Origin of the sequence: Cyanothece sp. BG0011, from assembly GCF_003013815.1 — a bacterium.
Classification (GTDB): domain Bacteria; phylum Cyanobacteriota; class Cyanobacteriia; order Cyanobacteriales; family Microcystaceae; genus Crocosphaera.
In genome coordinates this window covers 1-115,343 of the sequence record NZ_PRLH01000001.1, presented here as the reverse complement: position 1 = coordinate 115,343, position 115,343 = coordinate 1, and the positions used below count along the sequence as shown (strand labels likewise).

The window sequence follows — 115,343 nt, the reverse complement described above, 5'->3', positions numbered from 1 at the left end:
CAAACCGTTCACCGGCGCGGCCATTGGCGTATAAAACACCGCCAGTTGACCCATAAAGGCAGGTATTACCGACAATAACGTTATCTGCGGCTGCATAGTTGGCATCTTTGGGGGGAACGATAACCACTTCCCCTCCGTGCATTCCTTTGCAGACATAGTCGTTAGCTTCCCCTTCTAGGTGCATAATCATACCAGGAAGGTTAAACGCGGCAAAGCTTTGACCAGCAGCCCCTGTAAAGTTAAATTTTAACTCCCCAGAAAAGCCCGTATTACCGTATTTTTTGGCTAATGTTCCCGAAATACGCGCCCCAACGGTGCGATCGGTGTTGACAATTTTCACATTTTTTGCTATGGTTCCATGGGTATTAATGGCAGAACTCACCGCAGCGTCAGCCAATAACTCATCATCCAAGACAGGCCCATTGCTGTGTACGTCTTCATGGTTTAACCAACTGCGATCGCTTTTCACGTCAGGAAGGTTCAACAGACAGTCTAGGTTAATGGAGTTAGTCTTCGTTAAATTGGCGTTTTTCCGCATTGTCAGCAGATCAGATCGGCCGATGACCTCATCTAAGGAACGATAGCCTAATTTTGCTAAAATTGAGCGAACTTCCTCAGCAATAAAATAGAAGAAGTTGACCACATTTTCAGGAACCCCGGTGAATCGTTTCCGTAACTTTTCTTGTTGGGTTGCCACACCCACCGGACAGTTATTGGTATGACAGATCCGCGCCATAATGCAACCTTCAGCGATCATGGCAATGGAACCAAAACCGTATTGTTCGGCACCCATTAAAGCGGCCATGATGACATCCCAGCCGGTTTTTAAGCCACCATCAGCCCGTAAAATAACGCGATCGCGGAGTTTATTCTGCATCAACATCCGATGCACTTCCGTCACACCCAGTTCCCAAGGACATCCGGCGTGTTTAATGGAACTTAAGGGGGATGCACCTGTACCACCGTCATGACCAGAGATTTGAATCACATCGGCGTTCGCTTTCGCTACACCAGCAGCAATGGTTCCGATGCCGATCTCAGCCACTAATTTAACCGATACCTTAGCACTGGGGTTAATTTGATGCAAGTCAAAGATTAACTGGGCTAAGTCTTCAATGGAATAGATGTCATGGTGAGGAGGAGGTGAAATAAGGGTCACACCGGGTTTAGAACGGCGTAACATGGCAATATAGGGACTCACTTTCTTACCGGGTAACTGTCCCCCTTCTCCTGGTTTTGCCCCTTGGGCCATTTTGATCTCTAACTGTTGACCATTCATCAAATATTCGGGGGTTACGCCAAACCGGCCCGAAGCGATCTGTTTAATGGCAGAACTGGCGGTGTCTCCGTTCCGTAAGCCTTTAAGATGGGGAAAGGTAGGAGAGTTACCGTTTTCATCTACATCAGAGAGAGTAATAAAACGGGTGGGATCTTCTCCTCCTTCTCCAGAGTTGGACTTGCCTCCTAAACGGTTCATGGCGATCGCCAGGGTTTCGTGGGCCTCCCGTGATAGGGCCCCCAAAGACATTCCGCCGGTACAGAAACGGGTCACAATGGCTTCGACGGGTTCCACTTCTTCAACAGGGATAGAAGGTTGATCCCCTTTAAACTCTAATAAGTCCCGTAACGCAGTAATGGGTCGTTCTTCGAGGTATTTTTGATAGAGTTCGTAGTGATCATAAGCCTCTGCATTCGCTCCATTTTCGCCAATTTTATAGGCTTTCACTGCTTTGTGCAGAGATTTAGCCATTTCTGGGGAGTTCATGTGATATTCTCCCCCTGGACGGTAGTTAATAAAGCCGAAGTTTTTCAGTTTCTTATCGGTTAAACTGGGGAAGGCACGACTATGAACAGCGATAATTTCTTGAGCGAGTTCTGCGATATTTAAGCCACCAACACGACTGGTTGTCCCTTTAAAGGCCATATCTACTAATTCCATACCGAGGCCAATGGCTTCAAAAATTTGGGCCCCGTGATAGGATGCTAAGAGGGATATGCCCATTTTAGAGAGAATTTTTAATAACCCGGCTTCCACTGCGTGACGATAGTTGCCTAATGCCTCTTCGAGGGTAATGGCCTCTAGTTTGCCGTTGGCCATTAATTTTTGGGTTTTGGTATCATTCCACCATTGACGGATGGTTTCGAGGGTAAGGTAAGGACAGACTGCCGAGGCCCCATAACCCACTAAACAAGCAAAATGATGGGTACTCCAACATTGGGCTGTATCCACCACTAGAGAGGTTTCTAGACGTAACCCTTGGTTAATTAAATGATGGTGTACAGTTCCCACTGCCAGGAGGGGAGGGATATAACTGTTGGTTTCGTTGATATTGTTGGGCGAACGGCCGTTCGCCCCTACGCGATCGCTTAAAATAAGGATTTTTGACCCATTTTTCACTGCGGTGGTTGCTTCATTACACAGACGTTCTAAAGCGGCTTTTAACCCTTCTGGCCCTGTTTTAATATCGAACAGAGTGGATAACTCGGTGGTATTAAAATCAGCGTTTTTGATTTGTTCTAGTTCCGTTTCGTTAAGAACGGGGCTTTCTACTTTCAGTAGTTTAGCGTCTTCTGGCTGGGGATCGAGTAAGTTTCCTTTTGATCCGAGTAACATCTCCAACGACATGACCAAACTTTCCCGTAGAGGATCGATGGGAGGGTTAGTTACTTGGGCAAACCGTTGTTTAAAGTAGTCGTAGAGTAGGTGAGGTTTGTCTGATAATACCGCTAAAGGAATATCATCCCCCATACAGAAGGTGGGTTCTTTCCCTTGGGTTGCCATGGGAACCACGATCATTTCTACGTCTTCTGCGGTGTAACCGAAAGCAGTTTGTTGTTGTAGCAGTTGGCCTGAGTCGCTTAATAATACCTGATCGGAAAATTCTTGGGGGGTGATGTTTTGACGATAACTTTGTAACCATTCCCCATAAGGCTGAGTTTTGGCAATACGTTGCTTAACCTCCCAGTTTTTTAACACTTCTTGGGTGGTTAAGTCGACGGCAATGGTTTGTCCGGGGCCAAGTCTCCCTTTTTCTACAATATCGCTTTCAGGGAGGTCTACCACTCCTGCTTCTGAACCGACTACCACATAGTCATCTTTAGTTATACAATATCTGGCTGGCCGTAATCCGTTGCGGTCTAAACAGGCCCCTACCATCTTACCATCGCTAAAGGCTAATAAAGCAGGACCATCCCAAGGTTCTTGGAAGCCACTATAATAATCGTAAAAATCCGTAATTTCGGGATAATCTTTGAGATCCGGCTGATTTTTGTAAGCTTCGGGTACTAGGATCATGGCCGCTTCTAAGGGACTGCGACCGGTTCTTACTAATAATTCTAAGGCACTATCTAAGTTATAGGAGTCACTGTTGGCCGTATTAACAATGGGGGTTAATGCGTCGAGATCCGCTGCTGTCCAACCGGGTACTTTTAATTTAACTTCCCTAGTAGCCATGGAGTTAATATTACCGATCAGGGTGTTAATTTCTCCATTATGACCCAATAAGCGCATGGGTTGAGCTAGGGGCCATTTTGGCATGGTGTTGGTACTAAACCGGCGATGATACACCGCAAAGCGACTAATATAATTCGGATCGTTTAAATCTTGATAAAATTCTCCTAAGACGGCACTGCGTACCATTCCTTTATAAACGATGGTACGACAACTAAAGGAACAAATATAAAAATCGTCTGCTAAGCGTTTACCGATCTGCGATCGCACCACATACAACACCCGATCCAACTCATCCCCTGATAACCCGTCGGGAGATGTGACCATTATTTGTTCAATATGAGGCTGGTTTTCTTTTGCTTGAACCCCCAATACGTTAGGGTTAACCGGAACTTCACGCCATCCTAATACGGTTAACTTGGCTGCTGTAACTGCATTCTCAACCTGCGATCGCTCTTCTTGTCGCTTACTGCTATCTTGAGGTAAAAAGACCATCCCTACCCCTAACTGTTCCACAGGTGGCATGGTTAAGCCTTTTTCGGCAAACCAGGGGGATAATAACTCACGGGGGATAGCTGTCATGATCCCCGATCCATCTCCTGAGTCGTTATCGGCGCTACAACCGCCCCGATGTTCCATACAGCTTAACGCGGTTAGGGTCTGTTGGATCAGTTTATGGCTGCCGTTTCCTTTTACATCTGCAATAAATCCTACCCCACAAGCGTCTCTTTCTTCTACTAGGGAAGGTATTCCCATATAAGTTGCATTGGGTTGGTTATGGGTCTTTTGGGTCATATTCATTATGGTACGCTCATCCATACAAGTCAAAATTTAAGGGTTACGGAGTTGCTTAAGAGAGGTTTAGTCATGATGCCACTAAACCGCAGCTTAAGGAATGGTTAAGGTATTGATTCGGTTAGAAGGTCTTTGTTTAACCTGTGTCTATGGGGGACAAGTTTTGTGCTGTTGGGTGAATCAACGGGCCTCTATTTCCCATGCTATCGAATCTGAGAGTATTTGATCTATGGTGTTTATTAAGACAATTTATACTACGGATTTTTAATCTTAACGGATTTTTCGGGATGTTCTTAGATTTGCCCTAATTTTTTTAAGATTTCTTTAAGGTTTTAATATGATGATATTGTTATGATTCAAAGTTTTCGTTGTCAACAGACAGAAAAGTTATTTCTTAGGCAAGTTTCGTCTAAGTTTCCTGCCAATATTTTAAGAACAGCACAAAGAAAATTAGCTATATTAGATGCAGCAGAATCATTAGATGATTTACGCATTCCCCCTGGAAACCGATTAGAAAAATTAAAAGGAGATAGAGAAGGACAATATAGTATTCGTATTAATAAGCAATACCGATTATGTTTTTATTGGGATCAAGGTAATGCTTTTGATGTAGAAATTATTGATTATCATTAGGAGTAACTTATGGAATCTTTTAACTTACAACCTGTTCATCCTGGAGAAATTTTATTAGAGGAATTTCTCGAACCAATGTCAATTAATTCATCAAAATTAGCTGAAGATATTAATGTTTCTTTAGCTACTATTAATGAGATAATTGAAGGTCAACAGTCTATTAATGCAGAAATTGCTTTACGACTATCTAAATATTTTGGATTATCAGAAAGGTTTTGGTTGAATTTACAAGTAAAATATGATCTTGAAGTTACAAAAGATAGATTAAAAAATTGCCTAGAAACTGAAGTAAAATCAATCAAAATGTAGGAGATTAATGGTGTTAAACCTAAACCATTTACTATTCAAAATGAAAACATTGATTTATGGTATGACACTAATTTTTACTAAAAGTATTCCAGAGTTATCAGTTTTATCTCTATCATTCATTGTTAAGAATAAAATACCATCTACAGGTGATGTATATCTCGTTTTTTGACCAACTGCAAAAAATTCATCCAGTTTAGGATTTTCTAAACTGGAAATTTTGCCTATTAAACTTCCTAAATTTGCATCAATTTCAGGGGCAGGACATTCTAACGTTTTACATTTTAAATGCTCGTATCCTTCCCCCATATTTTCAGAAAATTGATGCCATAATTCATCAAGATTAGGCGTAGATACAAACGCTTTATCGATATCTGGATACTTTTTAAGGTTTACTTCTTTTCGACCTAATGTCCAGTTTCCACCTTTAACACTAATTATTACTGTGTTTCCTTTTTTTATATTAACACCCGTTGGTTGCCAATCTTTGGTTGAATCTACTGGAATAAAAGGTACTTGAGAACCAGAAACCGTAGATTGATTTGTTAATCTATTTCCTAAACCTACACCTAAACCTAAAATAAATATAGCTACTGCTATGGATAAATACAAGAATACTTTATTTCTTCCTGTATAATAAAATCCGATAAATCCTAATACAAAGCTAACAATAACCCCTATTCCTGTCCAAGCTGGATCTCGGAGAAAATCAAGTACCGCATTAACCATAGTAATATTCAGATCATGACATCCCAAACTAACCTATTATAATATTATTACCAGATTAATTCTAAATCTAATACAAAACTAGGTAACACATTTTCACCTGATAATGTTGTCGAATTATCTAATATTTCTACTTTTTTACCTTGTCGATAAACTTCCACTTGTTTAGTTTTTGGATTAATTAACCAGCCTAACCTTGTGCCATTTTCTATATACTCTTTCATTTTATTTTGTAATGTCTTTAAACTATCAGTCGGAGAACGTAATTCTATGACAAAATCAGGACACAATGGTAAGAATTTTTGACGTTGTTGAGGAGTTAAATTATTCCATTTTTCTAGAGGTATCCAAGACGCATCAGGGGATCGATCTGCACCATTTGGTAACTTAAACCCTCCAGAAGAATCAAAAGCAATTCCTGTTTTATCTTGATCTGTCCATATTCCTAATTGTTGTATAATTTTTAGATTTCTGTTACTTGTTTCTCCTCCAGTGGGTGACATAATTACCATATCTCCATTACTATTTCTTTCAAAGCGTAAATCACGATTATCTTGACACAGTTGAAAAAATTGCTCGTCTGTAAGTTGTAAAGAATTGCAGTTTATTTCTAGAGGATTAACCATAATTTATTGACCTCAATATCATAGTTATAATTTAATGTTACCAAATTTTTTCTAAATCCAGCACAAAATAAGGTAACACATCCTCCCCTGATAATGTGGTGGGATTATCTAATATTTCTACTTGTTTACCTTGTCGATAAACTTCCACTTGTTTAGCTTTTGGATTAATTAACCATCCTAATTTTGTGCCATTTTCTAGATACTCTTTCATTTTATTTTGTAACGTCTTTAAACTATCAGTCGGAGAACGTAATTCAATAACAAAATCAGGACATAAAGGTAAAAACTTTTGACGCTGTTGAGGGGTTAAATTATTCCACTTTTCTAAAGGTATCCAAGACGCATCAGGGGATCGATCTGCACCATTTGGTAGCTTAAACCCTCCGGAAGAATCAAAAGTAACACCTGATTTATTTTGAAGATTCCAGGCGTAAAGTTGATAGTTTATTGAACTATTTCGATTACTTGTTTCTCCTCCAGTGGGTGGCATAATTAATATATCTCCATTACTATTTCTTTCAAACCTTAAATCCCGATTATCCTGACACAATTGAAAAAATTGCTCATCTGTAAGTTGTAAAGAATTGCAGTTTATTTCTAGAGGATTAACCATAATTTATTGACCTCAATATCATAGTTATAATTTAATGTTACCAAATTTTTTCTAAATCCAGCACAAAATAAGGTAACACATCCTCCCCTGATAATGTGGTGGGATTATCTAATATTTCTACTTGTTTACCTTGTCGATAAACTTCCACTTGTTTAGCTTTTGGATTAATTAACCATCCTAATTTTGTGCCATTTTCTAGATACTCTTTCATTTTATTTTGTAGCGTTTTTAAACTATCACTAGGAGAACGTAATTCTATGACAAAATCTGGACATAATGGTAAAAACTTTTGACGCTGTTGAGAAGTTAAATTATCCCATTTTTCTATAGGTATCCAAGAGGCATCAGGGGATCGATCTGCACCATTTGGTAACTTAAACCCTCCAGAAGAATCGAATGTAACACCTAGTTTATTCTTACGATTCCATGCGTATAGTTGATAGATTATATCACTATTTTTATTACTTGTTTCTCCTCCAGTGGGTGGCATAATTAATATATCTCCATTGCTATTTCTTTCAAAGCGTAAATCACGATTATCTTGACACAGTTGAAAAAATTGCTCATCTGTTAGCTTTAAAGAATCACAGTTTACTTGTATAGAATCAACCATAGTTTATTCCTCTTAGTTATCAATTCATAATTTAATTTTACCAAATAGTTTCTAAATCTAACAAAAAATTAGGTAACACATCTTCCCATGATAATGTTGTGGGATTATCTAATATTTCTACTTCTTTCTCTTGTCGATAAACTTCTATTTTTTTATCCTTTGGATTAATTAACCATCCTAACTTTGTGCCATTTTCTAGATATTCTTTCATCTTATTTTGTAACGTCTTCAAAATATCAGTCGGAGAACGTAATTCTATAACAAAATCAGGGCATAATGGTAAGAACTTTTGACGTTGTTCCGATGTTAAATCTTCCCATTTTTCTAGAGGTATCCAAGACGCATCAGGGGATCTATCGGCCTTATTTGGTAGCTTAAAACCCGTCGATGAATCAAAAGTAACACCTAATTTATTTTGAAGATTCCAGGCGTAAAGTTGATAAGTTATTGAACTATTTCGATTACCTGTTTCTCCTCCAGTGGGTGGCATAATTACTATATCTCCATTACTATTTCTTTCAAAACGTAAATCACGATTATCTTGACAGAGTTGAAAAAATTGCTCATCTGTTAACTTTAAAGAATTGCAGTTGATTTCTATAGAATTCACCATAGTTTTTTCTCTCAATTATCTAAGCCTAATTTACTTTATTTTAGCTCAAACACATTAAATAGGAATCTTTCCACCTAAAAAATGTTATAATATGAAATACCTTTGTTGTGGTTAGGCAATTAATTATGAGTGCCAATCTTTACGAAAGCGATTTTAATTTATGGTTAGAAGAAACCATTAATAACTTAAAAAATGAGGATAGTTAGACAATTTAGGTATGAATTTATAAATCAGATTCTACAAACGATATTAATATATTGAGTACCATGTATAGTAGGGTGGGCAAAGTTTAACGGATAAATTGTTAATTTAAAGTCTATACATTTTGCCCACCTTACTGATGATGGTGGGCAATAATTTAAGGTTTTTATTAACAAGAATTAAGTGATCCCATTTGCCCACCCTACTATTCTTGACGAATAACGTTATCCGTCAAAGTAAGTGAGTGTTATCCGCGATGCCAAGTTGTAACACCGCCAGGTTGATCCACTAAAATAACACCTTGTTCTTTCAATTGATCTCGAATGCGATCGCTTTCGGCAAAGTTCTTATTTTTCCTTGCTTCTTTTCGTTGTTCAATTAACAATTCGATGTCTGTATCATCTAACCCGTCAGTCTTTTCAGGTTTCAGTTGATTGATGTCTGCTTCTAACCCTAAAACAGTAGCTAAGGTTCTTAATGTGTGCCATTGTTTTTCTAATAATTCTGAGTTGCTTTCAGTGGTTCCTTGATGCACCAATAAATTACTTTCTTTGCGTAACTCTTTCGCTATTTCAAATAACACCGCTAACCCACCGGCAAAGTTAAAGTCATCGTCTACCGCCGCTTGAAACCGTTGGACAAACTCAGGTAACAACTCAGACTGATCAGGCTTAAAGCCCAAAGTTTCCCCATGTTGAAAGCCAAATAATAACCCTTCTGATAACGTTTGCCAGCCATTGGTGGCTGCTTGTAAAGCGTCATCGGTAAAATCCACCGGTTTACGATATTGCGCCTGTAAAATAAATAATCTCACAGCCATGGGGTCAATTTTCTCTAATAACTCTCGAATGGTAGTAAAGTTCCCCAAAGATTTCGACATTTTTTCCCCACCTACTTTCACCATGCCATTGTGTAACCAATAACGGGCTAAAGGCTTACCGGTGGCGGCTTCTGACTGGGCGATCTCATTTTCGTGGTGAGGAAAAATCAGATCACTTCCCCCGACATGAATATCAATGGTTTCTCCCAGTCTCTCCCGTACCATAGCAGAACATTCGATATGCCATCCGGGGCGGCCTTTTCCCCAAGGAGAGTCCCAAGCAGGTTCCCCAGGTTTTGCAGATTTCCACACCGCAAAATCTGCCGGATCTTTTTTCTTGCTGGCTTCAGCGTCTTCTACTGCTACTCGACCACTAGCCCCTGCTTGTAAGTCTTCTAATTTACGGCCAGAAAGCTTACCATAGGGTTTAAATTGATGGACATTGTAATAGACATCTCCCTCTGAAGCGTAAGCATATCCTTTAGCTTCCAACTCCGAGACTAAGCGTTGAATACCATTGAGGGTATGGGTAGCGCGAGGGTAAGCGTCTGCTTTTTGTACGCCGAGGCGTTCCATATCTTCAAAATACGCCTCAATAAACCGTTCTGACACCGCTTCCATAGTGGTTTTTTCTTGTCTGGCGCGGTTTAAGATTTTATCGTCAATATCGGTAAAATTCTGAATATAGGTGACATCATAGCCACGCCATTGTAAATAACGCCGTACCACATCCCAAACAATACAAGTTCTCGCATGACCTAAATGACAGTAATCATAGACGGTAATGCCACAGCAATACATCTTGACTGTACCTTCTTCGATGGGGGTAAAGGGTTCTTTTTTGCGAGTTAAGGTGTTGTATACGGTTAGTGTCATAAGTCGGTTATCAGTTATCACTTATCAGTGATCAGTTGTTTCACTTATCGTTTGACTATGTTGGCAATGACATGAGTGACCATGCCTGTCTTAATATTAGTTCTCTTCAAGATTAAGCGATCGCTGAACGTCTTCTGTTTATTGTAATCATATCTTTTTAATCATCATTTTTAGATTGTTTAGATTAAATTCAGTCAATTCATAGGATTAAGAAAAACATATACATCTTGACAAAATCAGGGATTATGGATACATTGGTGAATATTTTTGCTAAAAAGACTCACAATCCTCTTGATTTTAGTCAAAAATTGTTTGTAATCTTCAATACAATCATCAATGTGAGGTATTCCCACAATGAAACTAAAACCCCTAGCTTCTGGTTTAGCTGCATCTGTCGTCGTTTCTGTTGTCGGGTTAGCTGATGCTGCTAATGCTGCTACTTTCAACTTCTCTTTCAGTAACGTAGAAGGTAATACGACTGGTACTGTAGAAGGTACGCTTGAATTACCTGATGGTGATTTTTCGGGTCAAGCTGCAACTTCTGTTATAGTTACTTCAGCACCTGCTGCTTTGGGATATACTACCCCCTTTGATATAATCCCTTCTGTTGTAACTCCTGTGGCTAATTCCTTTACTGTTGTCGGTGGGGAAATAGATGTCGCTGCCAGTCAACTTGCCCTAGTATTCAATGTGGGTACTCTTAGTACATCTGTATTTTCATTAAGTTTTCCTGGTTTCGGCAGTCTTCTAGGAGTAAATGGAAATCCTGCTACAGACGGTAATAATGGCGTAGTAGATGTAAATGACACAACCCTTGTCTTTTCTAATGCTGATGCAGTTTCTACCCCTGAACCGACTTCTACCCTTATGTTAGTGGGTGTCGGACTTTTCGGCATGGCGACTAAGTTAAAGAAAAAAGCTTAATTTGATTACTTTGTATGGGGATAATTGATTAATGTTAATTATCCCTACTTATCTCAAAATAAAACAGCGAATAAAAAATCCCTCTTTCTCAAGTTTTAGGGATTTTTTTATTTAATCAAGTTTATGCTCTCCAAGCACTCAAAAATTCTATTTGATTTTTCATATTTTCTGCTGATAAGGTAGCAATAATTCTTAAAAGACGACGCATTTGTTCTCCAATTGAATAATTTTGAGTTCCTAAAATAATTCCAGCATGAGATTGTTTTGTTTCGAGTAAATTAGTATGAATTTTGTAAAAATCTCTAACATTAAAACTATAAATAACACGCTCATTCTCAAATGCCCATTGTAATTGTTCTTCATCACTTTTCGATAACATTTGTGCTTCTCCAGTGGATAAAACATCAATATTACGCAGTCGCAAAGCCAAGATAAGATCATTATCTTGAGCATCTTCATCTAAATAAAGACGAATTTTTGTCATTCCTAAAGTTGATTCTGTTGATAATGTTGTTTAGCTAATTCTTCATAAGCGTTTTGTTCTGCTTCAATGTCCTTATCTATTTCTTCTCGGTTAGCATGATAATAAGTTAATGCTGCATAAATTTGAGTGATGGTTAAGTGATTTAATCTTCTGGCTATTTCTTCGGCATTATTGCCTTGATTATATAAACCAGCAATTCTTCTTACTGATGTTCTCGTTCCTGTAATAACGGGACGATTATTATTAGAATCTATTGTGATTAGTTCACCAATATTAGTAAAAGTTATCAATGTTTTTCTCCTAAATAACCTTGTACAATCTCTAAAATGCGATCGCTTGCTTGACCATCTCCAAAGGGATTAACGGCATTTGCCATCTGTTCATAAGCTATTTTATCACTCAATAATTCACTACTATTACTAACAATAGTTTGATAATCTGTGCCGACTAATTTAGCGGTTCCTGCGTCTACTGCTTCCGGTCTTTCTGTTGTTTCTCGTAACACTAACACAGGTTTACCCAAACTAGGGGCTTCTTCTTGCAAACCGCCAGAATCGGTTAATAATAGATAACAGCGTTGAATGGCCCCGACTAACTCCCCATAGTCCAAAGGTTCCGTTAAAAACACTCTAGGATGGTTGCCTAATGATGCTTGGATGGGTTCTCTAACGGTTGGGTTGCGGTGCATGGGCAGCAAGAGGGCTGTATCGGGAAATTTGTCTAAAATGAGGTGAAACCCTTTTAAGATGTCTTCTAGAGGCTCTCCCCAGTTCTCTCGTCGATGTACGGTAGCTAATAGCACCCTGTATTGATTCCAGTCTAACCCTTGAACATAACAGTTCGGTTGTTTGTCTGCAACGGTTAACAACGCATCAATGACGGTATTTCCGGTTAAATGGATATCTCCTGTCACACCGGAACGGTTCAAGTTTTCCACTGCTAACTGGGTGGGGGCAAAATGTAACTGGGCCAGTTGGGAAATGAGGCGACGGTTAGCTTCTTCTGGGTAGGGGTTATAAAGATTATCGGTTCGTAAACCGGCTTCAACGTGGCCAATGGGAATTTGTTGATAGAATGCTGCTAACGTGGCAGCAAATGCGGTTGTCGTGTCTCCTTGAACAATCACACAATGGGGTTGTATTCTTTTAAAAATGCTTTCTAACCCCTGCAAACTGCGGTAGGTTATGTCGGTTAGGGTTTGTTTTGGCTGCATGATATTCAAGTCTTCATCGGCTGTTATTTCAAACAGTTGCATGACCTGTTCTACCATTTCCCGATGTTGTCCGGTTAAGATAACATGGGTTTCAAATGCCTGTGAATGACGAAATTTTTGAATCACAGGGGCAAGTTTTATGGCTTCGGGACGGGTTCCTAGGGTGATACAAACTTTATAACGGGATGAAGTCATAAGTAGAACAGTTGAAGACTTCATCTATTGTACTAGGTTATGGATTGATGTTATTTGTAATCCAAATTGTTAATTCTGCTTCTGTTATTTCACTATTTGTTACTTTTAACATGATTACTGTTGCATCTGTGGAATTAGCGATTAACATAAATAAACCAATCCATGGCCAAAAAAGCTATTTTTTTGTTTAATTTTCTAAAATTTAAGTTTAGTTAGAATTCAGGGTTTGTCTTTTAAACTTTTCATTGTAACTAGCATTTCCTATTTTTTCTAATATTCTCCAATAATGTTTCACATAAGCGACATTGGGACCCAATCGAGTAGAGATATATAATAAATCAAGATGCTCAGGGGTAGATCTTAATTCTAGAGCTAATTTTTGCCTGTAATCATCTAATTGATTGAATAAATTTTCGGAATTCTTGGTTTGTTGAAGAGTTTTTAATAAGTGATGGATCATCTCTATTTCAATATTATCAATCTCCCATTGATAAATCAAGTCTTGGCATTGTTTAATAAATTCGTCTTTTGTTAGTCCTGAAAAGGATTTTATTTTATCTTCAGTGATATCTAGATGACGAAATATTTCAATTAATTTTATAGTGGGGTTTGCTAGAGCATAGTAGGCTTTAAAACAGGGTCCCCAGTATTCTCTAAAATCAGAAAAATTTCTGATTCCTCCCCGACGAAAATTCTGAATTTCGTTGGTTTCTAAGTAAACATAAAGTATGGCTTGATCTATCCATCCAATTATTCTGGATGCACTAAAATAAGTATTAACTAATAAATCATCTATTGGGGCTGATGCTAAATTTTCTATATTGTCTATTCCTTCATCATGTAATCTTGTTTCATGAAATTGACTAATTCCATCAAGGATATTTAAAGGTAAACTATTTGATTGATATTCGTTTATTTGTAATGCTCTATATGCAATTTGGTTAAACCAACGAATCGCTAAATAGGGAAAATATCCTAGAGAAAAACCTAAAATATATATAATTCCATTTTGGATTTGATAATCACCATTATTACTATTATTACCAAATAAGCTCAATATTAGTGGAGATGCAATAAAACTAAATAATATGCCAGAAATCATGGCTAATGTACAAGCCATATAAACGTAAGGTTTTAAATCAAAAGAAGTGTAACGACGATATATTAACTGAACTGAAAATATATAACCCCCAATAAAACCAGCTTTCATTATAGTTAAGTAATCACGATTATAATCATTAAACAATTCATAGGGTAAATTTTGAATAAATAATAAATTAACTCCTAAATTAGTCACAACAATAGGAATTAAAGATTGTATAATATAATTCCAGTCTGAATTACTTTTTTCTTTGATAATATTAAAATACTCACAATAAGCTTCAATATCCCAATTTTCCGAAGATACATCTGTTTCTTCTATATTTTTTCCATATTTTTGACTATATCTTTGTCTAAATCGTTTAACAATTTTGTTTAAATCTTTTTGTTCTAAATCCCCATCAACTCTGATACTCAATAACCAAAAGTCTTTTGCTAATTTCCGACGACGGGATTCTCCTTGAAATAAGATATAAGCGATTCCGGAAATAGGAAATATACTAGCTAAAATAAAGGTAATAAAACTAATTAGAAATAGATACCAATTATTATTATAATAAAAATTTTTAGGAATACAAAAAGGGAGTGCTAAAGAAACAATAACACCAACAATAATACTTCCTATAAATACTATAATCAATAGTATTTTACATATTACTTTGAGATTAGCTAGAATTCCGTTAATCATCTTTGTATTGAAACAAGGTTGTAGAATGATAATTTTTAATAGAATGCTACTATACTAAATAATTAAGTGACTATATTTTTTACAGATTTTTACAAACTTATGAAGAAATATATCGTTTTTTGAATTCTGAAGGCACATTTAATACCTTTGTTTTATAACCCCTACCTACTTATCTAAGTCTTTTTAAGTTATCAACTAAAACAGGAAGCTTTTACTGCTTCCTGGTCGATAATTTTTAAATCAATAAAGTTTATTTACTATTTAGCTTAGCTTAGTTAAAAATCAAAATGAACTAAGATGAATTATTGCCTTTAACTGCTGTTTTCTTACAGTTCACTGTTATATTGATTACCGAGTTCCATCACTCGACTTGGACAAATATTATACATTTCTATAGCCACTTCATTTCCTATTTGTTTCAGGATATCTTTATTACTCATTTCTTCAAAACTTAAACTTCCTTGATTCATCCATCCCCCCATTTCTTGGATCATTTCTTTTAACATTGATTCTTTAAAAGCTTCTGGTGATTGACTCGGAATTTGACAAATTCTTTGCGCTAATTTATTAATTTGAGGTGAAGTAGGAAAGGCGTTAACAGAAATAGGAACCAAGGCAACGGATAATGACATTAACCCAATAAAATGACGCAACATAAAAAACCTTTGTGTAACATACTTTACTTAATAGCGTAAATTACAGAGTTATAATTGTCATTAGTATGATTACTGATTATTTATGAAAAAAGTTAAGACATTTTTTTACTATTTTTTTGGTTCATTATACAATAAATTTTCAGAATTTTTAACCCTATCAATAAAGAGAATACCGTTAAGATGGTCTAATTCATGTTGAAAGATTCTAGCGACAAAATTCGTAAATTCTTGCTGATGTAGTCTACCATAACGATCTAAATATTCCACTGTAATGGTTTGATATCTGGGGACTAAACCCCTTACACCGGGAACGCTTAAACACCCTTCCCAACCTTTAATTATTTCTTCTGAATGAGAAACTAAACGGGGGTTAATCATCACCGTGGGTTCCATCAATGGTGCATCGGGATAACGGGGGTTAGGATGGGAACAAACGATAAATAAACGGTAAGATTGAGACACTTGAGGTGCAGCAATACCTACCCCTTTTGCATCCATTGCTGTGGTTAATAAGGTGTCAATAAATTGCTGTAACTTTTCATCAGTTATATCGGTAACCCATTGCGCTTGTTGTCTTAAGATAGGATTACCAACTTGAGCGATTTCTAGATTTTGGTTGATCATAGATTTTTATCTATCTCAAAAGTTCTATATCTATTATGACGTTTTGTTTGGATGATTGGGAAACTTCCGAGAACCTGATATAATCTTATTTTTTAGCCTCCCTATTCCCTAACCTTTATTTTTATTATTGCTTTGAATTGCTAATTTATCTAAAACAATTTTGACATCTGAGATGAGAATATTAGTTCTCTCTTGAATTAGATGTCAAAAGCTTCTTCCGTTGTTAAGACCTAATTTTAAGAATGACTATTTCCCCCCAATATGTTTGGAATCAAGTGCTTGATCGTTTAAAATTACGATTAAATCCCACTGCTTATGAAACTTGGATTGCTTCTGCAACGGTAGAAAATTGGCAAGATAATTGTTTAGTGATTCAAGTAGAAAATGCGTTTATTCTTAATCATTTACAAAAAACTTATTATGCTTTAATTGTAGAAGAAGTGGAAACCATTGTCGGTTATCCCATTTCTGTAAAATTAATCACGACTCAAGAACAAAATTTAAGAATTGTTGACAAAAATAAGTATAATCTTTCAGCAGATAAACGACAGGATAAAAAGGAGCAAGAATCACCCAAGCTAAGTCAATTAAACCCTCGTTATAATTTTTCTCGCTTTGTAGTTGGTCCGACAAATAGAATGGCTCATGCTGCATCTTTAGCGGTTGCTGAGTCACCGGGACGGGAGTTTAATCCTTTATTTTTATGTGGTGGAGTTGGATTAGGAAAAACTCATTTAATGCAAGCTATCGCCCATTATCGTCTAGAATTATACCCTAATGCCAATGTTTTTTATGTTTCTACTGAACAATTTACTAATGATTTAATAGCCTCTATTCGTCAAGATAGTATGGAAAATTTTAGAGAACATTATCGCACCGCCGATATTTTATTAGTGGATGATATTCAATTTATTGAAGGAAAAGAATACACTCAAGAAGAGTTTTTTCATACCTTTAATACCTTACATGAAGCAGGAAAACAAGTGGTAATTGCCTCTGATCGTCCTCCCAAAAGAATTCCGAGTTTACAAGATAGATTAGTGTCTCGTTTTTCTATGGGATTAATTGCCGATATTCAAGTCCCAGATTTAGAAACAAGGATGGCAATTTTACAAAAAAAAGCAGAGTATGAAAACATTAGATTACCCCGTGATGTGATTGAATATATCGCCACTAATTATACATCTAATATTAGGGAATTAGAAGGGGCATTAATTCGCGGTGTTACTTATATTTCTATTTCAGGATTATCCATGACAGTGGAAAATATAGCCCCTGTTTTGAATCCACCGATGGAACAAATTCCCGTTTCTCCTGATGTTATTATTAAAATTATTGCTGAGAATTTTAATGTTTCTATAGAGGATTTAAAAGGCAGTTCACGCCGTCGAGAAATTAGCTTAGCTAGACAAATAGGAATGTATTTAATGCGTCAACATACGGATTTAAGTTTACCGAGAATAGGAGAAGAATTCGGCGGAAAAGATCATACAACCGTGTTATATAGTTGTGATAAAATTTCTAAATTACAGAAGAAAGATTGGGATCTCTCTCAACAATTATCGGAGTTAAGCGATCGCATTAATATAGCAAGTCGCAATCAAGAAAAGTAGGGTGGGTTAGACGGCTATAATTTGCATTATAGTGAGTATTTAACAATTCGTCGTAACCCACCATTTTAGTTACTATAAAAGATAAAAGAAGCGATCGCATTCAATTAAATCTCTCCATTATTCAACAAGCCTTAAATAGGTTACAAGAGCATGATCTTATCAAAAAAAATGAAGATTATTATCGTTATATCATTGAATTAATGAGGCGTTGGGTTAGCTTAAATGTACCCAGATAACCTATAATTAAAATTAAAGTTGTAAATATTTTAAAAATATGAATTCGGTTGACTTAGCCTTTACGCCAGCCTTAAAATTAGCCCAATTAATCCGCGATCGCAGCATTTCTCCTTTAGAATTAACCCAACTTTACCTAAACCGAATTGAAACCTATAATCCTCAACTGGGTAGCTTTTTTTTCGTAGCAGCAGAAATGGCCATCCAAGACGCTAAGGAAAAAACAGAACAATTAATTAATACATCCGATCCTAATAATTTGCCTCCTTTTTTTGGCGTTCCCACAGCTATAAAAGACCTCAATGCAGTGGCAAAAATGCCTCTCAGTTATGGTGTGGAGATTCTTAAAGAGAATATTGCCACCTATGACGACGGGGTGACGATGCGTATGAAAGGGGCAGGATTTATCATTTTAGGCAAAACCGCCACCTCTCAACTGGGTTCATTTCCCTTTACAGAACCCCCTGGCTTTCTTCCGGCCCGTAACCCTTGGCATTTAGACTATACTCCAGGGGGGTCCAGTGGAGGGGCAGCGGCGGCAGTAGCAGGGGGTTTATGCCCCATTGCCCAGGGGTCTGATGGTGGGGGGTCTGTTCGCGGTCCGGCTGCTTGTTGTGGCTTGGTGGGCATCAAACCGGCAAAAGGAAGGGTTTCTCATGCCCCAGTGGGGGACTATCAAGGTGGCATTTCGAGTAACGGACCCTTAGCCCGGACGGTGGCCGATGCAGCAGCGTTATTAGATGTTATGTCCGGTTATATGACGGGAGACCCCTATTGGTTACCCTCTCCTGACATCTCTTTTTTAGAAGCAACAAAACAAGTTTCTCCCTCATTAAAAATTGCCTTTTGTGATCATATTCCTCCTTTTACTCAAAGCGAAACCATTATTAAAGAAACCGTCGAAAAAAACGACGAAATTATTAGAGTCTTTGGGTCATTCTTTAGAGATGAAATGCCCGTCAGTTGAGGCATTAATTGAACCGTTTACAATCATTTGGCAGTCTGGAATCGGGGCATCAGGACTAGCCCCATCAGCATTAAGTCCCCTTAATCGTTGGTTTAAAGAACAAGAAATAAGCGCAGGAGACTATTTACAAGCCGTTCATCAGATGCAAATTTTTTCCCGACAATTAGTGGCATTTTTCGATAATTTTGACGTATTACTATTACCTGTCTATTTACATCAACCTATAAAAGTAGGAGAATGGTCTCATTTATCACCCCAGGAAGTCTTAGAGAAAATTAGTCATTGGATAGCCCCTTGCCCTCCGTTTAATGCCAGTGGTTTACCGGTGATAACCTTACCGATGGGCCAAGATGAAAAAGGTTTACCTGTCGGTATTCAATTAATAGGAAAACCTGCTGACGAGTTAACTTTAATTCGTTTGGCGGCCCAGTTAGAAAAAGTGAATGATTTATCCTTGCCTATTCCATCTTCTGTTAATAGTTAAACTAATCTAGACAGTAGCATCGTCTTCGAGACTGTTACAAGCAAGATGCTTGTGTTACTTTCACTTGTTTTAAGTCTAAATTCTTCTCAAAAATCTCATCAATGGGTAACATTTCACCGTCTATTGTCATAAATTTATGGTCTTTGGTAGCCCGAATGGTTTCCCCATCTTCGAGATAATATTCAAAGATTTCTTGTTCGCCTCTATGATGCCATTGGGCGATGGGTTGAGTATAAACAAACCCATTTTTATCAACAGTATAAACCGTACAATTAATGTTTTCTTCGACTATTTTACCAATAGGCATCGGTCCATATTCAACGGTTAAAATTTCTGTATCATAACTCAAACAATATTCAGCAAACTTGATCATCTGCTCAAATAAGTCTTCTGCAATGGCTTGAGGTACGCCATTTTTAGTTGCCCCATCAATAAAAATTTCTCGATGTTTGGTCATTTCTGCAATTTTCTTCTTACCCATTGCGCGACGCAATAAGTCAGCTTCTCCTAAAGAATAGCCGGCTAAATCTTGCGCCATTTTCATAATTTGTTCTTGATAAACTAACACCGCATAGGTTTCTTTTAAAATGGGTTCTAATAGTTTATGTTGATAAATAATCTCCTCTCGTCCATGTTTACGATCAATGAATTTAGGAATTAATCCTGCATCTAATGGACCTGGACGATACAGGGCTAAAATAGAAGAAATATCTTCTATTCCGGATGGCTTTAATTCTTTTACAATCTGTTTCATTCCCGATGATTCTAACTGAAAGATCCCTTCTAAGTCTCCTTTTTCTAATAATTTGTGAGTCTTTTCTATATCAGGGGGTAATTTTTTGGCAGTTCCTTTGGCAATAATTTCTAAGGCTTTTCTCTCATCTAAAGGTAATTGATCTAAGTCTAATTCAAACCCTTGATTTTGTTTAATTAAGTCAGCCGTTCTTTGAATCGTGGTTAAATTCCTTAACCCTAAAAAGTCCATTTTTAATAATCCCAAGGACTCTAAATCTTCCATATAATATTGGGTAATGACTGCCCCATCATTATTCTTTTGTAAAGGAACAACTTGATCTAAAGGTTCAGAAGAAATAACCACACCGGCAGCATGAACCCCAAAGGTTTTGTTAGTACCTTCGATACGAATAGCCATATCAACCCAACGACGAACTAAAGGATCATTTTCATACCTTTCTTTAAATTCTGGGGTTGGAGTTTCGTCAGAAACCATGACTTTTAATTTGGTTGGTTTACCCCTTGAAACTGGGATCATTTTTGTCATTTTATCTGACTCTGCATAGGGAATATCTAACACCCTCGCTACATCTTTTAATACCGCTTTTGATGTCATACGGTTAAACGTAATAATCTGAGCAACATTAGCTTCCCCATACTTTTTAGTGACATATTTAATCATTTCATCCCGTCTTTCGATACAAAAATCTGTATCAACATCAGGCATAGATTTTCTTTCAGGGTTTAGAAATCTCTCAAATAATAGCCCATGATGAACGGGATCAATATTGGTTATTTTTAAACAATAAGCGACCAAAGAACCAGCAGCCGACCCCCTACCCGGCCCAACAGGAATACGGTTGTCTCTGGCATATTTAATATAGTCCCACACCACTAAGAAATAGGTTGAAAAACCCATCTGTTGCAACATTTTTAGTTCATATTCTAACCGTTCTCTATACTCATCAGAAATTTCACTACGAGAACGACACTTTAACCGTTCTAATAATCCTTGCCAAGCAATTTCTTCTACATAACTATCAGGGTTATGTCCAGCAGGGACAGGATAATTAGGTATTCTCGGTTCTCCTAAAATATCTTTATAAGGTTCAACTTTTTCGGCAACTTCTAAAGTATTATTAATCGCTTCTTCGATAACATCATCAGGGAGATGATCACGGAATAATAAGCGCATTTCATCAGCAGACTTTAAATATTCTGTGCCACTATATCTAAGACGCTTCTCATCAGTAATTAATTTACCCGTTTGAATACATAATAATGCGTCGTGTGCCTCGACATCGTAACAAGAAATAAAATGAGAGTCATTGGTTGCCACAATTTTAATATCTAAGTCACGGGCAATTTTAGCAATAGCAACATTAACAATTCTATCCTCAATAGAACCGTGATCTTGAATTTCTAAATAAAAGTCATCTTTAAAGAGTTTTTTGTACCATTTAGCAACGGCTTTTGCTTCTTTGACATCGCCTGCTAAAATTCTTTGGGGTATTTCTCCCCCTAAACAAGCACTGGTAACGATTAACCCTTCATGATATTGTTCTAATAGTTCTTTATTGATACAAGGACGGGCAAAAATCCCTTTTCCTTGCATTCCGTGTAGATGGGAAATGGTGGTTAATTTAACTAAATTTTTATAACCTTGCGTATTTTTTGCTAAGACAACTTGATGATATTTTTTATACTTTTTCTTCTCTTCAATATCCCCATTAATCACATACATTTCGTTACCGATAATGGGTTTTACCCCTTTATTTCGACACACTTTAATCAGTTCGATCGCCCCATACATCACCCCATGATCCGTTAAGGCGATCGCTGGCATTTCTAATTCTACGGCACGATCAATTAACGCATTTAATTGGGATGCACCATCGAGTAAACTATAATCACTGTGTATATGTAAACCAACGAAGGACATAATAGAATATTTTTAGATGAAAATAACAACTTAATAAGGACTTATATTATAGCGTTGACCGATCAATTGTGAATGTTTTAGCCAAACTATATCTTGAAAGTATTACTTATCTTGACGATCGCTCTAATTTTTGAGTAGAGACATTAAATTTAACGCCTCTACATATTCTCCTAAAAAAATCATCCAACTTCTAGTAAAGTCTCTGAGGGTTTTTGACGGTTAGGTTTAGATTTCATCCACTGCCAAGAAACCAGATTTAATAGTAATCCAATAACAAAAAGAATCACCATTAAAAGAATTTGGTACCAAGCAATAGGTGTGACAAATAAATCAGCCGTAATATGACTTAAATTTAACACAGAATAAACAATAGTTAGCCAAAAATGACTAATTCTGAACTGTTTAGACTGGGTAAATAATGTCCCAATCATGGCAAACATAGGAAAAATAAAAAAGAGTAACATTAGCCATAAAATCCAACTAATATCACTGTTATCATGGGAATGAGCTATGGCTTGTCCATGAAAAAGAGGCATTAACCCTAGTTGCGTATGAAAGAGGAGTCCTAACAGAAAAGTTGCCCACAGGGTAATAATTTTAGTTTGATCATTAACTTTGGTATTCATAAGCTTTTCCCTCCTGTTCTCATGTTAAACATTAAATTCGGAGGCGGTTCGCTTTTGTAACAGTTTGATAAATTATGGCTCAAATAAGACTATCAAAGTTGTAATTTGGGGAAGTAGGAAAGAAAAACTCAAGAAATATGCTTTATTTCTTCTTGTACAAGTTCTAAGGGAAGTTTTAATATTTTTGTTATTTTCTCTATAAAAATTGGTTAAATTCCTGTTTAATATTATGTCTTTCTCCTTTAAGTTCCAGGGAAATTTTTTTATCTATTACTTAACTACAATAGTTATTAATGCTTATTCCACATCATATTAGGGTGGGTTTTGAATGCAGCATCTTGTCAATTAAATATGTATAATTAATATGGCGAAATCAAATGAGTTTCACTTTTGAGTAAGATGATCAACAATCATATATTTTATTAATCTCAAAAAACTCACAAATTCAACCGCTTAGTAGTTTAAATCATGAATGAAACCGTTACCGTCACCTACTCTATAGAGGAAATCTTAAAACAACTCAACAATAAGTTAGACAAACTTGATGAAAAATTTGAGACTAAGTTTGAGAAACTTGAGACTAAATTAGACAAAATAGATGAACGCATCACCAATCTTGAAGTTGGCCAAGCTAGATTAGAAGAAAAACTATCAGGAGATATTAAGACACTTGATACAAAAGTAGAAGGAATTAGTAAACGATTAGACAATCAAAAATTTCTCAATCGCGGTGTATTAATTGGCTTAATTGTCGCTTTACTAGGGGGTTTAGCCAAGATGTTTGGTTGGATTGGAAATCCTTAAATATCAAAAAAGGTGGCTAAGTTGCCACCCCTAATTTAACAGTGAATTATCAATTATTTACGATGCCAAGAAACCTTAGGTAAAATCTGCTCTTTGTCAACCCTTCCTTTGTATTTCTCAGCAAAATTTAACAGAGAATCGAGGAGAGAATCAGACAGATAATGAGGTTGTAAACCTAAGTCTAATAACTTAGTATTCTTAGCATTGAAATAGTGTTCGTCTAACTCAACCCTGGGGTTTTCTAAGTTATCAATTTCTACATCTAACCCTAAAGAATTACCGGCTTTTTTCACCATCATGGCCAAATCCTTAATACTGAATAATTCAGTAAACTGGTTAAAGACTCGGAATTTGCCTTCTTCAGCAGGGTTTTGAATGGCAATATCAATACAGCGTACGGTATCACGAATATCTAAAAAGCCTCTGGTTTGTCCACCTTTACCATACACCGTCAAAGGATGACCGATGGCCGCTTGAATACAGAAACGGTTTAAAGCAGTACCGAAAACACCATCATAGTCTAAACGGTTAATGAGCATTTCGTCCATACCCGTTTCTTCGGTTAATACTCCATAAACCACCCCTTGATTTAAATCAGTGGCTCGTAAGCCCCAAATTTTACAGGCAAAATGGATATTATGACTATCGTGAACCTTACTCAAATGATAGAAACTACCGGGTTGTTTGGGATAGGGTAAAGTATCTTTGCGGCCATTGTGTTCAATGGTAATATAGCCTTCTTCAATATCAATATTCGGTGTGCCATATTCTCCCATGGTTCCCAGTTTAACGAGGTGAGCGTCTGGGAAATCTTCTTTCATCGCGTAGAGAATATTCAGGGTTCCTACCACGTTGTTAACTTGGGTAAATACCGCGTGTTCCCTATCGATCATCGAATAAGGGGCCGATCTTTGCTCCCCAAAATGGACGATCGCCCCAGGTTCAAACTCCTGTAGGGACTGACTTAAAAAACTATAATCGGTAATATCACCCACAAATAAGTCAATGGTTTTCCCCGTCAACTCTTGCCAACGTTGAATCCGTTTTTGAATAGGAGCAATGGGGGTTAAGGTATCGACTCCTAGTTTAGAGTCCCAATAACGTCGACTGAGGTTGTCGAGAATACCGACATCATACCCTTGGTTGGAGAGATGTAGGGCGGTTGCCCAACCACAATAACCGTCACCGCCAATAACAAGAACTTTCATACTGACTCTAATAAATAACTTTGCCGATCTTCGGTAACTGTACCAAAACTTGGTACATCCTAGACCATTGAATATCAAAAATTTTGTGTCTAATAGGTCAGTTTATCATCTTCGAGGAAACCCTTAACCAACAATCTGGAATTTTTATTTAATTCCTGTTGCTGCGATCGCCAAACTCAGCCAACCAACCAGAAAGGCCGCCCCACCAATAGGAGCGATCGCCCCTAACCATTTTATCCCTGTTAAACTCAGGGCGTAAAGACTGCCTGAAAAGATGACAACACCGATAATAAAAGCATACCCTGCACTGCTTAGGGTTATGGGTATGGTTTCTAGGCGAGTTAATAGTAACGCCACTAAAATTAAAGCGAGGGCGTGATACATTTGGTATTTTGTTCCTGTCTCGAATATTTCTAAGGCGCGATCGCTTAATTTATCTTTCAAGGCGTGACTGGCAAATGCGCCACCAGCGACGGATAAACCGGCTAAAATTGAACCCATAAAAAGAAACAGTTTAATCATGTTTGAATTGTTAATTTAATGACTTATCTGATGCTAACTTATCAGCCCATCTTGTGGTTTCCGGTAAGCGATATTTAGTTAAACAAGCCATCACATAATCTAGGGCTGTGGGTAAACTAATTTTATGACCAATAGACACATAAATAGGCTTAACATTAGTTCTTGATCTTAGCACCGCTCCGATTATTTCTTCTTGATCAATTAAAGGTTTCCACGAGCCTTTTTCTAAAGGTATTTCTTCGTGTTTACCCGTTAATAAAGACTTAGCTACCCCAATGGTCGGTATATCGATTAAAACCCCTAAATGGGAAGCAATACCTAACCGTCTAGGATGGGCTATTCCTTGTCCATCACAGAGAATGATATCAGGAATAATCGTTAGTTTTTCTATGGCTTTTAATAGTGCTGGAATTTCTCGAAATGATAAAAAGCCAGGTATATAAGGAAAGGTTGTAGGAACTAAAGCGGTTTGACTTTCGACTAATTCTAAACTGGGGAATTTTAAAATAGCAACGGCTGCTTTGGTCATTTTATAGTTATCTTGGAAGCCTACATCAACCCCTGCCACATAATTAACGTTTTGTAACTTATCTGTTGTTATTACTTGGTTTCTTAGTTCTTGTTGTATGATTTTAGCTTCATCTAAAGATTGAGTATATACAAATTTATTCTTATTTTCCATCTTTATATCTATTAACCAGTTCTTCAAAATACTCTTCTGCCAAGATAACATTATTATCCAGAAATCTTTGCTTATTTTCTGCTGACAAGAAAACCTGACTATTTTTATTTTGTTGGAGTTGACGTTTCATATTATTAATAGCAAAGTTTTTGGTATATTCATTAGGCAACCCATAAGTAAAGAAGATCGATAATCTATCTCCATATAAAGTATCATAAATTTTTTTAAAATATTGATCGCTTTTTTTATGAGAGATTTTGAAAACTTTATTCAATCCTTTTTTTATCAAATGATTTGGCTTTTCTAAAAATTCCACAGGCACAACACTCCGTTGCCCCCTATGGGTTAATCTGACATCAAAAACCACAATATCCCCTGCTTTTGTTGGTAAATAAACCTCTTCTCCTTGATTAAGTGCTGATAATTTATGAGAACCGTTTCTAACGGTTAATCCTGCTTTATTATGATCATGATCTTGTAAATAAAGAGCAACTTTATAGACTTTGCAATCTTCTCTATCATAAGCAGGAAATCCGAAATATCCCCCTTCCATTACTGTCATCCCATCATCTTTATGCCATGCTGATAAAGTACGACAATGAAGATCACAATGACTGGTAAACATTATCTTTTCTTGTCCCAGTAATTGTCTCATAACTGCTAAAATTTTAGGATGATAAAATAGCCAATTAATTTCCGGTACTTCAACAGCAGCATTCGGTTGCGTTAAACCAGAATTTGCCACTACTCCATGAGACTGAAAATGCTGCTTTACCAATTTTCTCAATGTTTTAATTTCTATGTCAGAAAGAAGATTAGACATCAAAATAAAACCAGTATCAATTATCTCATTTGTAGAGTTTTTGTTTAAATAGCCCATTGATTTTCAAGAAATAAACTAAAGAGAAACTAAAATAGTAAGTTAGCTAAGTTGCTATTATAATAATATATCAAACTTATTATAATTCATGTTCTTAATTTTTTTTAGCAAGTAAACGAATCCATTGTCCTTGTTCATTACCTTCCCAGTAGGTCATATAATGGGATTGTATACTATTATTATTATCGTTACTTTTTTGTATTTTTCTAGATGATAAAATTTCATAAAACTTATCTAGTTTATTTTTTATTTTACGAAATGACTTCCTGATAATTTTGGGTTTTTCAAATTTCTTAATAAAAGATAATAAAAAGTTATTAAAATTACTTTTTTTTGAACTTTTTCCGTACTTGTTTCTGACATTTTTTACATTTCTTCCACAAGTGCTAAGATGGATCACTTCAAATCCGTTATTTTTTAAAAGACGCTCCATACTATCAGGAGAATAATAATAAAGATGTCCCAAATTTTTGGCACCAGGACAAAGAAAATCCTTTAGTCTTCCATATTGATTAGGAATTTCCATAAACAAATAGCCATTGCTTTTTAAACTGATTTTAATTTGTTCAAGATGAGTTATGGGATCAACAATATGCTCAAACAAGTGTGAGGAACAAATCAAATCATAAGTGTTTTTTTCAATTTTATCCCCAGGAAACATCTGATTTTTAACTTTATCTTGCCCTTTTGATAATTTCTTATTAACGAATTGGGCCATTTGAGCATCAGGTTCATAACCCCACACATCAAAGCCATGTTGGTCTAATATGAATAGTAATGAGCCATCCGAACAACCTAAGTCTAATGCTTTTTTGATCCCTTTAGATTTAGGAAGATACTGTTCTATGAATTTGAACTGTGACAAGGCTCTTTGTTGACTCACAGACAAACGTTTATCTAGTTTCTCTTGAGTGACAGTTTTTAGATAATAGCCAGACTGATAAAAGTCTAATAATTCTCTAGCCGTTGGTAAGGGTTGTGTTATGGCAACTTGACATGATTTACAGCGATAAACTTGCCCCTTGGTAAAAGAGGGATTTGTATCTACATTTTCTAGGGAAGTTTGTCCACAAATTAAGCATTTCATTGTTTTTTAAGTTAAATGAGTTTAAATAATAAAATGACAAGTTAACTAGATAAATAATGAGTTACAATTCATATTTATATTTTTTGATAAACCAATTTGCCTGTTTATTAATTTTCTCAATTTCATGTTCATCCATTTGTTCTTTCCATTTAATCGTATGATTAATATTAAAGTTATCTTTACTTTGTGGAATCCAATTCCATCGCTCTGGGTAGGGATCAGTCTCTGAAGAATAATCTAGATAATCGACTGAAAAATCAACTCCTAAAAATTGATAAAGTTGTTGGCAAGTATTGATGGGGTCAATAACTAAATCTTCGTAACGAATGGTCAGAAAGTTTGGTCTTTCGAGATAAGGGGTAATAAGCTTATCTTTTTTCAACATTTCATCAAGAATTTCATCCCCTCGCTTTCGTTGTTTAAAATGTTGAGCAGAATTCCAATGACTCCTTGGATCTCTGACGTTATATATAAATTTAGCATCGGGGAAAGCTTCCAGGAGAAAATCAATATGATTAATATACCAAGGCCATTTATCTCCAACTACTGATGCTCCACATCGATGAGCAAAATCGGAAAAAGACTCATAAGCTACCTGGCGGAATTTATTAATTCCTGAATAATCACGCTTAGTTAAATATTTGAAAATCCGCTCTTTTATTCCTGGTGGACTCGAGAAAACTTTAGCCCATCTTTGTACATCTTCTTTGGCAAAACCGTGCCGACTCCAATTGTATGAATCTGGATTTGCAATACAATTGTGGGAATCTGGTTGAAGTAAATAACTTTCCCAAATACAGGCAATTTGTGGATGTTGATCTAACACTCTTGCTAATAGAGTTGTTCCTGTTTTTTGACAGCCAATACAAAAGAAGAATTGTAAATCTGTGTTCTTTTTTTCATATAAATTAATAATATTTTTTTAGATTTTAATTTTATTTCTTTTATAACCAAGCGTCAATTCTGTATCCTAAAAAATCAAATAATTTCTCATTCTCTATTTTATAAATCTTTTTAACTTTGTCGAGTAATTCTTCCGTGACTCCTAAATCTGACTGATACTCCCCAACATAATAATAACCATAGTTTAAATCTATTTCAGGAACTTTTAAAAACTTATATACTTCATTCATTATAGTTTTAGTATGATGAGTTTTATCTTCAATGGATAAACCTTGTAAACCTTCTTGAGTCGTACCTTGATTTCTCATAATCGTGAACTCATTTTTATCTATTATTACTATATGGACTTGTTCTTTTTTATAAAAACTCAAAACATTATTTTTAATTTGTGAGTAATAAAAACCTCGACCCATATATTCATCATCATTTAGCACGTCTTCTAATTTTAAATCAGGAAATCTTTTTTTTCTCATATTAACTTGAGAAATAAGTCTTTTCACTGGATCTCTCAAGCTAATGATCAACTTCGCATCAGGAATAGTTGAATATAGTCTTTCCATGTACAGTTTGTTAGTAATGTACTTTGGCGTTTTTTCACCGCAAATTCGACCATTACTATCTTTAAATAAACTTTTGTACCAGTCCACTCCTTTTTTATAGTTGGTATCAAAAAAATGAACTTCTCTCGATGAACCAGGGTGACAATATTCTGTCATATAAATTTCAGGATGCTTAGATAGATTTCTTTCTAATGTTGTTGTTCCACATTTTTGAACGCCAATAATTACAAAATCAGGTAGCTTTCCTTTGTTAAAGAATTTAATTCTATCTAATTTCAATTCATTGGCTATATTTTTAATATTTTGAATCATTTCATTAATAACTGTGAATTTACTAAAAAATATCATAAATAAGATATCATTTTCAACCTTTCTTAATTTTTTTCTTTGGGTTCCCATTTAATGGTCAATAATTGATCTCCTTGGATATTTGTGATCTCTTGTGATTGTCCATCAGTCCAAAGGACTTTAACTGATTTTACTGTTTGATCTTTACCTAGCCCAAAATATAAGGGAAAATAGCTTTGAGAATAGTTAGAATGCTCCATGGTGCCGACTTGTTGTAAAATTTGTCCATCAGTAGTGGGTATTATGACTTTAGCCCCTATAGCTTGAGGATTTTTAGGAGGTCCAATGAGCTTAATTTTTAGCCAATGGTTCTGAGTATTAATATTACGATATAATTGACCTTGCCAGATAAAATCACTACCCTTGTGATCGGCTTTGTTAAAACGTTCTTTCTTCAGATTTTTATACTCAGCATAGGGATGAAAATTTTTCTGAAACCACGGATGGGTAAAGCCAAGTCTTCGATATAGGGTAGAATTCCAAATTGCTGATTTCCAATTGTTATGGACTAAAGCTGCCATAAACAGATCCTGAGAACCGGAATTATCGAAATCAAACCAAAGGGTTCGAGGTTCTAAAGGAAATGATAATCCTTTAAATTCTTGACTTAAAATATGAGCTTTTTTAAAATGATGCTTGGGTAATTGATAATATAATCCTTCTAATGTATCGTGTAAATCCGGTAGCCCATCATTATTATAATCGACCCAATTGGCATTTAAGCTGGCACTAGGTAAACCAATCGCCGTGGAGTCAGTTACCGTATAGTTTCCGTCTCTATTCTCTAAGAAAATATTTCCATATCCTGACACAGCTAAAATATCGAGGTCTCCATCACGATCATAATCTACAACACTAAATTTTAACGTTAGGGCATCCATTACTTTAGGAAGAGAACTAATGGTTGTTTCTTCAAATACGCCCGACTGATTAACATACAATGTTAATGACTGTTGATAGGAACGAAATAAATCCATATCCCCATCCCCATCAGCATCCAACCACACAAAAGGGCCGTTGTTCTGCCAACCGCCTTGCTTAGAAGTGATTTTTGAGGGACTCAAGCCAACTTTTGGCGCAATATCTCTAAATTTTCCTTCCGTATCTTGCTGATATAAACGACTGGTTCCATCAATACAAACAACATACAATTCAAGATTATTATTCCCATCAAAATCAACCCATTTACCTGTCACCGAACGACAGGCACTTTCTGAAATAGCTGATTCCTGAGTTAGGTCTTCAAAGGTTTTACCCTTGTTAGATAATAAATGGCGATTAAAAAATTGACCAAAGGTTTCTGGAGAACCAAATGCTCCTCCACTACGGGTTATAAAAGCATCAATGTTTCCGTCCCCATTATAATCAGCCCACGCAATACTATGACGATCTCTTAAGGTCTTTAAATCAACGTTATGGCTTTTGGGCTGTATTTTTTCGAGACCGATATAAACCTTAGCTAGTGGGACATCTTTATTCAATAGTAAAGAGGTTGGGGCAAAATATCGGGGTTCAATGTTTAGTTGACCATCTCCTAAAAATTGAAAGCTAATCTGGCTTTCTACTACTGAATGGGGTAATTGATCTTTTATTAAAGTAACTTTAGTAGATGAATCATAAGTCAGTTGACTTTTAGATAAGATATTAATCTGACCCCTAAATTCAGTTTGATTATCAATTTTAAATGCTTTTAAAACCAGGGTTCGTTTATACCAAAATAGGTACAAACCAGGAGCATCAAATACCGGTGTTTTGTTTGTATCAGCAAAGCCTGGAAACTCAGCATTCTGATCAAACTTCCACTGGGAAACTACATTCGTGAACTTTCCAGTACCGTCACCGAGCATAAGATTTCCGAGAGAATTATGATTAGTCGTAAAGAGATCAAGTTGATCATCATTATTGATATCAGTTACTCCGATATCAAATAAATTATAATTATTGAAAGATAAAGATTGGCTTGTAAACCAGTTCTCTGTTTTATCTGAAGAGTAGGCATTAATTATGACAACTACCATTGCTAAAAACAGACTAAACAATAATGCTAAATAGGGTTTAGTCCGCAGGATTTTAGACATTTTTTTTAGTTTCATGATGTTACTGCCCAATCTCCCCATATCTGAACAGGGGCTGCACAAAAATGCTCACCAATTACCTTAAACTTATAACCATTATTATGTTTACATAATACTTTAGTGTTGTTGATTTCAGTAATGACGACTGTACAAGAATAAACCCCTGGACTTAGGTTGATTTTACCGAAATCAACAGATACCTTCATTCTAGTCTTGGAATTAGTCAAATGAATGTTATTAAAATCGGAATTACAATAAGCAACCGGTTGCAGTTCTTGACTAACAATATTAATAACCACATCAAAAGTCTCTATTCTTGGATCAACTGAGACTTCTATATTCATTGAAGCTTGATCCAAATAATTAATGGTTTCTACTCCTATTTTTCCTTGACTTTCTAAATCAATAGAATGAATGGTTGCTTCACCACTACCACTAATTAAAACATCTTCAGATTCAAAATAAGAATAGAACTTATTAATTCCTGTGGCTACATCTTGACCTTGAAAAACCGATTTTCCATGATCCATCACCAAAATATCAGAACAAACTCTTCCAATTTGTGGCATAGAATGGGAAACTAAAATAACCGCTGCATTCTCCATCATCTTATAAATACTGTTGAAACACTTGGCTCGAAACCCTACGTCCCCAACCGCTAACACTTCATCTAATAGAAGTACGTCGGGTTCCATCTGAGATGCTACAGCAAATCCTAACCTAACTTTCATCCCAGAACTATAATTAACGACTGGTGTATCAATAAAGTCTTCCAACTCAGAAAAATCGATAATAGCATCCAGTTTTTTATCAATTTCTTCTTTAGTAAACCCTAAAACCGCTCCGCGACTATAGATATTTTCTCTACCTGTTAAAATGGCATTAAAACCCGCACTTAATTCAATTAAGGCTCCTATTCTTCCCCTCAGTTCAATTCTTCCTCTATCCGGTTTAATGAGTCCATTGAGGATTTTTAAGAGGGTACTTTTTCCGGCCCCATTGGGTCCAATTAGTCCTAAACATTCTCCTCGACGTAACTCAAAAGATATATCATTTACAGACCAAAACTCGTCTTTTCTAAGTTCATGTTCATATTTTCGAGCCGTCACTTCTGACATGATATCCTGTACACCATACCAGAGAGACCGTTTGAGATCACGACAAAATTTTTTGGACACATGGTCAACTTTAACTAGGACTTCATCAGCCATATAACACTAATCTCCTTATTAATATGTCGGATTCAAAAATAGAGGTCTGTTTATCTAAAGTTGGTTACTATACTTACAGTATTAAAAGTTAAGATAGAAGACAGACTTGATCTTGCTTAATAAAATATCACAAACTTAGCAAAATGGCTAAATAATTATTCAATCAAACTATCATACTACAAAAAAATTACGTTTTAACTCGAAGCAATATATCAACTGCACAATGAAGCACTGATCACTATACTGACTCGGTAACGCCTAAGCCTCCTGATATCATAGAAGAGGACTGTCGATCATAGAGGTGAGCAATGGGAGAATTCTTTGAGAATGTGGCACGTTATCCCCGTTATCTAATTAGCTTCACGTTAGGGGTGTTTTTAGTCTTTTTTGACTGGATTAAACCCTTATTTAAAAATCCGGTTAGTGCGATCGCTGTTGGAGGTATTGGTCTAGGGGTGTTTTCTTTGCTTTATTTTACCTTACGAGCCATGTTAGGACTCTCTACCGTTTAAACACAAAGAAGATTAGGCCAATGTTGATTGGCCTAAAGTTTGTTTTTAATTTTAAGCGGTTCGTCTTTTAGCCATCCCTAAAATAGCCATCATTCCCAACCCTGATAAAAGGGAGGGTTCAGGTATGGTCACATCATTACTGGGAATAGCTGGTTCGGAGGGTTCTGGTAATCTTAAAACAGTTTGAGCCAAAACAACCATATCGTTATAATCTTTGTCACTTCGTCGGCCTTTTCTATCCTCAAAACCGATGAGATAGTCATTGTTTGTCAAGGGAGTATTAAGATCATTCAAGCGTATTTCTTCCCCTTCCCCTTGATACATTAGAGCTTGAGGCATTCCACTGTAAATGTCATTGCTCAAGAAAGTCTCGGAACTCTGCCGAAGGTTACGACTTAGGTAAAAAGTAACTGGACCGGCTAAATCGTAACTCATACCACCGATTAAAAGCTGACTCTCTGAGGTTATACTTGCTGAAAGTGTACTACCTGGGGTGGCTTCTCCAGCAAAAATTTCAAAGAACTTGTTATTGGCAGTATCATAAAGACCAAAGGTATTCTTAGAAGCTAGTCCTGCCTCTTCGAGCATCAAGGAAAAAGTCAGATCCAAACTCCCTGCAGTGGGAACATCAAATAAAATCTCACTGATAGCGTTTGATGAATCGATGGTTCCGGTAACAGTGGTGTCCTCAAGAAAACTGTCAAGATTTTGCGCTGATGCAGGGTTAGATAGGTTGGACATGAATCCAACCCCTAAGACACCAAGAAAAGTTAAATAAACCAAGAAAGGATGTTGGTTGAGTTGGTTTCTCATATTGCGTAAAGGGATCAAGAGATCGGGCATAGTAGACGTAATCATGGCAAAGAAGATATTTTAGCTTAGTTTTGAAAAAAGCTGCTTGTTTATCCTCGCATAACTTTAGTTAACCTATCTTTTCATGTCAAGGTCACTAATGATGGAACTCTTTTAAGATTGTTGGGGAGTTAAGTGGAAAAATATAGAAAAATAGGGAAACCATAAATTCACTTAGTCTCGAATGTTATGACAACGCGCACTTATCAAACCACAGGCATTATCTTAAAAGGGATGCCTTTTCAAGAAGCCGATCGCTTAGTGACCCTTTTGTCTCCTGACTATGGGTTAATTCGCGCTATCGTACCCGGTGCCAGAAAACAAAAATCAAAGTTAAGGGGCCGGTGTGAATTATTTGTTATTAATGAGTTACTGATTGCGAAAGGGCGATCGCTTGATAAAATTACTCAGGCCGAAACTTTAGAATCTTATCCAGGATTAAGCAAGGACTTAGGAAAGCTCGCAGCCGCGCAATATTTAGGGGAATTGGTCTTAAATTTGGCGTTAGATGATCAACCTCAACTCGAACTTTATGAACTGTTAAATGAGCATTTACGACGGTTAGAACAGATGTCCGTTGCTGAAAGTTTATATGGATATTTAGCCCAAGCTGTGTTTCATCTATTAGCGATCGCTGGTATTGGTCCCCAGGTTCATTATTGTTGCGTGACCCAAGAAGAATTAAACCCTAATTTTAACGATCCTAACTGGTGTGTTGGCTTTAGTTTTGATGCGGGAGGATTAATTAATTTAGCCATTCAAGATAGAGATAAAAATCACCCTAATCCTCTTGTTTTACCAATTATTAATCAGAAATTGAAAGCAACAGAATTAAGTTTATTACAACACCTCAATCAGTCATTTTTACCTCATCCTGGTAAAATTTTACCATCAAACATTCTTGATAGAGATTTTACGGTTCCCTGGTTAGAAGTTGAACACTTATTGAGAAATTATGCCCAATATCAACTGGGTCGTGCTTTTCGTTCTGTTACCCTGATCGATAGTTTACCTGAAAGAGAATTTTAACGATTTAATCGGACTAAAATAGTGATGGACTTTCTCCATCATCTTAGTTATTTTTAGATCAACAATCAGAGAATTATTTTGATATTTTTTATTCAAAATAAAGTGATTGATAAGTGGTAGCAAGGCTTGTATTTATAGAAAATACTTTTTAGGGTTCAATGACTAATTCCAATGTAATATCATAAAAAGGAGTGAAACAATACAATAATTTCTAATTACTACTGTGACAGAACCCAAAAGCTACAAAGATACGGTAAACCTACCCAAGACTGATTTTAGTATGCGGGCTAATGCGGTGAAGCGAGAACCCGAATTACAGCAATTTTGGGCAGATCATCAAATTTATGAGAAACTATCTCAAGAAAACCCCGAAGACGTATTTGTCCTTCACGATGGCCCCCCCTATGCCAACGGTTCCCTACATATGGGCCACGCCTTAAACAAAACCCTCAAAGACATTATCAATAAATATAAACTATTGCGAGGTTATAAAGTTCGTTATGTTCCTGGTTGGGACTGTCACGGACTCCCCATCGAACTCAAAGTATTACAAAGTATGAAGTCAAAAGAGAGGGAAGGGTTAACCCCTCTCAAATTACGCCATAAAGCCCGTGATTTTGCCCTTAAAACCCAACAAGAACAAGCTGAAGGGTTCAAACGGTTCGGCGTGTGGGGAGACTGGGAAAACCCCTATTTAACCTTAACCCCTGAATACGAAGCCGCACAAATTGGGGTCTTTGGGGAAATGGTCTTAAAAGGGTACATTTATCGAGGACTTAAACCGGTTCATTGGAGTCCCAGTTCTCAAACCGCTTTAGCTGAGGCAGAATTAGAATATCCTGAAGGTCATACATCAAGAAGTATTTTTGCTGCTTTTCCTATCATTAACGCTTCAAAAGATGCAGCAGAAATTTTACAACCTTTCTTAAACAATTTGGGAGTTGCTATCTGGACAACTACCCCTTGGACTCTTCCGGGAAACTTAGCGGTTGCCCTTAATCCTGATCTCAATTATGCGGTAGTCGAACAGAGTTCTGATGTTTGTCAGTATCAATATTTAATTGTTGCTGCTGATTTAGTAGAACGGTTATCCACTACCTTTGAAACTGAGTTAACGGTAAAAGCAACTCTCCCAGGAAAAGCCTTAGAACATACCATTTATCGTCATCCTTTATACGATAGAGAGAGTAAAATTCTCATCGGCGGTGACTATGTTACCACTGAGTCAGGAACCGGTTTAGTTCATACTGCACCGGGTCACGGACAAGAAGATTATATGGTAGGACAACGGTATGGTTTAGGGGTTTTGTCTCCTGTGGATGCTAAAGGAAACTTTACCGAAGAGGCTGGACAATTTGCCGGGTTAAATGTTCTCAAAGATGCCAACGAAGTCATTATTAATGAGTTAAAAGAAAAAGGCTCATTATTAAAAGAAGAAGCCTATCAACATAAATATCCTTATGATTGGCGCACCAAAAAACCGACCATTTTTAGAGCCACTGAACAATGGTTTGCTTCTGTAAAAGGATTCCGTGATGCTGCTTTAACTGCTATTAAAACAGTGCAATGGATTCCTGCACAAGGAGAAAATAGAATCACGCCAATGGTTAGCGATCGCTCAGATTGGTGTATTTCTCGTCAACGGAATTGGGGTGTACCGATTCCTGTTTTTTATCATAACGAAACCAATGAACCTTTACTAACAGAAGAAACCATTAACCATATTCAGACAATTTTTGCTGAAAAAGGCTCAGACGCTTGGTGGGAGATGTCTGTAGAAGAGTTATTACCTGAGAAATATAAAGCAGATGCCCACAACTATCGTAAAGGAACTGATACCATGGATGTCTGGTTTGACTCTGGATCTTCTTGGGCTTCAGTAGCAAAACAAAGACCAGAATTAAAGTATCCTGCTGATATTTATTTAGAAGGAAGTGATCAACATCGGGGTTGGTTTCAGTCTAGTTTATTAACCAGTGTCGCTGTTAATGAAATTGCCCCTTATAAAACAGTATTAACCCATGGTTTCGTCTTAGATGAAAAAGGATATAAAATGAGTAAGTCATTGGGAAATATTGTCGATCCAAAGGTTATTATTAATGGAGGCAACAACCAGAAACAAGATCCTCCTTATGGGGCAGATGTGTTAAGATTATGGGTATCATCAGTAGATTATTCTTCAGATGTTCCTATCGGTAAAACCATCCTTAAACAGTTATCTGATATTTATCGTAAGATTCGCAACACCGCCCGATTTTTACTCGGTAACTTACACGATTTTGATCCCAATAAAGATGCGGTAAGCTATGAAGAATTACCCGAATTAGATCGTTATATGTTACATCGTATCAGCGAAGTCTTTACAGAAGTGACTGATGCGTTTGAAACTTATCAATTCTTCCGTTTCTTCCAAACGGTACAAAATTTCTGTGTGGTAGATTTATCTAATTTCTATCTCGATATTGCCAAAGATAGACTCTATATTTCTCATCCTGAGTCCATGCGTCGTCGTAGTTGTCAAACTGTACTAGCAGTGGCTATTGAAAATTTAGCAAAAGCGATCGCCCCTGTATTATGTCACATGGCCGAAGATATTTGGCAATTTTTACCCTACGAAACCCCTCAAAAATCCGTTTTTGAAGCCGGATGGGTGAAAACATCAAAACAGTGGGAAAACCCAGAATTATCCGCTTCCTGGACAAAAATCAGGGCAATGAGAAACGAAGTAAACAACGCCCTAGAATTAGCCAGAAAAGAAAAAGCGATCGGATCATCTTTAGATGCGAAAGTGTTACTTTACGTTCGGGATCAAGAATTAAGACAAAAATTAGAAAAATTCAATCCTGCTGATAGTTTAACGGGAAATCATGTGGATGAATTACGCTATTTTGTCTTAACCTCTCAAGTGGAATTAGTTGATAGTTTAGATAGTATTAAAAAAGCAGACTATCAAAGTGAGTCCGACTTAGTTTCTGTGGGGGTTATTAAAGCAGAAGGAGAAAAATGCGATCGCTGTTGGAACTATTCTACAAAAGTCGGAGAATTTAAAGATGATCCTACCATTTGCGAACGGTGTAATGCTGCTTTAGTTGGGGAATTTTAGTAAGGTTTAAGGTGCGTTAATAGCGCACCTCATTTCTTTAAATATCTTTAATTTTTACATCACTATTTCTGTCCGACCAAACGTGGAAACCATCATAAAACTAATAAAATAGTTTGACATTATTGTATAAGTGTTTTTAGTTTTTGAGGTTAAGAAAAATTTATTTTAAATTTTCTTGAGAATTTGATAGTTTACTCGATGCTAACCATAATCAATTATGGTGAGTTCCTAAGAAGCCTTGACCAACAATTTAATATTTAATTTCTAGGAAACATAAGTAAGATACAATTAAATCAGACTGATTAAAAGAATTATATATCCACGCTTTCATTACATTAAGTTATGTCAAATTTAGAGAAAGTTTTCTATGATTGTATCGTTGTGGGAGCAGGATTATCAGGACTCGTCGCTGCTCGCAACCTTCAAAGAGCAGGTTATCAAGTTTTAGTTTTAGAAGCGCAAGAACGTATTGGTGGGCGAATGTATGGGCGTTATGTTGCCCCAGATCAATATGTTGACTTCGGAGGTCAGTGGGTTGGGCCAACTCAAGACCGATTTCTTGCCCTACTCAATGAATATCAAATTCTTCGCTTTCCTTCTCCTCTAGAGGGTCAAACCGTCCTTTTATACGAGGGACAACGTTTTCAATTCAACGGATTCTTTCAAGGGTTTTTTGAAGGAGAAAGACCAGATATTAGTGAAGAAGAATGGCAGGATGCCACAGAAGCCTGGAATCGTTTTAATGAGCTTTCAACTGCAATGACACCGGGTCATCCTGAACGTAACGCCGAAAATTCAAAATTGGATTCTCAAACCTTTGCTCAATGGATTGAGGAGAACACGAAAACAGATTTTGGTCGATGGTATTTTGCCTACATGGTTCGCGCTGTTGGATTTCTAGGTCCAGCAGAACCTGGGCAAGTTTCTCTGTTGCACGTCCTTTGGGGAAATCGCTGTGCCTCTCAGTCTGAGCATCCTGAGGCTGAACTAATCCATGATGGAGCAGGACAAATTCCTCAAAAAATTGCAGCAGAACTAAACAATCCCATTCACCTCAATGAAGCTGTTGTTAAGATTAGTCAAGATGAAACTGGAATTTGCCTAGAAACCCTAAAAAAAGTCTACAGAGCAAGATTCGTCATTGTTGCGATGCCGCCCCATCTGGCAGGCCGTATTGTTTATGAGCCACCCCTACCAGCAGCACGACAACAACTTACCCAAAGGTTTCCTATGGGAACCTTAGCTAAATTGTTGATTTCATATGAGACACCATTTTGGCGAGAAAAAGGACTAGCTGGTGTCGGTATGGGAAACACAGAGTGGATCGAGTTATTTGCTGATAGCTCCGATCCCAGAAGTGGTAAAGGAGTAATTGCAACTTTTGTGGTAGGCGATCGCTATCATCGCTGGCAACAGCTTAATGAGTCTGAACGTCGCTCTGTGATCTTATCTGATCTAGCCGCTTATTTAGGGGATGAGGCTTTGTCTGCAAATACTTTTGATATTGTAGACTGGCCGACGAATCAATGGATCGGTGGAGGTTATGCCGCCTTTATGCCCCCTGGGGTATGGACAAGCTTTGGCTATACCCTTTCCGCTCCGACAGGACGCATTCATTGGGCCGGTTCAGAAATTGCTGATCGCTGGCCAGGATTTTTTGATGGAGCTGTGCGTACAGGAGAATCTGCTGCTGAGGCTGTCATAGCTAGTCTCAATGTCAATGTTCGATTGTAACAACTACAATATGATTGCGATTCGTAAAAATCTTCAGTTTATAAATAACAATGCTACAAAGTTTATTATTGTCTGTGGGATGGTTAAATTCCTCCACTTCCCTTTTGGCTGTTGCCATAGAAGGAGAAGGTTTTGGAAAAGCCCTAGCAATTGCCATTGGACTTACCGGTCTGGCTTTATTGCTTACCAGTGCTGTGTTTGAAGAATTAGCAGCTAGAGTTGGATTACCATCAGTGTTAGGGAATTTAATCGCCGGTTTAGTGATTGGGATTTCCGGATTACATATTCTAGTTTTAGAAGGTGGTGAAGTTAATACTTCGTTCATCAGCTTGATTCATTCACTGACTCATGTTGATTTAGAGGTAATCAAGGAAGTATTCGATGGGCCGGTTAAGACAATTTTTGAAAATTATGCTGAATTGGGGGTCGGGATATTATTATTTACTATTGGTTTAGAATCTGACCTAGAAGATTTGTTAAAAGTTGGATTGCAATCAGCAATGGTCGCCATCGTTGGTTTTGGTCTTCCTTTTGTTTTAGGTTTTTTCGGCTTAACCCTTCTATTTCATGTTGCCACTCTGCCGGCATTATTTGCTGGAGCCGCTTTAACCGCCACCAGTATTGGTATTACAGCACAAGTGATGCAAGATATGGGGGTACTTAAATCTAAAGAAGGTCAAATTATTTTAGGTGCTGCTATTATTGATGATATTCTCGGAATCGTTATTCTAGCAGTGATAATTAGTATCGTCGAAACGGGGAAAATTGATGTTGGCAATGGCATTAGTTTAATTTTGATTGCGGCTTCTTTTATTATGCTTGCTGTTTTAATGAACCAATTTTTTGGTTCTTGGTTTGTTGAACAGTCAGAGAAATTAAAGTCGCCCAAAAGTATCGGACGAGGAGCATTTACCCTACTCTTGTTAATGAGTGTTATTGCTGGTTCAATCGGATTAGAAAGTATTTTGGGAGCTTTTGCTGCTGGTTTAGTTTTAAGTAGCACCAAATATAAGGAAATCTTTATAGAACGGTCAAGTGTTCTCGTAAATCTTTTGGCTACTGTATTTTTTGTTTCTATTGGTTCTAAAACCGATCTTAGCATTTTAAATCCTTCAGTTCCTGCCAACCGAGAGGGTTTAATTATTGCAGCTTTTTTGATTGTCGTTGCTATTATCGGAAAGGTCACGTCTGGTTTCTTTGCCTTCTCAGAAGAAAAAGTAAACCGTATTGCAATTGGTACAGGAATGATACCCAGAGGGGAAGTCGGATTGGTTTTTGCTGGTTTAGGTGCTGCTACCGGCGTACTTCCTCCATCCATTGATGTAGGCATTATTTTAATGGTAATTTTCACAACTTTCTTAGCACCTCCCCTTCTAAGAATAGTGTTTAAATCTTCAGAATCAACAGTGGTTGAAACTCCAGAGGTATCTTGATAAGCTGACTTGGGAAATTGGCGTTGCTGAATGAGTCGTTGATAATAAATTTTAACCCCTGATAATTTAGTAACTGCTCAATTACATATTCCCTGTAAAATCAACTTTCCTTGCTCTTAAAAATTAATTAACTCAGGGAAAAGTTATTCTTTAATTTATCATGGCAGAACAAAAAGAACCATCACAGAATCCACCTAACTTTCAGTCAACAATAATCGGACTAAAAACCGTTCTGAGTATTCATTCAAAAGTTCGTGTTTTAATTATTGATTATTCACTGGGAGCTGCTGTGATTGGTTCTATTCCTCCCTTTCCTTGGCTTTTAGAACTTAAACTTATAGCTTTAATTATTTTAAACGGGAAAATGATTAGAGATATTGGTGCTGAATGGAGATATCTTAAAGGACAAAATGTAGTAACAATCATATTCAGTATTTTAGGGTTTTTGGGAGCGTTGGGAACCATGTTAATGTCTTATATCATTATTTATGCGCTTGGTCTATTTTTTATTCCCATCATTACCAGTTGGGCAACCTCTGCATCCTATTTAATGTTCACATTAACGGTCGGCAGAATCACTGATCTTTATTATTTGAATGCTCAACGAATTCATGAACAATCTTTGCGACGAGCTTGGCATCAATTACCTTTATCTAAAGAACACCAAAAATAATCAGCTAACTATTATTAATTAGGGAGACAATCATCTGATGAGATGGAGACAATTTAACCGTCGTCACTTGTTGTTAGCCACATTAGGGATAGGAATATTAACTAGAAGTATCCGAGAAGAGTTACGACGCAAAAAAATTCTCTCACTTAATGAGTCAGTTGAAACCTTATCCGAAGTTACTTTAGGTGAAAAAGCAAGTATCCTCGAATCTGCCTACACTTCAGAAAAACAATGGCAAGAATTGGTCAAAGAAATTAAAGCGATCGCTAATTCCGTTGCTCCTACCTCACCCACCATTCCTTACAACCCAGAAATGTCTAAACTGTTGATTCGCTGTTGTAAATTAGCGGTTCAGCAGTTCAACACAGGAAGCAAAAATCCTGACTATCAAGGAGAAATTACCTCTCTACCAGAGTATAGCGAAGATTTCGAGAAATACAAACAAATCATTAACTTTACTTCTGAACAAGACATTATTGAAGATGTATTCGATCTCAATTTTCAACCCACCCCAGGATGGACTTTAACACCATTGGGAAAAAAGATCCGAGCGTTGAGGGAAGTGGTTGAAGAGTCCCTACCTACCCTAATTCAAGGTTTTCACCGTCGTTCTGTCTATTTTGGCTTTGTGTTAACCTCACAAGAGGAAAATATCATTGTTTTTCGAGGCACTCAAACCAAAGCAGAGTGGGTAAACAATCTTAACAGCATTCAAGAAAATTACATTAATCCTATTAATAATCAATCCTATGGATGGGTTCATCAGGGTTTTCTCAACATGGCCACCAAAATGATTAATCCCTTACCTTCAACGATTGTTCAACAATTAGATCCATCCATTCCTTGTTATATCACAGGCCATAGTCTGGGTGCTGCCATTGCCACTGTCGCAGCTTTTGATATTGCTCTGAAACATCCCCAACTTTCCAAACAAATTCAACTGTATACTTATGCTGGCCCGAGGGTAGGCGATCCTATTTTTGTGAAAAAATACAACCAACTGTTACCTAACTCCTATCGTGTCGTGAATTTGGCCGATACTGTCCCTTTAGTGCCTTCTTTGAGAATGGGAAAACATTATCTTCACGTCGGACAAGAATGGTCGTTTCTTAACCAATTTGGGGAATTATTACTCAATCATGTGGTAGATACTTACCGAGAAGCCATAGAACAGGAATTAGTTATTAAGCTGTGATTTAATTTTTCAGTTAACGGATGATCTTGGTTCAGAGTTAACTACCCATTTTAGTATTGATCATTTTAAACAAACCTTAACTTGCCCCACTTTCGGACTGACCATAAGCTTGCCAAGCTAAGTTTAGTAAACCATTAATAATAGCCACTGCCACCACAGCACTTCCTTTACGTCCATTAACCGTTATATTAGGAATTTGGGCATCGTGTAACCGTTCTTTTGCTACATCTGCCCCAATAAACCCCGCAGGGGTTCCAATTACCAAAGCAGGTTTAATCTCTTCTTCTTCGACTAATTCCACTAAAGCAGTTAAAGCCGTTTGGGAGTCTCCAATGACAAAAATGGCTTCAGGATAACGTTTTGCTAAGGTTTCGATACCCCAAGCGGTAGTCGTTTTTCCTTTCTGGGGACGGGTAATGGTTTGGGTACTACAATAAACCGGATTGGCAAACGTATCCTGAAGATTTGGCACGATACCGACTTGTACCATCGGGACATCAACAACAATAGTGCTACGGGCTGCTAAAGCCGCAGCCCCAGATTGCAAAGCCCTCTCGGAAAAACGCAATAAAGAAAGATAGTCAAAGTCGGCGGTTTGATAAATGACTCGCCGTACAATTTCATACTCAGCAGGAGAGATAACCGTTTGGCCGATTTCCCTGTCGATCATTGCTAAACTTTGAGCATCACTAACGTGCCATTCCATCATTAGCACAAATAATAAAAATTAAGTATTAGGATTTGAAGCAGGGGGTTGATTTAACACAGGAGACAGATAAGCCACTAAAACGCCTAAGGCAAAGCCCATGACATTGCGGAATAAGGGTAACCAATCAGAGGTTCTCGTGACCACTGGACCGATACCAAAGGCAATAAAGAGGATACCCCATAAAGGTGAAATAATCAGAACCCACTGCCAAGCAAATATTTGATCGGGTTTGCGAGGGGTTCCTGCAAATCCGAAGACTAAGCCCCCGACAATAGAGGTAATCAAGGTGAGAATCCATTGCTCTCTGGGTAAACCTGGCACAACGCCACAACCTCCTTGGACTAAACACCCTTTTACTGTGTCTAGGGCGTTGAGAATCGAGGTGTTTTCCCCGTTTTCCTGCACATAGTACATATTACCAAAACGGGCTTGTAATTCGATCCAGAACGTTCTCGGCAGTAATTCATAAACATCGTCTCCAATGCTAAAAGAGAGAATATTTCCCCCACGGGAATCAGCCACTAAGAGGATACTTTTATCATCTAACCCCCAAAAATTAATCACCGCGCGACCCGGAGAGCGATCGTATTGGGTTAAAACCCGAATTCTCCACCCGGTATCTAGTTCAAAGGTTTCTATATCTTCAATTAAGGATTCTTCTTGTAGATCGGGCAGAAAATTAGCTAAATCTACCACCGGAGTCACTTGATCCGGTAATAATTCAGGATTATTCACCGCTAAGGCTGTTGAAGGAGAAAACACCAAAAGAGTCACGCCCAAAAGAGAAGCCAGTAAGGAACGGAACACAGATTTTAAACCACGTTGTTGCATAGGATTTTGTTATTCAACCAATTGTCAACACTTAAATAAATATTAATCAATTTTATATTTATTTACATTTTTTTACACAAAGATTAAGATTTATCATTGTCTCCGGTTTCTAAAGAAGAACGATTCCAAGTTTTCCAACCCACCTGAAAGCCCCTCACCAAGCGACGGGTTCCGGTTTGTACCTTCTTCATTTGTGTTTGGGTAACATTGAGACTGTTATCGACTTGTTTAATGATGTCTGAGGCACTTTTGACTCCACTATCAATCTCATCGGTCAACTCGGTAATTTCTAAGCCCGTCAAACGAATTGAGTGTAACGTAGGGGGAAATTCTTGATGTAAGGTATCAAACAATTTTTCGGCACTACGGGCAGCCCTGGCTACCTCTTGTAAGACAGGGATCGCTACAATTAAAACTGCCGTTAGACTCAGTGCCATCAAAAATAGAGAACAGCTAAGCCAAAATAAGGGATCGCTTATCATTTTTTTCCCTAATGCTTGTTAGAAGAGTTCGTTTCTGCTGTAATATCACGGGGAGCGTCTGGGGGAGGGACTTCCATTTGAGTGGCCTCAATACCAGCAGCGATCGCTTCTTTGAGTCGGCTTAAGGTTCCAGCCCAATTTTTCTGTGCTGAGTCGGAGAGGCGATCGGCTTGTAGTTGCACGGTGGTAGATAAGTCTTCGGCCATTTCGGGTAAAGCATCGGCTGATTTTCTGATTATACGTCGGGTTTCTCGTCCGGAACGGGGAGCTAATAACAATCCTGTGACTGTCCCTACCATACTACCCAGGACGACTCCTGCCATAAATAAACCACTGTTGTTATTTTTGGACATAATTTTTCTACTTACTCTATCCATCATTTTAGGCAGAATTAGTGCCAGTATCACGGCTTATTAGTTTTTTTTTCCATCTCTACCTCTCAATTCCCTTTAACCTGATCTTTTAGAGCGATCGTTATCGCTTTTAGATCATTATTCTACCTCAATATATTTGAAACCAGCAGCAATGCCTTTTTCTGGATCTCGTAACTTAATATTCTGCTTAATTGGTAAAGGAGAACAAGGTAATTCAGTAGCCCAACATTGAATAGAGAAATTAGCTGGATAGGTGTACTCAAGATTATTTATTTTTTCGGTTCTTAATTTTGTTTCAGGTAATTTTTCAGAAAATAACCACCGATTTTCTATATTTTCTCGCCCAAGTATTAATAAGATAGTGATCATTAAAATCAACCCTAAACTGATTATATATTTATATTTTTTTGAAGAGATATTTAACGGCATTCGATTAGTTTGGTTGACAAGATTAGCCATAAACAAACTAGGAGTTAATAAAAAATAACCCATTCCGAATCTAATCAAAGGAATTACCACTATAATAAAACTACTTCCCGAAATACCTAAAAATATAAGAAAATTTTGCAACCTATTTGATTCTTTTTTTTGGGTTAACATCCAAGTTCCAATAACTAAGGAAATTAAATATAATAGGACAGTTAATTGTATTTTTTTTGAAGACTTAAACCATTTCCATCGATCAGACATTAATTGAATCATTGGATGAAGATTATTCGCTTTTTTATTCGTTCCAATAATTTCCTTCTTTTCGTCTTTTATTACTTCTGATTTTAATGTCCAGGGTAGCTCAAAACATATTCTCTGTGAAGGGTATAAAGGGCAACCAGTTGTCTTGATGGCAAAGAAAACATTAGGAATGAACAGAATAACTATTAAGACCAAAGAAGTAACTAAAGGCTTTATTTTAAATTTATGTTGCCATAAGAAAAATAGAAACACTATTAAAACTAAAGGAATTCCTGTTAACTTAATAGTTATTGCTCCCACAGCTAAAAGCAAAGGAATTAAATTACTATTAATATCTGATGTTTCGTTGACAAAAGATGAATTAGAACTTATAAGTAAAATTGACCAAGGAATAATACCAATTAATAAAGCAACTGAAATGTCAGGAGAAAAAGAGATTAAACTGTTGCCATTGACATTATCAATTATATAAATCAACATAATTATTGTTAAAAATGCGCCAATAAATTTATTGGCTAAATTGATAATATTTTTACGACATTGCTCAATAACAATTAAAATATGAAAAAAAGAAATTAACATTAAGTATCCATTACTAACTGCTCCAATTCTTTCACTACTCCAATTTAAAACAAGAGGGGCTGAAAAGGCGAACCAAGAAGATGTAAAGCCAAATTTTGAGTTAATTAGTCCGCTCCCAGGTACTGCACCAAATTCCACTATCCAATTTATAGAACCTAAATGATACAATCCAGTATCAAACCAAATAATTTGTTGAGTGGCAAAAATAAGAATACCTAAGGTAATTAGCAATACTTTTAATATAATCTGAGGAGAAAGTAACCGCAATAATTGATAAACATCTTGTCGGGTTTTTGGTGAGAGCAATCCTAAGATTATGCAAATACAACCTAGCAATAAACCAACCTGTGATGATACCGGCAAGATTAAAGAAATAGCAAGACAACAGACACAAAGAATAATAATACCTAACCATACTGAAATCATAAAGCGATCGCCTGGCAAAGAAAACCCCTTAACATCGAACACATTAAGAACCAGTAGACCAATTAATAAACAAACGGTCAGGAGAATAGACCAAATGATTAGAAAAGATAGCATAATAAATTCAAAAATTTTGCTTTTAATTATGGGATAAAGATATTATTTTTCCTAGTTTACGAGATTCATTAGAACTACTCCATAATATTTCATAAAAAGTATTAAGATCACTGAGATCGCATTGAACATCAAGACAGAAAAGATAGTCATAAGTGGCGTAATTGTCCTTAAATTCAGATAATGTTATTGGTTCAAATTTAACCTTGGGATTGGTTAAATAAAAATGATAGATCCAACTATTATCTCCCCCTATCAAAGCAACTTTAGAGTTATCTGGAACTAAGGTTTTAAAAATTGTGACTCTGTCATCATTATAATAATTGTTAACATGATATAATCGATCTTGTCCGAAATTAGTTTTCACCCAAATATTGGGTTTAAAAAATTCTGTAATCGAGAGTCCTCCTAGAGGTTTAGAAGAATTTAAAATACAAGAGCTAATTAAAATAAAAAGAAACAGCCAAAGCATACTTTTTTTTATAACTGAATTTCTTTTTAGATTAATTATTAATGTTAGAAGAAAAGCGATACAAACACCGGAAGCAGTGAAAAATAGATTAAAGTAACGATTATTCCAAGGAGTCCAAAGAACTAAATAACAAACAATAAGCATAAAGCTGATTAAACTGACACTTGTGGCTCTTAAAAAATCATTACCTTTAATAAGTGAGATAACAAGAGAAGGAAAAACTAAGAAAAATCCACCGATTCCATACCAAGAATAATCTTCATGAGGAAACAACCGTATAGAAAATCCATAGGGTTTTCCGTTAGCATAACCCATTTTTGTATTCCCAAAATAAGGTTCAAAGATTAGCTGATATAAATTTTCTAGATAATTATCAATATTAATATTTAATCTTCCTTTAGCAATATAATCAAAAGGAAATAAATGAAAACTTTGGAAGAGATATCTCACTAAATTAGCAAACATTCCTTTCATTCTAGTGGGTTTAACAAAGTTATTTTGGGTTAATCCAGTAGCATCGTTTTGGGTCACGACATTATGAAAAAACAACCAAAACTGAGACATAATTAAAGAGGGAAAAATCAAAATAATGAAATATAACCAATTCGTTCTCAGAAGATTTAAAAGATCCAGAACCTTATATTTTTTAAAAATTAAGTATAGTAAACATAGCGAAAAAGGTAGCAAAAATACTAAAAATGTGGTTTTTGCAGAAGCCCCAAATGAGGCTCCTAAAATCAATAATGATAAATCCTGAATATTTAATACTTGTAAAAAACGGTAAGCCACTTGTAAACAAAATATGGCTGCTGCACCAGTAAAAATATCATTTTTTGTCGAAGTTGCTTGAAAACATAATTCAGGCATCCCCATAATAATTATTGCAGTGAGCAAACTAATGTTAACCGAGGCAAAATTACGAGATAAAGCGTAAGTTCCCAGTGCAATACTAACATAAGCTAAAAAGCTAAATAATCCTACTCCATAATCAGAATAAAATCTTAGAAAAGCATGAGTTAATATATCAGATCCCATGACAAACATAGCTTGACGAGGTGTCGTCACATTATCTAAGAGTAAAGAATTTTCCTGCTGAAATAACAAAACCCTCGATAAATTATAAGTCATACTATCCCAATTACTAGGAGGAATAATAGTAGCTAGAAAAAAGAGATAAACCCAGCAAACGAAAATTATTGAACAAATTATTTTATGGTGAAAAAAGAAGTGTTTGACAGTTGATAGAATGAGTTTAATTTCAGCTTTCTTTGTGAATGCTAATCTTAAAATGAGAATACAGAATAAGGCTTCAAGAACAAAAGCAAGATTAGGAATTTCTAATAAAAAAGCAATTTGAAAAATCGTTGAAAATAAGATAAATGCTAAAATAATTCCCAAAGATAATGCTTCAGAAACCCGACGGGAAGAATTATAGACAAATAAACTACCTCCAAAACAAAACCAAAAAATTTCTAAAGTAACAATGACAAATGACATGGCTGTAGCTTATTTTTGTAATAACTAGAAAATTTCGCAGCTAAAATATAAAATCATATCACATATATTTTTTTAAAACATCTATCGATAGATTTATTGCTGAAATTTCTTTTATCTATTAAGCTATGTGAAAAACAGTCTTCAATATTAGTAGGTATACTGCACTAATGATTGAACACTAAGAGCAACTCCTTAGAGGCTGAATTTAAAGACCGATTTTCAAGTCTAACTCCTTAAAATCCTCTCTAAATTCATCTCACTAACGAGGTGACATCAGGTACTGTTGATTAAGATTACTTCAGCATAAATCGGTTGATCCAACCCTGTCAAAACACAAATAACCATCAAAGTTAAGGTTGATGCTAAATTTATCTACCCCAGACTTACCTATTTCTATTATCATCCCTGTCTATAAAGGCGGACAAGCATTTTATGACTGTTTAGCTAGTTTAAAAAACAGCCGATTATCCCCGACTCAAGTGATTGTCGTAGTAGATGGAGATGATCCCCATTCCTATAAAATCGCTGAATCATTCGGTGCTAGGGTAATACAGTTAAAAACCAATCAAGGCCCAGCAGTAGCGAGAAATCGAGGGGCTGAGGTCGCAACTGGCGAGATTCTCTTTTTTACAGATGCTGATGTGACTATTCATGAGGATACCCTCGAAAAGATTGATCAAGTCTTTGCCTTAAATCCTCACGTGGCTGCTTTGATTGGTTCTTATGATGATCAACCAGGAGCTTCTAATTTTCTCTCCCAGTACAAAAATTTATTCCATCACTATAATCATCAAATCGGCTCAGAAGAAGCTTCAACCTTTTGGGGAGCTTGTGGCGCGATTAGACGGGATATCTTCTGGAAAATGGGGGGATTTGACGAAAGTTATCGTCGTCCTTGTATTGAAGACATCGAACTTGGTTACCGCTTAAAAGCTGCAGGTTATCAGATTCGTCTTTGTAAAGATATATACGTTAAACATCTCAAACGGTGGACTCCTTACTCTTTACTCAGAGCCGACTTTTTCTATCGTGCCTTACCTTGGACAGAATTGATTCATCGCGATCGCAATTTTGTTAACGATTTAAACTTGCAATGGTCAAGTCGTCTCAGCGTTATTTTTATCTACCTGTTGCTAATTTCCCTTCTGACCAGCTTTTGGTTTCCTCCCGTGTTATTCTTGGGAGGATTACTCATAATTGGGCTAATCGTACTTAATTGGCCAGTTTATCAATTTTTTCTCAAAAAACGCGGTTTCATCTTTACTTTGGCAATACTTCCTTGGCATTGGTTTTACTACTTTTACAGTGGATTAGCCTTTGTCATCGGAACAGTTAAGCATAAATTAAAGAGAAATCGACCTATTTTGCCGAATCAAGCCTAATATTCGTTAAGATACTTAAACACTCATTTTTGTTACAATATATTTCGGATTCATGCAAGTTACTAACATTAATCATTCCTACTCCCACCCTGATCACAATTTTCCCTTAACTGTTGTTATTGGTGGGGGACCGGCTGGGTTAACCGCAGCCTATCAATTAGCCAAACACGGAGTCCATTCCGTTACCTTAGAAAAAGGCGATCGCGTTGGCGGTATTTCCCGTACCGAAACCTACAAAGATTATCGCTTTGATATCGGTGGACACCGCTTTTTTACCAAAGTTCCTCAAGTTCAACATCTTTGGTATGAAGTGTTAGGGGACGAATTTATTAAAGTTCCCCGTCTGTCTCGCATTTATTACAAAAGCAAATTTTTCAGCTATCCCCTAGAACCTTTGAATGCGGTTAGCAATTTAGGAATTTTACACAGTTTATTAATTCTTTATAGCTATTTCAAAGTAAAGGTTAAACCCTTACCCGTAGAAGAGAATTTTGAACAATGGGTAACAAACCGCTTTGGAGAACGGTTATACAAAACCTTCTTTAAAAGTTATACCGAAAAAGTTTGGGGTATTCCCTGTACTCAAATTCGAGCAGACTGGGCTGCACAGCGAATTAAAGGATTATCCCTAAAAAAAGCAGTCATTAACGCTGTATTTGGCAGCAATGACACCAAAACTCTTATCAAAGAATTCGATTACCCTATTTTAGGACCAGGAATGATGTGGGAACGGTTTCAAGAGAAATTGAATGCTCACGGTTCTCCTGTTCACTTAAACACTGAAGTGATTAAAGTCGAACGAGAAGGTAAACGTATTACCCGTATCATCGCTAAACAAGGAGATAAAACCTTGACCCTTGAAGGGGATCAATTTATCAATACCATGCCCGTTGCTGCCTTAATGCACCGTTTAGACCCTTTACCCCCCGAAAACGTTCTTAAGGCTGCCCGTAGTTTGAAATACCGCGATTTCCTGATTGTTCCTATTGTAGTCGATCAAAAAGACCTATTCCCTGATAATTGGATTTATATTCATAGTCCTGAGTTTAAAGTAGGACGCATTCAGAACTTTAAGAACTGGAGTCCGGCGATGGTTCCTGATATTAATAAAACCTGCTTAGGAATGGAATATTTCTGTAGTGAAGGGGATGATTTATGGGAAATGGATAACAAAGATTTAATTAGATTAGCCAGTGAAGAAATCGTTAATTTAGGATTAGTTGATGATATCCGTAAAGTAGAAGATGGTACGGTTATTCGTCAGAAAAAAGCCTATCCTGTTTACGACGGTGAATACAAAGAGCATTTAAAAGTATTACAAGATTATGTGAGTACCTTTGAGAATTTGCAAACCGTTGGTCGTAATGGAATGCACCGTTATAATAACCAAGATCATTCTATGTTATCGGCTCTTTTAGCAGCGGAGAATATCATGGGAGCAAATCATGATTTGTGGCAAGTTAATACGGAACGCTCTTATCACGAAGATTTTGTTACTGATAAGAAGAAGAAAACTCTAGTTTCTCCTTCTACGAAAGCAAAGTCCATCAACTCTAAAGTTGTTGTTTAACAAAAATAAGAGTATTCAGGCAGACTCATTATTTCTTTATCTGTCTGTTCTACTTATCAATTCTTACTAAAGCTAACCATTAGCCAATTTTAGGTTCTTTTTTCATGAATGTTTTTCCGATGGTTTCTATCATCATTCCCGTTTACAATGATGGTTTAAGGCTTAAAAAGTGCTTAGAAGCCTTAGAAAATCAATCATATCCCACTGACAATTATGAAGTAATTGTTATTGATAATGCTTCTGATGAAGAACACAATATTAAAGATATTGTTTCACAATTTTCCCAAGCTCATTATACCTATGAAGCAAAGCAAGGATCTTATGCTGCTAGAAATAAAGGTTTAACCATCGCAAAAGGAGAAATTATTGCCTTTACAGATTCAGATTGTATTCCCACAATTAACTGGTTAAAAAATGGTGTAAATGCCTTATTAGCTAATCCAAATTGTGGGCTAATAGCAGGAAAAATAGAACTCTTTTTTAGAAATCCTAGTCAACCCACTGCCATAGAATTATATGAAAGTGTTACCGCTTTTCCCCAGGAGAAACTATTAGCAGAATATCATGGTGCTGCAACCGCAAATGTGTTTACCTATCGCCATATTTTCGATGAAGTCGGTTGCTTTGATGACAGTCTTAAATCTAATGGTGACTTAGAATGGGGAAATCGAGTTTATGAGAAAGGATATGAACAAATTTATGCTGAAGAAGTCTGTATTTTTCATCCTGCGCGACATTCTTGGTCACAACTTTATCAGAGAACCATCCGTTTAGCTTCAGGGAGTTTTCAAAGACAATCAAAAGCATTAACTTCTTCCTTACAAAAACAATTATTATTTTTAGGGTATTTACGTTATAATTTGACCCCACCTATTAATTTTTTAATTAAAGTTTTTCGAGATCAACGGTTTCAATCTTTAGAGGAAAAATTACAAGTTTCTTTAGTCATGTTTTTTGTCAGGTATTCCAGCGCTTGGGAACTGCTAAGGGTAAAATTTGGTAAAGAATCCGCTAGATTATAAAGATAAAACAATTTAATTAATTTAAAATGCGTATTGCTTTTTTAGTTCATGAATTCCCCACTCTATCAGAAACTTTTATAATTAATCAAGCAGTTGGTTTGATTAAACGAGGTCATCAAGTTGATATTTATGCAGAAAAACAAGGAGATATTGATCATCTTCAACCCTTAGTTAAACAATATAATTTATTAGAGAGAACTTATTATCTTCTTACGATGCCAGAAAATTTATTTGAACGAGGATTAAAAGGAATAAATTTACTGAGAAAATATCTAACTTTAGATAGAAAAAAAAGTTTCAAAAGCTTAGATGTTTGGAGATATGGGCTGGAAGCTTTATCATTTCGCCTTATTTATATGTTAGTTCCCCAATGTGAGCAACCTTATGATATCATTCATTGTCAATTTGGAACCCAAGGTTATCGAGGGATTTGGTTTCGTAAAATAAATAGTCCTCAAGCTAATTTAATTACAACTTTTAGAGGGCAAGATATTAGTAAATATGTTGAAGAAAAGGGAACTCATGTTTATGATAAGTTATTCAAAGAAGGTAATTATTTTTTAACCAATTGTGATTTTTTTAAACAAAGAATTATTGCATTAGGTTGTGATCCTAATTTAATTTCTGTTCTACGTTCTGGATTAAATTATCAACAATTTATTTTTAAACCTCGTTTCCTAGAAAAAAACCAAAAAATTTGCATTGCAACAACAGGACGTTTAGTGGAAAAAAAAGGAATTGAATATAGTATTCGTGCCGTAGCTAAACAAGCAGAAATAACACCTAATTTAAAATATAACATCATTGGAGACGGTGAACTCAGACCCCATTTAGAACAGCTAATTAAAACCTTGAAAATGCAAAATATTATTCAGTTAGTTGGCTGGAAAAATGAACAAGAAATCAAAGAAATTTTAGATAACTCTCATATATTTATTGCTCCCAGTGTGACAGCTAAAGATGGGAATCAAGACGCACCGATTAATGTTTTAAAGGAAGCAATGGCCATGGGTTTACCTGTGATTAGTACCTATCATGGTGGCATTCCTGAATTAGTTGAAGATGGCGTATCAGGTTATCTAGTTCCTGAAAGAGATGTTGACGCTTTAGCTGATAAATTAAATTTACTGATTCAACATCCTGAACAATGGAAAGATATGGGAAAAGCCGGACGTGATTATGTTGAAAAACACTATGATTTAGATAAACTAAATGATAACCTGGTAGACATTTATCAACAAGTTCTGAACTCGAATCAAACTTTATTTAATCTAAACTTAAATTCTGTAACTTTATCATCTTAAAGGAGGATTAATTTTAATGAAATTAGAACCTAAAGTTACCATTATAGTTGTCCCTCGTGAGCGATTTAGTTGTACTCAAGAATCCCTAGAAAGTATTTATGAGCATACAACTATTCCCTTTCATTTAATTTATGTTGATGGTAATTCCCCCGAGAAAATTCATAGCTATTTAAACCAACAATCACAAGATAAAAAGTTTCAACTATTACGAACAGACTATTATTTAACCCCTAATCAAGCTAGAAACTTAGGCTTAAGTTATGTCAAAACTCCTTATTTAGTTTTCATTGATAACGATGTTATTGTCAGTAAAGGATGGTTAAAAGCTCTGTTAACTTGTGCCGAAGAAACCAACGCAGCCGTTGTTGGTCCCTTAATGTGTCAAGAAAAACCTTTACATGAAATCGTTCATTTTGCTGGCGGTGAATCTCATATTTGGGTTGATAAAACAGGGAGGAAACGCCTACGAGAAAAAATGTATAAACAAGGTCAAAAAGTTCAAGATTTACTGCCAAAATTACAACGCACAGAAACCGAATTAGCCGAATTTCATTGTGTCTTAGTTCGCCGTAATATTTTCGATAAAATTGGTGTTTTAGATGAAGCTTTAATGAATACTAAAGAGCATCTTGACTTTTGTATGGCTGTCAGAGAAAAGGGAGAAAAAGTCTTTTTTGAACCCAGTTGTTTAGTGACTTATACCTTTGGCGAACCCTTAGAATGGAGTGATTTACATTATTATATGTTGCGTTGGAGTAATGCCTGGACGTTATCGAGTTTGCATCGTCTTAGAGACAAATGGCAATTAAGTGAAGACGGATATTTTACTTCAAAATATAAAAAATTAGGTTGGCGACGAAAAAATGACCTTCATTGCCCCTATTATTTTTCGCCTTACCTTTGGACTTTATAGTCCGAAATTAGAAAAAGTGATGATGTGGTTTGAACATCGTATTAATAATTATTTGACCCATCGTCATTTTCAACAACAAAAACAGTTAACCACCCAAACTCAAATTAAGTCTTCATAGTTCATTTTTTCATGGTAAAAATACCCAAAATAACCCGAAGAAAAGCAATGTATTTAGGAGGAGCAACCCTGGCAACCACCCTATTAACAGGATGGCTTAAGCAACCCAAATCCCTAAAAACTTATGCTGCCCGTAAAGAATTAATTTATGGGGCAGCCGCTGCCTATTCTAAGCTCTCGGAAAATCAAGAATTTGCTAAACGGTTTATAGAAGAATGTGCGATTTTAACCCCAGAAAATGATTTAAAATGGCATAAAATTCATCCAAAACCCAATCAATATGATTTTAGTCGGGGAGACTGGTTAATAGAATTTGCCAAACGCCATCAGTTGCAAATGCGAGGACATAATTTAGTGTGGCATCAGTCCCTACCAAAATGGCTTAAAGAAACCGCCAACCCTCAAAATGCTGAATCAATTTTAAAGGATCATATTATGACGGTTGCCGGTCATTATCAAGGCTTAATTCACTCTTGGGATGTGGTTAATGAAGGGATTGAAGTAAGAGATGGACATCCCCTAGGGTTGCGTAAAAGTCCTTGGTTTCAATGGTTAGGTAAAGATTATATTGACATAGCGTTTCGAGTCGCAGCCGAAGCCGATCCCAATGCGTTGCTTTTTTATAACGATTACGATTTAGACTATGATTTACCCCATCAAAATGCCAAACGTGAAGCCGTTTTCAATCTTTTAAAAAGCCTGAAAGAGCAAGGAACCCCTATTCATGGATTAGGACTACAAGCGCATTTATCAGGACCAGAAACCCGTTTTAATGCAGAGAAACTGAGACAATTTTTAGCCGATGTCGCCAGCTTAGATTTAAAAATTATGGTGACAGAAATGGATGTTCATGATCGAGGATTACCCTATGATTACGAAGAACGCGATCGCCGAATTGCTGAGGTTTATGAAATGTATTTAAGCACCGTTTTAGAAGAACCCAATGTCATCGGCGTATTAACCTGGGGATTAAGCGATCGCTATACTTGGCTATCGAAACACCGTCCCCGTAACGATAACGCACCGGTTCGTCCCCTGCCCTTAGATCGGGAATTTAAGCCTAAGTTAGCCTGGGAAAGTATCGCCAGGAGTTTCGACTCTAAATAAAGTTATTGTTTATTTAATTTTATAATGTTCCTAATTTTAGAAAAAAATGCTATCTAGCCCCCCCGAAATTATTCATACTCCCGACAGCTTACTGCGTCGTCCTCGTTTTTTATTTTCGAGTATGTGGCGCGATTTATTGGCCTCCCGTGAATTAGCCTGGCGACTGATGGTGCGTGATATCAGCGCCCAATATCGACAGGCAATACTGGGTATCGCCTGGGTATTTATTCCCCCTATTGCCATGGCCATGAGTTTTACTCTCGCCAAAGAAGCTAATGTGTTTACTGTGGGCAACACCGATATTCCTTATCCTGCTTATGTTATGTTCAGCACAGCCTTGTGGCAAACCTTTGTTGATTCACTCATGGGGCCAGTTCAAGCCGTCATTTTAGCTAAGCCTATGTTAGCGCGAGTCAACTTTCCCAGAGAAGCCATTATCCTAGCGAAACTTGGGGAAGTGGTGTTTAACTTTGGTATCAAACTAATTTTAATTATTGGCCTATTTCTCTTTTTCCGAGTTCCTGTCAGTTGGAGCATTATTATCGCCCCTGTCGCCTTGATTCACCTGATTTTACTAGGAACATTAATCGGTATTTTGCTGGCACCTCTGGGACTACTCTATCAAGATGTCTCAAGAGGCTTAAACATGATTACAGGGTTATGGTTATTTCTCACCCCTGTGATCTACCCTGTCCCCAAAGAAGGACTATTTGGGATATTGGTCGCTTGGAACCCTGTTACCCCTTTACTGGTAGCGACAAGAGAATTAGCCACCACAGGAACCTTGACCAACCCTGAAGGATTTTGGTTAGTCAGTGGCTTTACCCTGGTAGGGTTACTGTTAACTTGGATTAGCTTTCGTATTGCAATGCCTTATGTCGTCGAGAGGGTCACATCATAAATATGGTAATTAATATTCAACGGCCGTTAGTACCAACATCCGAAGCAAAAGAACCTCCTGTGCTTTTGGTGGAGGGAGTCTCAAAAAAGTTTTGTCGTGACCTCAAACAATCTCTATTTTATGGGGTACAAGATATTGCTGCTGATCTCACTGGGGGAAGGCGACACAATGATCGCCTGCGAAAAAAAGAATTTTGGGCGTTGCGAGACATTAACTTTCAATTGCAACGGGGACAAGCGTTAGGATTAGTGGGAGCCAATGGAGCAGGGAAAAGCACCTTACTGCGTATCCTCAGTGGCTTAATTAAACCCGATACAGGCTTAGTGAGAGTGAGAGGGCGTATTGCACCTCTAATTGCGTTAGGGGCAGGATTTAACCCCATTTTGTCGGGGAGGGAAAACATCTACGCCAATATGTCAATTTTAGGGTTATCCACCCGTGAAATTAAGCGAAGATTCGATGATGTCATCGATTTTGCCGAAATCTGGGACGCTATAGATGCTCCGGTACAAAGTTATAGTTCAGGGATGGCCGCAAGATTGGGGTTTGCTTGTGCCGTGCATATTGATCCAGAAATCCTCTTAATTGATGAAGTGCTGGCAGTAGGGGACATTAAATTTAAAATGAAATGTCATCAACGACTGGCAGAACTACGGGAAAAAGGAACCTCATTTATTCTCGTTTCTCATAATCCCTATCACGTTCTCAATGTTTGTGATACCTCAATTTACCTCAAAAAAGGGGAACTGGTGTTACAAGGAGATTCTCAAGATGTCATTCGTCAGTATGAAAGGGATCTGCGTCTTGATGGCACTGAAAAAGCCCTAGGATGGATTAAATTACCCGAAAAATCAGCAGCAGACAGTTTAGGATTAGATATTCTTTCAATTTGCTTTAAGGATAAGGACGGCAAAAGATTAGAAACCCTACAAACTGGTGAATATGCCGAACTTTGCGTTGAATGTAAAGCCCACAAACCCATTGAAAATGTCAATGTGGGGGTGATGATTTCTTGTAGCTCAGGAGGAGGCGATCGCATGGTCAGTATTACCTCTAATGCCGATGATCAAACGATTAACTTGACTCCTGGATATCACGAAATTTCCATGAAAATGCCTTATTGCTGTCTGTTATCAGGGGTGTATAGTGCCAATATTTATTTAAAAGAAGGAATATTTACTTTCGATAAGGTTAAGTCTTTTCGCTTTCAAGTAGATTCTGAGCAATCAACCAGTCGCAGCCTATTTTATCAACCCCGTAGTTGGGAGGTCAAATCATGAGTCATCCCCTAATTACTATTATTATTCCAACTCATAACCGACCTCATTTATTACCCAGAGCAGTTGAGAGTGCGCTGAATCAAACCTACCAAGATTTAGAAGTAATTGTAGTCGATGATGGGTCACAAGAACGGGCAACCCTCCCCGATGATCCCAGGTTAAGAGTCATTGTTTTAGAGAAGAATGTCGGAGGAGCAGCCGCGCGAAATGTGGGAACTAAAGCAGCTAAGGGGCGCTGGATCACTTATTTAGATGATGATGACTATTTATTGCCCCAGATGGTAGAACTTTCTCTATCAACCTTAGAAAAAACAACCGTTAATCCCCCTGTTGCTCTGATTTCAGGACTACAAAAAGTAGATGAGACAGGTAAAGTGATTGCCACTCGCATCCCTCCGACTCTTTGTCCTCAAGGGGATCATTTCTTTCTAGAAACCCCAGAACCGGGACGGTCTTTTCATACGAAACAAACCCTAGTGGTGGAACGGGATCTGATTTTGAAAATAGGGGGATGGGACGAAACCTTTCGCTCTCGTGTTCATTCGGAATTATTTTTACGACTGAATCCCCAATGTACGCTTATTGGTTTACCGAAGATAACCTATCATCTTTTTTCCCATAGCAGCGATCGCGTATCAGGCAATTATCAGCTACGCCAAGAAAGCTTTCAGCGTTTGCTCAAAAAACATGAGGAGATTTTTAGCAGTCATCCTAAAATGTTTGCTGAATTTGTTTACAAACACGCTTTAAAATCCTACCAAATGCAGCAAAAAAAGGCAGCTTTGAGCCATTGGCTCTGGGCTTTGAAACTGCATCCCTCTCATATCTTTTTTCTGATATATCGCTCTATTTTTTCTCAATTATCAACCCGTCTTCCCAAGAAATTTTTAATCCCATCTAATTCTTCTTAATTATGATTACCGACATTTTCAAAATTGACGAACAAACGAACCTAAAAGCACAAGTGATTGTTCTTGGTTCTGGTATTGCCGGGGCCGAAGTCTCAACCCACCTCGCTCGTCATGGTCGAGACGTAATTTTACTCGAAAGTGGACGCGATCGCTTTGATCCTGAAATTCAAGCCTTAAACGATGTCATTTTTTTGGGTAAACGTCACCGAGAATTAAATCCTAATACCTACTATCACCGCTACTTACCCCCTGAGTTACGGGGAGTTAGTCGAGTGCGTCAGTTTGGGGGAACCAGTAACGTCTGGACAGGAAAATGGAAATACCTACAACAATCTGATTTCGACGGCAGAGACTGGGTTCCTAACAGTGGTTGGCCCATAGAGTTTACCGATCTTTTAGACCATTATCGCTCTGCTGCCAAAGATTACGGGTTTGGTGATTTAGAAGCAGAGGCAGTACGCCCAGAAATTAGGGAACTTCGAGGGAAAATTGCAGCCTATGGCTTAAAAATGAGTAGTTTTTATTGGGAGAAAACCCCAACCCGTACCGCGATCCGGTTTGGAGAAGAAATGCGCCGTTCCCGAAATTTACAAGTGATTCAAGGTGCGACGGCAACAGAGTTAAAACTTGATCCCTCGGGTCAACGGGTTAATAGGGTGGTTTGTCGTTCCCTCGAAGGTCGAGAAATTACAGTTGAGGGTGATGTTATCGTGCTTGCCACGGGTGCCTTTGAAGCAGCCCGTCTGTTATTAGCCTCTAACCGTCAACTTCCTCATGGTATCGGTAATGCTCATGATTTGGTGGGTCGTTTCTACACCGATCACCCGAAACATCATACAGGAATTCTCATACCAGGTCATCTCACTCGACAATACGCCCATGAGCTACAATATGCTCCTAAACCCCGTTTTTGTATCTGTTTTGCTTTAGATGATGAGACTCAACGAGAACATGAGCTTCTAGAACACGTTTTATACATTAAGCCAATTTATGAAACTTTCACAGACCGACTCAAACGAATGATTCAAGGTCGTCCTATCTGTCAAGATAATAATGGCGCAGTCGCTTCTTATCGAGTTAAGTTTGTAACAGAGCAACTTCCCCAAAAAGCTAGTCATATCAAGTTGGGAACAGAACTTGATGCCCTTGGTCAACGAAAATTAGAGGTTGACTGGTGTTTTACCGAACATGATCATCGTTCCATGGCAAAAACCTTGGAACTGTTAACCCAACGGTTTGCTGAGGCAGGTATTGGCACGTTTGAGTTTGGAGATGATCCCCCTTGTATCGATAATATGACCGATGCAGCCCACCAAATGGGGACAACACGCATGGCAAGTTGTCCTGAAGAGGGAGTAGTGGATATTAATTGTCGAGTATTTGGTACGGATAACCTTTATGTAGCTAGTTCGGCTGTGTTTCCCACTGGGCCGTCCTATTCTCCGACTTTTACAATTTTAGCCCTTGCTCGTCGTCTGGGTCAGCATTTGCTTGAGATAACAAAGTTTCAACCTCTCAGTAAGCCTAATATTGAAGATTTATCGGCAACTTTAGTGAACACTGCAAGCACACAAAACGACCATTTGTAATCTAGTTTTATCTTTAAAAAAGGATGTCTTTATGAGAGTTAAAAGTTTAAAAGTTCAAGTCCAAAATATTTTAAATCCTCCCAAGCCTAATATTATTTTTATGCACGTTCCCAAAACAGGCGGAACATCAATTGATCAATCTCTGAGAATAATTTATGGAAAAAAAATAGTTACAAAGTTGACCCAATACTAACCACTAACGCAGTTAAAGTGGTGAATCATAACAAGACAATTAACACTGGAATTGATAAATTTCAGCTGCGACAATCTCTATTACTTTATGAAATGGCAGCAGGAAGAAAATATATTTCAGGACATTTTCATTTTAATAAAAATATTTGGGAAGCTTATCGTGATCAATATTCTTGGATTACTATTTTAAGAGATCCGATCAAAAGATATATTTCTCAGTATTTTTTTGATGCCTATAAACCAGAAAATCATGCTAGAGTTAGTGATAGTTTAGAGGATTTTATTGACTCTGAAAGAGGAAAGTTTAGAGGACAAAATTATATTAACTACTTTGGTAATTTTTCTCGCTATGATAGCACTGATTTGCAAACAAGATTAGAGATTGCTAAAAAAAACTTATCAAAGTTTTCTTTAGTTAGTTTTTTAGATAATTTAGAGCAATTTACCAATGATTTACAAGCTCAATTTAATTTAACTGTTAAGATTCCACACATGAATAAAAATCCAGTTTCTAAGCCTCAAATCGACCAATCAATTATGAAAAAAATAGAAGAAATTTGCGAATATGACTCAATGTTTTATGCCTATGCCAGAAAAAATTTTTGATAGCTCATTTCATTGAGTTTAATTTAGAATGAATAAAATGATTAATTTATTTTCAATCTTAATTGACGGAATAAATCAATTAGTATAATAATCAACCATCCTATCGAAACAGGAAAAATCGGATACCAAATAGTTCTCCAATCAATTAAACCATTCAAATTAAATAAAGCACGAATTCCTAGATCACTATGCCACAGTAAGCCTAAAAGAGTAGCTAAGAAAAGAGACAATCCAATTAACCATTTTGGTGATATATTTTCAGTCAAAAACTTTTCTTTGTGATTACGACAAAAGAAATCTTTAATCCCTTGCCAGTTGATAAAAATACCATAGGAAATCATAATAGGCGTAACACTAACCACTAGCCAAAGACCATTAACTGCATGGAAAAGTAGTGCTATTGCGACAAAAAAATCTCTAATTTTTCGATGAATTAGAGATAAAAAGAAAAAAGTTTCAAAAAGTAGTGTAGTAAGGTGAGTAGCGAGATAAATAAAAGGTGTTTGAGCTAGAAAAGGAGCCAACCAATTCAAAGGCAAATCATAGGTTGCTGCTTCAATATTTCTATTTAAAAAAAAGTTAGACATCATATCAGAATAACTTAGCCAGTCCCCGCCAAAAGCCACTTTAAAAATAGCAGAATTTAAGAACAAAAATGAAATAAGAATCAACAGAGCGCGAGCTGGTAAAAAATACTCCCAGTTAGAGGAATGAGTATCAATTGAAGACCCTGTTTTATTCTTTTTAATTATTGCGTCTAAAGAATAAGTTTTTCCCCATGAGTTCATGATTGTCATAAAAAAGGGAATATAAAATACGAGCGGTGTTAACGTTCTTTTTCCATCAACAGAAGTAGCTAATGCTTCAAGCAAACCACCAATAAGCAAAACCGCAATAGTGGCCATTCTAGTTTTATAACCAAAAGCCAACAACACTAAAGCAGCAACAAGAAATGACTCTAAAGTATAAAAAAATAAAGGTGACTGAGACGCACCAAAGTCTCTGAAAAAATATCTAACTAAATAAACTTGTTCTATCACATAAAAGCTAGGCATCCCACTTAAAAAATCATAGGAAAGGGTACTTAAATGCCACAGATAAAATAAACAATAGACTATTCTAAAAATTCCAACGTTGCCGGCTGCATTCACTTCAGGTTGAGTAAACCAAGCATTAATACCATTATTTATACGGGTAAACGGAGAATAAAGTTTCATAATTTTTTATTTGATAATATCTTCTTGGGAAAAACTCCCTAGCATAACCTCAGTTGTCGGAGATTGTTTTTCAATGGGAGGAACGTTTAAAGGTTTCACTTGATAAGAAAGATTCCAAGCTTCAATGGTTTTGATTTTAGTATTTTCACCGATAAAATTGGAAACAGCATTTATTAAGTATTTTCGACTGGCATCTCGATGATTAATATCGGTATTATTAAAAGCATTTTCAACAATATCGTGGGAAAGGCTATCGTAAGGAATAGTTAAAATGCGTTCTGGTTTGACAATGTGAAGATTTCCTGCTGTAGTGTACACTCTAAGTTCTGTGATAGATATAGAGGGTTTAGGTGTCCGAAAACGGGCTGTATATCGACTATAAAGGGCCCAAGAAGTAATTGGCCAGGTTGACTCTCTTCTCCCGACCAGACAAACCCCTAAAATAATAATGAGTAGAGAAATTTTTGTTAGTCTTAATGCCCATTGCGCCTTATGATTAGTAACATATTTTGATTCTAAAATTTCTGTCTCTTTCATAATCAAGATACAATATTACACAATTAGTCTATCTCATTAAGTCATTTAATAAAATTGATAAAATTTATCTTTGTCCATCGGTTATAAACATTAATTTATGAGTGTTTCTCCCTTTATATCGATTATTATTCCGACCTATAACCGTCCTAAACGATTAAAAACTTGTTTAGACTCCATTACTGGTCTTTATTACTCAAAAGAACGCTTTGAAGTGATAATCGTTGATGACGGTAGCAAAAAACCTCTCGATAATATCGTTAATTCTTACTGTGATAAGCTAAATCTGAATTTTATCCGTCAAACCAATAGCGGGCCGGCAAAAGCCCGTAATACTGGGGCAAATGCTGCTAAAGGACAATATTTAGCCTTTACTGATGATGACTGCACCCTAGATCAAAACTGGCTCTTAGCCCTAGAACATGGCTTCTCTAAGACTTCAAACGCTCTGTTAGGGGGAAAAACCATCAATGCTTTATCCGATAACCCTTATTCATCAGCCAGTCAATTATTAATCGATTATCTCTACGATTATTACAATCAAAAATCTAATCAAGTGACCTTTTTTGCCTCTAATAATTTTGCTATGTCTAGAGAGTTATTTGAGAAAGTCGGACAGTTTGATATTACCTTTCCTTTAGCGGCAGGAGAAGATAGGGAATTTTGCGATCGCTGGTTATTTAATGGCTATTCATTACACTATGTTCCTGAAGCGATTATTTATCATTCTCATCATCTGAGTTTATCTAAATTTTGGCAACAACATTTTAATTATGGTCGTGGGGCTTATTACTTCCATCAAGTTCGTTCTCAACGAAATCAAACCTCTGTTAAAGTTGAACCCTTAGACTTTTATTGGAAACTATTAACTTATCCCTTTGCTGTTAATTCTAAGCAATCATCTAAACTATTTCTTTGTACTTTATTATTCCTATCACAATTTGCCAATGTCTATGGTTTTTTTACTTCTAAATTAAACCAATAACTCTCACTATTATATCGTTTTACTATCAATTTTTGGAGGGGTCAACGGCCGTTGACCCCTCCAATTTTAATCAATAATCCCACCACCGAGAACCACTTCCCTATCATAAAAAACAGCAGCTTGACCCGGAGTAATGCCAAATTGAGGCTCATTAAACTGTAACTTTACTCGGTGTTCTTCGATAGGAATAATGGTGACAGGAACCGCTTTTGAACGATAACGAACTTGTACCTCTGCCGTAATAGGAGAAGTCGGTTCAGGGATAGAAACCCAGTTTAACCGCCCTACGGTACAATCAGAACGACCCCCAGCAGCGCGGTTTCCTACAATCACCCGATTCATGACTGCATCTAATTTAACCACATATAACGGTTCTGGGGCAGCAATTCCTAACCCTTTCCGTTGTCCAATGGTATAGTGATGAACCCCTTGATGAGTCCCTAATACTTTGCCATCGAGATCAACAATTTCTCCTTCTTTGGGTTTAATATATTGATCGAGAAACTTGGCCATAGAACCATGAGCCTCGATTAAACATAAATCTTGACTTTCTGGTTTACTGGCCGTTTTTAGGTCAAATTCTGCTGCAATGCGTCGGGTTTCTTCTTTGGTTTGTTCTCCCAAGGGAAAAATGGTTCCTTTTAAAATATCTTGAGAAAGATCGTATAAAAAGTAAGATTGATCTTTATTACGATCAATGGCCCGTAACAGTTGATATCTCTCGCTTTGCTCATCATAACGAATCCGAGCATAATGACCGGTAGCAATGCGATCGCAGCCTAACTCTTCTTGAGCATAAGCCAACATCGGCCCAAATTTCACCGCACGGTTACATTGAGAACAAGGTAAAGGCGTAACCCCCGACTCATACCCTGACACTAAATAATTGATAATATTGGCTTCAAATAACTCTCTTGTGTCCACAATATGATGGGGAACTCCCAACTGTTCACAAATAAAGGCAGCATCGACCATTCCCTCGGAACAGCATTGTCCTTTCCCTTTCATTAACCACAGGGTCAACCCAATCACATCATATCCTTGATGCTGTAAACTCGCTGCAGCCACCGAACTATCAACTCCACCAGATAAACCAACAACAACCTTTTTCATTGTTAAACGTTTCTTAAAAAGCGAACAATTAACCATCGACTGTCTCTAGGCTAACATTTTCAGTATTACAATGATGAGTAACTAAACCGAAGACAACAAAATTTATGTTGTTGACGGTGTGAGGATGTGTTTATTTACGGTTTATACTATGTTTAAAATTTGCCATCGCTTATTTCTAAGGACTGCTCAGCAAAGAACCAGGTTCCCTTCTTACTTAAAACAGTCTTCAACTTGGATAGGTTGTTTACTCTTAACGGTGGGTTCGACCTCTGTCACTGTGGCACAAACCACGTCTAACCGCCAGTTACCCCCACCTCCTCTACCTAAAATGGTGAGTCCTCAACCGGCTTCTGAACCCGTTCGGGCCATGTCTGTCGAAGTCACTCCGGCCAGCAATGATAGTTCAACCCCGATTAAAGAATATACCTTTGAAGCTCCCCAAACTTTACCGGCTCAAACCCTCGATAATGAACCTCCCACCGCTACCATAGAGAATATCAATAACCAGTCAACTGAAAACCCTAGTTTTTATCGCGTTGAAGTAGCCGGTCAAAACCCCTCTTTATTATCCCAAGTTAAAACCATTGAACCCATGGCCTTTATTCGTCAAAGTGAAGGGGTGATTCATGCCGGAATGTTTCAACATTCTCAACAAGCAGAAAAACGGGTTCAAGAACTAAAAAATCAGGGAGTGAATGCAACGGTCGTTCCCGTCTATCAACAAACCCAAACCTCCTTATCGGTGGAAATAAAACCTTAGTCAGTGAGCAGTGAACAGTGAGCCGTGACCATTGTTCACTCACGTTTTCTAACTCCTAAATATTAATTTTTTTGTCAATTTTTAGTTTTTTTTTCGATTTAAACGATAACCCTTTTACCATAAAAATAAAAGGGTGTGCGGAGCGAATCTCTTCCTGATAAGAATGCAGTTTTTTAAGGGGACAAAGCCCTTATTAAGTCGATTCTTATCCGTTTAATGTAAGTGGAGGATTTGCTATGAATTACCGCAAATTATTGATTAATCTAGGGATTGTCTCCTTAATGAGTCTCCCCGTTGTCTTAGGCAGTGGAGAAAAAGCCAAGGCCCAACGAAGAGTATTAACCATCCATAATCACACAGAAGCTAACCTCACCGAATTATATGTGTCTCCTGAATGGTCAAGATATTGGGGACAAAATCAACTCGATGGCATCTTAAAACCAGGTGATAGTGCTACGGTTATCATTACAGGAAATACTTGTGAGTACGATATTCTTGCTAGAGATGGAAACTATCAAGAAGTTCCCCCAGGAGGGTTTGGTGAATTTAATGTTTGTGATAATGACCATTTTGCCCTAACTGATAGCACTATGCGTGTTGTTCAATGGCCATAAGATAACTTAGCAAAGATCACAATTTGAGTAGGGGGAAATTCCCCCTATTGCCATTCTAAGTTGAGAAACTTTTAAGTATTATCTACAGTCTATTACCTAGAGTCACCTAACCTTATTTCAAGCTTTTGTCATAATAAAACTATTATTGATGTTTCAATGCTGATCAATTCATGATTGAAGTCGAACACTTAAGTAAAATTTATGGATCAACTGCGGCCATTGAAGATGTAGATTTTTCTGTAGAAAAAGGGGAAATTCTCGGCTTTTTGGGGCCCAATGGTGCAGGAAAAACCACCACCATGCGTATTTTAAGCGGTTATATCCCTGCGACGGCCGGAACCGCTAAAATTGCAGGATACGATGTTCATGAACAGTCTTTAAAAGTCAGAAAAAATATCGGTTATCTTCCCGAAACCCCTCCTTTGTACCCAGATATGACAGTAGAAGGGTTTTTAAAGTTCGTGGCCCGAATTAAAGGAGTCCCATCAGGCGATCGCCATTCTAGGGTAAATTGGTCCATCGAACGCTGTCAACTCGAAGATAAGCGCAAAGTTTTGATCCGTAAGCTATCTAAGGGTTATAAACAACGAGTGGGTATTGCTCAAGCCATTGTTCATGATCCCCCGGTTATCATTTTAGACGAACCCACCGTGGGACTTGACCCGAAACAAATTATTGAAGTGCGTAACCTGATTAAAAGTTTGGCAGGAGAACATACCATCCTCTTATCGACTCACATTTTACCAGAAGTCAGTATGACCTGCGATCGCGTTACTATCATCAATGGGGGTAAAGTCGTCGCAACGGATACCCCTGATCATTTAATGTCCCATTTAATCGCAAAAGGAGGGTATGAAATCGAAATAGAAGGGGATATCTTCAGTTTAGAACCGATGTTAAAAGATATACCTGGTATCACTCAATTAGAAATTAAATCTAATAGTGAAACCAAACGTCATCTTTTATTATTAACCACTGACTCCCATCAAGAAATAGGAAAAGACATTGCTGCTTTAATTATTAATCAAGGACTGGGATTACATGAAATGAAGCGAACTCGTGCTACATTAGAAGATGTTTTTTTGAACCTAATTACCGAAGAATCATCTATGGAACTACAAGAAGAACAATCTTTAGAAACCACTGATATCGAAGAAAATTCATAACTATTCTTGAGATGATACTAACTAATTTAATTGCTATTTTCCGCAAAGAATTTCAAAGTTATTTTACCTCTCCCTTTGCCTATATTATCGCTGCTGTTTTCTGGTTAATCGGGGGGTTCTTTTTTAGTGCTATTTTAGAAGAAATCTTACAAACTCTCTCATTTTTAGAACAAAGTGGCCAATTATCCACCCCTGTGGACGTACCAGGTCAATTTATAGATAGTTTTTTTGGAGTCATTATTTCTCTTTTATTAGTCTTATTACCTGCTTTATCGATGGGATTATATTCCGAAGAAAGAAAACGGGGAACCTTAGAATTATTAGCCACATCTCCCGTAACAAACTGGGTGGTTGCTATCGGAAAATTATTAGGAGTTTTAGCCTTTTTTATTGTCTTAATGATACCATTTTGGATTTATGAGATTATTATCTTTAGTAATGCTAGTCCTCCTGTTAATTTGAATATTATTTTATTATCTCATGGATCTTTGATTTTGGTCGCTACTGCTATTCTTTCTTTAGGAATGTTCATTTCTTCTTTAACGGATAGCGGAATTTTAGCTTATATTCTGACCTTTATTTTAGTCTTATTTTTATGGATTATGGATGCGATCGCCGCTAATTTACAAGAACCCTTTAAAAGCATTTTATCCTATCTTTCTTTGTTTGATCGTTATACAGATTTAGTGAAAGGAGTATTAGATGTCAGTAGTTTAGTTTTATTTGCTAGTTATATTTTACTAGGTATTTTCTTAACTGCACAATCTATTGAAGCGTTACGTTATCAACGTTCTTAAAAGTGTTATAAAAAAATAAATTTTATTGAAATATGAAAAAGATAAGCAACTACAAAACTATTCTTAAATATTTATTCATTCCTGGGTTAATTTTAACCGTTGCAGGTTTAGTTCCTATTTTTATTACTAAAACTCAAAGTGTACTTTATCTCACTTTAGTGATTGTTGGTGGTGTTTGCTTATTTATCTGGTTAATCTACTTATTAGTAACAGGAAGAAGTTTTTGGCAAAAAAGATCAACACAAACAAGTACAAATGCGTTTGTTTCTGTCTTATCCTTGGTGATTATATTAGCATTAATTAATTTTATTGCAGTTCGTTATTCTCCTCGAATCGATTTAACTGAAACCCAACTTTACACTTTATCCCCAGAAACTCAAGAAATTGTTGAAAATCTAGATAAACCGACGAAAGTTTATGTTTTTGATAAAGACATAACTCCCCAAGACGAAGACTTATTAGAAAACTACCAACGGTACAATAATAACTTTCAATTTGAATTAGTTGATCCTGATATAAAAGTGGGACTTACTCAACAGTTTAATGTTCAATCATTAGGAGATGTTTATCTAGAATATGGAGATAAAAAACAATTAGTTCAAACTTTAATCGTTTTCAACCAAAGGGAACCCTTATCAGAAATCAAGTTAACCAATGCGATCGAAAAAATCCAGAAAGACTATATCCCAAACGTTTATATCTTACAAGGCCATGGAGAATATTCTTTAGAACCCTCTCCCGAAGGAAGTTTATCAGAAGCAACCAATAGTCTTGAAAGTAAAGGGTATGAAGTAAAACCCTTAAACTTAATAGAAAATGCCGGTATTCCTGATGATGCAGATGTCATTATTATTGCAAGTCCCAAACGTCAATTATTTGACCAAGAAGTGACAGCATTAAAAGAATATTCTGAACAAGGGGGTAACCTCTTCTTATTACTTGATCCTACCTCAGATGCAGGGTTAGAACCGATACTAAAAGACTGGGGAATTCAATTAGATAATCGTATTATTATAGACGGTTCAGGATCAGGAAATGTTGTCGGTTTAGGGCCAACAACTCCTTTTATTACCAACTACGGAAACCATCCTATTACAGAAGAATTTGCTAATAGCATTTCTTTCTATCCTATATCTCGTCCCGTTGATACTATTGAAGTTGAAAATGTCGAAGCAACCTCATTATTAGTCACTAACGAACAAATGTGGGCTGAAAGTAATTTAGAATCAGAAGAAGTTATTTTTGATCCTCAAGAAGATATTCCCGGACCTTTTGATTTAGGAGTAGCATTAACCCGTACAATTGATCAAGAAGTTGTCACTAATGATACAAAAGAAGACAATCAAAATAGTGAAACAAATGAAGGGATTGAAAACTTAGATGAATCTGAAAACAAGGAAATAGAAAATAACAATAATTCCGAACAAGAAACGGAGGAAGAAAATCAGTCAGATTCTTCTGATAATCAAGTTAATAATAATACTGAACAAGAAAAGGATGATAACAATAGTGACACCATTAATAATCAATCTGATGTAAATGAAGAGGAAACAGAAAATATTAATAACTCCGACTCATCCGTTAACAATGAAACCACTGAAAAGCAAACAGAAGAAAACACTTCTAACCCTTCTAATAATGAGCAAAATAATAACCCTGAAAAAGAGAAAATAGAGTCTCGTTTAGTCATTATTGGTAATTCCACCTTTGCTACTGATAGTTTATTTAATCAACAATTAAACGGAGATGTCTTTTTAAACTCTGTACAATGGTTAAGTAATCAAGATGATCAACCCTTATCTATTCGTCCCAGAGAAGCGAAAGATAGAAGACTTAATTTATCCCCTGTACAAGCTAATTTAATCACCATATTGTCATTAGGGGTTGTTCCTTTGTTAGGTTTAATTGCTGCTGGAATAACCTGGTGGCGAAGAAGATAAAATTAACAATAAAGAGGTTAATTATGAAGTTAAAAAATACCACATGGATTTTATTAGGAATTGCCATTATTCTAGGGATTGGGGTTTATGTCTATGAATTGCAAATTAATCCCCAACAAGAACAAATTGAAGCTACCAACAAACAACTATTTACCTTCGAGGAAGATGACATCAAAGCATTAACTATTCAAAGCAAAGATCAAACCTATAAATTTGAGAAAACCAGTGATGAAAATCAACCTTGGCAAATGAAAGAACCCCAAGATACAGTTGCTAATGATGCAGTGATTTCTTTTTTAACTAATCTGTTAGTTACCAGTGAAAGTGAGAGAAGTTTAACCGTTCCTGAAAATCAAAAAAAAGACTATGGTTTAGAGAAACCCCTAGGAACAATTATCATTGAACTTGATAATAACAAACAACATAAAATAATTTTAGGTCAACCCAATTTTCAAGGAGAATTATTATATGCTCAAATTGATCCCCCTTCCTCATCATCAGAAGAAATAACCCTTAATTTAGTTCCGAAAAATTTTCAGTATGCAGTAGATAGACAACCAGAAGAATGGACTAAAAATAATCAATAAATTTTCAGATTGTTTTTATAATCTCATCAAGAAATAGGGAACGGTATCTTTGTTTAATAAGTCTCATCAATAAGATGGGGAAACAAAGAAAAAACCATAGTTATTATGAATAATTTTCGTGCTATATGTATCGGAATAGAAGACTATTTACATTATCAACCTTTAACCGGGGCTGAAAATAGCGCACAAGCACTTTATCGCTATTTCTTTGAAGAAGCTAAGATCCCATCCCATCAATTATTATTACTAACGGATACCTCTCCCTCCCCAGGAAAACGTTCAACTTATCCTAACCGAGATAACATTTTACAATGGATTAATGATAGTTTAATTAAAGTTGAATATTGTTGGTTTTTCTTTCAAGGATACGGTATTAATTATCAAGGAGATGACTACTTACTTCCTATTGATAGTAACTTAAACAGTATTCCCCAAACCGCCATAAAAGTGCGATCGCTTTTTGAAAAATTACAATATAACAGCCAAAACTTACTAATTATTCTAGACTTACAAAACCCTTTAAAAGATGGTAAACTAGGACAAATTACTTTAGACTTAGCTCAGAAAAAAAACATTTCTTTAATTTTTTCCTGTCGTTCCCCTGTCTATCAAAGCATCAGTGCAGAAAAAAGTATCTTTATTAGTGCATTAACCGAAGCCTTGCGCTATTATAGTCATCATTTAACCCTTCATAAGCTAGACTGCTACTTAAAAGAAAGATTAAATCCTTCCCATCAAAAGAATTTTCCAGCCATCGCCCTTCCCATTATTATTAGTCCTGAAAAAGTTCGCCATAAACCCCTATTACCCATTTCTAAAAAGCAAGTCGTCAACCCTCAAGAAAATAAAAATTTATCTTTTAAAATTCAACACAAGTCCCCTCAAACCCCTGAAAAACAGCCCACAAGCACCCTAATTTTACCTAAAGTACCACCAACCCCTTTTAAGCCCCAACTATCCTTAAATATCCCTCTGACAGAAACTAATAATAAACCCATTTCTACTGCTGTATCTTCTGTCTCTTCAACATCAAAAACAACGACTCAAACCCCACAAAAGTCACCTATTAGAAAATACTTATTATGGATAGGAGGAATATTAGGAATAACAGTCATTTTATGGTGGATGTCTCTGAAAATTCGTCAACATCTTAACACCATTAATTACCAAAAAATACAGGAAAATCAACAAATTTTAGACTATGGGAAAATTTCCCTAAGTATGCAGCAAGCATCCCAGTTAAATGAAGCCATTAACTATGCTCGACAAATACAGCCCCATACAGCCCTGTATCAGCAAGCTCAGGTCAAAATTAAGCAATGGAGTCAAATGATCCTAGATATAGCTCAAGGAAGGGCGATTATAGGAGATTTTCAAGGGGCGATCGCAGCCGTTAAACTCGTTCCTCCCGATAATCAACAACTTTATAACTTGGCACAACAATCTTTAAAAGAGTGGCAAACCCTTAGTCAAAAACAACAAGATAATCAAGTTTTAATCGAAGCTGCCCTATCTTTAATTGAACCCAACCAAGCATCATCTTATAACCGAGCCATTAGACTCCTAAAACACTTAGATAAAAAAGAGTTAGGCTATCATCATGCCAGAAAACTCATTGAACAATTAAGTAAAAATATATATCAATTAGCTCAAACCAGGGCCCAACAAGGACAATTAACCTTAGCCATTGAAACCATTGAATTAGTTCCTAATGATACTCAAGTGTATCCAATGGCACAAGAAGCAAAAATAAACTGGCAACAACATCAGAATCGTTCATCTAACTAAGATATTAATTCCTTCAACTCACATCTTGCACCTTCCTCTATCCCCTAACCCCCCACACCCCCCTTTAAAAGGGGGGCAGGGGGGGTTAGGGGCAGGGGGGTAGGAAACCAGCAATCTCAGTAAGATTACGTAATCAATACCTAAACTTAACGGAATCAATCTTTTGTCGACAAAATTTACTGAGGATTATAGGCGCAAAAATCCTTAATTTTACTGTTTTTATTTAATAAATTCATAGGAATAATAGAGAAGTGATCACTATCACTAAATTATTGCCCATTTAATCACTGCTATTGGTGACCGACTCTCTGATAATAAGCACCAGAGCTAGGGGGTAAAAACTAGCTCTATATTGTCGTAGTCAGTGCTGAATACTACCAATATTTTATAGTAACTTTAGGACAAAAATTATGAATACCAGATACACAGAAACTTTTTTGTTTCTCTCTCGCCTCTCCCGTAGAAGTAACAAAGGGTTTGCGTTAGGATTTGTGTTAACCGCCGGCGTTCTCATGGCAGCAACCGGGGCTGTTATGTTACTCAGAAGCAGTAGTGAAACAGAAAAAATAGCTGCTCAAGAAGCAACTGCTAAAGGTAAAACCACCGGAGAAGTTGCCATTGCCAGAATACAATACCTCTTAGGGAAATATCCCTTTTTAGCAGAAATGGAGATGGATGATTGGCAGAATGCAGACGTTGAATCTAAACTAGAAGCACAGATTAGAAATACTTGTGAAGGTCAAAGTTTAACCCAGTCAGAAATTGATGCCAAAGTGGACGAAGTTAAACAAGAAATTGGTAAATATACTGAAAAAGATGGCACAGATTATAAATGGTTAAAGATGGATGAATCCAATCCTAATCAAGGCCAATTTAGATTCACAACCTTTCAACCAGCTATAGCTGGACAAGAGATGGGAACCTTAACCATTGAAGCTAAGGCCAATGTAGATAATGATTTAAAAGAAGCCCCCACTCGATTAGAAGTTAAAATCCCCCTCAGTGAAAATGAGGTGGAGATCGAAGCAGGAGACAGTCCTGGGTTGTGGGTTCAAAACGGCAGTGGTTTAGATGATATTGTTGCTGCTCACGTTTGGATAGGCAGTGGTGGCGATGATTGTAGTGTAACTGATGATGCAGCTAAAGTCGCTGAAATTAATACAAAAGTTTTTGGTAGTGGAGGGGGTCTTGCTGAAGCCATTAAAGATGGAGAACTCCCATCAGGTACGACCTTTAAACTCGCTCAAGTTGCAGAATATAAGTTTCCTGATGAGAAAACATTACAAGAAACTTATAAAAAACAAATCACTGATGTTGGTGTCACCCCTATTGATATTACTTCAGCTTTAGCAAGTAATCCTAAGCAAAGTCCTTTGGATACTATTGCTCATGGGATGAATGAATTTTTTGATAAAACATTTAATAATATGTTGGGTGGTGTTGCTTTAGCTAAAAATAACAAAAATAATAAGGGTAAGGGTAATAGCGGTAGTAGTGGCAGTAGCGGTAGTAGTGGCAGTAGCGGTAGTAGTGGCAGTAGCGGTAGTAGCGGTAGTAGTGGCAGTAGCGGTAGTAGTGGTAGTAGTGGCAGTGGCGGTAGTAGCGGTAGCTGTGGAACCCAAGTTGATGCCAGTAAAAACGGAGATTGGACAGTATTTCCTCGATCCAGTGATACAGCCACTCGTACCCAAACTCTAGATGATGGCACAACACTGTGTATCTATGACTATAAAGTTAACAACAGTCTTGGAAGTGTTAAAGCTGCTATCAGAACAGTAGATGCTTCAGGAAATCGTCAACGAGTCATTTTCCACCTTTACGGTAACGTCGACAAAAATACAGAAATTGCTCATGTTGGCGATGACAATATTAATGGCATCAAACAAGCTTTCAAACTACCTGACTGTACAGGTTCTTGTAAACCCGTTGACTTCCAAGTTTGGGGACACGATACCACCTCTGTTTGTATGAACGGAAACAAAAAATTCCATGCTTTTCTCTGGGCCCCTAAAGCCGATTTAGGAATGATGGGAGGTGGCGGCGGTAAAGGCGGACTTAATGGCGTTGCCTTTATTAAAACGTGGAATCAAACCTGTGGTTCTAATAGTAAAAGTGGGGCCCATGTCGTTCAAACCGGAGATTGGTTAGACCTTGGTATCGAAACACCAGAGCCTACACCACCCATGACCGTTGGGCAACCAGCTAATGTCAAAACCATAGAATATCACTCCAGCGATCCCGACTAAGCAGTAATTAATCTAGTCATCACAAGTTCGGAGTTCGGAGTCGAAAAATTTCTACAAGATTATCACTCCCTACTCCCTGCTCCCTACTCCCTACTCCCTGCTCCCCACACCCTACACCCACACTCCCATGAATGCCAGATTAAAACTCCTTTTAATAAACTCTAATAACAATCAAGGCATGGCCTTACCTTTCGCCCTCGGCATTGGTGTGGTTATGATGTTAGCCGGAACCTTGATGATTGTCCGATCGCAAACCAATCAAAGCCATGTGCAAGCACAACAAAGCACAGCAGAAAGTATGAACGCTGCCGAAGTTGGAGCCACTCGTATTTTTTCCTTGTTGAATGAAAACCGTTACCTGGCTATGTATCCTGACTGTGACACTCGAGATACGAACGGACTCTGTAGCGATACCGGAACCACCCCCAGTTGGGCCAATGCGGTTAATGTTCCTAACCTGACTGTTTGTGAACCGTCCAAAGCAACAGAAGTCCGAGACATTGCCCTTAACCAAGACTGGCAACCCATCGATCCTAATAATGCCAAACAAGGAGAATATCGCTTACTGTCTTATGAATATGCCAACCCTGGCGTTGCTCCTGGTGAGGGTAAATTAACCGTAGAAGGACGAATTCGGGGCGATAACGACCTGACAGGTTCCGTGAGTCAACTAACCGTAGAAATTCCCGTTTCTCCCGGGCCAGTAGAAGATACTCCCATTCCTGGAGTCTGGTTAAACGATGACCCCACCGACGGTACAGGAGGAAATGGGATTCAAGGGGATGTGTTAATGGGAAATTGTAACTTAACCAAAGACCAACTTGACAACCTCAATGTTACAGGAACCGATCCCCAAACCGGTCAACCTTACCAAGCTAAACACACTAACATACAATTCCCTGAACCCCCTGAAATCCCTTCGACAGCCATTTATTTAGGAGTCGTCGGAGAAAACAAAGATGGAACCTTAGCTGGCGTTTCAGGAGACATTACCTTACCCAGAGTTGGAGACACTCCTATCAGCAAAACCATTAACAATAGAACTGTTGACGTTTATGAATACGAAGTCGAAGACATTAACTTTGATTCTGGTTCCCATTCCCTAACCATCGAACCCGGCAAAAAAGTTACTTTGTATCTCAACGGCAGCATGATAGTTAAGAGCAACAGTGGCATTACTCATAGTTGCACTAATACCGACGGGACTCCTATCTTTGGTTGTTCACCCACTGACTTTAAAATTTATGGTCTTGGTGATTCGACAAACACCATTTGTACAGCAGGAAATAAACGCATTGAAGCCTTTATCTTTGCTCCTGAATACGCCGTAGGAACTGCAGGAACTGGAGGCGGGGAAGGGGGGATAAAAGGGACTGTTTGGGCAAAAGAATGGTCAAACAATAAGTCTTGTGGTTCACAAACGAGCAACACGGCGGTAGTTCAGACCGCAAGATGGGAAGACTTAGGATTAGAACCCACTAATACCCCTCCTCTGTTATCCAATCAATCCAGTTGGAAACGGAACCAGAGGTAACTATAGCAGTACAAACATTAGTTAGGACATTTTTTGTATCTTTAATTGTCATTCCGAGGAACGAGGAATCTCTGTAACCCCCAAACCATAATGAGTAGTGCTATAGAAAAACCCATGACTCATTTTACTGTTGTCCAGGTACCAATACCATGAACAAACTACTATTTACTCTCATCCTTCATCGCCCAAAACCAAAACCTGATCAAGGGTTTAGTCTTTTTGAAGTTACCATCGCCATTTTAGTGTCCTCAGCCTTTTTAATGGGAACCTTACAAGCGATGACCATTAATGCTGTCATGCGAGTTAAATCAGAAAGACAAGCTCAAGCTAACTTTTTGATTCAACAAGATATCGAGAAGTTACAGGCAACTGCTAGCAACATGGATCTCGACTATATCGAAACCAGTTCCGTTCTGAACCCTGATGGTGATGATCGCTCAGCCCTCTGTTATCCTTTTTCTCTCAATATGGAAGATGTCCGTTTTGGGGCTTATTTGGTTAGAGAATTGGATTCAGTGTTAGCCAATGATAGCAATCCTGATACTAAATCTGATCCAGCCATTAATTCCAATACAGTTTTTTCATCAGCCTCAACTTTTAAGCAATTTAAAACCGATGCTGATGGCAATGTTCTTTATACCAATAAAACACCAGTATTAGACGAACAGGAAGACTCTGTCGCCGGTACTGCAAAAACAGCAGTTGTTCAAATTGTTCGTGATCAGAACACTCTCATTAATAAAGACTATCGCCTTGTCAGAATCATGACCGTCGATAGTGCCACTTCACACCAAGTTTTACAAGTTTATTACCGAGTCGGAGAACCCTATGACCCCACCGATCCCAATCAAACAGATAACGACAACGACAAACTACGGGACGATCAATCTGATAGAAAATCAATCATCGCCGAAAACTATACCGAAGTTATTCCGGCCGCTGTTGCTGAGTGCGGTTTCTCACCCTAACCGAGGGGTTACCCTTTTAGAAATCATCATTGCTGCGGTAATTACAGGGGTTATTGCAGCGATCGGTGCCCCTAGCTTAATGGGAATGCTACAAGGGGATCAAGTTAAACAAGGACTCGATCAAATTCAATTGGCCTTACAAGATGCCCAAAAACAAGCAATCCGTAACTCTAAACAATGCACCGTTACGATCCAGAAAAACACAGGGGATGACTATTTTTCCCTTGATACCGCCGATCCAAGTTGTTTAGGTGGAAGTGAGAGAGAATTACCCGATACCGTTGACATTGCCATGACTAGCACAATGGATGCGGGTGTCACTTTTTCTTTTAAAGGGAATATGGCAGGTACTGGTAAAACCATTGTTGTTAAACCCAAAAAAGGACAAGGCGTAAAAAGATGTCTTGTTATTACCCAAGGACTCGGCATTATGAGGATAGGCATTTACGATGCCAACGCATCTGATAATCCCCCCAATGGAGAAAATTGCAAAAAAATCACAGAATACTAAAAAAAATCATGTTCAAAATTTACCTAAAACTCTTACAAAAACATCAACCCTCTGCTGGTTGGACTTTGGCTGAATTGATGATTGCTGCTGCCATGACCCTTGTGGTAGTCATGGTTGCCGGATTCGGTTTAGTCACAATTTTACGAGAAAATAAAGTGGCCAATGCCACCGGAGAAATGCAATATGATCTCAACAGAGCCACTGAGTTTATTTCTGAAGAAATTCGCAGTGCTAAAACCATTGAGCCGAGATTAAGCCAGGAGTATTTAGAAGAATTTGCCCCAACGTTTTGGGCAAAATACGGTACAACCAAAACACCCGTTCTCGCTCTCAAAATTGATGGAGTCTATGAACGAGTGATTTATTATGTTGACGAAGTTGCTGACGATGAAATTTGGAAAGGGCCTGGGGTCATTAAACGTTTTGGTCCAGATTTTAACGAAAATGGCGATCATAAGGACGAGCTAAAAAGAGATCCTAGTGCCTGGAAAAGTCTTGCTCTTGTGGACATGATGACACTAGACTTAAAAGATGATCAAAAACAGTGTCAAAACTTACCCCCTAATGTTAAAGACACAGATGATGAATATATTGCCAGGGATGATGAGCTTAACGAGTGGTATCGTCTCCCCCAAGCAAAAGCCGATGTTCAAGGATTTTTTGTTTGTGTTCGGGAAGATAAAGAATTAGCGCAACTTAATATTCTGGGGACGACTTTGGATGAATTCCAGCATTTAGGCTATAACAAAGACGATATTGTCACAAAAGAGAAAAAAACCCGTTATTCCGATAAGATGGAGTACACCGTAGCGACTATGGTCCATGCTCGCTCAGAAGTTATTGGTAGTAGTGGGGAAAGTGTACCCCGTTATAATGTTAAGTCATCTGTTTTATTTCAAGAAAAGGGTCAAGCAACGATAAAAGTTCTCTATGCTAATATTCCCTGTTCAGATGATGTTACTACCAGTAGTGATATAACAACTAATTTTTATATTGCCAATCCAGAGACTGGTGCTGTTGATCTAGCTGCTGGTACAGTTAATGGAATAGGAGAAGGTCCTGCAGTTACCTTTACTAAAGACTACAAGGCCAATGCTCATATAAAAGAAAATACTCTTTGTAGTAGCGATTATCTAAAGTATCAAATTTCAGCTAATGATCAAAATCATATTAAGTTCGCTACTAACGATAACAGCGATCATACCAAGTTAAACCAGATTATCCCTACTCCATCGTCAACCATTGTTAATAAGTTAACCCAAGAAGGTTTAATTAAAGAAGCTTCTGATGGTTCTTACGATTTTACGCTTCCTGATAATATCGTTCTCTATTTTGTAGAGTTTGAATTTGTCAAAGATGAACCCATTCCTGATGGTAGTGGTGGATGGACGTTTGAAGAACAAACTGATCCTCCTCATTTTGATGATGCTGTCTATTTAGTAGAAATGACCAAATAGAGTTAAGAAAAATCTTTAAGTACATTAAGTCAAAAGAAGACTATGAATTTTTCAACTGAACCAAAACCTTAATGTTTATAGACTCATAGCACTACCAAAATAGATTTGGATATTGTCTAACTACCATTTGTCTTGTACATTCTCCTAAGTTTAGTCGGTAGTGCTATAGCTTGCATTTTTTTACCATTAAAATAGAAAAATAAGAGTGAGAAAATAGACAATTTTAGACTCTATGTAATATTTAGGAATAGTCTTAAGCAATTTTAACAATAAAGTTGTCAATTATTAAGTAAAAATTGGGTACTTCTAAGATATAGACACTGTGATCAAATCTTTAAAGGCAACCCATGTCAATAGATTTACTTAATGAGGGACTACAAGCCTTACAAAAACAGCAATATTCCCAAGCTGTCAGTCTGTTAGGGAATTTTTGTCAAAATTATCCCGATCGCAATTCTGAATTTTACGTTCAAGGATTAATTGCCCTAGCGAGGGCTTATCGGGGTAATGGACAACAAGATAAAGCTATCACTTTGGCTCAAACCCTACAAAAGCATTCTAACCGAGAAATTCAAGAATGGGCTAAAAGCTTTTTATCCATCGTCAATCAAGACGATATGAGGAACAATGGATATAATAACGAGCCTGAGTTTACTAAAATAGCAGGAAGAGCGAGTCAAACTGGTATCAGATTAATGATGCCGAAAATCGCCGATAGCCTCAATTTTGCCTCTAGTTTTACCATTATTCTCTTGCTAGGGATAGTTTTATCCCTGTCGTTAGGGGTGTTTTTAATTTTTGATAGTCAACATCCACTGTTAGGGTTGATAATTTCTGTGGCAGTTACCCTGGTGTTTAATGGGATAACATTTTTTCTCTCTCCCGTGATCATGGATTTTACCCAACAATGGCTTTATAAGACCCGTTGGGTCAATTTAGCTGAGATTAAACGACACAGTCCCGAAACAGCAGAGATGATTTTACGGGTGTGTCGAGAAAGACAATTAGCTCATCCCCGTTTAGGAATTATTGATGACCAAAACCCCACTGCTTTTACCTATGGTTCTCTCCCAGGAAATGCTCGTTTAGTGGTTAGTGAAGGCTTATTTACTTATTTAGATGATGATGAAATTGCCACGGTTTACGCCCACGAATTAGGTCACATTGTCCATTGGGACTTTGCCATTATGACCTTAGCTTCTACGTTAGTGCAGATTACCTATTTAATCTATTTATTTGCCCGTCGATGGAGTGATAGAGGCAACAGTGATAATAGATTAAAAGATGGCTTAAAAGTTGCTTCAATTGTCGCCTATTTCTTTTATATTATTGGCACTTATTTGATGCTTTATTTATCTCGAACCAGGGAATATTACGCCGATCATTTTGCTGCTGAAGTAACAGGTAATCCTAACGGAATATCACGCGCTTTAATTAAAATTGCCTATGGCATTACAGAAGAATTTCAAAAAAATGCAGAATCTAGTCGATTACTCGAAAGCACTCGCGCTTTAGGAATTTGTGACGGAAAAAGTGCTGCTGCTGCGGGAACTATTTATCGGAGTAGTGCTGATGTTCAACGGTTAGGAAAAGTTTTTGTTTGGGACTTATTTAATCCTTGGGCAAAATTAACCGAATTTAATTCAACTCATCCCTTAACCGGGAAAAGAATTCAAGCTTTATCTACCTATGCTGAACAAATGGATATTGGTTCTCAGTTTAATATGGCCAGTGTTATTAAAGAGGGGAATAAATTAAATAAAAAGAAATTAATGACGACTTTTCTCATTGAGTTGATTGTTAGTAATAGTCATATTCTTGGCGGAATGATGGGCTTAATAATCGGCTTGGTGTTAACTATATCTTTGCAAAACTATAAACTATTAATCAGTTTTATGGCTTTGGGGTTTGGTTCAGGATTTATTATTAAAACCATTCTACTCTATCCCGACTTTAAAAAAGCTCAAGACTCCGATATTTTTACCTTGATGTGTGATCCCTATGGTAGTCCAGTCAGGGGTAAACCCGTTCGACTCAAAGGCCAAATAATTGGTAGAGGAGAAGCTGGTTATACTTTTGGTTCGGATCTAAAATTACAGGATAAAACTGGGATTATTTTCACTCGTTATGTCTCTCGTTTTGGTGCGATCGGTAACTTCTTTTTTGGTGCCACTCAAGTAGAAAAACTCATCGGAACTCCTGTGGGAACCGTAGGATGGTTTCGTCGGGGAGTGGCTCCTTGGTTTGATTTTACGGAGTTATCTAATAAAGAAAAAACCGTCAAAAGTTATCCTCGGTTGAGCGGTTTTTTAACTGGCTTAATCATAATTCTGCTTGGCTTGATTGTTCCCATTATAATTCATTAATTTGTTAAGTATTGAAAATTAACTTAGGTCAAATTTATTGAGTTGAATCCCTTGAAACAGGAGACTTTCTATGACCTATTTTGTGGTTATTTCCCACAATGAGCCGAGAGCCTGTCTACAAAGTCAATGGGGAAACTGAGCAGGCGATCATCAAGGGACTAAGCAAGGGATTATTGATATTGATGATCTTGATGACATTGGTGATTTTAGCTTCACTATTCGTAATTGTATGAATGAGCTTGTTGTTTAACTTCAAATTAGTTAGAATCTCCTTAAATATATTTATATTCAGATAGACAAATTTATCATGGTTAAGAAAGCGGTAAAAAAGTTTATACTACCATCTTTAGTTGCCACCCTCGGTGTGTCTGTCCTTATTGCAACAAGAGCTGGTTCTATTTCATTTTTCGGCAATAAATCCAACGATCTGACTGGTGATACTCCTTTCCAAAACAGGCTATTTTCCTTTGAAGAAGATCCCCTCACGGGAGGGATTACGAATTTTACGGACATTGGCTCGATTACCCTTGATGGCACGACAATTAATACAGATGGATTAGCCATCAATAAGTCAAATCAGCTATTTACCTTTCAATTAACTGATAACAACACCACATCTCGACTGCTCACTCTTGATAAAACCAATGCAACAGCAACAACTAACAACAGTGTTATTTTAAATAATCGAGAGATTCGCGGGGCTGTCTTTGATTTTGATCAAACTCTTTTGGCACTTGATGCCTTAAACGATCAATTGCTGAAAATCGATCCGTCCACAGGAGGAATAGTAGGAAATCCACTGAACTTACAGTTAAATAATACCCCCTTTGATCTGTTCAACAATACTGATATTGCCATTCGGTTCGATGGTATTGACGGGAAGAATATTTTAAAGACAGTTTTTTGTTAGTAGCAGAACTGACATCTACAGTTTGAATACGGCATCTGGGGAACTAACCCTACAACACACCGCACCGAACATTGGTATGGCAGGTCTAGCGTTTAGCGATCAAGCTAATAGTAATGATAGTCTCTTTGCTTTTGATATAGCTAACAGAGCCGAACCGCCTGGTAATGCCGATGATCTGTTTAAATTTGACACAGGAAATAACTTTGACGAAACTATCTTACAACTCGATATCTTGCCAGAGTACAATGCTGGACGGGGTGACCTAGCAGCCAGAGTCAATGTTGAAATTCCCGAAACTTCAGGGGTTGCAGGCATTCTTCTTTTTGGGGCTGGTTTATTATGGACAGGTGTACGCAATAGTAACCGATGATTGGTTTACGTTTGTCTCCTAATCATGACAACCAAAATAATAATCTTTTTTAGAATATCATTAGCTGATGATAATCGCGTTGTGTGAGGACAATTACAATTGTTATTCAATATGATTGATGGCTTGCAAGGGCTTTGTTTGATTCCCGTTGTCGGTGGATCAATTTTTTCGTTATTAACGGTTGCGACGGTTAAACGGTTTTTTGAACGATTTCCTCATCAAAATAACCATTTCACTCCTCCCGTCTCTGTTTTAAAACCAGTGAGGGGTCTAGAAAAGAATCTTAAACGCAATTTACGAACCATTGCCACTCAGGATTATCCGAACTATCAAGTGATTTACTCGGTTCAAGATCCTCAAGATTCAGCTTACCCTATTTTAAAAGAGATCCAAAGGGAGTTTGGTTCTGAGCGCATTTCTGTGGTAATTAGTAATGTTGAAGCCGGGGCAAACGGTAAGGTTAACAACCTCTTAGGAGCGATTGAAGAAGCCCGTCACGATATTATTATCATCAGCGATAGTGATACTAATCTACGCCCTGATTATATCAGGAATATTGTGAGTCCTCTGGCTAACCCCGATGTCGGTTGTGTGTGTACTCCGTTTAAAGTGACAAAAGCAGATAGTTGGTATGAAAAAATGGAACTATTGACTATGAATGCCGACTTCATGCCCAGTGTCATGTTTGCAGAGATAACAGGGGCTTCTAATTCTTGTTTGGGGCCATCCATTGCCATTCGTCGCTCAACCCTAGATAAATTAGGGGGTTTAGAAAGTTTGGCCGATTATTTAGTCGAAGATTATGAAATTGGACGACGGGTATGGACTTCAGGACAAAAAATGGTTCTCTTACCCTATATGATCGATGTGGTAGTAGACCTAAGTAGTTGGAAAAATTGGTGGAGTCATCAGGTATATTGGGATCAAAATACCTATTTAGCTAGACCTTCTGCTTTTATTTCAACGGTTTTAATTCGTTCGGTTCCCTTTGCTTTAATTTTCGCCCTGTTAAGATCGGATTTAATCGGACTGGGAATATTATTGACCACTATCGTTATCAGAATGATCAGTGCTATGATGGTAGCCCAGACGATGCAAGATAAAGAAACCATTAAAAATCTATATTTACTACCCTTTCGTGATGCAGTGGGTTTAATTTTTTGGGGGTTAGCCTTTACTCAACGCACTGTTATTTGGCGCGGGGTTGAATTTAAGTTAACCAGTCATGGCAAAATGGTCAAACATCGTTTAATTCAAAATTGATCTTGTTGTTGATTATATTCTCTTATGAGAAGGGAATTTCTAAAATGCAAGAATTAACTGAAAAAATTAAACAAAAAGCCCTTGAAATTGGCTTTCATAAAGTGGGTATTGCTAGAATTGATACTAACTATCAAGATCACGCTGTTGCTCGTCTTCAAGCTTGGTTAGCCCTCGGGTATCAAGCAGATATGGCCTGGATGCATAACCCAAAACGATTTGATATTCGTCAATGTATGCCAGATGTTCAATCAGTGATTTCCGTTGCTCTTAATTATTATACCCCTCATCAACACTCAGAAGATAAAAAACAGGGTAAAATCTCTCGCTATGGATGGGGACGAGATTATCATAAAGTGATGCAAAAAAAGCTCAAAGCTTTGAGTCAATGGTTAGAAAATGAAGAGAATGGGGTTAAAATCCGTTACTATGTTGATACTGGACCCATTCAAGACAAAGTCTGGGCGCAACGATCCGGGATCGGTTGGATCGCTAAAAATAGTAACGTTATCACGAGAGAATATGGAAGTTGGGTCTTTTTAGGGGAAATTTTAACGAATTTGAACTTAATTCCCGATAGGCCTCATACAGAACATTGTGGCACTTGTACGCGATGTATAGAAGCTTGTCCGACTGATGCGATCGCTCATCCTTTTGTGGTAGACGCTAATCGTTGTATTGCTTACCATACTATCGAAAATCGCGACGAACAACTTCCTAAGGCGATCGCCGATCATTTACAAGGATGGGTAGCAGGATGTGATATTTGTCAAGAGGTATGTCCTTGGAATCAGCGATTTTCTCAAGAAACTGATCTTTCGGATTTTCAACCTTATTCTGGAAATATTGCCCCAGACTTAGAAAAATTAGCCGATCTAACCGAGGAAAAATGGCAACAACAATTTCCGGCCTCTGCACTCAGAAGAATTAAACCGACTATGTGGCAACGGAATGCTCGTGCTAACCTAGAAGAATAGGGAAATTAACTTATTGCACATTTGGCCAGAGATTAGAACTTGTTTGGTTCTCTATTTCCCTCTATGCCTATTTTCTCTCTAGTCTTAGGCTGAACCATATGACCCTGTGTCCCTATCTATTTTAGATTATCTGGAGTGATAGTTCTTTTCTTGAGGGAAAAGAAGCAATAAGTCTCATTTCTCTTACCACTCTTACTCTTCATTGTTAACCCGCAAAAAAATGACACTCAAAGTAATTGTTTTTGATTTTGATGGGACTCTTGCTGATACTTATGAGGCTTTTATTACTATTGCCAATAGTTTATCAGAAGAGTTTGGTTATAAACCTGTTGATGAACAAGAACAGGAAAAACTTAAAAATCTCAGTGCAAGGGATCTCATTAAACAATCAGAAATTTCTCCCCTTAAAATACCGTTTGTTTTGAAGCGAGTTAAATCTGAACTTAACCATAAAATCAAAGACCTTGAACCGATCAAGGACATTCCTGCTTGTGTCAAACAATTAAAGAATAAAGGCTACACCTTAGGAATTATCACCTCTAATGCTGAGGATAATGTCATTAGTTTTCTCAAAAATCATGAATTAGATCAATTATTTGATTTTATTTACACAGGGTCGACCTTGTTCGGTAAACACAAAATTATTAAAAATCTACTCAAAGAAAAAACAAATTCTTCCCCAGGAGTTTATGTATATCGGGGATGAAACAAGAGATATTAATTCTGCTAAAAAAAGCCATGTCAAATCTGTTGGGGTAACCTGGGGATTCAACTCTAGTGAAGCATTAGAAAAAGAAAAACCAGATTTTCTCATTAATCATCCCCATGAACTCATAACCATACTAGACCATTATCAATACAATATCTTGGATGATTCCTCTAAGGTCAATCGTTTGATAATATAAGGGTGATTTAGTAAAAATTAACCCTTGCTAATTAAGAAGCAATAGCAAGGGGATATTATCTCAAAGTCTACCCTTTTTGTCTGAGAAAACCTAAAACTTGTCTGAGTTGTTTCTTGAGTAGATCAATTTCCCCTTGCATGGTGTTAACTTGTTCACGAAGAGAAATAACTTCTTGGGCCATAGCAGCCGTATCGTTTAAATTTCCAGTAGATTGAGGCGCGGAGACTGGTGATTCTTTGGGTTTAGGATGCTTTCTAGCTTTGGCCATGGCATCTTTAATGGCCTCAAGTAGCTGCTTTTTTTTCAAAGGGTTTTTCGATGAAAGAAAAATATTCAAAGGGTTCGGTAATTTTTTCGACGACCTCTTCTTTTCGCCCTGACATCAAAACCAGGGGAATTTTTTTAAGATCATATTCTTTTTGTACTTCTTGATAAACATCCCAACCACTCATTTTCGGTAACAGGAAATCTAACATGATTAGGTTGGGTTTTTCGCTACGGATGAGATTGTATCCTTCAACACCATCTTTGGCTTCGAGAACTTTAAAGTTGCCTTCTGGCAACATATCTTTAACCCGCATCCGGATCACTTTACTATCATCAATGACGAGTATTTTATGAGTTGACACAGTAAACTCCCTTATAAGCGTTAAGTCAATGGTCTTTGAGGTAATTGATCTTCACCCTTAACGGTGATAGGTTGGTTATGCCTCTCCTTTAAGATTCCCCAAAATTCCTTTAAACTAACAACCTTAGTCGGAAAAATTGTATCGAGTGGTTATTGACTTGAATTGGTTTGTTTTTCGGCTGCTTCTACGGCGCGATTGAAAAATTCATTGGTTGTTTCAAATTTAACTTTAATGCTGTCTTTTTCTTGATCTCCTTTTAAACTTCTATATTCTTCTTTTTCTTGGGCAATAAATTGGCTGACGGTTTTATAAATAGTCTCTCTAGTATTGGTACTCACTTTCCCGACAGAATTGGGTAAGACTTTATCTCCCACTAAAATAAAAGCAATGACAAACACCATACTTACCTGTAGAAGAACTCCTAAATTAATTGAAAGTTTCACAATAATTGACCTACAAAAACTAACTTGATTATTTTTTTTCCATAACACTGTTATAGTTCTTTTTCTTATTCTCAACAGTGAAATCTCTCAAAAACAACTGTGATAAAGATCAAGGGATAATGGGTAACGGCACAAAAGTTTTTAGCATTTTGCGAATTTTTAATAAAAAGATCAGATTTTGTAACTTTGAGTCAATTTCAGGGGGATAGGGACTTTGGGCTAATTTTTCTCGAAGTTGAGCATATTCGGCTGCAGTTAAGGGTTCTCCATTCATCGGCGATCGCCCTTCGGTGATAATTTCTGTTCGTAAGACTTCTTCTGGAATGTCCTCCGGTGGAGGCAAAGCAACCCCGATCTCTAAAAAGATCATGGGAAGAGCGACACTTAAGGGAATAACCCGATAAAATGAGGGATAGACCATGATTATAATTCCTCTCTAAACCAGTCTGGGGGTAAAGTTGTCTAAGGGATACTATGAATCGTAACAATTTTTTCCCATAACTATGAATAGACGTAACCGTAACGGGTAAATTATGGTTAAAAGGGATTTATTACTTATCTACACCTCACAAAATAAATATTCTCATTTCAAGTTTAAGCAGCCTTTAACCCTTATGTGTTACAATTTTTGAAGATTTTGCCATTGAGTCGGCATCAGCCACCTTACAAGCCATTATCAAGGAAACTCCATGACCACAAAAAGTAATTACGGTGCAGAGCAAATTCAAGTTCTTGAAGGGTTAGAACCCGTCCGCAAGCGTCCAGGGATGTACATTGGAACCACTGGTCCGAGGGGACTTCATCACCTTGTCTACGAAGTTGTGGATAATTCCATTGATGAGGCTTTAGCTGGTTATTGTACCCATATCGAAATTGATATTAACGCTGATGGTTCCGTGACAGTGACCGATGATGGTCGAGGTATCCCCACTGATGTTCATCCTAGTACGGGAAAGTCTGCCCTAGAAACGGTAATGACCGTTCTTCATGCTGGCGGAAAGTTTGGAGGGGGCGGTTATAAGGTTTCAGGAGGGTTACACGGTGTGGGTGTCTCCGTGGTTAACGCTTTATCAGAATGGGTAATTGTTAAAGTTTGGCGAGATGATCAGGTTCATACACAACGGTATGAACGGGGCGTTCCTATGACTGATTTAGAAACAAAGCCAGACAAGGATCACTCGACCGGGACTTCCATTTCTTTCTTACCTGATAAAACAATATTTACTGTAGGAACTGAGTTTGATTATAGTACCTTGGCAGGAAGATTAAGGGAATTAGCTTATCTTAATGCAGGGGTAAAAATAACCTTTACAGATAATCGAAAAGAAGAACCCCATGTTGAAAGTTATTGCTACGAAGGGGGAATTAAGGAATATGTCACTTATATGTGTCGGGATAAAGATCCCCTCCATGAAGATATTATTTTCGTTTCAGGGGAAAAGAATGGGACACAGGTAGAAGTCGCCTTACTCTGGTGTGTCGATGCTTACAGTGATAACTTGTTAGGGTTTGCTAATAATATTCGCACCATTGATGGAGGAACCCATTTAGAGGGGTTAAAAACTGTCCTCACCCGAACCATGAATAATGTTGCTCGTAAACGCAACAAATTAAAGGATAATGATTCTAACTTAGGGGGTGAAAACGTCCGAGAAGGGTTAACGGGTGTCATTTCGGTTAAAGTTCCCGAACCAGAATTTGAAGGGCAAACAAAAACGAAATTAGGGAATACAGAAGTTCGGGGTATTGTTGACTCTTTGGTAGGGGAAGTGTTAGGCGAATACTTAGAATTTAATCCCCATGTTGCTGATAGTATTATTGAGAAAGCGGTACAAGCTTTTAAAGCAGCAGAAGCCGCCAGACGGGCCCGAGAATTAGTGCGTCGTAAGTCCGTTTTAGAGTCTTCGCCGTTACCCGGAAAATTAGCCGATTGCAGTACCAGAGATCCCGAAGAATCAGAGATTTTCTTAGTCGAAGGAGACTCCGCTGGCGGTTCAGCAAAACAAGGAAGAGATCGACGGTTTCAAGCGATTTTACCCCTTAGAGGTAAGATTATTAATATTGAAAAAACTGATGATGCGAGAATCTACAAAAATAACGAGATTCAATCTTTAATTACGGCCTTGGGGTTAGGCATAAAAGGGGAAGAATTTGATCCGGCACAATTGCGTTATCATCGTATCGTGATTATGACCGATGCTGACGTGGATGGGGCGCATATTCGGACTTTGTTATTAACCTTTTTCTATCGCTACCAACGGTCATTAGTGGATCAAGGCTATGTCTATATTGCTTGTCCTCCTTTGTATAAAGTAGAGAGAGGGCGCAACCATGTCTATTGTTATAACGAACGACAATTACAGGAGCATATTAATAGTTTACCGGCTAATGCTAATTATAGTATTCAACGGTTTAAGGGGTTAGGGGAAATGATGCCTACCCAACTTTGGGACACAACCATGAACCCAGAAACTCGTCGCATGAAACAGGTAGAAATAGAAGACGCAGCGGAAGCCGATCGCATCTTTACTATTTTAATGGGCGATCGTGTCGCCCCAAGACGGGAATTTATCGAAACCTATGGGCCTAAGTTGGATCTTAATGATTTAGATATTTAAGCTTAGTCCGCTTTTGGGGTGAATTATTCGCCCCAAATTAATTATTATAGCTTTTCTTACTCTAGTGATGATTGATCATCAAAGCTAATTCTTAAGTCTTAGCTTTTTTGTTTAGTTATTCCAAATTTACCAATTATTAATTATCAACCGAGTTCCATAATACACCCTCATGGGGAACCGTTGGTGCTTCCGTTGAAGACGAAGTAAAGAGAAACCCATAAATAAGGGGTAAGGAACCTAAAACAAATGAACTTAAAACCACCAGGAGGATGATCATGACAGGGTTGTCTTTATGTTTGCGTAGGGTTCCGTTGGTGGCAACAATCTGATTTTTAGCGTTTTTGAGTTCATGAATATTAACGTGCATTGATTTTTCCTGTTATGTTAATGTTCTCTGACTCTATTTTATAAAAAGTAGTTAAAGTTACATTTTATTTTTACAAAGTGTAATTATTGCTACAGAAAAAATATTTTAATGAGAATTGTGATGCGACCAAAGAAAACCCTAGTACAACTAGAATAAATGTACTAGGGTAAAGGGGATTATTGTTCTTAAAAGCTGATTATTAAGCGTTGACTTGTTCTAACATCAATTTAGACCGCTTGATATCATCAGGAATCGTAATGGGATAATCCCCTGTAAAACAAGCCGAACAAAAACTATTGGGATCTTCTCCTGTCACCTCTAACATTCCTTTCCAGCTTAAATAGGCCAAAGAATCAACTCCGATCTGTTCGCAAATATCAGCAACGGATTTTCTAGCCGCAATCAGTTGACTTTGGTTATCCGTATCAATCCCATAAAAACAAGGATGGGTAACTGGAGGAGACGAGATCCTCATGTGAACCTCTTTCGCTCCTGCATCTCGCAACGCTTTGACAATTTTTCGGCTGGTAGTTCCCCTAACAATGGAATCATCCACCATAATCACCCGTTTGCCATTTAAAACGTCTTTGAGGGGGTTTAACTTCATTTTAATCCCCGACTCTCTCATGTGTTGGGTGGGTTGGATAAAAGTCCGTCCCACATAACGATTTTTAATTAATCCTTCCCCGTAGGGAATACCCGACACTTGAGAAAAGCCAATAGCGGCAGGAATACCAGAGTCAGGAACCCCCATAACTAAATCGGCTTTAACACAGGATTCTCTGGCTAGTTGCTGTCCTAACCGTACCCGATAACTGTACAAGGTTTCATCGTGCATCAAGCTATCAGGACGGGCAAAATAGATCATCTCAAAAATACATAATTTTCGTTGGGGTTGTTTTGCCCAATGAAATGAAGATAACCCTTCTTCTGTGATCCACACCAGTTCACCGGGTTCGACATCTCTTAAATAGTCGGCCCCAATAATATCTAACGCGCAAGTTTCTGAAGCAAGTACATAACGCCGGGGATTATCGTCTAAGGTTCCGATCACCAAAGGCCGAACACCGTTAGGATCTCTCACCCCCATTAATCCTTGAGGGGTTCCAATGACTAAACTATAAGCCCCCGAACACAGTTGAAAGGCACTAATGGCAGCCTCTAACCAGTCTTTCCCTTGATCTACTGCTTGGGCAATGGCTACGGCAATCATCTCTGAGTCAGTGGTGGTATTAAAATCACAACCCCGTTGTTCTAGGGTTTGACGTAATTCTAGGGTATTGACAAGATTACCATTATGTGCTAATGCTAAATTACCAAGGCGAGTGGTCAAAACGGCGGGTTGAGCATTGGCTTTATGGCTTGATCCGGTGGTGGAATAGCGAGTATGTCCTACCGCCAGGGTTCCGGTTAGTTTATTTAAGATTTCTTCTTTGAAAACTTGAGACACTAACCCCATGTCTTTATGGACGTGAATCACATCGTCTTCTAAAGTGGCGATGCCGGCGGATTCTTGGCCACGGTGTTGCAAAGCGTATAAACCAAAATAAGCCAGTTTCGCCACTTCTCTTTCGGGGGCTAATACCCCAAAAACGCCACAAGCTTCTTCCGGCTTATCTAAGGGATAATCGTCACCATCAAAAGATGAATCTAATAACTCATAGGTGGGGGAAGGTTTTTTTTTGGCACTCATGTTAGGGGTGAACTCCTGAAAACAGTGTTAGGGAGAATTTTAGGGTAACTTCTGTAAAAATAATAAAGAATTCTTAACAAATGTTTAACTTTATCTTAGCAGGGTATTGCCAAAAATAGACCATAATAAAACATTAGATTATATTAGCGATCGCTTTATATTTTAGCGAATTTGCTTAATTCAAGTGGGATTACTTTGATCCTAACAAATATCTTGAGTTTGGCTTTTAGTACAAAAATATTGATTTATCCATAGTGATATCTTGCTGCTAAAAACTGAATACAATCATCTTGGACCCGATAAATCAAACGATGTTCTTGAGTAATACGACGAGACCAGGCATTAGCCTCAATATATTTTAAAGGTTCAGGTTTTCCTATGCCTGAAAAGGGATTTTCTGTAACTGCTTCTACTAAATCCAAAATACGAGAAACGGTTTTTTTATTCGTTTTATACCACCACATTAAATCCTCACGAAACTGTTGATCAAAAATAATGGCTATAGGGTTCTCTTTCAATACCTAATTCCTCACAAAGTTCCTCAACTGTTTGCCCTTCTTTAGGTTGAGAGTCTCGTTTTATAGAACGTTCAATGGCTGCAAATAAACGTTGAGCATTAGCTGGATTCCTTAATAAATGAACAGTCTCTAATAAGCTATTTAATTCCTCAGCCGATAACATAGCAATATCTTTATGTCCAGGGCGAGTAATAATAGCAATACTATTATCCATCTCAATTTGATTCAGTAAAATCTCTAAATTTTCTGATGCTTGTTGATAGGTTTTTTCAATGGATAACATGAGTTACTTTCTCCTAATTTAGCATTAACTTTTTAATCTTCTTTCAATGGCATTCGACCACACATTAATCATTTCTGTGAGTTCTAGATTAATGATAGAGGACTTATCGGATAATTTAACATCGAGTTGCTTAGATTTCACCTGACCAATTTTTTGCCAATTCTTGTCTAAGTTTCCCTGTAGATAACTTTCCCATTCTTGCTGGTTTTCGGGACTTACAGATACAATAATTTGTCCACAAACCTCTCCAAATAGTAAACTATCTAACCGTATTTTTTCTTGATTATTTAGTTGAATATCTGCCCCTAAATTACTACTAATACAACATTCAGCTAAAGCAACGGTTAACCCTCCGTCTGCACAATCATGAGCCGATTTTATCCAACCTTGACCAATCCCATCCCGACAACTTTTTTGTACTAAACGTTCTGTTTCAAAGTCAACTTTTGGAGGTTTTCCTGACACAATATCATGAACAGTTGCTAAATATTCAGATGCGCCTAAACTGGGCTTATTGTCAACCCCTAATAAATAAATAATATCCCCTTCATTTTGCCAACCTTGACCACAAACTTTAGTAATATCCCGTATTAATCCCACCATTCCTATGACGGGTGTGGGATAAATTGGGGTTGGGTTTCCTTGACTATCAACTGTCTCATTATACAAGGAAACATTTCCCCCCGTCACAGGGGTATTCATTTCTTTGCATCCTTGAGAAATTCCTTGACAAGCTAAAGCCAATTGCCAATAACCAATCTTGTTTTCAGGACTACCGAAATTCAAATTATCAGTAATAGCTAAGGGTTCAGCCCCCACACAACTGAGGTTTCTGGCGGCTTCGGCTACGGCTGCTTTTGCTCCTTCTAAGGGGTCTAAATATACATAACGGGAGTTACAATCAGTGGTAGCAGCCACCCCTATTTTACAAGTATCAGGTTTCGCATCGATAGGACGGACACGAATCACCGCAGCATCGGCCCCACCAGGTAAAATAACGGTGTTATTTTGCACTTGATGATCGTATTGACGATAAACCCATTTTTTAGAGGCAATAGAAGGAGTATCTAAAAGGGTTAATAAAATATCATTCCAAGTTTTTAATTCTCCTTTAATTTCTATCCCTTCTGCTGTACAACTGGGCAAACTATCTTCTGTCCATTCCCATGCTTTTTGGGCATATTCGGGAGGCGTTTCTAATAATTCTCGATGATAAATTGGGGTGTTATCGGCTAACGCATTGGCAGGAATTTCGGCGGCAATTTCTCCTTTAAATAGTATTCTAACGATGGGTTCTTTGATAACTTCTCCTGCTACCACTGCTTGCAGTTCCCAACGATGAAAAATATCAATTAATTCCTGTTCTCTACCTTTTTGAGCGACAAATAACATCCGTTCTTGAGACTCTGATAAGAGGTATTCGTAGGGAACCATTCCTGTTTCTCGCACAGGAATTTTATCTAAGTCTAATTCGATGCCAACTCCTCCATTTGCGGCCATTTCAGACGTAGAACAGGTAATTCCGGCTGCTCCCATGTCCTGGGCTGCTACCACTGCCCCGGTTTTAAATGCTTCTAAACAGGCTTCAATTAAAGACTTTTCTAAGAAAGGATCACCGACTTGTACCGCCGGGCGATCATCCATTGATTGATCCGTTAATTCTGCACTAGCAAAACTTGCTCCTCCCATGCCATCTCTGCCGGTGGTTGACCCTACATATAAGACAGGATTTCCTATTCCTGAAGCCCCAGATTTAACGATGTCTTTTGTCTCCATTAAACCTAAGGCCATAGCATTAACTAAGGGGTTGCCATTGTAAGCAGAATTAAAGTAAATTTCTCCCCCAACTGTTGGCACTCCCACACTGTTTCCGTAGTGGGATATTCCTTCAACAACGCCAGCAAAAATACGTCTGGTTTTGGCATTTTCTAAGTCTCCAAACCGCAGGGAATTTAAACTGGCAATGGGACGGGCCCCCATAGTAAAAATGTCCCGTAAAATGCCTCCGACTCCGGTGGCTGCCCCCTGAAACGGTTCCACGGCAGAGGGGTGGTTATGGGACTCTATTTTAAAGGCTAATCTTAACCCTTCTCCTAAGTCTACAACCCCTGCATTTTCTCCTGGCCCCACTAAAATGCGATCGCCTTCGGTGGGAAAGTTTTTCAACAAGGGACGGGAATTTTTATAACAACAATGTTCTGACCACATGACCCCAAACATCCCTAATTCTGCTTTGTTGGGGTGTCTTCCTAACCGTTTGACGATTTCTTCATATTCAGAAGGTTTGATGCCTTCTGCTGCAATTTCTTCGGGGGTAAAGGGGGCGGTCATAATTAATAATTAATAATTAATAATTAATAATTTACATCTTAAACTATAGCAGATTTTCCATTTGTTTCCAAGTTAATCCTTTTTCTATATAATTAGGATCGTTGGGGTTATAAGGGCTTTTAATCCGATCAATACTAATAATATTAGCTTGATCGGATAGCATGGGAACATCGGGGTTAAATTCTGTTGGTTTCATAATCGAACTAGAAAACCCTTTAAAAATCATTAATTGATCCATGTCTTCCTCAATTTTAACGGTTATTAATAATACTTCTTGAGGGTGGGTAAGGGTATATTGTTCTAGTTGTTGGATTCTTGATAAGGACATTACTTATAACTCAAAAACTGATGACTGATCACTGATAACTGATCACTGACTTAACCAAGCGATCGCTTCTTTAATCCACTCTTCTGTATTGGTATTTTTTAACATTAGATTGTCTTGACTTAAAGTAGAAATAGCTTTATTAATCTCTTCATTAGTATAACCTAAAGCTAACAAGGTCATCTCAATGTCTTCTAAAATGTCTAAAGATGGCATGGCAGCAGAGGAGGTAACGGTGACTCCTACCATTTTTCGCCATTGTGATAGTTTAGTTCTCAATTCTAAGGCAATTCTTTCGGCGGTTTTTTTACCAATTCCTGGGGTTTGAGATAAGATTCTAATGTTTCCTGTGACAATGGCTTGCACTAATTCTTCTAATCCTAATGTATCAATTAAGGCAATTCCTGATTGTGCGCCAATGCCACTCACACTGATTAATTGACGGAATAATTCTCGTTCTGCTGTGGTCGAAAATCCATATAAAATTTGCTGATCCTCTTTGATTTGTACATGGGTAAAAACTTGAATGTTTTCTAATTTTTCTTGAGATATTTCTCGGGCAAGTTTTGAAGGAATTTGTAGTTCGTAGCCAATTTCATTGACTTCTAACACCAATATGACACGATTATTGGTATTTTTAGTAACTTCGATGGGAATGCCTTTTAAATAACTAATCACAGTCGTTTAATTTAAGTTGTAATAAATCCAAAATAATTCAACCCTTCTAAAATTCCTCTAGCACAATGTTGTTTTGCTAAGTAACGAAATGGGGTTTTATGTTGATCATACCATTGTAAAAGTTCTGATTTAGCATTGCCCACAATAATTCCTCTTTCTTCTCCTTTAAATAGGGTAATATCATTACCAGAATCACCACAAACAACGGTTTTATTGGCTGCTATTTTCCATTGTTTTCGTAAGTATTGTAAGGCTGATCCTTTGCCTCCCTTTTTAGGTAAAATATCTAGAGCATAACTGGCACTATAAATCACTTGAGTTTCTAACTTTTCTCTGGCTAAATCTGCTTTTAATCGGGGAATCACTTCCTGGGCTATCTTCTCAGATAAATAATAACTCACTTTAAAAGGGGTTTGTTCGGATAAGGGTTGTAAGACTAAATCAGCAAAATGACTGGCAACAGAAAATACCGCTTCTTGATCCCAATTTTCAGAAACATTATTAGCCCATTGTAAATCAAAATTATCTTTGATAGGATGAAAGTATATTTCTGTTCCTACAGAGGTAATTAAAGCATCTGGGGATAATAGATGTTTTTCTTGATTAAGTTGACCATAAAGTTCTAGCGATCGCCCTGTAGAATAGACGAGTTTTATCTCTTTTTGTTGCCGGTTTTCTTCTAATATTTCATTAAGCGTAATTAAAGCCCTATCATCACCAATAAGAGTTTGATCGAGATCAGTGACTAATAAAAAATCTGTCATCTGAAATTTTCATTTTGTACGTTTTCTTTGAGATCATAGCATTGATCAAACTCCCTGGTTAACTCTACGTTAAGGAATTTTACAAACAGTTCAGTGAGTTTACTGAATTTGGAGAACAACAGGATTACTATACAATAAAGAATAAGTTAAAATTAACTTGATTATGGCAATGATACTTTTGACTCTGACAATTCCTCGTTATTTTTTTATTTTATTTTTGTTGTTAATTTTGACCGTTTTTTCTTAACCTAATCTAATTATTTCAAGACACTTTACAGTTTAAAATACCATTAATTTTCCACTCAAAATAATGCAAAAATTTTTCACCCAACTCTTTTCCCATGATCAATATATTCCTCATGGACATTGTTATTTATGGCAACCGTCTTTGCTATGGTTACACATTATTTCTGATGGGTTTATTGCCATTGCTTATTTTTCTATTCCTATTATTCTCTTATATTTTATTCGTCAGCGACAAGATATGCCCTTTAAAGGGGTTATCATTCTGTTTGGGGCATTTATTTTATCCTGTGGAACGACTCATATTTTTTCAGTTATCACCCTTTATATCCCTATTTATTGGTTATCAGGAGCAATTAAAAGCTTTACTGCTATGATTTCTCTTTATACAGCTATTAGTTTAATTCCTATTGTTCCGAAAGCGTTAGCGTTACGTTCCCCCTATGAATTAGAAGTTTTAAATCGTGAATTAGAATCAAAAATAAAAGAAAAAGAAACAGCAGAAAAAATTATTCGTCAACTCAATGAAGAATTAGAAAATAGAGTGAAACGAAGAACAGCAGAACTCGAACAAACCAATACACAATTAAAAATTGAAGTTCAAGAAAGAGAAAATTTTGAAACTGCTTTACGAGAAAATCAAAGATTTACTCAACGTATTGCTGATTTAACCCCAAACCTTTTATATATTTATGATTTAATTGACAATAAAACTATTTATTGTAACCGTTTTATCACAGAAATTTTAGGGTATACCCTGCAAGAAGTCAACCAGATGGAAGCCGATATTTTTTCCTCTTTAATTCATCCTGAAGATCAAGGTAGAATGAAACAGTATCGAGAACGATGTATGAACTTAAAAGACGATAGCTATTTAGAAATAGAATGTCGTCTCAAAGATAGTCAAAACAATTGGCATTGGATACAAACTAGAAAAACAGTTTTTAGTCGAAATACTGAACAAAAATCAAAGCAAATTTTAACTATTGCCTCTGACATTACCCTCAAAAAAGAAACAGAATTATCCATTAAAAATGTCAACCAACAATTAGGAGAAAGAGTACAAGAATTAGAAACTAGGACTCAAGAAATGATCCTATTAGGAGAAATGACAGATTTTTTACAAGCTTGTTTATCTATCTCAGAAGCAGAAACCACTTTATCCGATTTATTAAAGCCCATATTCCCCGAGTTTGCAGGGGCAGTATTTACCCTTAAACCATCCCATGATTTACTAGAATTAATAGCAAATTGGGGAGAAAATTTAAATACTAATAATATGATAAACCCTGAGCAATGTTGGGGTTTAAGACGAGGAACCTGTCATTCAGGAAAGACTGATTATCCTAATTTATATTGTCAACATATTGAAAAAAATGATAATTTAGGTAATACCTTATGTGTCCCGATGATGGCACAAGGAGACACCCTAGGATTACTTTATTTACATTCAATATCAGAACAAGCAATAACCCTCAGTCAAAAGCGATTAGCTGAGGCAATATCTAAACAAATCGCGATTTCTTTAGCTAATTTAAAGCTGAGAGAAACCCTACAATATCAAAGCTTCCGAGATCCTTTAACCGGACTGTTTAACCGTCGTTATTTAGATGCTTCTATTGATCGAGAATTACATCGAGTGGTTCGAGAAAATAAGCCCTTGGGAATTATTATGTTAGATGTGGATCATTTTAAACAGTTTAACGATACCTTTGGTCATGAGGCCGGGGATATGGTCTTAAAAAGTATTGGCACATTTTTACAAGAAAATGTCCGTCAGTCGGATATTGCTTGTCGTTTTGGAGGAGAAGAATTTACCATTATTTTACCCCATGCGTCTTTAGAAAATGCTATAGAAAGGGCTGAACAATTACGCTTAGGTATTAAACAATTACATATTCAATACAGCCACCAATCTTTAGGAATAATTACCGTTTCTCTAGGGGTTTCTGCCTTTCCCAATCATGGAGAAAACCCTAAAGTCTTGTTACAAAAGGCCGATTTAGCTTTATTGAAAGCCAAAGAACAAGGACGCGATCGCCTCATTTCGGCTGATTTACTCCCACAATAGTCGCAGAAGTTGAACATTTTTTCTTACAATAGGAAATGATCAACTCCATGGCAGAGATGTTATGACCCAAACCGATAGTCAACCCCGTACCGAAGTTGAAAACAACACTTATCTCGATGAAATACCCGATGAACTAGAGATGTCATTGTTTGATCATCTTGAAGAACTACGGATGCGTATTTTTTATGCGTTAATTGCCGTAGTGATTGCCATGATCGGCTGTTTTCTGATAGTCAAACCCCTAGTGAGATGGCTACAAATTCCGGCACAAGGAGTTGAATTTTTACAGTTGGCCCCTGGGGAGTTCTTTTTTGTTTCTATTAAGGTGGCAGGTTATAGCGGTATATTAGTGGCCAGTCCCTTTATTCTTTATCAGGTGATTCAGTTTGTTTTACCCGGTTTAACCCGTCGAGAACGCCGTTTATTAGGCCCGGTGGTGTTGGGTTCGGGTGTTTTATTTTTTGCCGGTATTGGCTTTTCTTATTGGGCTTTAATTCCGGCTGCTTTAAACTTTTTTATTAGTTATGGGGCCGATGTTGTTGAACAATCTTGGTCGATTGATCGTTATTTTGAATTTGTTTTATTATTAATGTTTAGCACAGGCATTGCCTTTCAAATTCCTGTCATTCAATTAATTTTAGGACAGTTAGGCATTGTCTCATCAAACCAGATGTTAAAAGGATGGCGTGTCATCATTTTAGGGGCAGTTATTTTAGGGGCAGTTTTAACCCCTTCCACTGATCCTTTGACTCAATCGTTATTAGCTTCTGCTGTGTTAGGGTTATATTTTGGCGGTATTGGCTTGGTTAAATTGAGTGGAAAATAATGAATGAGTTAGCATCAACATGAAACACTCTTGCCTGTCTTGAGTGTCTCTTACATTCGCCGTACAACGACGAATTAGACACTCGCTTTTGCCTCTTGCCTTTTGCCTATCTTCGTCAGTAACCGATGATCATCTAAGTTCGCATTAATTAATGAATGGGAACCACTAGAATAGGACAATTAGACTGTGAAATAACCCCTTTACTGACACTTCCTAGAAACAGTTCAGAAATGGGGTTACGTCCATGAGATCCCATAATAATCATATCTGCTTCTAATTTTTTCGCTTCTGTGATAATGGTTTCTACTGTTGGTCCTTGTATTAATAATGCGGTTGTTTCTATGCCTTGATTGCGTAATATTTCAGCTATTTCCTGAATTTGAGAATGTTCGGTGCGGAATCTTTGAGCAACATAATCTCTTTCTGTTTGGGGTCCGGTTTCATAACCCACAAAATCCGGTTCTGGTTGGGCAACATGAATAATCCATAATGTTGCTGACAAAGCCTTAGCCATTTCTTGGGCTTTGTTAACTACTTTTTGCGTAGAATCAGAACAGTCAACGGCGACCAGAAGTTTCACAATTTTCTCATGCTAATTATAGCATTTTTATTATAACAGATAAGCTAAAACACATTTTAAATGTGTTTTAGAAGTCAAAAGTCAAAAGGCAAAAGGCAAAAATGGGTTAGGATACAGCTTTTATACATAATTTGACTTATCCCAGTTTAAATGCACAACAGCTTACTCCCTTTTAGAGCGATTTCTAAAGAAAAAAACTGTCAATTTTTTTTCAACCATTTTCAGGAAATTAGAGTTTTCAATTATTCTCGTCCTCCAATGGTATGACCTAATTGGGGGAAGACGACTTATACTACTACCTTTTAAAATGTGATTTATGGTTAGTTCAGATGTTGTCAAGATTTATCCTGAAGTTAATCAAGATATCTATCAGTTTAATTTCAAGCTTTGATGACAAAAAGTATCCTTTCGTTCTGCTCCTTACTCATCAGCATAGTCTGTAATAATTCCTATGAAAAATCTTATTCTTGGTGGCATTTCAGTCGTTCTTCTTTCAAACGTTGCTACTCCAGCAATTGCTTCTGAAGAAGTGGCTAAAGTTAATCTTCAACCCTCTTACGAAAGTTTTGCTCAAGTCACACCCGTTAACCTCGTACAACTGGCTTATCGAGGATATTTTTCTGATTTAGGAATTCCTAGTCATGGAGCATTTAAACAGGCATTAATCTCGCAAAAAATTGATGCAGAAATCATCGTGAGAAGTGCTATTACTAAAGGCAGACTATCTTCTGACTATATCAGTAATCAAGCTTATCTAGATACTGTCAATATGCAGCTACAAAGCATTACCTATAACTAATACTAAATCCGTTTGCCATACCTCCCTTTTGCGAGAGCAGGGAGCGCCGGAGCAAAGGGAGCAGGGAGAGAGATTTTTCGAGAACTCTATAAGTGGGTTTTGAGAATCGGATTTAGTATAAATGAGTCCAAACAGTAGAAATAAATAAATGAACTAATCTTTAAAAGGTTAGTTCATTTTCGTGTTATTGGCTTATATCAAAGTAGACAGGAGAAATCTCTAAGATAGGTTTTTAAAAAGTAAATGTGGTTCGTAAAGCACCCACCCAAATACTATTATTTTCGTTATTACCATCCGGTTGCAGAATAACAAACACCCCTGGAGTCAACAAAATATTATCGTTGAGGGGATAACGATATTGAGTTTCGATAATATAGGGCGTATCTTGGTCAGGAACCGTTAAATCTCCCGTAAGGGCATCAATTCGCCGACTATTGGTAATAGAACCCCCGGCAATACTTAAAACCGCCCCTTCTTTACCAATATCCACCATGGATAAAGATGCACTCCAAGCCCAAACATCAGACCCAAAGCCTTTACGACTATTTCCCTCAGCATCTAAACCTTGGGCGCGAGCTAACGCATAACCCCCCCAAGCAGAGAAGTTAAAGGTTTCATTAATACGCCAGTTTCCTGTAATACCATAACTATCCCGAATGGTTGGGGCCCCTAAGAAGGGATCTTTCGCAATCCCTTGACCGGTTTGGGGGGTTTGGTTATCCGGTTCGACATAACTACCGGTACTCGAAGAAATATCAGAATTTCCGGCCGCAAAGTAAGAGTGAAGATAGGTAAAGGTGAAACTGAAAGCATCGCTAGGATAAACCCCTAACTGGGCCCCTGTACTATAGTTACCGTTGAATAAACCATTGCCCAGAGAGGGATCATTCGCAGTGTCACTTAAATAGAGTCCTCTGAGGATGAAGACATCATTGAACGCATAGTTGATACCGATACCTTTTCCTTCTGGTCCACGGAAGGTAATGGGGTTATAGCGGATGAAACGGGATAAACCCCCAGATTCTTCAGCGAATAAGAGGGGGTTACCGACATCAAAAATATCGTCAATATCTAAAGAGTTTGCCCCTACCCAGGTGGTTAAGTTGCCAATGGGGAAGCGATAGTAAACGTCATCGATGAAGGTATCACTACCACTTTCAGAGTCATGGCCAAGACGGGCCATTTCGGTGCCGGTGGGGTCTGACCAGTTAACAATGGTACCGCTTTCAAAACGGGTTTTGAGTAAGTCTTCTCCAGTAAAACTGGTATCGAAGTTAAAACGGCTTCGATGACCAATTACCCCATTGTCATCAATGCGCCGTCTTTCGAGTAACCCTTGATTGAATAAGTCTTGTTCACGAAAATCTAAGGCCCTTTCTCCCCACGCACCGGAGAGGGTCATAATGACTTCTCCGTTTAACTTGGTGGTGGTGGAAAATTGATGTTCTTCTAGGAAAGCGACTCTTTCTTCAAGATTACTGACCCTAGCACCTAAAGCGATTAATTCTTGCTCAAATTCCTGTGCCAACCGTTTTAATTTCTCGATATCTTCCCGTAAAACGGCGACATTTTCCTGGATCAGTCGCTCCATGGTATTGAGACAAGCATTTAAACCGGCTGCAAACTCCCAACGACTTAAAGCTCGATCTCCTCTATAGGTGCGATCGGGATAGCCTACAATACAACCATACCGTTCTACTAAGCTGCGTAAGGCTTCATAAGCCCAGTCTGTGGGGGAAATATCCCGTAGTTCCCCGACACTGGTTACTTGAGTCATAGAAGGGCTACTGCCTACATCCTGAAACTGTTTAGACGTATCGCGGTTCAGGGGGGTTTTTAATTGGGGACGGTTACGAATCACTTCTAAAGCTTCTATGGAAGAAACCGTTTCTCGGTTCTCGTTGTTATCAGAAGAAGCGATCGCTGTTTGGGCAACCAAAAAAGACAGACCGATTATGGTCGGAGATACTGTCATCGTTAGTAAAAATTTCAACATTGAAATTAATTCTCACACCTACGAATTTAATGAATTAAGGTAAACTGAGTCTCTTAAATTGCTTTGTTTGAGTCATTACCTAAAATATTGTTCAGAATAAACATTTTACTTTCAACATACCTTAAATCATCATTATTTCTTAAACTTTATTTAAAATTTGTTTACTAATATCTCATTGCTAGTACAAAAAAACCAAAAAACAGACACTATTCTTTTTTTAGTTCAAAACTTGCAATTTTCCAAGGTTGGATTTTATTATCATCATTGGTTTTTTCTTCTAATAAGTTAACTGCTTGACCTAATCTTAAGTTTAAATCACTTGCGATCTCAAGATTAGTGGGTTTCCCTTCACATTCATAGCAGCGCAAAATATACTCATTACTTCCATTTTCTACGGGTTTTAATGCAGAGATAATCAAGTTATCAGGTTCTATGGTTAACCCTGAAAAAATGGGGGGTAATGTCCCTTGATTATTGATTTTATTGTTAGGAATTACCACTTTTAAAGGAATATTTAATTCACGGGCTTTTTGCACGGTTTTTGCTTCTTGCCAACTCCCTTGATGGGGATAGATAGCATAGGTAAATTCATGTTGTCCAATGTCGCAAGTGGGGTCAGGCCATCGGGGACTTTTTAGTAGGGTAAGTTTCAAGCGATCGCTTTGACTATCATAGCCATATTTACAGTCATTTAACAAGCTAACTCCATAGTTTTTATTATTATCAGTTACATCTGCCCATCGTAAAGCCGGCACTTCCCATTTCGCTTTTTCATAGGAAGTTTGGGGTAAATTCGTTCGTTGAATGGTTCCAAAAGGAATCTCATAACTGGTATAGTCTGCTATTAAGTTAAAAGGAAAGGCTGCTTTAACTAATACATAGGTTTCTTGCCAATTAACTTTGGTTTTAATTTCTAAAATTGCTGAATGTTTCTGCAAGATATAATCTTGTGTAAACTCTGATTTTCCTAATGTCCTAATAACTCTCACTTTCCATCGCAACGGTCCTATTTCTAACGTTTCTATGGATTTTAATTTTGTATCAGGTAAGGAATAATTATTATAATTGGGGTCAATATTCCACGCATCCCAATATTGTCCTTGATCTTGAAAGCTTTGTAATTGGTTTCCTTCTCCTTTTAAAATTTCCGTATCATAATTTTTGTCATATATACTATCAATGTTTCCTGTCGTATTATTAATTATTACTTTCAGATATTCATTTTCTAAAATAGTTTCTTTTTGCTGCAATATTTTTGGTTCTTTTTTCTTACTCTCACAAGGAAACAGCCAGAACATACGATAACCCATAGAAGGAATGGCTTCAGCTAAAAATAATAAATTATTGTTATGGGAAACTTGAGTAATTAATTGATTATTTTCTAAGTCATAAACATCATAATTGTTATCAATTTCTACTATTTGCGATCGCTCCCAGTTTAGGGAGTTAAAAATAATAATCGGCTTTCCCTCAATCTCAGTCATATCAGGAATTTGAATAGATAATATAATTTTTTCTAAGGCAGATTCTAAGATACTTTTGCCTATACTTTGAACTTCTTTCCACTCTTCATTTGCTTGTACAAAAACATCGGTAATAGCCGTTCCTGGTAAAATATCATGAAATTGATTAAATAAGACTTTTTTCCAAGCTAATTCTATCCTACTTTTTACTTCATTATCTATTGTTTTATCTTCAATCATAGCTGCTAAAGATGACCATAACTCCGCTTCATATAATAATTCTTCGCTTCGACGATTATAATATTTTTGATCAGCGTGACTGGTATAATAACCGCGATGTAAATCTAAATAAAGTTCATCCTCCCATATAGGAATCTCTAAACCATTTTCAACAATATTTTTAACCTTATCTAGATAACCTTTAGCCGTTGTAAAATCAACTTTTGGGAAAAAAGGAGACTGCTGCCAGCGTTGACTAACTTCGATCATGTCACGGGTTGGACCACCGCCATGATCTCCAACTCCTGGTATCCATAGTATTTCTTTTAACCCCGTTTGTTGTTCCCATTTCACACTATAGTTAGTCATAGTAATAGGATGGGTTGTCATCACTCCTTCCACATTGGGGGGAGACATTACGGTTAATAATTGTGTGCCATCAAGAGATTGCCACCAAAAAGCCCCATGAGGGAATTCTACGGTACTATTCCAGTGAAGTTTACCCGTAACAAAATAATTGATTCCACTTTGTTTAAATAGTTGCGGTAACTGTAAACAAAATCCAAAACTATCAGGTAGCCAGGCAATTTCTGTGATGCTTCCGAATTTTTCTTTGATATATTTTTGTCCATACAAAATCTGTCTAACAATAGATTCTCCTGACACTAAATTAACCTCTGGTTCGACCCACATCCCTCCTAAAATTTCCCATGTACCTGCTTGATATGAGGCTTGAATCTGTTTAAAAAGCTCAGGACGATTGTTTTCGATCCATTCGTAAAGAACGGGGGTTGTATGACAAAATGTAAGGTCATTAAATTCTTGTTGTAAGTTAATCACTGACCTAAAGGTTCGTTCTGCAACTTCCCAGGTTTCGTCTACTGTCCATAACCAAGCCATGTCTAAATGAGCATGACCAACAATGTTAAAATGACGTTGTTTAATCTCATTACTGAGAGGTTGTAATTGTTCTCTTACTTTATTTAATTCATCATTAAATTTGTTTTTATTGTGAACATAATTCCAATCAATCTTATTGAGAGTCTCTTCTACAAAATCTAATGTTTCAGGTTTAAACTTTGATAAATAGTTAAATAAAACAGCAATTTCATCAGCAACAAAACCAGGGTCGAGAGAATTATAATCACTTTCATATAATAATTGAGACTTCATTAATGCCCCAATATCATGGCCAGGACTTATTAACCGTAAACACAATAAAAATTCTTGTCCTGGTTGAGCAAAATCAGTTAATAAAACTCTAGCTAAACTATCAAATAAATCTCCTTCTTGGACTAACTTACCATTAACAAAAATTTGCGCTATTTCTGCCCACCAGACAAGAGATAATCTCAAGGAAAGTCCCTGCAAAGGATAACTTTCTAAGTCTTCAGGAATAATAAATTTTTGCACTAACCATTTTAATTGACTTCCTCCTTCCCAGATTAAATATCCTTTGTCATTACCTATCATTAAGTCTAAGTTATCAACATTAATATTGTTGATCTCTATTTCTTCTGAAGTACCTAACCAATTATTCTGTACATTAATTTGTGTCAGTCGACGGAGTTGTTCAATTGTTTGGCTAATTTTCATCTTTTTGGAATCATTAAAATTATCGTCAAATACTAAGTAAAAGGTTTTTAGAAACCTTTTAATCCTGTGAAGACTTACCCAATTTCTCTTTTTTGCTAAGATAAGCTAAAAAAGCGATATAACATACTGTCACCTATGTCTCCCTCTGTCAATGAATCTTCCCTTATGCCCCCGACCTTAATCGAAAATCGAAAGGCCGATCATATTAATATTGTTCTAGAACAAGATGTGAAAGGGAAAGGCATCACCACAGGGTTTGAGCAATTTTTCATCGAACATGATGCCCTTCCTGACGTGGATCTTGATGAGGTTGACCTTAGCTTACAACTGTGGGGCAAAACCCTACAAGCCCCTCTCCTCATTAGTAGTATGACCGGCGGTACCCAGTCGGCACACGAGATTAACTTAAATTTAGCAGAAGCAGCCCAAGCCCTAGGTATTGCCATGGGAGTGGGGTCCCAACGGGCAGCCATTGAACAGCCTGACTTAGGCAAAACTTACAAAATACGACAAGTTGCCCCAAATATCCTCTTATTGGCTAATTTAGGGGCAGTGCAACTCAATTATGGTTACGGCATCGATGAAGCTAAAAAAGCCGTGGAGATGATCGAGGCCGACGCTTTGATTCTTCATCTCAACCCCCTCCAAGAAGCAGTACAAGCAGAAGGCGATCGCAACTGGAAAGGACTCTATGATAAAATTGCCACCGTCGCCACTCAATTAGATATCCCCATCATCGCTAAAGAAGTGGGTAACGGCATCAGTGGTAAAGTTGCCCGTCGTTTGGCTGACTGTGGCGTGTCTGCCATTGATATAGCGGGTGCAGGTGGTACCAGTTGGAGTGAAGTCGAAGCACACCGACAATCAGATCCTCGTCGCCGTCAAATTGCCCATTGTTTCGCCGGTTGGGGCATTCCTACAGCCATGTCTTTGATGCAGGTAAGAAAAGCTGTGCCAGAGTTACCGGTGTTTGCCAGTGGCGGTATTCGTAACGGAATCGATGCAGCTAAAGCGATCGCCTTGGGAGCAACTTTGGTAGGCAGCGCAGCCCCTTTATTAGATGCTGCGACCCATCAATCTCAAGGGGTTTATGATAAGTTCTCCATCTTATTAGAAACCCTGAAAATTGCTACTTTCTGCGCTGGTGTTTCTAATTTAACTGAGTTGAAACAAGTGACTTTACATCGTAGAAATAACTAGTTTCTAGCTATTTCTTGGGCAACCAATCTTCATCCAATAATTGTTGTAACGTATAAGGACAGTCTTGAGGAAACGTATCTAAACCTGACTTAAGTTGTACATATTTACGTGCTTTTTGATAGATTTTTGTTAAATTTTCCTCTAGATACTGATAAAAGTTAGTGGTTATGCGATCATTAAGCTGATCTCGAAAGTTGAAAACTTCTGATCTCCAATGTCGATAATTTCTTTCATATTCTGTATCCCAATACTCTAATAATAATAAATGACAAATTATCTGCTTTAATAAGCTTTCTACCTTATGCCGTTTTTCACTCCCCAAGTCCTCTAACTCCTCAATTAAATTATCTAAATCTAATTCCTCAAACCGTTTCCCTTTCAATAATTTAACCGTTTCTTCTATCCACAGATAATCATCAATTTCATATAACTCCTTAAGTTTATCCACCGTCTTGACCACCATGATTAATCAACACCTATGTTTAGGTTAAAATACTTAGTCGTTAGTTACTGTTCACTCAATCACTGTCTAACCCACCTGAAAAGACTTTATAGGCAGACATATTTTTTACCCATACACCTAACACTGTAGAAAATTATATAAAAAAGTAGTACGGTCTGTCAACCCCATGATCTCGTTTCTGAATGGAAAATTATCGAACATAATCATGTATCAAAATGATACAGTTTTTAGGGTATTTGGTAGTCTAGGTTACTTTTTTTAGAAAAATGGCTCAAAAAAGTTATTATTAAAAATACAAATATAATACATAATAAACCTTATTAAACAGTTATTAATTGAAGAAACAGAGTTAGGGGATTGTCAGTAAAATTTAATGCTGACTATTTATATTACCCCTCGCAATGAATACTTAAGTCTGTAATAACTTTTGAGAAGAGGATATAATTGTCAATTTAATCACTACTTTTTGTTGGTCGAAAAGGACGTAAAAAGTTTAATAAAGGATAAATAGCACGACTTTGAATCCATAAACGACCTTGACCACTAAAGCGACAAACTAACCCTTCACCGCCTAAAATCCCTGTTTGTAAATTTCTAAAAGATAAACCCCCAATCATTTCTACATTATAGTTTAAAGTATCTTCAAATGCGACGACATAACTGGTATCAACTACATAATTATTCTTAACAGGAACTTCTAAAATAGCCCCATAGGAACTAAACCAAAAATCCCCCCGTCCGGTTGCCCTTAATAAAAATAAAGATTCTCCACTAAAAAACCCTTTAAACCCTTGAAACTGAGTATCCATTTCTACGGTATCGCTACAAGCAACAAACCCCGATGATTGAACTAATAAACCGCAACGACTTTCTAGAGAATAGTGTTGAATATCTCCAGGAACCCCAGGAGAAACATAAAGTCTTCCTGAATTATTTTCGGCGGTAAATTGATTAATAAAAAGGGATTCTCCCCCTAACATTCGGCCTAACCCTTTCATTAATCCGCCTTTTACCTTAGATTTCATTTTGATAGAAGTATCCATCGCAGCCATAGCCGAAGCTTCAACTAAAACCGTTTGCTGAGGACGCAAATCAAGAATTAATGAAGCATAAGCTGGAGAATGTTCAATTTGATAAGCAATGTTTGACATCTAATTTTTACCTGAAATAATAAAGAACTATACCGCTACGCGAAAGGCAATAGGCAATAGTTTTAATCTTCCTCTGCTCCCTCCGCTCCCTTCTCCGGCGCTCCCTTCTCCCTTCTCCGGTGCTCAAGTTATCTAGGTGGTAACTGAGAACCAACAATAGACCCAAAACTACCAGGGTTATGGGTTTGACAATAGACTTTACCTTGCCCGCGAAAACGACAAATAAATCCTTCACCGCCAAAAAACGCCCCTAACCAACTGGTATTAGCTTTATCAATGCGAAAATCTAAACTTCTCTCAAACGCCACAATATGACCGGTATCTACCACATAATCCCCGTCCACTTCAATTTCATAAATACCGCCAAACGAAGTTAAAATGACGGGTCCATATCCTGTGACACTCAGCCAAAAAATTGATTCCCCAGAAAACAAAGATTTCATTCCTTGAAACCCTAAATCAAGGTCTACATCATTAGCAGAAGCTAAATAAGAAGCGGCTTGTACCACTAATTCTTGACCTTGCATCTCATACACTAAGATATCACCCATCAATCTAGGGGCAAGAAATACCTCCCCGTCTGCAGTGGGGGAACGAAACACACTTAAAAAGAGAGATTCCCCCCCTAACATTCGTTTAAACCCTCCCATAATGCCGCCGCCTTTGCCTTGTCTGAGGGTGGTACTGGTGTTGATAAAGCCACTCATGGCCACCATTGCGCCGGCTTGAGCAACAATTTCTTCTCCTGCATTTAGGATAATTTTTGCGATCGCACTATCGGGTTGATGTATTAATTGAATATCCATTATTTCACTTTAGGCCGTAAAAATCCCACTAAACCACTCACACTACGAGATTGTAGATAAATCACGCCATTTCCTTTTAAACGGTTGACTAATCCTTCTCCAGAGGTAACAGAACTAATTAATCCGCCGGATAAGCCAATACCCATCTTAATTCCAGGACTATAGGCCACTAAATGACTATTATCGACAATAAATTCCCCTGTAATGGTTTGTTTACTGATACCGCCATAAGCTCCAAAAAAGACGGTTCCGTGACCACTGACTTTTAACTTAAATAACCCTTCTCCTGCAAACCAACTGGCAAAACCAGCCCACCGTACCCCTAAGTTAATTTTAGGACTACTGGCAATGTATGCACCGGGTTGAAAACAGATTTCATCGCCTCTTAAATCAACCGATTCAACGTCTCCTATAATTGATTGGGTTAAAACGAGGGTTAAGGGTTGAGATGTTTGATTTTTGAAGACATTGACAAATAGGGATTCGCCCCCTAAAAATTTTCGTAATATAGCTGCAAAAAACCCACCAGATAGCTTTGTTTTCATGGATAAACGACCATCCATACTGGCCATGGCTCCAGCTTCGGCTATAATACTTTCACCCGGTGCTAAGGTGACAAAGATAGCAGCAAAAGCTGGTTTATATCGGATTTCATATTGCATTGTAATGAATGATAATGACAACTGAGATAATTTAACTCAGATACATTTTGATTTTATTATATTTATTGCCTACTCTTGTAACCATTGATTAACATCGTTAGCAAAGTCTTCGTAACGACGCAATGAGGTGACTTTAACATTAACATATTGCCCCATGGCTTTCATAATGGGTAAAGTAAACAAAATTTGATCGAGCATATCGGGAGATTCTACGTTAACAATGGCAATAACCCGTCGTTCTCCGACACATTTCCATAAATCGACTACTACACCGGCTTTTTTTGCGTTTAAGGCTGCTTCTGCTTCTTTTGACCACACAGAAAACAAATCCTTCTGTGTCATTGCTGGGCCATACTCTACCTGAAAATCGAGAAGATAAAGCATTTTTGGGTTACTCCTTGTCACTTATAGTTATTGAGAACAGATTTTAAGGGGTTTGTTCCTGACGCTTAACGGTATTTAACAAGAGGTTAACAAAAACATCGAGAAGCGAAGCGGTGATAAATATGGCAATATGGGACAATCTATGACAGAGGAGTGGTGATTTTAATGAATACTATCCCGAATACAACAAGATTAAGGTCTTTAGAAATACTATTAGAAAAGCACTTAGAAAACTCTAGTTTAGGGACTATTCCCTTATCCATCAATTGTTTTTTAGGGGAAGTTTTACTGATTTTAGTGGAATCTTCTAACCATGATGCTCTTAATTTAGAAAAAATTGAAGGGTTGTTATACAATGTTTTAAAACAAGAGAATTTATCCCAAGCTTATTTTATTGAAATTTATTATTTTATTGATGATAAATATTGTTTTTTAGACTTAGGTGAACAGCCCAATTTACGAGATGTTATGCTCGATAATAGAGAAGGTATAATCAGTCGAAAGACTATCCCGAATACAACAAGATTAAGGTCTTTAGAAATACTATTAGAAAAGCACTTAGAAAAATCTAATTTAGGGACTATTCCTTTATCAATCAATTGTTTTTTAGGGGAAGTTTTACTAATTTTAGTGGATTTTCCTTACTCTTATTCTCTCCATTTAGAAACAATTGAAGGGTTGTTATACAATGTTTTAAAACAAGAGAATTTATCCCAAGCTTATTTTATTGAAATTTATTATTATATCAATGGAGAATATTGTTTTTTAGAAAAAGAAAAAAAACCTAATTTATTAGAGATTTTAGCTTGGGAATTATTCGATAAAGATAAAAGAATTTTGATTAAAAATTATAGAAATTTAATCCTTAACTGGCATCGAGGATTGATTAAGTCTCTCTATAGCAACTTTAAATCCAATCAATTATCATGGTTAGTCATGGGTGGAAGTTTAGGAACTTTTACCCTTTTAACTCTTATTTATGGCTTAACTCGTCCCTGTATTTTTAGTGAATGTTCAGAAATTAAGCAAGCGCAAGAACTCTCCGATCAGACTGAAATGTTATTAATAAATAATGGGTATAGTTCAGATTTAAAGATAGCTCAAGAAAAATTAGAATTAGCCATTGACTTATTGAAACCCATCCCTTTTTGGTCAGATTATTATCAACCTTCTTCTCGATTAAAAGAGGAATATCAACAGAAACTAAACAATATATTATTATTAACTTCTACTAGAGAAAAAATAGAAAAATTAATTTCTTTGCCCAAAGAATCCGCTTTATCTATGGCTAAATTAGAAAGAGTGAGACAAGAAATAAAAACAGGGCTTAAAAGTATTGAAACCCTTAAAAATGATGAGTTTTTAGATGAAATTAAAAATAGAGATTATCAAAAATTTTCAAAAATGCTAGAAGATATTAACAATCAACTTGCTTCAGAAAAGCAAGCACAAAAAAGTTTGCAACAAGCTAAAAAAGCCGCTTTATTAGCTCAAAAAAGAGAAAATACTGCTGATAGATTATCTGATTTGCAATTAGTTTATAATACTTGGTCAACCGCCATAAAACGATTACAGGAAATACAACCCAATACCAGCTTTTATCAATCTTCTCGTCTTCTATTAAAAACCTATTTATCTAACCAAAAAAGAATAGAAAGACGAAAAAAACAAGAAGAAATATCAGTTAAGATGTATGAAAAAGCAAAAAATTATGCTAATTTAGCACAACAAGCAGAAAAAAATAATCAATGGTCACAAGCTGTTAACTATTGGAATATGGCTGTCGTTTATATCAAAAAATTGCCTCAAAATACTTTCACAGGGAATCAAGTTCAACCCTTCATTTCAACCTATAATTTATCCTTAAATCAAGCTATCAAGAAATTAAATGAAATAACACAATCAAAAACAGTTACATCAGAATTAAATGCTATGTGTACCCTTAAACAGAAAATATGTGACTATGAAATAACAGAAGAATTAATAAAAATGAAACTAGAATCTCAGTATTTAGAACAGGTATGGATGACAGCGTTACAAGCAAAAGCACAAGGCAATTTACAAATTCAAGTCGAATTATTAAATCATCTTTCTACCTTTGAACATCGCTTACAAAAAATTAGTAATCAAACCGGTAAGTCTATTGAAGTCTATAATGCTCAAGGAAATTTAATGACTGTGTATCACAGACAACAGTAAGCAGATCACCATAGTGACAAAATTTAACGTAATGCACTATACACGATCGCGAAGATTGGTTATAATGTGCATCGCAGAACAAACTAAGATAAGTAAATATACTTAATAAATCTATGACAACTCAAATTTTATCTCGTTCATCTTCCGAACCTTCTGAAATTACCTCTAACCGTTCCAATAAAAAATCATTCGGGGTGAAAGATAAAGATAATCAGATGATGAAAGTAACCAAAGCTTATCCAGTGGTGCAACAAGTCAAATATTTACATCTACAAGCTGAAATTGATGTGTTGCTTCAGCAATTACAAAGTTTAAAGAAAAATTAGTGATAAGAAGATAACGAGAGAATTTTTCATAAGAGGTCATCTTAACGACCAATTTTTTGGGAGTAAG

General features: G+C 37.2%; 100 protein-coding genes and 4 pseudogenes (1 of these 104 running past the window's edge). 51 read left to right on the top strand and 53 right to left on the bottom strand.

Annotated features, from left to right (window positions below; all coding sequences use genetic code 11):
- Positions 1 to 4,270: part of a glutamate synthase large subunit coding region (gene gltB, locus C4E06_RS00515; protein ID WP_107666291.1), annotated on the bottom strand (this coding region is incomplete at its 3' end). 75 nt of the annotated region lie to the left of the window's left edge; the window shows 4,270 of its 4,345 annotated nt.
- Positions 4,271 to 4,597: 327 nt separating this feature from the next.
- On the opposite strand from gltB, the gene C4E06_RS00510 reads away from it, so the two are divergent.
- On the top strand, positions 4,598 to 4,879 hold the full coding sequence (locus C4E06_RS00510) for a type II toxin-antitoxin system RelE/ParE family toxin (RefSeq protein ID WP_107666287.1): 282 nt from the start codon (positions 4,598 to 4,600) through the stop codon (positions 4,877 to 4,879).
- Between the two features lie 9 nt (positions 4,880 to 4,888).
- Positions 4,889 to 5,188, top strand: a complete 300-nt coding sequence (locus tag C4E06_RS00505) for a HigA family addiction module antitoxin (protein ID WP_107666286.1) — start codon at positions 4,889 to 4,891, stop codon at positions 5,186 to 5,188.
- A 54-nt stretch (positions 5,189 to 5,242) separates the two neighbouring features.
- Here the strand turns inward: C4E06_RS00505 and C4E06_RS00500 are convergent, their stop codons facing one another.
- From C4E06_RS00500 to C4E06_RS00480, 5 genes are read right to left on the bottom strand one after another with little or no spacing between them, the layout of a single operon-like run.
- Positions 5,243 to 5,914, bottom strand: a complete 672-nt coding sequence (locus C4E06_RS00500) for a hypothetical protein (protein ID WP_107666285.1) — start codon at positions 5,912 to 5,914, stop codon at positions 5,243 to 5,245.
- A 47-nt stretch (positions 5,915 to 5,961) separates the two neighbouring features.
- Complete coding sequence (locus tag C4E06_RS00495) at positions 5,962 to 6,537, bottom strand: Uma2 family endonuclease (protein ID WP_107666284.1); 576 nt, start codon at positions 6,535 to 6,537, stop codon at positions 5,962 to 5,964.
- A gap of 37 nt (positions 6,538 to 6,574) precedes the next feature.
- Positions 6,575 to 7,150: a Uma2 family endonuclease gene (locus C4E06_RS00490; protein ID WP_107666283.1), complete on the bottom strand. Its 576-nt coding sequence runs from the start codon at positions 7,148 to 7,150 to the stop codon at positions 6,575 to 6,577.
- Positions 7,151 to 7,187: 37 nt separating this feature from the next.
- Positions 7,188 to 7,763, bottom strand: coding sequence for a Uma2 family endonuclease (locus C4E06_RS00485; protein WP_107666282.1), 576 nt, complete (start codon positions 7,761 to 7,763; stop codon positions 7,188 to 7,190).
- A gap of 37 nt (positions 7,764 to 7,800) precedes the next feature.
- A complete protein-coding gene (locus C4E06_RS00480; RefSeq protein WP_107666281.1) occupies positions 7,801 to 8,376 on the bottom strand; it encodes a Uma2 family endonuclease in 576 nt (191 codons plus the stop codon).
- 107 nt (positions 8,377 to 8,483) lie between these two features.
- Here C4E06_RS00480 and C4E06_RS28540 point away from each other — a divergent pair, with 107 nt between their 5' ends.
- Positions 8,484 to 8,582 carry a DUF29 domain-containing protein gene (locus C4E06_RS28540; RefSeq protein ID WP_232826109.1) on the top strand — a complete coding sequence of 33 codons (99 nt, stop codon included), beginning with the start codon at positions 8,484 to 8,486 and terminating at the stop codon, positions 8,580 to 8,582.
- Between the two features lie 242 nt (positions 8,583 to 8,824).
- On the opposite strand, the gene cysS is transcribed toward C4E06_RS28540, so the two are convergent.
- Complete coding sequence (gene cysS, locus C4E06_RS00475; protein ID WP_107666280.1) at positions 8,825 to 10,273, bottom strand: cysteine--tRNA ligase; 1,449 nt, start codon at positions 10,271 to 10,273, stop codon at positions 8,825 to 8,827.
- Between the two features lie 354 nt (positions 10,274 to 10,627).
- Between cysS and C4E06_RS00470 the strand changes: the two genes are divergently transcribed.
- Complete coding sequence (locus C4E06_RS00470) at positions 10,628 to 11,197, top strand: PEP-CTERM sorting domain-containing protein (RefSeq protein WP_107666279.1); 570 nt, start codon at positions 10,628 to 10,630, stop codon at positions 11,195 to 11,197.
- A 121-nt stretch (positions 11,198 to 11,318) separates the two neighbouring features.
- Here the strand turns inward: C4E06_RS00470 and C4E06_RS00465 are convergent, their stop codons facing one another.
- From C4E06_RS00465 to def, 6 genes are all read right to left on the bottom strand, one after another.
- Complete coding sequence (locus C4E06_RS00465; protein ID WP_107666278.1) at positions 11,319 to 11,681, bottom strand: DUF5615 family PIN-like protein; 363 nt, start codon at positions 11,679 to 11,681, stop codon at positions 11,319 to 11,321.
- 2 nt (positions 11,682 to 11,683) lie between these two features.
- On the bottom strand, positions 11,684 to 11,971 hold the full coding sequence (locus tag C4E06_RS00460; RefSeq protein ID WP_107666277.1) for a DUF433 domain-containing protein: 288 nt from the start codon (positions 11,969 to 11,971) through the stop codon (positions 11,684 to 11,686).
- A complete protein-coding gene (gene wecB, locus C4E06_RS00455; RefSeq protein WP_107666276.1) occupies positions 11,968 to 13,089 on the bottom strand; it encodes a non-hydrolyzing UDP-N-acetylglucosamine 2-epimerase in 1,122 nt (373 codons plus the stop codon). Before wecB ends, C4E06_RS00460 begins: the two co-directional genes overlap by 4 nt.
- Positions 13,090 to 13,297: 208 nt before the next feature.
- Positions 13,298 to 14,878: a hypothetical protein gene (locus tag C4E06_RS00450; RefSeq protein WP_157951095.1), complete on the bottom strand. Its 1,581-nt coding sequence runs from the start codon at positions 14,876 to 14,878 to the stop codon at positions 13,298 to 13,300.
- A gap of 326 nt (positions 14,879 to 15,204) precedes the next feature.
- Positions 15,205 to 15,534 (bottom strand): glutamyl-tRNA amidotransferase, encoded by a 330-nt coding sequence (locus C4E06_RS00445; RefSeq protein WP_107666274.1) that lies wholly within the window; start codon positions 15,532 to 15,534, stop codon positions 15,205 to 15,207.
- A gap of 108 nt (positions 15,535 to 15,642) precedes the next feature.
- Positions 15,643 to 16,158, bottom strand: coding sequence for a peptide deformylase (gene def / locus C4E06_RS00440; protein ID WP_107666273.1), 516 nt, complete (start codon positions 16,156 to 16,158; stop codon positions 15,643 to 15,645).
- A gap of 242 nt (positions 16,159 to 16,400) precedes the next feature.
- Between def and dnaA the strand changes: the two genes are divergently transcribed.
- Together dnaA and C4E06_RS00430 are read left to right on the top strand one after the other, a co-directional pair.
- Positions 16,401 to 17,771: a chromosomal replication initiator protein DnaA gene (gene dnaA, locus C4E06_RS00435; RefSeq protein ID WP_107666272.1), complete on the top strand. Its 1,371-nt coding sequence runs from the start codon at positions 16,401 to 16,403 to the stop codon at positions 17,769 to 17,771.
- A 274-nt stretch (positions 17,772 to 18,045) separates the two neighbouring features.
- Positions 18,046 to 19,456 (top strand): annotated as a pseudogene (locus C4E06_RS00430) (amidase).
- A gap of 34 nt (positions 19,457 to 19,490) precedes the next feature.
- Here C4E06_RS00430 and C4E06_RS00425 read toward each other — a convergent pair.
- Both C4E06_RS00425 and C4E06_RS00420 read right to left on the bottom strand, forming a co-directional pair.
- A complete protein-coding gene (locus C4E06_RS00425) occupies positions 19,491 to 22,133 on the bottom strand; it encodes a DNA polymerase III subunit alpha (RefSeq protein WP_107666271.1) in 2,643 nt (880 codons plus the stop codon).
- Positions 22,134 to 22,312: 179 nt separating this feature from the next.
- A complete protein-coding gene (locus tag C4E06_RS00420) occupies positions 22,313 to 22,759 on the bottom strand; it encodes a hypothetical protein (protein ID WP_107666270.1) in 447 nt (148 codons plus the stop codon).
- A 468-nt stretch (positions 22,760 to 23,227) separates the two neighbouring features.
- On the opposite strand from C4E06_RS00420, the gene C4E06_RS00415 reads away from it, so the two are divergent.
- Positions 23,228 to 23,563 (top strand): DUF4164 family protein, encoded by a 336-nt coding sequence (locus C4E06_RS00415; protein ID WP_107666269.1) that lies wholly within the window; start codon positions 23,228 to 23,230, stop codon positions 23,561 to 23,563.
- Positions 23,564 to 23,616: 53 nt separating this feature from the next.
- Here C4E06_RS00415 and C4E06_RS00410 read toward each other — a convergent pair whose 3' ends face one another.
- From C4E06_RS00410 to C4E06_RS00370, 9 genes are all read right to left on the bottom strand, one after another.
- Positions 23,617 to 24,771, bottom strand: coding sequence for an NAD-dependent epimerase/dehydratase family protein (locus C4E06_RS00410; protein ID WP_107666268.1), 1,155 nt, complete (start codon positions 24,769 to 24,771; stop codon positions 23,617 to 23,619).
- Between the two features lie 144 nt (positions 24,772 to 24,915).
- Positions 24,916 to 25,293 (bottom strand): DUF423 domain-containing protein, encoded by a 378-nt coding sequence (locus C4E06_RS00405; protein ID WP_107666267.1) that lies wholly within the window; start codon positions 25,291 to 25,293, stop codon positions 24,916 to 24,918.
- A 10-nt stretch (positions 25,294 to 25,303) separates the two neighbouring features.
- Positions 25,304 to 25,975, bottom strand: a complete 672-nt coding sequence (nfi, locus tag C4E06_RS00400; protein ID WP_107666266.1) for a deoxyribonuclease V — start codon at positions 25,973 to 25,975, stop codon at positions 25,304 to 25,306.
- Positions 25,965 to 26,855: a phytanoyl-CoA dioxygenase family protein gene (locus C4E06_RS00395; protein ID WP_107666265.1), complete on the bottom strand. Its 891-nt coding sequence runs from the start codon at positions 26,853 to 26,855 to the stop codon at positions 25,965 to 25,967. Before C4E06_RS00395 ends, nfi begins: the two co-directional genes overlap by 11 nt.
- Before the next feature lie 94 nt (positions 26,856 to 26,949).
- Positions 26,950 to 27,942: a class I SAM-dependent methyltransferase gene (locus C4E06_RS00390; protein WP_107666264.1), complete on the bottom strand. Its 993-nt coding sequence runs from the start codon at positions 27,940 to 27,942 to the stop codon at positions 26,950 to 26,952.
- Positions 27,943 to 28,003: 61 nt separating this feature from the next.
- Positions 28,004 to 28,807, bottom strand: coding sequence for a sulfotransferase (locus tag C4E06_RS00385; protein WP_255412117.1), 804 nt, complete (start codon positions 28,805 to 28,807; stop codon positions 28,004 to 28,006).
- Positions 28,808 to 28,886: 79 nt separating this feature from the next.
- Positions 28,887 to 29,804, bottom strand: a complete 918-nt coding sequence (locus C4E06_RS00380) for a sulfotransferase (protein WP_107666262.1) — start codon at positions 29,802 to 29,804, stop codon at positions 28,887 to 28,889.
- Positions 29,780 to 31,831 (bottom strand): CRTAC1 family protein, encoded by a 2,052-nt coding sequence (locus C4E06_RS00375; RefSeq protein ID WP_198648176.1) that lies wholly within the window; start codon positions 31,829 to 31,831, stop codon positions 29,780 to 29,782. Before C4E06_RS00375 ends, C4E06_RS00380 begins: the two co-directional genes overlap by 25 nt.
- A gap of 11 nt (positions 31,832 to 31,842) precedes the next feature.
- Positions 31,843 to 33,039, bottom strand: a complete 1,197-nt coding sequence (locus C4E06_RS00370) for an ABC transporter ATP-binding protein (protein WP_107666260.1) — start codon at positions 33,037 to 33,039, stop codon at positions 31,843 to 31,845.
- A 308-nt stretch (positions 33,040 to 33,347) separates the two neighbouring features.
- Here C4E06_RS00370 and C4E06_RS00365 point away from each other — a divergent pair, with 308 nt between their 5' ends.
- Positions 33,348 to 33,551 carry a DUF751 family protein gene (locus C4E06_RS00365; protein ID WP_107666259.1) on the top strand — a complete coding sequence of 68 codons (204 nt, stop codon included), beginning with the start codon at positions 33,348 to 33,350 and terminating at the stop codon, positions 33,549 to 33,551.
- Positions 33,552 to 33,602: 51 nt separating this feature from the next.
- On the opposite strand, the gene C4E06_RS00360 is transcribed toward C4E06_RS00365, so the two are convergent.
- A complete protein-coding gene (locus tag C4E06_RS00360; protein WP_198648175.1) occupies positions 33,603 to 34,292 on the bottom strand; it encodes a hypothetical protein in 690 nt (229 codons plus the stop codon).
- 300 nt (positions 34,293 to 34,592) lie between these two features.
- Here C4E06_RS00360 and recO point away from each other — a divergent pair, with 300 nt between their 5' ends.
- The 6 genes from recO to C4E06_RS00330 all read left to right on the top strand — a co-directional run bounded on the left by recO (position 34,593) and on the right by C4E06_RS00330 (position 43,570).
- Entirely contained in the window at positions 34,593 to 35,432 is an 840-nt protein-coding gene (gene recO, locus C4E06_RS00355; RefSeq protein ID WP_107666257.1) for a DNA repair protein RecO, read from the top strand.
- Positions 35,433 to 35,655: 223 nt separating this feature from the next.
- The gene (gene ileS, locus C4E06_RS00350) at positions 35,656 to 38,535 is read left to right on the top strand and encodes an isoleucine--tRNA ligase (protein ID WP_107666256.1); all 2,880 of its coding nucleotides are present in this window, start codon (positions 35,656 to 35,658) and stop codon (positions 38,533 to 38,535) included.
- 342 nt (positions 38,536 to 38,877) lie between these two features.
- The gene (locus tag C4E06_RS00345; protein ID WP_107666255.1) at positions 38,878 to 40,269 is read left to right on the top strand and encodes a flavin monoamine oxidase family protein; all 1,392 of its coding nucleotides are present in this window, start codon (positions 38,878 to 38,880) and stop codon (positions 40,267 to 40,269) included.
- A 50-nt stretch (positions 40,270 to 40,319) separates the two neighbouring features.
- A complete protein-coding gene (locus C4E06_RS00340; protein ID WP_107666254.1) occupies positions 40,320 to 41,702 on the top strand; it encodes a cation:proton antiporter in 1,383 nt (460 codons plus the stop codon).
- Between the two features lie 160 nt (positions 41,703 to 41,862).
- Positions 41,863 to 42,375, top strand: a complete 513-nt coding sequence (locus C4E06_RS00335; protein ID WP_107666253.1) for a hypothetical protein — start codon at positions 41,863 to 41,865, stop codon at positions 42,373 to 42,375.
- Between the two features lie 37 nt (positions 42,376 to 42,412).
- The gene (locus tag C4E06_RS00330) at positions 42,413 to 43,570 is read left to right on the top strand and encodes a lipase family protein (protein WP_107666252.1); all 1,158 of its coding nucleotides are present in this window, start codon (positions 42,413 to 42,415) and stop codon (positions 43,568 to 43,570) included.
- Positions 43,571 to 43,646: 76 nt separating this feature from the next.
- On the opposite strand, the gene C4E06_RS00325 is transcribed toward C4E06_RS00330, so the two are convergent.
- The 6 genes from C4E06_RS00325 to C4E06_RS00300 form a co-directional block, all read right to left on the bottom strand.
- Positions 43,647 to 44,276: a precorrin-8X methylmutase gene (locus C4E06_RS00325; RefSeq protein ID WP_107666251.1), complete on the bottom strand. Its 630-nt coding sequence runs from the start codon at positions 44,274 to 44,276 to the stop codon at positions 43,647 to 43,649.
- A 21-nt stretch (positions 44,277 to 44,297) separates the two neighbouring features.
- Positions 44,298 to 45,110, bottom strand: coding sequence for a TPM domain-containing protein (locus C4E06_RS00320; protein ID WP_107666250.1), 813 nt, complete (start codon positions 45,108 to 45,110; stop codon positions 44,298 to 44,300).
- An 83-nt stretch (positions 45,111 to 45,193) separates the two neighbouring features.
- Positions 45,194 to 45,592 carry a hypothetical protein gene (locus C4E06_RS00315; protein ID WP_198648174.1) on the bottom strand — a complete coding sequence of 133 codons (399 nt, stop codon included), beginning with the start codon at positions 45,590 to 45,592 and terminating at the stop codon, positions 45,194 to 45,196.
- Positions 45,593 to 45,600: 8 nt separating this feature from the next.
- Positions 45,601 to 45,945, bottom strand: a complete 345-nt coding sequence (locus C4E06_RS00310; protein WP_107666249.1) for a YtxH domain-containing protein — start codon at positions 45,943 to 45,945, stop codon at positions 45,601 to 45,603.
- A 138-nt stretch (positions 45,946 to 46,083) separates the two neighbouring features.
- Positions 46,084 to 47,778 (bottom strand): hypothetical protein, encoded by a 1,695-nt coding sequence (locus C4E06_RS00305; protein ID WP_107666248.1) that lies wholly within the window; start codon positions 47,776 to 47,778, stop codon positions 46,084 to 46,086.
- Positions 47,779 to 47,800: 22 nt separating this feature from the next.
- Positions 47,801 to 49,645 carry a glycosyltransferase family 39 protein gene (locus tag C4E06_RS00300; protein WP_157951093.1) on the bottom strand — a complete coding sequence of 615 codons (1,845 nt, stop codon included), beginning with the start codon at positions 49,643 to 49,645 and terminating at the stop codon, positions 47,801 to 47,803.
- 458 nt (positions 49,646 to 50,103) lie between these two features.
- On the opposite strand from C4E06_RS00300, the gene C4E06_RS00295 reads away from it, so the two are divergent.
- From C4E06_RS00295 to C4E06_RS00245, 11 genes and pseudogenes are all read left to right on the top strand, one after another.
- On the top strand, positions 50,104 to 51,126 hold the full coding sequence (locus C4E06_RS00295; protein WP_107666246.1) for a glycosyltransferase family 2 protein: 1,023 nt from the start codon (positions 50,104 to 50,106) through the stop codon (positions 51,124 to 51,126).
- 52 nt (positions 51,127 to 51,178) lie between these two features.
- Positions 51,179 to 52,696, top strand: coding sequence for an NAD(P)/FAD-dependent oxidoreductase (locus tag C4E06_RS00290; protein ID WP_107666245.1), 1,518 nt, complete (start codon positions 51,179 to 51,181; stop codon positions 52,694 to 52,696).
- A gap of 104 nt (positions 52,697 to 52,800) precedes the next feature.
- Entirely contained in the window at positions 52,801 to 53,718 is a 918-nt protein-coding gene (locus C4E06_RS00285; RefSeq protein ID WP_107666244.1) for a glycosyltransferase family 2 protein, read from the top strand.
- A 26-nt stretch (positions 53,719 to 53,744) separates the two neighbouring features.
- Entirely contained in the window at positions 53,745 to 55,022 is a 1,278-nt protein-coding gene (locus C4E06_RS00280; RefSeq protein WP_107666243.1) for a glycosyltransferase, read from the top strand.
- 16 nt (positions 55,023 to 55,038) lie between these two features.
- Positions 55,039 to 56,053, top strand: a pseudogene (locus C4E06_RS00275) (glycosyltransferase family 2 protein).
- An 11-nt stretch (positions 56,054 to 56,064) separates the two neighbouring features.
- On the top strand, positions 56,065 to 57,159 hold the full coding sequence (locus C4E06_RS00270; RefSeq protein ID WP_107666242.1) for an endo-1,4-beta-xylanase: 1,095 nt from the start codon (positions 56,065 to 56,067) through the stop codon (positions 57,157 to 57,159).
- A gap of 46 nt (positions 57,160 to 57,205) precedes the next feature.
- A complete protein-coding gene (locus C4E06_RS00265; protein WP_107666241.1) occupies positions 57,206 to 58,060 on the top strand; it encodes an ABC transporter permease in 855 nt (284 codons plus the stop codon).
- Positions 58,061 to 58,062: 2 nt separating this feature from the next.
- On the top strand, positions 58,063 to 59,340 hold the full coding sequence (locus tag C4E06_RS00260; RefSeq protein WP_107666240.1) for an ABC transporter ATP-binding protein: 1,278 nt from the start codon (positions 58,063 to 58,065) through the stop codon (positions 59,338 to 59,340).
- The gene (locus C4E06_RS00255) at positions 59,337 to 60,251 is read left to right on the top strand and encodes a glycosyltransferase family 2 protein (protein ID WP_107666239.1); all 915 of its coding nucleotides are present in this window, start codon (positions 59,337 to 59,339) and stop codon (positions 60,249 to 60,251) included. Before C4E06_RS00260 ends, C4E06_RS00255 begins: the two co-directional genes overlap by 4 nt.
- A gap of 2 nt (positions 60,252 to 60,253) precedes the next feature.
- A complete protein-coding gene (locus tag C4E06_RS00250; RefSeq protein ID WP_107666238.1) occupies positions 60,254 to 61,840 on the top strand; it encodes a GMC oxidoreductase in 1,587 nt (528 codons plus the stop codon).
- Between the two features lie 285 nt (positions 61,841 to 62,125).
- Positions 62,126 to 62,638, top strand: coding sequence for a sulfotransferase family 2 domain-containing protein (locus C4E06_RS00245; protein ID WP_157951092.1), 513 nt, complete (start codon positions 62,126 to 62,128; stop codon positions 62,636 to 62,638).
- Positions 62,639 to 62,679: 41 nt separating this feature from the next.
- Here C4E06_RS00245 and C4E06_RS00240 read toward each other — a convergent pair whose 3' ends face one another.
- A complete protein-coding gene (locus C4E06_RS00240; protein WP_107666236.1) occupies positions 62,680 to 63,855 on the bottom strand; it encodes a hypothetical protein in 1,176 nt (391 codons plus the stop codon).
- 6 nt (positions 63,856 to 63,861) lie between these two features.
- Positions 63,862 to 64,392 carry a hypothetical protein gene (locus tag C4E06_RS00235; RefSeq protein ID WP_107666235.1) on the bottom strand — a complete coding sequence of 177 codons (531 nt, stop codon included), beginning with the start codon at positions 64,390 to 64,392 and terminating at the stop codon, positions 63,862 to 63,864.
- Positions 64,393 to 64,489: 97 nt separating this feature from the next.
- Here C4E06_RS00235 and C4E06_RS00230 point away from each other — a divergent pair, with 97 nt between their 5' ends.
- Complete coding sequence (locus tag C4E06_RS00230) at positions 64,490 to 65,374, top strand: glycosyltransferase family 2 protein (RefSeq protein WP_107666234.1); 885 nt, start codon at positions 64,490 to 64,492, stop codon at positions 65,372 to 65,374.
- A gap of 66 nt (positions 65,375 to 65,440) precedes the next feature.
- On the opposite strand, the gene mnmA is transcribed toward C4E06_RS00230, so the two are convergent.
- Positions 65,441 to 66,487 (bottom strand): tRNA 2-thiouridine(34) synthase MnmA, encoded by a 1,047-nt coding sequence (gene mnmA / locus C4E06_RS00225; protein WP_107666233.1) that lies wholly within the window; start codon positions 66,485 to 66,487, stop codon positions 65,441 to 65,443.
- 148 nt (positions 66,488 to 66,635) lie between these two features.
- Here mnmA and C4E06_RS00220 point away from each other — a divergent pair, with 148 nt between their 5' ends.
- From C4E06_RS00220 to C4E06_RS00135, 18 genes and pseudogenes are all read left to right on the top strand, one after another.
- The gene (locus tag C4E06_RS00220) at positions 66,636 to 67,247 is read left to right on the top strand and encodes a hypothetical protein (protein WP_107666232.1); all 612 of its coding nucleotides are present in this window, start codon (positions 66,636 to 66,638) and stop codon (positions 67,245 to 67,247) included.
- Between the two features lie 236 nt (positions 67,248 to 67,483).
- Entirely contained in the window at positions 67,484 to 67,861 is a 378-nt protein-coding gene (locus C4E06_RS00215; protein ID WP_107666231.1) for a hypothetical protein, read from the top strand.
- A gap of 170 nt (positions 67,862 to 68,031) precedes the next feature.
- Complete coding sequence (locus tag C4E06_RS00210; protein WP_107666230.1) at positions 68,032 to 69,027, top strand: ABC transporter ATP-binding protein; 996 nt, start codon at positions 68,032 to 68,034, stop codon at positions 69,025 to 69,027.
- A gap of 11 nt (positions 69,028 to 69,038) precedes the next feature.
- Positions 69,039 to 69,824: an ABC transporter permease gene (locus C4E06_RS00205; protein WP_107666229.1), complete on the top strand. Its 786-nt coding sequence runs from the start codon at positions 69,039 to 69,041 to the stop codon at positions 69,822 to 69,824.
- Between the two features lie 32 nt (positions 69,825 to 69,856).
- A complete protein-coding gene (locus C4E06_RS00200) occupies positions 69,857 to 71,764 on the top strand; it encodes a Gldg family protein (protein WP_107666228.1) in 1,908 nt (635 codons plus the stop codon).
- Positions 71,765 to 71,787: 23 nt separating this feature from the next.
- Positions 71,788 to 72,351 (top strand): DUF4340 domain-containing protein, encoded by a 564-nt coding sequence (locus C4E06_RS00195; protein ID WP_107666227.1) that lies wholly within the window; start codon positions 71,788 to 71,790, stop codon positions 72,349 to 72,351.
- A 105-nt stretch (positions 72,352 to 72,456) separates the two neighbouring features.
- Positions 72,457 to 74,139: a caspase family protein gene (locus tag C4E06_RS00190; protein ID WP_107666226.1), complete on the top strand. Its 1,683-nt coding sequence runs from the start codon at positions 72,457 to 72,459 to the stop codon at positions 74,137 to 74,139.
- A 410-nt stretch (positions 74,140 to 74,549) separates the two neighbouring features.
- Positions 74,550 to 76,385 (top strand): hypothetical protein, encoded by a 1,836-nt coding sequence (locus tag C4E06_RS27245; RefSeq protein ID WP_157951091.1) that lies wholly within the window; start codon positions 74,550 to 74,552, stop codon positions 76,383 to 76,385.
- A 127-nt stretch (positions 76,386 to 76,512) separates the two neighbouring features.
- Positions 76,513 to 77,919, top strand: a complete 1,407-nt coding sequence (locus C4E06_RS00180; RefSeq protein WP_107666225.1) for a hypothetical protein — start codon at positions 76,513 to 76,515, stop codon at positions 77,917 to 77,919.
- A 149-nt stretch (positions 77,920 to 78,068) separates the two neighbouring features.
- On the top strand, positions 78,069 to 78,887 hold the full coding sequence (locus C4E06_RS00175; protein ID WP_107666224.1) for a hypothetical protein: 819 nt from the start codon (positions 78,069 to 78,071) through the stop codon (positions 78,885 to 78,887).
- Positions 78,862 to 79,398: a Tfp pilus assembly protein FimT/FimU gene (locus C4E06_RS00170; protein WP_107666223.1), complete on the top strand. Its 537-nt coding sequence runs from the start codon at positions 78,862 to 78,864 to the stop codon at positions 79,396 to 79,398. The genes C4E06_RS00175 and C4E06_RS00170 overlap by 26 nt, the downstream gene beginning before the upstream one ends.
- A gap of 8 nt (positions 79,399 to 79,406) precedes the next feature.
- Positions 79,407 to 80,855, top strand: coding sequence for a Tfp pilus assembly protein FimT/FimU (locus tag C4E06_RS00165; protein ID WP_107666222.1), 1,449 nt, complete (start codon positions 79,407 to 79,409; stop codon positions 80,853 to 80,855).
- 347 nt (positions 80,856 to 81,202) lie between these two features.
- Positions 81,203 to 83,221 (top strand): M48 family metalloprotease, encoded by a 2,019-nt coding sequence (locus C4E06_RS00160; RefSeq protein WP_107666221.1) that lies wholly within the window; start codon positions 81,203 to 81,205, stop codon positions 83,219 to 83,221.
- 307 nt (positions 83,222 to 83,528) lie between these two features.
- A complete protein-coding gene (locus C4E06_RS00155) occupies positions 83,529 to 84,131 on the top strand; it encodes a hypothetical protein (protein ID WP_107666220.1) in 603 nt (200 codons plus the stop codon).
- Between the two features lie 22 nt (positions 84,132 to 84,153).
- Positions 84,154 to 84,501, top strand: a complete 348-nt coding sequence (locus tag C4E06_RS00150) for a hypothetical protein (RefSeq protein WP_107666219.1) — start codon at positions 84,154 to 84,156, stop codon at positions 84,499 to 84,501.
- A 111-nt stretch (positions 84,502 to 84,612) separates the two neighbouring features.
- Complete coding sequence (gene hpnI, locus C4E06_RS00145; RefSeq protein ID WP_107666218.1) at positions 84,613 to 85,764, top strand: bacteriohopanetetrol glucosamine biosynthesis glycosyltransferase HpnI; 1,152 nt, start codon at positions 84,613 to 84,615, stop codon at positions 85,762 to 85,764.
- A 44-nt stretch (positions 85,765 to 85,808) separates the two neighbouring features.
- The gene (gene queG, locus C4E06_RS00140; RefSeq protein WP_107666217.1) at positions 85,809 to 86,738 is read left to right on the top strand and encodes a tRNA epoxyqueuosine(34) reductase QueG; all 930 of its coding nucleotides are present in this window, start codon (positions 85,809 to 85,811) and stop codon (positions 86,736 to 86,738) included.
- 220 nt (positions 86,739 to 86,958) lie between these two features.
- Positions 86,959 to 87,643, top strand: a pseudogene (locus tag C4E06_RS00135) (HAD hydrolase-like protein).
- A 67-nt stretch (positions 87,644 to 87,710) separates the two neighbouring features.
- Here C4E06_RS00135 and C4E06_RS00130 read toward each other — a convergent pair.
- The 3 genes and pseudogenes from C4E06_RS00130 to C4E06_RS00120 form a co-directional block, all read right to left on the bottom strand.
- Positions 87,711 to 88,272: pseudogene (locus tag C4E06_RS00130) on the bottom strand (response regulator).
- A gap of 149 nt (positions 88,273 to 88,421) precedes the next feature.
- Positions 88,422 to 88,715: a hypothetical protein gene (locus C4E06_RS00125; protein WP_198648172.1), complete on the bottom strand. Its 294-nt coding sequence runs from the start codon at positions 88,713 to 88,715 to the stop codon at positions 88,422 to 88,424.
- Between the two features lie 109 nt (positions 88,716 to 88,824).
- On the bottom strand, positions 88,825 to 89,136 hold the full coding sequence (locus C4E06_RS00120; RefSeq protein ID WP_107666216.1) for a hypothetical protein: 312 nt from the start codon (positions 89,134 to 89,136) through the stop codon (positions 88,825 to 88,827).
- Positions 89,137 to 89,404: 268 nt separating this feature from the next.
- On the opposite strand from C4E06_RS00120, the gene gyrB reads away from it, so the two are divergent.
- A complete protein-coding gene (gene gyrB / locus C4E06_RS00115) occupies positions 89,405 to 91,333 on the top strand; it encodes a DNA topoisomerase (ATP-hydrolyzing) subunit B (RefSeq protein ID WP_107666215.1) in 1,929 nt (642 codons plus the stop codon).
- Between the two features lie 136 nt (positions 91,334 to 91,469).
- Here the strand turns inward: gyrB and C4E06_RS00110 are convergent, their stop codons facing one another.
- The 8 genes from C4E06_RS00110 to C4E06_RS00075 all read right to left on the bottom strand — a co-directional run bounded on the left by C4E06_RS00110 (position 91,470) and on the right by C4E06_RS00075 (position 98,292).
- Entirely contained in the window at positions 91,470 to 91,700 is a 231-nt protein-coding gene (locus tag C4E06_RS00110; RefSeq protein ID WP_107666214.1) for a hypothetical protein, read from the bottom strand.
- Between the two features lie 199 nt (positions 91,701 to 91,899).
- Positions 91,900 to 93,393, bottom strand: coding sequence for an amidophosphoribosyltransferase (gene purF, locus C4E06_RS00105; protein WP_107666213.1), 1,494 nt, complete (start codon positions 93,391 to 93,393; stop codon positions 91,900 to 91,902).
- A gap of 245 nt (positions 93,394 to 93,638) precedes the next feature.
- Positions 93,639 to 93,857: a Txe/YoeB family addiction module toxin gene (locus C4E06_RS00100; protein ID WP_107666288.1), complete on the bottom strand. Its 219-nt coding sequence runs from the start codon at positions 93,855 to 93,857 to the stop codon at positions 93,639 to 93,641.
- A gap of 22 nt (positions 93,858 to 93,879) precedes the next feature.
- Complete coding sequence (locus C4E06_RS00095; RefSeq protein WP_107666212.1) at positions 93,880 to 94,194, bottom strand: type II toxin-antitoxin system Phd/YefM family antitoxin; 315 nt, start codon at positions 94,192 to 94,194, stop codon at positions 93,880 to 93,882.
- Between the two features lie 24 nt (positions 94,195 to 94,218).
- Positions 94,219 to 96,525: a phosphoribosylformylglycinamidine synthase subunit PurL gene (purL, locus tag C4E06_RS00090; protein ID WP_107666211.1), complete on the bottom strand. Its 2,307-nt coding sequence runs from the start codon at positions 96,523 to 96,525 to the stop codon at positions 94,219 to 94,221.
- Between the two features lie 43 nt (positions 96,526 to 96,568).
- Complete coding sequence (locus C4E06_RS00085; RefSeq protein ID WP_107666210.1) at positions 96,569 to 96,853, bottom strand: hypothetical protein; 285 nt, start codon at positions 96,851 to 96,853, stop codon at positions 96,569 to 96,571.
- Positions 96,854 to 96,895: 42 nt separating this feature from the next.
- Entirely contained in the window at positions 96,896 to 97,528 is a 633-nt protein-coding gene (gene ruvA, locus C4E06_RS00080) for a Holliday junction branch migration protein RuvA (RefSeq protein WP_107666209.1), read from the bottom strand.
- Positions 97,529 to 97,539: 11 nt separating this feature from the next.
- Positions 97,540 to 98,292: a sucrose-phosphate phosphatase gene (locus tag C4E06_RS00075; protein WP_107666208.1), complete on the bottom strand. Its 753-nt coding sequence runs from the start codon at positions 98,290 to 98,292 to the stop codon at positions 97,540 to 97,542.
- Between the two features lie 310 nt (positions 98,293 to 98,602).
- On the opposite strand from C4E06_RS00075, the gene C4E06_RS00070 reads away from it, so the two are divergent.
- Both C4E06_RS00070 and tatC read left to right on the top strand, forming a co-directional pair.
- Positions 98,603 to 100,606, top strand: a complete 2,004-nt coding sequence (locus C4E06_RS00070) for a diguanylate cyclase (RefSeq protein ID WP_107666207.1) — start codon at positions 98,603 to 98,605, stop codon at positions 100,604 to 100,606.
- A gap of 61 nt (positions 100,607 to 100,667) precedes the next feature.
- On the top strand, positions 100,668 to 101,432 hold the full coding sequence (gene tatC, locus C4E06_RS00065) for a twin-arginine translocase subunit TatC (RefSeq protein WP_107666206.1): 765 nt from the start codon (positions 100,668 to 100,670) through the stop codon (positions 101,430 to 101,432).
- Positions 101,433 to 101,580: 148 nt separating this feature from the next.
- Here tatC and C4E06_RS00060 read toward each other — a convergent pair whose 3' ends face one another.
- Positions 101,581 to 102,012, bottom strand: a complete 432-nt coding sequence (locus C4E06_RS00060; protein WP_107666205.1) for a universal stress protein — start codon at positions 102,010 to 102,012, stop codon at positions 101,581 to 101,583.
- 451 nt (positions 102,013 to 102,463) lie between these two features.
- On the opposite strand from C4E06_RS00060, the gene C4E06_RS00055 reads away from it, so the two are divergent.
- Complete coding sequence (locus tag C4E06_RS00055) at positions 102,464 to 102,811, top strand: hypothetical protein (protein WP_107666204.1); 348 nt, start codon at positions 102,464 to 102,466, stop codon at positions 102,809 to 102,811.
- Between the two features lie 232 nt (positions 102,812 to 103,043).
- Here C4E06_RS00055 and C4E06_RS00050 read toward each other — a convergent pair whose 3' ends face one another.
- On the bottom strand, positions 103,044 to 104,807 hold the full coding sequence (locus tag C4E06_RS00050; protein ID WP_107666203.1) for an iron uptake porin: 1,764 nt from the start codon (positions 104,805 to 104,807) through the stop codon (positions 103,044 to 103,046).
- A gap of 206 nt (positions 104,808 to 105,013) precedes the next feature.
- Positions 105,014 to 108,085 carry an alpha-mannosidase gene (locus C4E06_RS00045; protein ID WP_107666202.1) on the bottom strand — a complete coding sequence of 1,024 codons (3,072 nt, stop codon included), beginning with the start codon at positions 108,083 to 108,085 and terminating at the stop codon, positions 105,014 to 105,016.
- A 135-nt stretch (positions 108,086 to 108,220) separates the two neighbouring features.
- Here C4E06_RS00045 and fni point away from each other — a divergent pair, with 135 nt between their 5' ends.
- Positions 108,221 to 109,285, top strand: a complete 1,065-nt coding sequence (gene fni / locus C4E06_RS00040; protein ID WP_107666201.1) for a type 2 isopentenyl-diphosphate Delta-isomerase — start codon at positions 108,221 to 108,223, stop codon at positions 109,283 to 109,285.
- A gap of 7 nt (positions 109,286 to 109,292) precedes the next feature.
- Here the strand turns inward: fni and C4E06_RS00035 are convergent, their stop codons facing one another.
- The 5 genes from C4E06_RS00035 to C4E06_RS00015 all read right to left on the bottom strand — a co-directional run bounded on the left by C4E06_RS00035 (position 109,293) and on the right by C4E06_RS00015 (position 112,751).
- Positions 109,293 to 109,748, bottom strand: coding sequence for a DUF29 domain-containing protein (locus C4E06_RS00035; protein WP_107666200.1), 456 nt, complete (start codon positions 109,746 to 109,748; stop codon positions 109,293 to 109,295).
- A 452-nt stretch (positions 109,749 to 110,200) separates the two neighbouring features.
- Positions 110,201 to 110,899, bottom strand: a complete 699-nt coding sequence (locus C4E06_RS00030; protein WP_107666199.1) for a TIGR00266 family protein — start codon at positions 110,897 to 110,899, stop codon at positions 110,201 to 110,203.
- Positions 110,900 to 111,027: 128 nt separating this feature from the next.
- On the bottom strand, positions 111,028 to 111,705 hold the full coding sequence (locus tag C4E06_RS00025; protein ID WP_107666198.1) for a TIGR00266 family protein: 678 nt from the start codon (positions 111,703 to 111,705) through the stop codon (positions 111,028 to 111,030).
- A complete protein-coding gene (locus C4E06_RS00020; RefSeq protein WP_107666197.1) occupies positions 111,705 to 112,367 on the bottom strand; it encodes a TIGR00266 family protein in 663 nt (220 codons plus the stop codon). Before C4E06_RS00020 ends, C4E06_RS00025 begins: the two co-directional genes overlap by 1 nt.
- Before the next feature lie 69 nt (positions 112,368 to 112,436).
- Entirely contained in the window at positions 112,437 to 112,751 is a 315-nt protein-coding gene (locus tag C4E06_RS00015; RefSeq protein WP_107666196.1) for a muconolactone Delta-isomerase, read from the bottom strand.
- Positions 112,752 to 112,916: 165 nt separating this feature from the next.
- Between C4E06_RS00015 and C4E06_RS00010 the strand changes: the two genes are divergently transcribed.
- Positions 112,917 to 114,950: a hypothetical protein gene (locus C4E06_RS00010; RefSeq protein WP_107666195.1), complete on the top strand. Its 2,034-nt coding sequence runs from the start codon at positions 112,917 to 112,919 to the stop codon at positions 114,948 to 114,950.
- Positions 114,951 to 115,063: 113 nt separating this feature from the next.
- Positions 115,064 to 115,276 carry an aspartate kinase gene (locus C4E06_RS00005; RefSeq protein ID WP_107666194.1) on the top strand — a complete coding sequence of 71 codons (213 nt, stop codon included), beginning with the start codon at positions 115,064 to 115,066 and terminating at the stop codon, positions 115,274 to 115,276.
- Positions 115,277 to 115,343 lie beyond the last annotated feature (67 nt).

Coding starts and splice junctions, on each gene's coding strand:
- C4E06_RS00510 (WP_107666287.1), top strand. CDS start 4,598: ATGATTCAAAGTTTTCGTTGTCAACAGACAGAAAAGTTATTTCTTAGG.
- C4E06_RS00505 (WP_107666286.1), top strand. CDS start 4,889: ATGGAATCTTTTAACTTACAACCTGTTCATCCTGGAGAAATTTTATTA.
- C4E06_RS00500 (WP_107666285.1), bottom strand. CDS start 5,914: ATGGTTAATGCGGTACTTGATTTTCTCCGAGATCCAGCTTGGACAGGA.
- C4E06_RS00495 (WP_107666284.1), bottom strand. CDS start 6,537: ATGGTTAATCCTCTAGAAATAAACTGCAATTCTTTACAACTTACAGAC.
- C4E06_RS00490 (WP_107666283.1), bottom strand. CDS start 7,150: ATGGTTAATCCTCTAGAAATAAACTGCAATTCTTTACAACTTACAGAT.
- C4E06_RS00485 (WP_107666282.1), bottom strand. CDS start 7,763: ATGGTTGATTCTATACAAGTAAACTGTGATTCTTTAAAGCTAACAGAT.
- C4E06_RS00480 (WP_107666281.1), bottom strand. CDS start 8,376: ATGGTGAATTCTATAGAAATCAACTGCAATTCTTTAAAGTTAACAGAT.
- cysS (WP_107666280.1), bottom strand. CDS start 10,273: ATGACACTAACCGTATACAACACCTTAACTCGCAAAAAAGAACCCTTT.
- C4E06_RS00470 (WP_107666279.1), top strand. CDS start 10,628: ATGAAACTAAAACCCCTAGCTTCTGGTTTAGCTGCATCTGTCGTCGTT.
- C4E06_RS00465 (WP_107666278.1), bottom strand. CDS start 11,681: ATGACAAAAATTCGTCTTTATTTAGATGAAGATGCTCAAGATAATGAT.
- wecB (WP_107666276.1), bottom strand. CDS start 13,089: ATGACTTCATCCCGTTATAAAGTTTGTATCACCCTAGGAACCCGTCCC.
- C4E06_RS00450 (WP_157951095.1), bottom strand. CDS start 14,878: ATGATTAACGGAATTCTAGCTAATCTCAAAGTAATATGTAAAATACTA.
- C4E06_RS00445 (WP_107666274.1), bottom strand. CDS start 15,534: ATGTTGCGTCATTTTATTGGGTTAATGTCATTATCCGTTGCCTTGGTT.
- def (WP_107666273.1), bottom strand. CDS start 16,158: ATGATCAACCAAAATCTAGAAATCGCTCAAGTTGGTAATCCTATCTTA.
- dnaA (WP_107666272.1), top strand. CDS start 16,401: ATGACTATTTCCCCCCAATATGTTTGGAATCAAGTGCTTGATCGTTTA.
- C4E06_RS00425 (WP_107666271.1), bottom strand. CDS start 22,133: ATGTCCTTCGTTGGTTTACATATACACAGTGATTATAGTTTACTCGAT.
- C4E06_RS00420 (WP_107666270.1), bottom strand. CDS start 22,759: ATGAATACCAAAGTTAATGATCAAACTAAAATTATTACCCTGTGGGCA.
- C4E06_RS00415 (WP_107666269.1), top strand. CDS start 23,228: ATGAATGAAACCGTTACCGTCACCTACTCTATAGAGGAAATCTTAAAA.
- C4E06_RS00410 (WP_107666268.1), bottom strand. CDS start 24,771: ATGAAAGTTCTTGTTATTGGCGGTGACGGTTATTGTGGTTGGGCAACC.
- C4E06_RS00405 (WP_107666267.1), bottom strand. CDS start 25,293: ATGATTAAACTGTTTCTTTTTATGGGTTCAATTTTAGCCGGTTTATCC.
- nfi (WP_107666266.1), bottom strand. CDS start 25,975: ATGGAAAATAAGAATAAATTTGTATATACTCAATCTTTAGATGAAGCT.
- C4E06_RS00395 (WP_107666265.1), bottom strand. CDS start 26,855: ATGGGCTATTTAAACAAAAACTCTACAAATGAGATAATTGATACTGGT.
- C4E06_RS00390 (WP_107666264.1), bottom strand. CDS start 27,942: ATGAAATGCTTAATTTGTGGACAAACTTCCCTAGAAAATGTAGATACA.
- C4E06_RS00380 (WP_107666262.1), bottom strand. CDS start 29,804: ATGGGAACCCAAAGAAAAAAATTAAGAAAGGTTGAAAATGATATCTTA.
- C4E06_RS00375 (WP_198648176.1), bottom strand. CDS start 31,831: ATGTCTAAAATCCTGCGGACTAAACCCTATTTAGCATTATTGTTTAGT.
- C4E06_RS00370 (WP_107666260.1), bottom strand. CDS start 33,039: ATGGCTGATGAAGTCCTAGTTAAAGTTGACCATGTGTCCAAAAAATTT.
- C4E06_RS00365 (WP_107666259.1), top strand. CDS start 33,348: ATGGGAGAATTCTTTGAGAATGTGGCACGTTATCCCCGTTATCTAATT.
- C4E06_RS00360 (WP_198648175.1), bottom strand. CDS start 34,292: ATGTCCAACCTATCTAACCCTGCATCAGCGCAAAATCTTGACAGTTTT.
- recO (WP_107666257.1), top strand. CDS start 34,593: ATGACAACGCGCACTTATCAAACCACAGGCATTATCTTAAAAGGGATG.
- C4E06_RS00345 (WP_107666255.1), top strand. CDS start 38,878: ATGTCAAATTTAGAGAAAGTTTTCTATGATTGTATCGTTGTGGGAGCA.
- C4E06_RS00340 (WP_107666254.1), top strand. CDS start 40,320: ATGCTACAAAGTTTATTATTGTCTGTGGGATGGTTAAATTCCTCCACT.
- C4E06_RS00335 (WP_107666253.1), top strand. CDS start 41,863: ATGGCAGAACAAAAAGAACCATCACAGAATCCACCTAACTTTCAGTCA.
- C4E06_RS00330 (WP_107666252.1), top strand. CDS start 42,413: ATGAGATGGAGACAATTTAACCGTCGTCACTTGTTGTTAGCCACATTA.
- C4E06_RS00325 (WP_107666251.1), bottom strand. CDS start 44,276: ATGGAATGGCACGTTAGTGATGCTCAAAGTTTAGCAATGATCGACAGG.
- C4E06_RS00320 (WP_107666250.1), bottom strand. CDS start 45,110: ATGCAACAACGTGGTTTAAAATCTGTGTTCCGTTCCTTACTGGCTTCT.
- C4E06_RS00315 (WP_198648174.1), bottom strand. CDS start 45,592: ATGATAAGCGATCCCTTATTTTGGCTTAGCTGTTCTCTATTTTTGATG.
- C4E06_RS00310 (WP_107666249.1), bottom strand. CDS start 45,945: ATGTCCAAAAATAACAACAGTGGTTTATTTATGGCAGGAGTCGTCCTG.
- C4E06_RS00305 (WP_107666248.1), bottom strand. CDS start 47,778: ATGCTATCTTTTCTAATCATTTGGTCTATTCTCCTGACCGTTTGTTTA.
- C4E06_RS00295 (WP_107666246.1), top strand. CDS start 50,104: ATGCTAAATTTATCTACCCCAGACTTACCTATTTCTATTATCATCCCT.
- C4E06_RS00290 (WP_107666245.1), top strand. CDS start 51,179: ATGCAAGTTACTAACATTAATCATTCCTACTCCCACCCTGATCACAAT.
- C4E06_RS00285 (WP_107666244.1), top strand. CDS start 52,801: ATGAATGTTTTTCCGATGGTTTCTATCATCATTCCCGTTTACAATGAT.
- C4E06_RS00280 (WP_107666243.1), top strand. CDS start 53,745: ATGCGTATTGCTTTTTTAGTTCATGAATTCCCCACTCTATCAGAAACT.
- C4E06_RS00270 (WP_107666242.1), top strand. CDS start 56,065: ATGGTAAAAATACCCAAAATAACCCGAAGAAAAGCAATGTATTTAGGA.
- C4E06_RS00265 (WP_107666241.1), top strand. CDS start 57,206: ATGCTATCTAGCCCCCCCGAAATTATTCATACTCCCGACAGCTTACTG.
- C4E06_RS00260 (WP_107666240.1), top strand. CDS start 58,063: ATGGTAATTAATATTCAACGGCCGTTAGTACCAACATCCGAAGCAAAA.
- C4E06_RS00255 (WP_107666239.1), top strand. CDS start 59,337: ATGAGTCATCCCCTAATTACTATTATTATTCCAACTCATAACCGACCT.
- C4E06_RS00250 (WP_107666238.1), top strand. CDS start 60,254: ATGATTACCGACATTTTCAAAATTGACGAACAAACGAACCTAAAAGCA.
- C4E06_RS00245 (WP_157951092.1), top strand. CDS start 62,126: ATGGCAGCAGGAAGAAAATATATTTCAGGACATTTTCATTTTAATAAA.
- C4E06_RS00240 (WP_107666236.1), bottom strand. CDS start 63,855: ATGAAACTTTATTCTCCGTTTACCCGTATAAATAATGGTATTAATGCT.
- C4E06_RS00235 (WP_107666235.1), bottom strand. CDS start 64,392: ATGAAAGAGACAGAAATTTTAGAATCAAAATATGTTACTAATCATAAG.
- C4E06_RS00230 (WP_107666234.1), top strand. CDS start 64,490: ATGAGTGTTTCTCCCTTTATATCGATTATTATTCCGACCTATAACCGT.
- mnmA (WP_107666233.1), bottom strand. CDS start 66,487: ATGAAAAAGGTTGTTGTTGGTTTATCTGGTGGAGTTGATAGTTCGGTG.
- C4E06_RS00220 (WP_107666232.1), top strand. CDS start 66,636: ATGTTTAAAATTTGCCATCGCTTATTTCTAAGGACTGCTCAGCAAAGA.
- C4E06_RS00215 (WP_107666231.1), top strand. CDS start 67,484: ATGAATTACCGCAAATTATTGATTAATCTAGGGATTGTCTCCTTAATG.
- C4E06_RS00210 (WP_107666230.1), top strand. CDS start 68,032: ATGATTGAAGTCGAACACTTAAGTAAAATTTATGGATCAACTGCGGCC.
- C4E06_RS00205 (WP_107666229.1), top strand. CDS start 69,039: ATGATACTAACTAATTTAATTGCTATTTTCCGCAAAGAATTTCAAAGT.
- C4E06_RS00200 (WP_107666228.1), top strand. CDS start 69,857: ATGAAAAAGATAAGCAACTACAAAACTATTCTTAAATATTTATTCATT.
- C4E06_RS00195 (WP_107666227.1), top strand. CDS start 71,788: ATGAAGTTAAAAAATACCACATGGATTTTATTAGGAATTGCCATTATT.
- C4E06_RS00190 (WP_107666226.1), top strand. CDS start 72,457: ATGAATAATTTTCGTGCTATATGTATCGGAATAGAAGACTATTTACAT.
- C4E06_RS27245 (WP_157951091.1), top strand. CDS start 74,550: ATGAATACCAGATACACAGAAACTTTTTTGTTTCTCTCTCGCCTCTCC.
- C4E06_RS00180 (WP_107666225.1), top strand. CDS start 76,513: ATGAATGCCAGATTAAAACTCCTTTTAATAAACTCTAATAACAATCAA.
- C4E06_RS00175 (WP_107666224.1), top strand. CDS start 78,069: ATGAACAAACTACTATTTACTCTCATCCTTCATCGCCCAAAACCAAAA.
- C4E06_RS00165 (WP_107666222.1), top strand. CDS start 79,407: ATGTTCAAAATTTACCTAAAACTCTTACAAAAACATCAACCCTCTGCT.
- C4E06_RS00160 (WP_107666221.1), top strand. CDS start 81,203: ATGTCAATAGATTTACTTAATGAGGGACTACAAGCCTTACAAAAACAG.
- C4E06_RS00155 (WP_107666220.1), top strand. CDS start 83,529: ATGGTTAAGAAAGCGGTAAAAAAGTTTATACTACCATCTTTAGTTGCC.
- hpnI (WP_107666218.1), top strand. CDS start 84,613: ATGATTGATGGCTTGCAAGGGCTTTGTTTGATTCCCGTTGTCGGTGGA.
- queG (WP_107666217.1), top strand. CDS start 85,809: ATGCAAGAATTAACTGAAAAAATTAAACAAAAAGCCCTTGAAATTGGC.
- C4E06_RS00120 (WP_107666216.1), bottom strand. CDS start 89,136: ATGGTCTATCCCTCATTTTATCGGGTTATTCCCTTAAGTGTCGCTCTT.
- gyrB (WP_107666215.1), top strand. CDS start 89,405: ATGACCACAAAAAGTAATTACGGTGCAGAGCAAATTCAAGTTCTTGAA.
- C4E06_RS00110 (WP_107666214.1), bottom strand. CDS start 91,700: ATGCACGTTAATATTCATGAACTCAAAAACGCTAAAAATCAGATTGTT.
- purF (WP_107666213.1), bottom strand. CDS start 93,393: ATGAGTGCCAAAAAAAAACCTTCCCCCACCTATGAGTTATTAGATTCA.
- C4E06_RS00100 (WP_107666288.1), bottom strand. CDS start 93,857: ATGTGGTGGTATAAAACGAATAAAAAAACCGTTTCTCGTATTTTGGAT.
- C4E06_RS00095 (WP_107666212.1), bottom strand. CDS start 94,194: ATGTTATCCATTGAAAAAACCTATCAACAAGCATCAGAAAATTTAGAG.
- purL (WP_107666211.1), bottom strand. CDS start 96,525: ATGACCGCCCCCTTTACCCCCGAAGAAATTGCAGCAGAAGGCATCAAA.
- C4E06_RS00085 (WP_107666210.1), bottom strand. CDS start 96,853: ATGTCCTTATCAAGAATCCAACAACTAGAACAATATACCCTTACCCAC.
- C4E06_RS00075 (WP_107666208.1), bottom strand. CDS start 98,292: ATGACAGATTTTTTATTAGTCACTGATCTCGATCAAACTCTTATTGGT.
- C4E06_RS00070 (WP_107666207.1), top strand. CDS start 98,603: ATGCAAAAATTTTTCACCCAACTCTTTTCCCATGATCAATATATTCCT.
- tatC (WP_107666206.1), top strand. CDS start 100,668: ATGACCCAAACCGATAGTCAACCCCGTACCGAAGTTGAAAACAACACT.
- C4E06_RS00055 (WP_107666204.1), top strand. CDS start 102,464: ATGAAAAATCTTATTCTTGGTGGCATTTCAGTCGTTCTTCTTTCAAAC.
- C4E06_RS00050 (WP_107666203.1), bottom strand. CDS start 104,807: ATGTTGAAATTTTTACTAACGATGACAGTATCTCCGACCATAATCGGT.
- C4E06_RS00045 (WP_107666202.1), bottom strand. CDS start 108,085: ATGAAAATTAGCCAAACAATTGAACAACTCCGTCGACTGACACAAATT.
- fni (WP_107666201.1), top strand. CDS start 108,221: ATGTCTCCCTCTGTCAATGAATCTTCCCTTATGCCCCCGACCTTAATC.
- C4E06_RS00035 (WP_107666200.1), bottom strand. CDS start 109,748: ATGGTGGTCAAGACGGTGGATAAACTTAAGGAGTTATATGAAATTGAT.
- C4E06_RS00030 (WP_107666199.1), bottom strand. CDS start 110,899: ATGTCAAACATTGCTTATCAAATTGAACATTCTCCAGCTTATGCTTCA.
- C4E06_RS00025 (WP_107666198.1), bottom strand. CDS start 111,705: ATGGATATTCAATTAATACATCAACCCGATAGTGCGATCGCAAAAATT.
- C4E06_RS00020 (WP_107666197.1), bottom strand. CDS start 112,367: ATGCAATATGAAATCCGATATAAACCAGCTTTTGCTGCTATCTTTGTC.
- C4E06_RS00015 (WP_107666196.1), bottom strand. CDS start 112,751: ATGCTTTATCTTCTCGATTTTCAGGTAGAGTATGGCCCAGCAATGACA.
- C4E06_RS00010 (WP_107666195.1), top strand. CDS start 112,917: ATGAATACTATCCCGAATACAACAAGATTAAGGTCTTTAGAAATACTA.
- C4E06_RS00005 (WP_107666194.1), top strand. CDS start 115,064: ATGACAACTCAAATTTTATCTCGTTCATCTTCCGAACCTTCTGAAATT.